We start from the raw sequence: 110,859 nt of genomic DNA, 5'->3' as shown, positions 1-110,859 counted from the left end.
CCAGGAGTCCTCGAGCGTCCAGGCGGGCGGGCGGCCGATGCGCGCGAGGAAGCTCGCGGCGAGATAGGTCTCGGCGGCGGCGTGGCGGGCGAGCGCGCCGATCGGCACCTCGCGGAACATGCGCAGCTGATCGCGCGGAAAGCCCGGAGGATAGGCGCTCTCGCGCAGGGGCGCGTCGTAATAGGCGAGGATGTCGTCCGCGTGGCCGAACAGGGTCTGGTCGGTGAGGTGGTAGGGCACGTAGAGGAGATTGCCCTGTCCGAGACCGAAGACGCGCGCGCGCTGGCGCGTGCCCCCGCCCGGCGGGAAGGTACGCGCGAGAGCGAGCAGCATCGGCATCAGGCTCGGCGCGTAGAGGCGCTGATCGGTGCGCGACTTCATCACGAAGACCGCGCCCCCCTCGCGCGCCCGCACGATGCCCGCCCGCGCCGAGACGAGCTGCAGGTTGACGTTGAACGGGCCCGGATCGGCGGGCTTGTCGCTCGTGACGATCTCGGCGCCGGCGCGCGCGAGCGCCTCGAGGAGCGCAGCCGGCGTGTCGCGCCAGGTCGAGACCACGACGCGGCAGGCGGGATCGCGCGCTCGGTAGAGGCGGACGGTCTCGAGGGTGAAGTCGTCGATCGTGTCGACGGGTCCCTGCAGCACGATCGCGCAGGGCACGCCGCAATCGGCGATCTCGGGCCGAATGCCGATGTCGGCGGCGCGCTTGGGGCGGCGGTGATAGGTGACGTAATACGCGCCCCGGCGCAGGATCTCGCCGATCGTGCGGCGCAGGAGCCGGTTCGCGAGACGGTCGAAGAGCCCGTCGCGCCGCCTCATCGGACCGCCGCCACCGCCTTGCGCGAGACGGGGCTCGCGCAGAAGGCCTCGAGGTCGGCGGGCGTGCCGATGCCGTGCATGCCCGCGCCGTCGCGCCCCACACCGCGGCAGACGATGCGCGCGCCCCGCGCGGCGAGCGCGGTATAGACGGGCGCCACGTAGAACTCGCCGCGCACCCGCGCCTCCGCCCGGATCATCGCCTCCGCGCCGGCGACGAAATCGCCCGCGCGACGAAAATTGTAGATGCCCGTCGTCGCCTCGTCCGAGACGACCTCCTTCTCGACAACCTCGACGACGCGACCCCTCTCGTCGCGGCGGACGAAGGACCATTTGGGGTCGTGCGCCGTCATCGTCATGATCAGCCCGTCGGCGTCCCCGAGCGCGTCGAGATAGGCGTCGATGTCGGCGTCGATATATTGGTCGCAATTGGCGATCATCATGGGCTCGTCCGGATCGAGGAGATCGCGCGCGAGGAGGACGGTGCAGGCCGCGCCCTCGGTGATTGCGTCGACCGGGACGATCGCCGCGCCGGGCGCCGAGGCCGCGAGCGTCTCGCCGAGCCCGTGCGCCTCGAGATGCTCGCGCCGCACGAGGAAGACGAAGCGATGGGGCGCGCGCGGGGTGAGGTTCGCGACGACGACGGAGATCATCGGGCGGCCGTGGATGGGGATCAGAGGCTTGGGGAGGACGTGGCCGGCATCGACGAAGCGCTGCCCGCGGCCCGCCATCGGGACGACGATGCTCAGCATGGGTGCTTGTCTCCCGGAACGCTCGGGGTCTTGACGACGAGGGTGGTGGCGTCCGTGATCGCCTCGAAGGCGATCGCCTCTCCGCGCTCGACGACGAGGATGTCGCCCGCGCGATAGGCGACGCCGTCGACGCGGACCTCGCCTTCGAGCACGACGGTGATCTCGATCGCGAGGTCGTGCCGGTGGCGCGGCTCGCGCGCGCCGGCGACGTAGCGCTGGACGGCGACCTCGAAGCCGGCGGTGCGCAGCACGCTCGGCTCGAAATCGCCGACGATCCAGCCGCGATGCATGCGGGCGAGCGTGTCGACCTTCATGCGGCGCGCGTCCTGCGGCGCTCCTTGAGCGTCTCGACGTAATCCTCCACCGCCTGCGGCGTCGCGAGGGAGACGTAGCGCTCGCGCGCGACCTCGACCACGCCGATGCGCCGTCCGGCGAGGATCATCTCGTTGAAGGCGGGGCAGACGAAATAGCCGTCGCGATGCGCGCCGCCCTTGCGGATCATCGCCTGCGCGGCCGCTACGAAATCGGCGCCGCGCGCGAACCAGTAGACGCCCGCGGTGGCGCTGCGGCTGATCGGGCGCTTCTCCGCGGCCTCGACGACGAGGCCGTCCGCGTCGAGGCGCACGTAGGACCAGCGCGGGTGGATCGAATCGAAGACGATCGTGCCGGCGTCGAGCCCGCGCTCGCGGAAGGAGGCGATCGCGGCGCCGAGGTCGAAGTCGAGCACCTGATCGGCGTTCGCGATCAGGAGTTCGCCCTGGAGATCGATGTGCTCGATGGCGAGGAGCACGGTACAGGCCGCGCCCGCGGTCTCGCCCGCGGCGTGGAGCACCGTCGCGTCGGGAGCGAGGAGGCGCAGGACGTCGCCGAGGTGGAAGCGCAGGTCGTCGTCCTTGCGGATCACGAAGACCGGCCCCGCGGCGCCGAGCGCCCGCAGGGGCTCGTAGGCGTGCTCGACGAGCGGGCGCCCGTCGATCTCGATCAGGGGCTTGGCCCAGGGAAAGCCGCGGGCGACGAACGCCGCGTCGCCTCCCGCCATCGGCACCACGATCCTCATGCCGCTCGCTCCTCGGCTCGGCGCACGGCCTCGACGAGCCGGCTCAGCTCCACCTCCTCGACGGACCGGACGACGAGGACCGGGCAGCCCGCGGCCTCCGCCGCGCGGATGCCGTTGACGTTGTCCTCGACGACGAGGGCGCGGGAGGGCTCGACGCCGACGAGCTCGCAGGCGCGCAGATAGATGTCGGGGCTGGGCTTGGGACGCACGATGTCCTCGTTGCTCAGCATGACGTCGAAATAGCCGGCGAGCCCGCTCTTCTCCATCATCAGCTCGACCGACCGGCGCACCGAGTTCGAGGCGAGCGCGAGCCTGTATCCGCGGCTCTTGAGGTTGGAGAGCGCGTATTCGTGCACGAAGAGCGGCCGGCAATCGGCGTGGACCTGGTCGATCGTGTAGATCTGCTTGAGCTCGGAGAGGAAGCCGTGCAGCCCGCGCGGCAGGCCGCGATCCTCGCTGAGGAGCTCGAGCTTGCGGCGCGTCGGCAGCCCGTCGAAGGTGGAGAGGTGCTCGGCGCGGTCGATCGTGTAGCCGAACAGTTCGAGCGCCCGGTTGAGCGCGCGATAATGCCAGTCCTTGGCGTCGATCAGCACGCCGTCCATGTCGAAGACGATCGCCTCAATGCGCATGGCCGAGAGCCCTCCGCGCGTCCTCGGGGTGATCGGTGCACAGGAGAAGGGCGTCGCAGGACGCGAGATCGGTCCCGGCGAGGACGTCCCACACGCGCCGATGCTCGCGCCCGTGCAGCTCCGGCGAGACGATGCAGACGCGCTTGCCCGCCTCGAGATGCGCGCGCACGAGCCCCGGCTCCCACCATTCGTCGACGAAGGCGTCGAGCCACACGCCCGCTGCTTCGCGATAGAGAACCGGCTCGGGCTCGATCTCGCTCTGGCGGGTGAAGACGGGGACGCCGCGGGCGAGCCATGCGCGCATGTCGGGCACCGACATGTCGAAGACGAAGGCGTCGCGCACGGGGTTCTCCTCGAGCGCGCGGGCGAGGAGGTCCTGGAGCCCGTCGGCCTTGACGTTGAGCGCGAGCGGCGTGTCGGGGGCCATCGCCCGGTGCATCGCGAAGAGGCGCGCGGCGGGGAGCGCGGCGGCGCCGGGCGCGGGCGGATCGTGCGCGATCACGAGCTGCCCGTCCGCGTCGCGCAGGTCGGTCTCGGTCCCGAAGCCGAGCGCGAAGGAGCGATCGAAGGCGACGGGCGCGTTGCGCTCGCTCCGCGAGCGCCAATAACCGCGATGGCTGACGATCCTCATGGCGTTCCGGTTCCGGCATGCCGAGACGGCGTCTCGTCGCGAGCCGTCGGCGACGGCTTTGGTCGTTCGCACGATCTCATCCCCGGCGCGCGCGCGGCAACACGCCCGGCGTGTTCTTGGGGGACCCGCCCCAGCGGCAGTTAAAGTTAATACGACGTTACGGTGGCCAAACCGGGCTCAGAATGGTTGTCTCCTCGCGAGTTCGCTTCGCTCGAACAGGGACGAGGTGTCGGTGGTGGGAACCGGATTCGACGATTTCGACGGCGACGACGAGATGCGGCTGCGCGACGGCGTCGCGGCAGGAGACGACGACGCCCGCGTGTCGCTCGCCTCGTTCCTCGAGCGCCGCCGCGGCGACGCCGCCCGCGAGGAGATCCTCGAACTCCTGCGTCCCGCCGCGGAAGCGGGTCACGCCCCCGCGCAGCTCGCCCTCGCGCGCCGGCTCGAAGCCGAGGGGATGCTGCAGGAGGCGGCTCGCCGCTACATGGCGGCGGCGGCCGACGGGGAGGAGGACGCGATGCTCGCGATGAGCCGCCTCTATCGCGAGGGCCGCGGCGTCGGGCTCGATCCCGAGGCGGCGACCATATGGCAGCGACGCGCGCTCGCCGCGGGTCTCGCCCGGATTTCGGCCAAGGCCGGCGAGCGCTCCAATTCGGCTCCGCGCGGCGCCCGCAACGGTCTCTCCCGCCAAGCGCGGGACGGCAGAGATTCGAGTTGCGGAAATGCTGCGACGCATGGTAAAGCAAATCTAGACCGTTGAGGGGTTGACACATGAAGAAGCTCGGTATGGCCATTGCGGCCGGTATGTTGATGGCCGGCACGACCGGTGCCGTCGCCCAGGTCACGCCCGAAGCCGCGGCCCTCGAGATCGCCCGCGTCTGCGCCAGCGGGTTCACGCCCGCGTGCCAGGCGACGACCACGCGCCTCGCGGCCGCGTTCCAGGGCAACGCCGCGTTCGGCCGCTCGCTCGCCGGCGCCATCGCCGGTCTGCAGCCCGCCGTCGTCAACCAGATCGTCGACACCGTCGTCGCGGTCTCGAGTCCGACGAGCCCGCTGACCGTCGCGCTCGCCGGCGCGCTCACCGACCCGACCGCCGGTCCCGGCGCCGGTTTCGGCCCCGGTCCGCTCGGCGACATCGCGCCGGACCTCGGCAGCAGCGACGACGTCCAGTTCCCGGGCTTCACGCCCCCGCCCTCGGGCAGCCCGAGCTGAAGTCTCGAATCTCACCGATTTCGGAGCGCGCGGGTTAACCACCCGCGCGCTCTCGTTTTCATGGGTCTGAATTCGCTACAATTGTCCGCTTGATCGCAAGCCGGTGGTGCGGCCTCCCGTGGTTCATTGCCCACGGAACGGGAGGCTGACATGACGCGCAATCGAATCAAGGGAACGGCGCTCGCCGTGCTCACGGCGCTCGGGACGCTCGTCGCGACCGGCGCCGAGGCGTTTCCGTTTCGGTTCCAGGACCCCAGCCGGTATCTCGGCAGCCGCGCGGCTTTCGGCGAGATGGCGATCTCGCCTGTGGCGGCGCACGTGTTCTGCCGCGAATTCCCGAGCGAATGCGCCGTGCGGCGCGGGCGGCTCGCTCGCGACGAGACCGGCGCGGTCCGGGTGACCGATCGCCTGCTCGCGCAGGTCCAACAGGTCAACAGCGCGGTCAACGCGTCCATGACCTGGCGCGCGGACATCGATCGCGACGGGGTTCCGGACCGCTGGAAGGTCCGCGCGAGCTCCGGCGATTGCGAGGATTTCGCCCTCGAGAAGCGCCGTCGTCTCCTCGCCGCCGGCTGGCCGACGAGCGCGCTTCTGCTCGCGCTCGGCCGCGACGGCTGGGGGACGAGCCATGCGGTCCTGATCGTGCGCACCGATCGCGGCGACTTCGTTCTCGACAACCAGGTGGAGGAGGTGCTGCCGCTCGGCGCGGCCTCGTTCCGCCTCGCGACGATCCAGTCGCCCGAGCGGCCGAACGTGTTCGTGCGCTCCGGCGTCGCGGCGGCGGTCGTGGCGACGTCCTGGGATTGACGTTGGGGGAAGGATGCCATCCGGCCCCGGTTGCGGGCCGATAGCCGGCATGCGATGGCGGGGCGTGCGCGAACCGGCCGCACACTCGGATCCTCGGCGATGTACCTGAAAGCGGCATTCGTGCTCCTGGCAACCGTCCTGGCGACGGCGCCCCTGATGCTGGGCTCGCACCGGCCGATCGCCTGGGTGGTCAACGGCACGCTCGTCGCGCTCGCTCTCCTCGCGCTCGCGATCGACGTCATGCGGAAGGGCCCGGCGGTTCCGTTCGGGAAGATCGCCCTGCCGCTCGCGGGCGGCGTCGCCGTCTGCGCCTACATCGCCTTCCAGCTCGCACCGATCGGCGGACCGCTCGCCGATCCGACCTGGGAGGAAGCGACGCGCGCGCTCGGCGTCTCCCTCGCCGGCTCGATCAGCGTCGACCGCGACGCGACGCTCGCCGCCCTGCTGCGGGCCCTGACCTGTTTCTCGGTCTTCCTCGTCGCGCTCCAGCTCGGTCGCACGCCTGCGCGCGCGCGACATGGTGTCGCGATCCTGTTCTGGAGCGCGGTGGCCTATGCCTGCTACGGCCTGCTCGTGACGCTCGCCGGCTCCGATCGCGTCCTCTTCTTCGAGCGGTTCGGCTACGAGGGCGTCCTCACGGGGACCTTCGTCGCGCGCAACGCCTTCGCCGCGCTCCTCGGCGTGGGTCTCGTCTGCGGGGCGGTGCTCATCGTCGGCATGTTCGACCGGATCGCGCATGCGCACGAGCGGGACGTGCGTCTCGGGCGCGCCACGGCGGTGGAGGAGGTCACCCGCGGCGGCGGTCTCGTCCTCCTCGGGTCGCTGGCGCTCCTGTCCGCGCTCATGCTGACGGGGTCGCGGGCCGGCGTCGCGGCGAGCCTCGCGGGCGCCGCCTGCGTGTTCCTGCTCTGGCGCGTGCGCTCGACCCGCTCCCGGTCGGCCCTGCGCGTCGCCGTCCTCGGCGCGGCCGTGCTTCTCGTCGGCGTGCTCGCGATCAGCGGCGCGACGGTGATCGAGCGGCTCGAGGACACGGAGCGCTCCGCCGCCTTCCGAGCGCAGCTCTACGACGCGGCCTTCGACGCGATCGCCGCGCGTCCGTTGACCGGCGGCGGCGCGGGTGCCTACCCCGCCCTGTTCCCGGAAGTGCGCCCGCCCGGCCTGCCGAGCGGCCGGACCTTCGGCGAGGCGCACAACACCTATCTCGAACTCGCGGCGACGCTCGGCCTGCCGATGACGGCCGTGCTCCTCGCGGTGCTCGCCGCCCTGGTGGCGCGTGCGGCGAGCGCATTGTGGACGCGCCGGCGCGACCACGCGGCACCGCTTGCCGCGATCGGCGCCGCCGTGCTCTTCGCCCTGCATTCGCTCGTCGATTTCTCCTTGCAGATCCAGGCGAACGCGCTCTGGCTCTCGGCGCTCCTCGGCTTCGGGGTCGCGCAGAGCTGGCGGCGGGGAAGCCTGCCGGAGGATCGACGGCACGGGGCCGTTTAACCAACCGACAGAGTGTTGCGCGCGCGCGCTAGCGCGTCCTCTCGAAATCGGCCATAAACATCTGCTCATTCGCGGGCGCCCAGCAAGTTGAAACGCAGTGATTGCCGAGCGATCCATCCCACACGGCACCCGGGTCTACGTCATCGGCGATCTGCACGGCCGCAGCGACCTGTTGTCGACGATGCTGCGCGAGATCGCGGCGCGCGAGACCGTGCTGCCGCGGGCGCGCGTGATCGTCGTGTGCCTCGGGGATTACGTGAATCGCGGGACCGATACGCGCGGCGTCCTCGATCTCCTCGTCGATCCGCCGATCGTCGTCGACCAATGGGTCCACCTGCGCGGCAACCACGACCAGATGCTGCTCGACGCCCTCGACGGGAACCGTCGTGCGGCCGCGTTCCTCGTCGAGCATGGCGGACGGGCGACCGCCGCCTCCTACGGGCTGCGCCTGCCGCTTTCGGCGAGCGAGGCGATCGACGCGATCCTCGCGCGGCTGCCCGCGCTCGTTCCGGAGCGGCATCGCGCGTTCCTGCGCGGGACCGGGCTCTCCTTCGGGCTCGGCGACTATTTCTTCTGTCACGCGGGGGTGCGCCCCGGCGTGCCGCTCGCCCGCCAATCGGCCCTCGATCTCCTGTGGATCAGGGACGGATTCATGGATGCCGAACTCCGGTGCGAGGCCTGCATCGTCCATGGGCACACGCCGGTGGACGCCATTCGCCTCGGCCCGGATCGGATCGCGGTCGATCTTGGCGGGTATGCGACGAATCGCCTAGGTGCCGTCCTCTTGGAAGGCGCCCGGCAACAGGGCATCGAAGTTGCATGCTGAGCTTTCCGACGACGTGCCCCGAGGGCGGCCGGCAAGGCGGTGACCTCGGCGACGCTGCTCCTGTGGAGCGAGGTGCATGATGAACGAGATCTCCAAGTCGCTGCGGGTCGTGGCGACCGATTATCCGCCCCGCGATCCGGAGCCGGATTTCGAGGCCGAGCGGACGATCGATCTCTCGGCCATCACCGGCTTCGTGCGCCGCCAGATCTGGGTGATCCTGGCGACCGCGATCGCCATGATGGCGCTGACGCTCCTCGTCGCCTTCCAGCTCACCCCGCTCTACACCGCGCGGGTTCTCGTCCAGGTCGACACCGCGACCCAGCGGATGACCGACAACGAGATGCCCACTATGACGCTCGCGACCTCGACGGGCTTCGTCGCGGGCCAGGTCGACGTCATCCGCTCCGACAGCGTCATCCGGCGCACCGTGCGTGAGCTCAGGCTCGCGGAGCATCCCGCCTTCGAGCAGAGCCCCTCGCTCCTCTCCCGCGCCCGCGACGCGGTGCTCGGCGCGCGTCCCGAGCCCGGCGAGGCTCGGCGCGAGAGCCAGCTCGTGAACTCGTTGGCGAACCAGGTGCGCGTCTCGCGCATCGGCCAGACCTTCAACCTCGAGGTCGCCTTCACCTCCGCCGATCCGCGCCTCGCCGCGCAGATCGCCAACGGCATCGTCGACAGCTACATCGCGGTCCAGGTCGAGAAGAAGGCGGCGTCCGCCCGCCACGCCTCGAGCGCGCTCTCGCAGCGCGTCGAGGAGATCGCCGCCAATCTGGTGCGCATCGAGAACGAGATCGCGCGCTTCATCGCCGCGAGCGTCGGCACGGACAACGACGAGGCGCAGAACCTCAACGCGGAAGTCCTGCGCCTGAGCCGCGAGCGCGGCGCGCTCGCGAGCGCGCTCGAGACGACGCGGGCGGCTCTGCGCGACGGCGACGTCGCCGCCGCCGCCGCCGCGGTCGGCTCGGTCGCCAGCGCCGAGGCCGCGCCCGCCCCGATCGCCTCGCTCGGCGACGAGCTCGCGCGCCTGATGGAGGAGCGCACCCGCGCCGCGCCGACGGTCGCGCCCGAGCTCGACGTCCAGATCGCGAGCCTCGCCACGGATTTCGACGCGACGCTCACCCTCTCCATCGCCGATATCGAGGCGCGCGAGCGCGCGGCGCGCGAGCGTCTGAGCTCCGTGCTCGGCGACCAGAACGGCTCGGCGAGCGTCGCGCTCTTCCGCCTGCAGACCGAAGCGGAATCCGCGCGCGCGATCTACCGCGTCGCGCTCGACCTCCTCAAGCGCGCCGAGATCGGCAGCGACGTGCAGGTGCCCGACGCGCGCGTGATCTCCGAGGCCGTGCCGCCGATCGTGCCGAGCTTCCCGCCGACGAACCTGTTTCTCGCGATCTCCGCGCTCGTCGGCCTCGCGCTCGGCGGCGGTCTCGGCCTGATGCGGGAATTCTTCTTCACGGGCTTCGTGAGCCCCTCGCAGGTGGAGAGCCTCCTCAAGCTGCCGGTGGCGACGACGATCCCCTTCCTCGGCTCGAACACGCATCGTCCGCAGGACGAGGTCGTCGCGCGGCCGCTCTCGCCCTTCACCGAGGCGCTGCGTCGCTGGCGCCTCGTGCTCGACGGCGCGGCGGCTCCGGGGGAGGCCTTGACCATCCTCGTGACCTCCGCCGTTCCCGGCGAGGGCAAGTCGACGCTCGCTCTGTCCCTCGCGCGCCTCTACGCCTCGTCGCGCCGCAAGGTGGTGATCGTCGATTGCGACCTGCGCCGCCCCAATCTCGCGCGGCTCGCCGGCATCACCGACGACAACGAGATCCGCGTCGGCATCTTCGACTTCCTGCGCCGCGATCTCGGCGAGGCGAGCGCCAACGAGCTCGTCCGCCACGACGAGCGCTCGGGCGTCGACATGATCGTCGGCAAGCCGAGCCGCGGCGAGGCGACGGACCATCTCCTCGCCTCGCACGCCTTCGTCGAGCTGATCGTGCTCCTGCGCAAGCATTACGAGGTGATCATCCTCGACAGCCCGCCGCTCGTGCCGGTGATCGACGGCCGCATCCTGATGCGCCATGCCGACATCGTCACGCACGTCGTGCATTGGGGATCGACCTCGCCCGCCGACGCCATCGCCGCGGCGCGCGACCTGCGCACGCCGGGCGGTCCGCCCGTCTGCGCCGTCCTCAACATGAGCCGCGCCGGCTCGGCGGGCTATCGCGGCTACGGATACAAGCATGGCTACGGCGAGTGAGGTCGACGAGCGCACGGAGAGCGCCCGCAACGGGCTCCAGGCTGCGGCGCTCCTCGTGCTCTGCTTGAGCCTCGCGCTCTGCGTCGGCCTCGTCGCCGCCCACGAGACGCGCGTCTTCCGGGACGGCGTCGGCTCGGACGTGTCGCGTTATCTCGGGCTCGACGGAACCCCCGTGCAGGTGCGCTCGACGGGGCGGCTGCCCGGCTACGCGGCCTGCGCCGCGCAGGCGGCGCGGGTGCCGACCGAGGATCATGCGGCCTATGCGGCCGCGCTCGGGTCCTGCGCCGACATCCTGCGCGCCTCGCTCGCCCGCGCCCCGCACGACGCCGACGCCTGGACGGCGCTGGCACAGACCCTGATCCGGGCCGAAGGCCTCTCCGAGCCCGCGCTGGCCGCGCTTTCGCGCAGCTACGAGACCGCGCGGGCCGAGCTCTGGATCACCGCGCGCCGGCTGCCGCTGGCGCTGATCCTGTGGGACGCGCTGCCGGAGACGCTGCGCGAGGCGGCGCGGGGCGAGATCCTCGCGATCTCTCGCTCGCGCTTCGGTCTGCGCACCCTCGCGGACATCTACATGACCCTTCCCGGACGCGCGCGCCCGCTGGTCGTCTCCGCTCTCGAGGGCGAGCCGCAGGAAATCCAGAGAGCGTTCCTCACCGAGGTGAGACGGCGCGTGCGCACGGAACGGGCAGGCGGGTCCTGACGCGCCGGCGGCGGACGGGTTGCGTTGCGGCAACAGCAGGCGACCGATCGGCCCGAAATCCGGCTCGCGGGTTGAAGCGTGGGCGACCGGGTCGGTAAAGTACCGCGTCGCCCCCACCAACCTCCGAGACGAACGGGATATCCGCATGCCCTCACGCATTCTGACGATCGCAGCGCTCGCGCTCACCCTCGCCGCATGCCAGACGGCGCAGCAGGAAGGCTCCGCCACGCTCGCCGCGGCAGAGACCGGAGCGGTGACAGGAGCTCAGACCGACGAAGCCCGCAACGCCGCGACCGCCGAGCGGATCGCGGCCGCCTGGGTCGGCCGCCCGGCGAGCGAGTTCTTCGCCGCCCACGGCGAGGCGCAGGACAGCCGCGTGAGGCCGAACGGAAACACGGCTCATCGGTGGCGCGGGGGCTTTGCCCGTTACTCGGTCGGTGGGCGCGGGATCGTTGCTTCGGATCGCCAGCGAATCTCGCTCGTCTGCAACGTCACCCTCGTCGCGGACAGGGGCGGTATCATTCAGCAGGTGCGCGTCAATCGCGACACCGCAGGTTCGTTCCTCGCGCCCTCGCGCTGCCTCGAGATCCTTCGCGTGTAGACGCGGTTGGTGCGAGGGCGGCGAAGGCCCGCCCTCGCGCGTCAGAGCGTCTCCGAGAGGAAACGCACCGCCGGGCCCGAGAGCGGCCCGGTGCGGCAGGCCGCGGCGGCATCGTTCTCGACGCAGAACCGGTTGATCGCCCGGATCGTGCGCGTATCGAGCAGTCCGGTGACGCGGCCGTCGAGATGCCCGGTCTCGAGGAGCCGCGCCTGCACGAAATAGACGAAGGCGTTGGGGTTCGCCCGCGCGGAGGCGCGCAGGATACGCACGCGATCGCGCGGCTCGGCGGCGTCGAGGAGCGCCTGGATCTCGCCGATCTCGGACAGGGAGCGTGCGCCGGCGAGTTCCAGGATGGCGAGCTCGCGCTGATAGGCGGCAGGAGACAGCGCGGCGCGACCGGCCTCGAGCGTGCGCATCGCGGCGCTGCGGCTCCCCGGCACGAGGCGTCCGACGCCGGTGCGCTGGAAGTTGACCAGACGCAGGATCGCGGCCGCATTGCCGGCCTGCGCCTCGCGCTCGAGGGCGGCGCTCGCCTCGCGGATGCGCCGGACGTCGCGACGCCCCGCGCTCAGGCGCATGTCGAAGATCTGCACCGCCGCGGCGTCGACCCCGAGCGCGCGAGCGCGCTCGAAGGCGGCGAGCGCGCGGGTCGCGTCCGCGCGAACCGGACCGCCATTGCGGTAGAGCCGCCCGAGCGCCATCGCCGCGCGGCCGTCGCCGGCATCGGCCGCCGCCTGAAGCTTGGCGATCGCGGCGGCGGGATCGTTGGGACCCTCGGGGCCGAGATAGATATCGGCGAGACGGACCTGCGCGTCCGTCGACCCCGCATCGGCGGCCGCTTCGAGGAGCGGCACCGCGCGGTCGACGGAGGGCTCGAGTCCGGGCCCGCCCGCGAGCGCGAGGCGCGCCGCCGTCATCGCGACGTTCGTCTGGCCTGCAGCGACCGCGCGCTCGAACCAGGTCAGAGCGGTGCCCGCATCGCGCGCCACGAGCTCGCCCTCGTCGTGGATGCGGGCGAGGCGGAGCATGGCGCCGACATTGCCGAGGTCGGCCGCGCGCTCGAGGAGCGGAAGCGCGCGGGCCGGATCGGCCGGTAGAACGCCCTCGCCGGCGAAGGCGCGGCCGAGCACGAACAGCGCACCGGCGTCGTCCTCCATCGCCTCGAGGGCCGCGATCATCTCCTCGACGCTCGCGCCCTGCGGCGCCGGCTCGCCGTCGAGGAGCGCCGCGCGCATCGCGCCGAGCGGCAGCCGCGGCGGCGCGGTGAGGCGCGCGAGCAGTCGCTCGGCCGCCTCGTCGCCCTGGCCGGCGAGCGGCTCGAGCAGCGCCACCGCCCGATCCGAATCCGGCTCGAGGCCGGGGCCGCCATTCGCCAGGAGACGCGCCGCGGGGAGAACGGCGCGGTCTCCTCCGATGTCGATCGCACGCTCGTAGAAAGCCAGCGCGCGGGCGGCGTCCTCCTCGACGAGGGTGCCGTCTTCGAACAGGCGCGCGAGACGGATGGCGGCATGCGGATTGCCCTCAGCGGCGGCGCGTTCGAGGAACCCGATGCCGCGGTCGACATCGCGCGCGACGTCCGGGCTCTCGCCCAAGAACGCGGATCCGAGCACGAAGAGAGCGCTGCCGTTCCCTTCCATGGCCTCGAGAGCGGCGATCATCTCTTCGACGCTCGCGCCCTCCGGCGCAGGCTCGCCGTCCAGGAGCGCGGCGCGGATCTCGCGAAACGGCAGAGGCCGCGGCGCCCGGAGCCTGTCGAGCAGGCGCACGGCATTGTCGTCGCCCGCCTGCGCCGCGATCTCGAGGAGGCGTTCGGCGCGCGCCGTGTCGGGCTCGAGACCGGGACCGCCGGAGATCAGGAGGCGCGCCGCCGGCACCGCCGCCGCGATCTGACCCGCGGCCACGGCCCGCTCGCGATAGGCGAGCGCCCGCGCGGCGTCCGCGGGGACGAGCGTGTCGTTCTCGAACAGCCGCGCGAGCCGCTGGAGCGCGCCGACATGTCCGGCATCGGCGGCCGCTTCGAGATAGCGGATCGCCCGATCGGCATCGGGCTCGACCACGCCGTCGCCGGCGAAGGCGAGGCCGAGGACGTGGAGGATCTGCGGGTTGTCGTCGCGGGCCTCGAGCGCTGCGACGACCTCGTCGAGGGAGGCGCCGCCGGGCGGGTCCCGTCCTTCGAGGAGCGTCGCCCGTATCGCCGCCATGCCGAGCCCCGCCATCGGATCCGCGTCGCGGGCGAGGCCATCGGCACCCGAAACGGCGACGATCAGAGCGGCGATCGCGAGGTGCCTCGCATGGCGCAGGACGGTCATTTCGCGCATTCCCCCCAAATCGCGTTCCATGGGTTTTTTAAGTTTCGCATCCCTGACGGTCAACCCTTCGCGTGCGCACAACAATCTTAGATAGCGAACGCGCTTGCTGCGGGGGCGTCGCCAGGGTCCCCGAAATAAAGCTGAATTCGGCTGTCGTGGTGGTAATCTCCTCTCCTCGGCCGCGCGAAAGCCGGCCTGCCGCTCGCTTTTGTCAGAACTTCGCCCGTTTCGGAGGCGTCGTGCCGATTATCCACGAGACCGGGCTGCCGGATTGTCGATTGATCGTTCCCGATCGACACGGAGATCATCGCGGGTTCTTCGCGGAGATCTGGAACAGGCGTGCCTTCATCCGGCTCGGCATCGATATCGACTTCGTCCAGGACAATCACTCGCTCTCGCCGCGGGCCCGCACATTGCGCGGCCTGCACGCCCAGGCGCCGCCGCACGCGCAGGCCAAGCTCGTGCGCTGCGGGCGCGGGCGGCTCCTCGACGTCGCCGTCGACGTGCGGGTCGGCTCGCCGACCTTTGGCCGGCACGTCGCCATCGAGCTGAGCTCCGAGAACGGGCGGCAATTGTTCGTGCCGGTCGGCTTCCTGCACGGCTTCGTCACCTTGGAGGCCGATACCGAAATCGTCTACAAGTGCTCGGATCATTACGCTCCCCAGGCCGAGCTCTGCGTGCACTGGAAGAGCCCCGCCCTCGACCTCGGCTGGGCGGGCATCGCCGATCCCATCGTCTCGGAGCGCGACGCGCAGGCGCCGGACTTCGCCGCCTTTCGCAGCCCGTTCGTCTGGGAGGGATCGCGATGAAGCTCCTCGTGACCGGGGGCGCGGGCTTCATCGGCTCGGCCGTGGTTCGGCGCGCGATGGCCGAGGGGCACGAGGTCGTGAACCTCGACGCGCTCACCTATGCGGCCAATCTCGAGAACGTGGCCGCCGTCTCGCGACGATCGGGCTATTCCTTCGCGCGGGTGGACATCCGCGATCGCGACGCGCTCGATCGCGTCTTCGCCCGCCACGCGCCGGACGCCGTCCTGCATCTCGCCGCCGAGAGCCACGTCGACCGTTCGATCGACGGCCCCGACGCCTTCGTCGCGACGAACGTGATCGGGACCTGCACGCTCCTGCAGGCGGCCCGCGCCCATTGGATCGAGCGCGGCCGGCCCGAGCATTTCCGCTTCCTCCACGTCTCCACCGACGAAGTGTTCGGGAGCCTCGGCGAGACCGGGGCCTTCACCGAGGAGACCCCCTACGATCCGCGCTCGCCCTATGCGGCGTCCAAGGCTGCCTCCGATCATCTGGTGCGCGCCTGGCACGAGACCTACGGGCTGCCGACGCTCGTCACCAATTGCTCGAACAATTACGGCCCCTTCCATTTCCCCGAAAAGCTCGTCCCGGTGGTGATCCTCCGGGCGCTCGCCGGCGAGCCGATCCCGGTCTACGGCGACGGCCGCAACGTGCGCGATTGGCTCTATGTCGAGGATCACGCGCGGGCGCTGCTGCTCGTGCTGACGCGGGGCGCCGTCGGGCGCTCCTACGCCATCGGCGGCGAGAGCGCGATCAGCAACATCGATCTCGTGGAGCGGATCTGCGCCATCCTCGACGAACTCGCGCCCGGCGCCCGGCCCTATCGCGCGCAGATCGCCTTCGTGGCCGACCGTCCCGGTCACGATCGCCGCTACGCCATCGATCCGAGGCGCATCCGCGAGGAGCTCGGCTGGCGGCCGGAGGTCGATCTCGATGCCGGCCTGCGGGCGACCGTCCGCTGGTATCTCGACAACGCGGCCTGGTGGCGCCCGCTGCTCGCCCGCACGGGGGTCGGAGAGAGGCTCGGGCTGCGATGAAGCTCCTCGTCTTCGGCAGATCGGGGCAGGTCGCGCGCGCGCTGGCGGGCGTGCACGCGGACGCGGTCTTCCTCGGACGCGCGGACGCGGATCTCGCCGACGCGCACGCCTGCGCCGCCCTCGTCGCGCGCGCCGACGCCCACGCGGTCGTCAACGCCGCCGCCTATACCGACGTGGACCGCGCGGAGACCGACGAGGCGACGGCGCGCGCCGTCAACGCGCGCGCCCCGGCCGCGATGGCGCGGGCAGCGGCCGCGCGGGGCCTGCCCTTCGTCCACCTCTCGACGGATTACGTCTTCTCCGGCCGCGGATCGCGCCCCTTCGCGCCGGACGACGAGACCGCGCCCCTCAACGCCTATGGGCGCACGAAGCGCGAGGGCGAGATCGGCGTGCGCGAGGCGGGCGGCGTGCACGCCGTCATCCGCACGTCGTGGGTCTTCTCCGCCCAGGGCGGCGGTTTCGTGCACGCGATGCTACGCCTGTCGCGGACGCGCGACCCGGTCCGCGTCGTCGCCGATCAGATCGGAGGGCCGACGCCGGCCGAGGCGATCGCGCGGGCGATCGTGCGCGTCGCGGCTTGCCTGGCGGAGGACGGGGCGGCGTCGGGGACCTACCATTTCGCGGGCGCGCCGGACGTGAGCCGGGCCGATTTCGCGCGCGCGATCCTCGCCGAGGCGGGGCGCGCCGTGCGGGTCGAGGAGGTCGCGAGCGCCGACTACCCGACGCTGGCCCGCCGCCCGCTCAATTCGAGACTGTGCTGCGCGACCATGGAAGCGCGCTTTCGCGTCACGCGGCCGGATTGGCGCGCGGGGCTCGGACGCGTGCTGCGGGAGACGGGAGCGGTATCGTGACGAAACGCAAGGGCATCATCCTGGCAGGTGGATCGGGGACGCGCCTCTATCCGATCACGACCGGCGTGTCGAAGCAGCTGCTTCCCGTGTTCGACAAGCCGATGATCTACTACCCCCTCAGCGTTCTGATGCTCGCCGACATCCGCGAGATCGCGGTGATCACCACGCCCGAGGACCAGCCCCAATTCCGGCGGCTGATGGGCGACGGGTCGCGCTGGGGGCTGCGGCTCGACTACATCGCGCAGCCCTCCCCCGACGGGCTCGCCCAGGCCTATCTCCTCGCCGAGGAGTTCCTCGACGGCGCTCCCTCGACGATGGTGCTCGGCGACAACATCTTCTTCGGACACGGATTGTGCGCGCTGCTCGAGGCGGCGGCGCGACGGGCGACGGGCGGGACGGTGTTCGGCTACCGCGTCGCCGATCCCGAGCGCTACGGCGTCGTCTCCTTCGGCGAGGACGGGCGGCCGCAGGCCATCGTCGAGAAGCCGGCGGTGCCCCCCTCGAGCTACGCGGTGACGGGCCTGTACTTCCTCGACGGGCGCGCGCCCGAGCGCGCCCACCGCGTGCGCCCCTCCGCGCGCGGCGAGCTCGAGATCGTCAGCCTGCTGCAGATCTATCTCGAGGAGCGCTCGCTCGAGGTCGAGCGCATGGGCCGCGGCTATGCCTGGCTCGACACCGGCACCCACGAGAGCCTCATCGACGCCGCCAATTTCGTCCGCACCCTCCAGCACCGCCAGGGCACCCAGGTGGGCTGCCCCGAGGAGATCGCCTATCTCAAGGGCTGGATCGACAAGAGCGCGATGCTCGCGCTGGGCCGCGCGCTCGGCAAGAACGGCTACGGACGCTATCTCGTCCAGGTGGTGGAGGAGATGGAGCGAGGGGTGGGGTTCTGAGGGCTCGCCTACGGTTCGCGACCGCGCGCTGCGCGACCGGCGCCGCCGACCGGGAGATGTTGCGGCGCCGCAACATGGATTAAGCATTCGCAAAAGACTCGTTCGGACCGGCCGCGAATCTCGTGGACGCCGGGAGCGGTTTGGGTCACTCATGTACAGGAAACGACCCCTACCCGGGTCGGCGGCTCTGGGAGCGGTCGGACCGCCCGAGGTACTTGCGATATGTCGGCAGAACTGGCTGGCGGCTTGGAGAGCGTGGCGACCGCGAGGGTCGTCGCCGTCGCGTCCAAAGGTGGTCACTGGGAGCAGATGCTCGCGCTGCGCGAGGTCTTCGACGGCGTCGAAGCGATCTACGTCACGACGGACGAGAGCGCGCGCGCGGGCGTGAACGGCGTCGTCGAGATCGTCGGCGATTGCAGCCGCTCGGACGTCCTCTCCGTGCTCCGATGCGCCTGGCAGAGCCTGGAATTGTTCCTGCGCTACCGCCCCCGCACCGTCGTCTCGACCGGGGCGGCGCCGGGCTTGATCATGCTGTTCTGGGCCCGGCTGTTCGGCGCGCGGACGATCTGGATCGACAGCGTCGCCAATGTCGAGAAGCTCTCGATGAGCGGTCGCATCGCGAGCTATTTCGTCCACCACTGCTTCACGCAATGGCCGCACGTCGCGACCTCGCGCGTGCGCTTCGTCGGGAGCGTCCTGTGATCTTCGTCACCGTCGGCACGCAATTGCCCTTCGACCGGCTGATCGCGGCGATGGACCAGGTCGCCGCGCGCCTCGACGAGCCGGTCGTCGCCCAGATCGGCCCCAGCCGCTACGTTCTGACGAACATGCAGACGGTCGATCGCCTCACGGTCGCCGAGTTCCGGGGCATGTTCGCCGATGCGCGCGCCGTGGTCTCGCATGCCGGCATCGGCACGTTGCTGACGGGCATGGCGCTGAAGAAGCCGCTCCTGATGATGGCGCGGGACGCGGCGCGCGGCGAGCATCGCAACGACCACCAGAAGGCGACCCTCGCGGCTCTGGACGGGCGCGCGGGCGTCTACCGGGTGGAGAATGCCGACGACATCCTGGCGCTCCTGCGCGCCCCCGAGCTGACGCGCGCGGAGCGGGGCGAGGCGGGCCAGCGCCAGCAGCTGATCGCCTCCGTCCGCGCCGTCCTGTGACGAGGACGCGCTGATGTCCCGCGCGAGGATTGTGGGTCGGGGGCTCCTCGGGCCGCACGAGGTCGGATGATGGGTGCCGCCAACGAGCCTGCCGGCGGGCCGCGGAAGCTTCGGTTCTTTCGCGGCGCCGCGACGGCCGGGCTCATCAAGATCGCCGGGCTCGGAATATCCTTCCTGTTCCTCCTGGTCGTCGCCCGTGCGCTTTCGGCCGAGGGCTTCGGCGTTTTCGCCTCGGCCTTCTCCCTCGCGATGATCCTCGGTCCGGTCGCCAGTTTCGGCCAGCAGAATGCCGTTCTACGATTCTGGCCCGCTCTCGATCAAAGCCACGGGCGGCTGATGGCGACGGCGGCGATCCGTCGGAGCTTGGGCCTCGCCCTGTTCGGCAGCGCCATCGTCCTGATCGCCGGCGCCACCATGAGTTCACTCGGCGTCGAGATTTCCGCCTTCGCCTATTCGGAAGGGGTCTGGCTCGCAACGGCGTCGCTCGCCGCCGTCTTCGCGATCTCCGAGGTGACGTTGGCCGCGCTTAGGGCGCGCGGTTCAGTTGTATGGGCGTTCGCGCCGCGCGACGTCGTCTGGCGAATTCTGGTGATGGCCATCGTCGGCTTCGCCTCCCTGCCTTTCGGCCCGGTCAGCGCGCTCTGGATCACGACCGGCGTACTGGCGGTGCTGGTTTTGGCACAATTCGTGCTCTTGCTGTCGACGACGGTCGGGCTTCTGTCCTGGCGCGCTCCGGCGGTGCTCCCGGACGAGGAGCGGGCCGAGATGCGCGCGTCGCTCTGGGGATTTTGGGGCAACGCGATTCTGACGCAAGTGCAGCAGCAGGGAACCACCGTGCTGGTCGGCGTGGTCCTTGGCCCGGCCGAGGCGGGCGCGTATTTCGCCGCGAGCCGCCTCGCCAACCTGCTGTCGATCACGCAGCTGGCGGCCAACCAAATCGCCGCGCCGATGATGTCGCGCGCCTGGAGGGCCCGGCGCGTCGACGAGGTTCGGCAGATCCTCGGCACGACCGTCCTGTTGTCGGCCCCTGCCGCATTGTTAGGCGGGCTGGTCTTCCTGGCCCTCGGTCCTTGGATGCTGGCGCTGTTTAACCCGCTCTACGTCGCCGCCTTCCCCGCGCTGATGGTGCTCGTCCTGGCGCAAGTGGTGTCGACGACCTGCGGACCCAACGGGCTCTTGCTGCTGATGTCCGGGCACGAGGGCAAGATCCTCGCGATCAAGACGCTCACGACTGTCGCGTCGCTGGCCCTGACCTATACATTGGCCGGGGAATTGCTTGTCCTCGGCGCGGCCATCGGAGCCGCGCTGGGCATCTCGGCGCAGAACATAGTCGGCGTGATCGTCTGCAAGAAGTACACGGGGATCGCACCGGCGCTCGGCCTGAAGCAGATCCGCGCCGTGCTTCGGCAGGGTCGTGGCGCCAGGACCCGCGGCCAAACGGAAACGAAGGCCGCGGAGGGCCCGATTGCCGGCACCGTTCGCGACGAGGGAACCGACGAGATGGCGCCGACGCTGAAGCCCGTGTTCGTCTTCGGGTATCCGCGAAGCGGGACGACCCTGCTCGGCAGCATGCTCGGCACTTCGGACAAGTGTCTGGTGGTTCCCGAGGCGCAGTTTCTGGTCGAAGGACTGGTGCGCTTCGGCCGCTCGCCTCGCCCCACGCGCGAGATGCTCGACTACGTCATGGGGCATTATCGGTTTCGCATCTGGCAATTCACGCCCGCAGCGCCCTGGATTGCGGCTCTACCGGTGTCGATGACCTACCCCGATCTGCTCGATCGCCTGTTTCGCCATTATGCCGAGGAGAAGCCGGGCCTCGAATACGTGGTCGAGCACGATCCACAAAAGCGGAAATATCTCGATCTGCTGCACCAAATCTATCCACACGCGCTACTTCTGCATATCGTTCGAGACGGGCGGGCGATCGCAGCTTCGACACTGAAGCTCACGTGGGGGCATCAGGACATCATCCGACTCGCGACCGAATGGAAGCGATCGGTGGAGAGTTGCGCCCACTGGCTCGCCGAGCACCAAGGGCGTGTTCGCAGCCGTTCGATCCGGTACGAGGACTTGCTGGTCGACAGCGAAGGGCTGATCGCAAGCGTCTTCGCCGAACTCGGCCTGCCTTTCGACCGCGAAAAAGGCGTACGCACGGATGGCCTGCGCGTCGTGTCCTACACACGCGACCAGCACGCGCTGATCGGCGGCGGTGTCGAGAAGAGCCGCGCCGAGGCGTGGAAGCGGGATCTGACACCCCGCCAGATCGAGATCTTCGAGTCCTTGGCCGGGGACACGCTGTCCCGCTTCGGCTACGAGCGGCAATTCGACGCCCCACGCCCTCCAACGGGCCTCGAAAAGCTGCGCCTGTTCCTCATAGGCGCCGTAAGGAGGGCGTGGAACAAACCGCGGCAGATCCTACGCCGGCATCGCCACAGCCGTCGGCATACGTGACCCAGGGGGTTTCGGCCATAAGCCGAGCGAGAGGTATGAGAAGCGCCATGACCGCGACCACAGTCGAGACCGATCGAGGCGCCACGATCGCTTACATCCTGCTGCAAACGGCTTTCGAGAACGTCGGCGATGCGCTCATCAATCGTCAGCTGATCGAAATCCTGTCCCGTGATGTCGAGGTGGTGATCGACGTCTCGCGCGCTCCAGCACCGTTCCTCGCAAACCTCGCGCTCGATGCACGAGCCGGGATAACGCTGCGACGAGGTGGGCTGCTCGCGCTGGTGCGGGAGATGATTCGCGCACGACAAGCCGGCAAGAACGTTCTTTTCGTATTGATGCCCGGCGGCAACCGCGGCGAAAAACGATACGACAAATACGTCATGAACCGAGCCTACAATCGGTTCCTCTGGCTGATGACCCGGTTTGGGGTCCGCATCGTTCAGATCGGAGCGAGTTACGAGGCGCTGGGTCCACGATATGAGCGGCTGGTCCGCGAGCGCGCCCGGCTGATGCATCGCCTGATTGTGCGTGACCGGCTCAGCGCCGACTATCTGTCGCACCTTGGCGTCGTGAGCCACGGCATACTTCCGGATCTCGCGTTCAATCTGGAGGTCGACTATGCGCGGCTGAGCACCGCGCCAGCCCCCGAATTCGCGAAGACGATCGCCTTCTCGTTCCGAACTGGTCGAGGGTTCCTGTCCAAGGATGAGGTACGCGATGTCGTCGCAGCCACCATCTCGGCCTTTCCTGAAGCACGGTTCAAGTTCGTCTCGCAGGTCGAGAGTGATGCTGCTTTCATGAAGGAACTGGCCGAAGACTGCCGCGGCCGTATCGGGAAAGCCGCTTCGCACGAAGATTTCTCGCAGCAGCTCGACCGTTATCGCGAGGTCTATGGTGATTGCGGACTTCTCATCTCGAACCGGCTGCACGCCCTGCTCCTGGGCTTGTCCGTCGGAGTTCAGCCGCTCGCCGTGCTGCGGCCTGCCGGCGACGTCAAGATCCGGGGCGTCTTCGAGTCGATCGGTCTGAAGGACAGGCTTTTGGATGCGCCGGTCACCCCGCTTGACCTATCGCCGTTTCAGCACGCGACGATCGACGCGGGCAGCATCGCCGATCTGCGCGACACCCGCCGACGCTTGCAGGACGGAATTCGGGCGCTGATCGCGCAGAGCGATGCCTCCTCCGGGCACAACGGCGAGGCACGAGGATGACGCAAGTGTATACGAGAGCGAGGCCGAGGTCCGGCAGTCCCGCCCCGGCCTATGTAAGGCGCCGCTTTTTCGTTCCGTCGGCAAGGTGAGGCCAGCGAAGATCATGTCAGTCAGCTCCCCCTACCTCGCTTACTCGCCGCCGCGGCGCACCGGAATTGCCGACCCTCTCGGCGCGGTCACCCGTTTCTCGATCGTTCTGCTGATCGCGATCATCGCGGCGTCGATCATCCTGCCGGAGACGCTCGTCTCGGCCGCGTCCGGCACGACCGTGCTCTTGCTGACGACGCTTTCGGGGCTGGTGCTGCTGGCCAGGTCCGTCGCCAGGGAACCCTCGGCGAACGCGTTCATGATCGTCTTCCTGCTCTTTCTGCTGGTCAGCGCGATCTCGCTGGCCTCGAGCGACTACCCCGATCTGAACGAGGCGTACAAGAGATCGCTTTCGATCCTGCTTCCGATCGGAATGCTCATGCTGAAGATGCCGAAGGACTTCCGCGTCGTCCATGTCATCTCGAGCGTGGCAATCTGGGCGATCTTGCTCTTCGTCATGACGCAACCCGCCTATTTCCACGAAAGCGAGTTCCTGCAGGGCGCCGCAGATCGAGCACCACGGCTCTGGCCTTTCTATGGCATGAGCCCGCATTCCAGCGGTTACTTCGTCGGAGCCTTGCTGCTGATCGTCTATTTCTCGCGACCGCTGCGACAAAGTTTATTCGGGCGTTTGATCTTGTGGGCGACGATCGGCGCCGCGCTCTACATGCTGCTCGGGTTCCGATCCATGCAGGCGATCATTACGGTCCTGGCATTTGTCGGCGGTGCGCTGATGTCGTTGCGCAACATCAGTATGACGATCAAAAGCGCGGCGATCACGATCGTGGCCGCCGCGGCCTTGTATTTCTTCATCGACAAGATCCTGGTCAACATCCAGCTGACGGGGACTTTCCAGTTCGAAAGCATCGGCTCGGGCCGCGTCGGCACCTGGATCGGCCGGGTCGAGGACATCATCGCCATCAGCGATTTCAGGACCTTGCTGTTTGGATCGGGTCCCGGGTCCGATTTCTACGTCGGCGCGATGTGGAACAAGGTCACGACCTCGCACAACACGTTTCTCACCTATTTGGTCGAATACGGGTTCGTCGGCCTCGGCCTGCTGGTTCTGTGCATCGTGATGATGGCATTGGTGTTCCAAGGAGCAGCCTATCCGATCGTCGCGGCCATCGTGATATCGAGCCTGATCGGCAACGGGCTCTTGATGCGGATGCCCGTGCTCGTCCTGTTTTCCTTCGCAGGTGTCGTTTTCTATCATCATCAGATTTCGACTCGCGCCCGGAGTCGGGCAAACGCTGCCGGCCAAAGACTCGCCCTAGAAGGGAAGAAGCAATGAAGGTCCTGGTACTCGGTCACTCCGCCGGCCAAATCGGCGGCGTGAGTAACTTCCTTCGTCTGATGGAGAGACGCGGTCTCGCCGGCGTCACGGTGGAGATGATGACGGTCGGGCCGCGAGACGGCGAGAAGGGCGGCCTGGTGCGCCTGATCCGCCTGCTTAAGGACTACGCCACCTTTGTGCAGAGCATGGGCAAGTCCTATGACTGCATTCACATGAACCCATCGCTCGACCAACGATCTTTTGTCAGGACCCTGGTCTTCATCCTGATCTGCATTCTCTTCGGAAGAAGCTTTCTGGTCTTCTTCCGCGGCTGGGACTGGAAGGCGCACGAGCACTTCTTCGTCCGCACCACGCCTGGCGCTCGGGTGACGCAATGGATGGTCGGGAAAGCATCGTGCTTCATCGTGCTGGCTCCCGCGTTCGAAGAGGCGCTACGGCGCGTCTATCCGACCATTCCGATCCATGTCATCAGCACCATGTTCGATGGAGAGGTCATGCCGAAAGAGGGCTGCGCACCGCTGACCTCGCCGCAGATCCTCTTCATGTCTCGTTTCATTCCGGCCAAGGGCGGGCGCGAGGCGATAGACGCCTTCGTTCAGATCCGCGAGCGCTTCCCCGACGCGGTGCTGCGCATGGCCGGTGACGGGCCGTCGCGTGCCGACTGGGAGGCGCATGCACGGTCCTACGGTGCCCGCGCCGAGGGTGTGCGGTTCATCGGCTATGTCCGCGGCGAGACGAAGACCGCCGCGCTTGCCGCGAGCAACATCTTCGTCATGCCGACCTCTCATCCGGAAGGGATGCCCAACGCTCTGATGGAAGCGATGGGCGCCGGGTTGATCCCGATCGTCACGCAGGCGGGCGGCACGTTCGACGCGATCAAGTTTGGCGAACTGGGCTACATGCTGACAGAACCCGAACCAGTTCAGATCGAAGAGGCCGTGACCCGCATCATGTCCTCGCCCGAGGCGTCGCGCCAGATGTCCGAGTCGATCAAGGTCCACGCCTGGAAGAACTTCGAGGCCTCGGCCGTGATCGACCGAATTGGAACGATCTATCTGTCGTTGGCGAAACCTGCTTGATGGTGCGGTGAGGGTGGTTTGGGGGAACTTCGGGTCGCGGGTGCTGCGTACTGCGATTCAACGAAATGTCGAAGGGCGAGCCCCCCAAGCCACGAACCACGGATTCGCGAAATCCGTATCCCCCTCCTGCTGCCGCTTGCCGTAGAGGAGCGGGGTGCCGTCCACGCGCTCGACCCGCCCGCCGGCGGCGGCGAGGACGGCGTGGCCGGCGGCGATGTCCCATTCCATGGTGCGGCCCATGCGCGGATAGACGTCGGCCTCGCCCGCCGCGATCAGGCACAGCTTGAGCGAGGAGCCGGCGGAGACGCGGGCGACGACGGGCAGGCGGGCGAGGAAGGCGTCGGTGTCGGGCCCCGCATGCGAGCGGCTCGCCACCGCCACGAGCCCCTCCGCCGGCGCGACGCGCGCCGCGATCGGCCGCCACGAGACGACCGCCCCGCCCTCGACCCGCCCCTCGCGCGCGCCCGCGCCCGCGAGCCCCAGGAAGAGCCGCCCGATCGCCGGCGCGAAGACCACGCCCGCCACCGGCACCCCGTCCTCGACGAGGGCGACGTTGACCGTGAACTCGCCGTTCTTGGCGATGAATTCCTTGGTGCCGTCGAGCGGGTCGACGAGGAAGAAGCGCGCGCCCGTCTCCGGCACGCGCCCCTGCGAGACCGCCTCCTCGGCGACGACGGGGATCTGCGGCGCCTTGGCGGCGAGGAGCGCGAGGATCGCCGCCTCCGCCGCCTCGTCCGCCGCGGTCACGGGGGAGGCGTCCGCCTTCTCGCGCGCCTCCACCGGGCCGTCGTAGATCGGCATGATCGCGGCTCCGCCCGCGAGCGCGGCCTCCACGAGGAGCGCGGAGAGGTCGAGATCCGCCGCCATTCCCGATGATGTCGCCATACGCAAGAGACCCTTCAGAAGTACAGAGCCGCGATCGTCGCGACGCTCGTCGTCCCGTAGGCGAGGAGCACCACGGCGCCGAGCCGGGTGAAGTCGAAGAAGGAATAGCCGCCGGGCGTCATCACCATGAGATGCGTCTGGTAGCCGAAGGGCACGAGAAAGCTCGCGCTCGCGCCGAAGGCGACGACGAGGGCGAAGGGCTCGGGCGGCACCCCGACGAGGCGCGCCACCTCGATCCCGATCGGCAGCGCGACGAGCGCCGCGCTCACGTTCGAGAGGAGCTCGGTGAGCGCCCAGGTCGTCGCGAAGACGAGGGCGAGCGCCAATACGGGCGTGATCCCCGGCGCCGCCCCGATCAGGCTCTCCGCCACCGCGCTCGCGAGGCCCGAGCGGGCGATGAGGGTCCCGAGCGTCAGCGAGCCCCACAGGACGATCACGAGCTCGAAGGGGAAATTGCGCTTGACGTCCCGCGCCGGCAGGAAGCCGCCGCCCACCGCGAAGGCGAGGAGCAGCATCGCCGCGAGCGCGAAGGGCACGGCTCCGGTGAAGGCGAGGAGCAGGAACACGCCGAAGCCCGCCGAGACCGCGATCGCCGCCCGCGTGTCGAGATTGGTGAGCCCCGCATGCTTCGTCTCGACGACGTGGAGCTGGCCGCGGATGTCCTCGCGCGCGGCGAAATCGTGGCCGGCGGCGAAGACGAGGAGATCGCCCGCCTCGAGCCGCACCTGGCCGAGCTTGCCCGAGAGCCGCTGGTTGCCGCGCCGGATCGCGAAGACGGAGGCGTCGAAGCGCGAGCGGAAATTCGCCTCCTTGAGCGTCGCGCCGACGAGGCTCGAATTCGCCGCCACGACCGCGTGCAGGATGTTGTCCTGCCGCCGCCCGGCCGGCGCTTCGTCGCTGATGACGAGCCCGGGGATGGAGGCGATCTCCTCGATGAAGCGCACGTCGCCGACGAAGACGAGCACGTCTCCCTCGGCCAGCACCTCGGTCGGCTCGACGGGGGAGAGCACCCGCTCCCCGCGCATCACCTCGGCGAGGAAGAAGCGGCCGAGATTGCGCAGTCGGTTCTCGAGCACGGTGCGCCCGGCGAGCGGCGAGCCCTCGGGGATCGTCGCCTCGATGTGGAAGAATTCGGGCTCCACCGCCCCCGTGTCGGCCGGCTCGCGCAGGAAGCGCGGGGCGAGGAGGACGAGGGTGGCGAACACGGCGCCGACCGCCGCGAGGCCGGGGAAGAGGAAGTCGAGCGGCCCGAGCGCGATGTCCGAGCGCGCCGCTTGGCCCACCACGATCAGGTTCGCCGAGGTGCCGAACGGCGTCAGCATGCCCGCCGCGAGCGCCATGTAGGACAGGGGCATCAGGAGCACGTGCGGGCTCACCCGCGGATGGTTCGCCGCCGGCCCCATGAAGGCGCCGACGACGGCCGTGTTCGGCACGACGGAGGAGACCGCCGCCGTGATGCCGAGGAAGCGCGCCATCACCCGCGACAGGCTCGCCTGGCCGCGGGCGAACAGCAGCCGCCGGATCCACGCCATGCGCGCGACGACGCTCGAGAACAGAGCGAGGCACACCACCGCCACGAGCGCCGGATCGGCGAGCAGCGTGACGACGTCCGCGAAGGGCAGCCGCCCCGACAGGGCTACCGCGAGGACGAAGGTCGTGAAGGCCGCCACCGTCGGCACGCGCCCGCTCGCGAGCGCGACCACGAGGCCGATCACGAGCAGGACGTCGAGCGCCGCCATCAGTGCCTCCCCCGCGCCGCGGCGCGCGCGCCGCTCAACCGAGGATCCCGCGCGCGCGGAGCAGGCGCAGCACCTCGTCGGCCAGCTCCTCCGGCTTGCGGCCGGAGGTGACGAGGTGCAGCTCGGGCGCCGACGGGGTCTCGTAGGGCTGGTCGAAGCCGGTGAAGTTCTTGATCTCCCCGCGCTGCGCCTTGGCGTAGAGGCCCTTCGGATCGCGCGCGATGCACTCCTCGATCGGCGTGTCGACGAAGATCTCGACGAACTCGCCCTCGGCCATCATCTCGCGCACCATCCGCCGCTCCGCCTCGAAGGGCGAGATGAACGAGCACAGGACGATGAGCCCCGCATCCGCCATGAGCTTGGCCACCTCGCCGACGCGGCGGATGTTCTCGACGCGGTCGGCCTCGGTGAAGCCGAGATCGCGGTTGAGGCCGTGGCGGACATTGTCGCCGTCGAGCAAGGTGGTGTGGCGCCCGTCCTCGAACAGCCTGCGCTCGAGGATGTCCGCGATGGTCGACTTGCCGGAGCCGGACAGGCCGGTGAACCAGACGACAGCCGGCTTGTGGCCCTTCAGGCTCGCGCGCGCCTCGCGATCGATGGTGGTGCGCTGGCGGTGGATGTTGGTCGCCCGCCGCAGCGGGAAGTCGATCATGCCGACCGCCACCGTCACGTTGGTGAAGCGGTCGATCAGGACGAAGCCGCCGGTCTCGGGGTTCTCCTGGTAGGGATCGAGGGCGACGGGGCTCGTCGTCGACAGATTGCAGACGCCGATCTCGTTGAGCGCGAGCTCGTCGGCGGCGAGCTTGTTGAGCGTCTCGACGTCGACCTTGTGGCGGATCGCGGTGATCGTGGTCGGCACGTAGCGCATGCCGATGCGCATCAGATATTGGCGCCCGGGCAGCATCTGGTCCGGCGACATCCAGACGAGGTGGGCGGCGAACTGGTCGGCGACCGCGGGGCGCGCCGCTGGCGGGCAGAGCACGTCGCCGCGCGAGACGTCGATCTCGTCGGCGAGCGTGAGGGTGACGGCCTCGCCAGCCTTCGCCGTCTCGACGTCGCCGTCGGGCCCGAGAATGCGCGCGATCGTGCTCTCGCGGCCGGAGGCGGCGACCACGATCGGATCGGCAACGCGCACCGCGCCCGCGCCGATCGTGCCCGCATAGCCGCGGAAGTTCAGGTTCGGCCGGCTGACCCATTGCACGGCCATCCGGAACGGCAGCGTCTCGCGATCGGTGTCGACGTCGATCGTCTCGAGCGTGTGGAGCAGCGTGTCGCCCGTATACCAGGCCATGTTGCCCGAGCGCGCGGCGACGTTGTCGCCGTAGCGCGCCGAGACCGGGATCGGGTTGATCGACGCGAAGGAGAGCCGCGCGGCGAAGGTCGTGAAGTCCGACACGATGCGGTCGAACACGGCCTTGTCGAACGAGACGAGGTCGATCTTGTTGACCGCGACCACAACGTGCTTGATGCCGAGCAGCGAACAGATCGTGGCATGCCGTTTCGTCTGCGGCAGCACCCCTTTTCGCGCGTCGATCAGGATCACGGCGAGATCGGAATTCGAGGCGCCGGTCGCCATATTGCGCGTGTATTGCTCGTGGCCGGGGGTGTCGGCGACGACGAAGGCGCGCGCGGCGGTCGTGAAGAAGCGGTAGGCGACGTCGATCGTGATGCCCTGCTGGCGCTCGTCCTCGAGCCCGTCGACGAGGAGCGCGAGGTCGATTTCCTCGCCGGTCGTGCCGAAGCGGCGGGAATCCTTCTCGAGGGTGGCGAGCTGGTCCTCGTAGATCAGCTGGCTCTCGTAGAGCAGGCGCCCGATCAGCGTCGACTTGCCGTCGTCCACCGAGCCGCAGGTGAGGAAGCGCAGGAGGCCCTTGGAATGGTCCGCGACCATGCGCGCGACGAGGGAGCCGTCCTCGGCCCGATGGTTGCCGCGATAGAGGGCATCCGAGTAGAACGGGTGCTTGTGCATCAGAAATACCCCTCGCGCTTCTTCTTCTCCATCGAGGCGGCCTCGTCGGTGTCGATGAGGCGGCCCTGACGCTCGGAGGTGCGCGCCGACATCATCTCCTCGACGATCGCCTCGACCGTGTCCGCGTCGGATTCGACGGCGCCCGAGAGCGGGTAGCAGCCGAGCGAGCGGAAGCGCACCTTCTTCATCACCGGCGTCTCGCCGGGCTCGAGGGGCATGCGGTCGTCGTCGAGATTGATCCAGGTGCCGCCGCGCTGCACCACGGGGCGCTCCGCCGCGAGATAGAGGGGCACGATCGGGATGTTCTCGGCGAGCGTGTAGAGCCAGATGTCGAGCTCGGTCCAATTCGACAGCGGGAAGACGCGGATCGACTCGCCCTGGCGGATCTTGGTGTTGTACAGCTTCCACAATTCGGGGCGCTGGTTGCGCGGGTCCCAGGTGTGGCCGGCGGAGCGGAAGGAGAAGATGCGTTCCTTGGCGCGGCTCTTCTCCTCGTCGCGGCGGGCGCCGCCGAAGGCGGCGTCGAAGCCGAACTTGTCGAGCGCCTGGCGCAGGGCCTCCGTCTTCATCACCTGCGTGTGCAGCGAGGACCCCGACGCGATCGGATTGATTCCGCGCGCGAGCCCCTCCTGGTTGGTGTGCACGTGCAGCGTGACCCCGAGCGAGCGGGCGAGCTCGTCGCGGAACGTGATCATGTCCCGGAACTTCCACGTCGTGTCGATGTGGAGGAGCGGGAACGGCAGCTTGCCCGGCGCGAAGGCCTTCATGGCGAGATGCAGCATCACGCCGGAATCCTTGCCGATCGAATACAGCATCACCGGGTTGCGGAACTCGGCCGCGACCTCGCGAATGATGTGGATCGACTCGGCTTCGAGACGGCGGAGGTGAGTTGAGAGCAAGGGGGCGCTCCAGGGCGTTTCGGTTGAGAACGCGTCTTGGCCGGATCGTCGGCCGATCCGGGCAAGCGACAGCCGTAACCAGGGACGAGAGACGCGCTCGACGCGAGACATCGTCGCCGCGAAACGGAGAACTGCGACGCGAATTCGGCCGGGCAGGCCGACGACGCGCCTGCGACTGGTCCGAGCTTCGCCGACGTCGTCTCCGTGCCGTCGGGTCCGATATGTTCCCGAGTAAAGCTAGAATCTCTTCCGTTCTGCAAGGCGAAAAGCCGAAGAGAATCCGCCTTGGTTAAGGGATGTTGCCGCACCGCAACAAGACGCTGCCGGCATGCCGCTCGGCGGCCGTCGAGGCACCGCGCATCGAGGCGTTTCCTGTCCTCAATACGCGTTGCGGTCGTGCAGGACGATCAGGGCGGTGCGGGCGATGATCCGCAGGTCGAGCCAGAGCGTCCAATTGTCGATGTACCAGAGATCGTAGGCGATCCGCGCCTCCATGTCCCTGATCTCCGGCGTCGCGCCGCGGCAGCCGTTCACCTGAGCCCACCCGGTCAAGCCCGGCTTGACGTGGTGGCGCGCCGCGTAGGAGGCGATCAGCTTCTCGTAATGATCGTCGTGGGCGAGCGCGTGCGGCCGGGGCCCGACGAGGGACATCTCGCCGCGCAGGACGTTGAGGAGCTGCGGCAGCTCGTCGAGGCTCGACCGGCGCAGGAAGGCGCCGACGCGGGTGACGCGGGCATCCCCGCGCGAGGCCTGCGTCACCACCGGCCCGTCCTCCATGACATGCATGGAGCGGAACTTGAAGATGGTGAAGCGACGCCCCGAGAACCCCTTGCGGCTCTGACGGAACAGGACCGGACCCGGCGAGTCCAGGCGGATCGCGACGGCGATCGCGGCGAAGAGCGGCGCGAGCAGCACGAGCATGGTCGCGGAGACGACGACGTCGAACACGCGCTTACGGGCGCGCTCCAACAGGTCGAGCGGCGCGCGCTGCACTTCGTAGCCGGTGTTGAAGCCCATCTCGATTCGCCGCCCCCTGAGGATCTCCGAGGCGTGGTGATCGGGGAAGAGGTAGACGCAGACGGGCAGCCGCGACAGGCACGAGCGAAGGACTTGGAAGCGCGGCACGTCGTGCCACGGCACGAGGAGGTAGATCGCGTCGATCCGCTCGCGCGCGAGAATGGCGCGGCAGGCGTCGACGAGCTCGGAGAGCCGCGCGGCCGCATCGGTCTCGCCGTCGTCGTGCAAGCCGAAATCGGCCGAGACGTGGACGCCGCACGAGGCGAGATGCTGACGCAACTGTTCCGTGCCCTCCGTGCGGCCGTCATGGATCACGAGCGCGCGCGAGGTCGCGATCCGCGCCGCGCGCACCCGCCGCGCGAACGTATCGAGCGCGAGGATGCGCAGGGGAAGCACGACGACGACGCCGATCAGGAAGGCGATCGCGACCGTGCCGCGCGAGGCGGCGCCGGTCTGCTGCAGGAGAAAGGCGATCCAACCGATGACGAAGAACGCCGCGAGCCAGCCCTGGAGGAAGGTCGCCGCCGCGGGACGGCGGCCGCGCAGCTTCGCTCCCGAATAGCCGCGCAGGAGGAAGATCGTCGCCACCGTGACGAGGCCCGCCTGCGCGCCGACGATCGCCGACTCGAGCGGGCGGGAATCCCCGTGCGTCAGCACGACGTGGAACAGCGCGTCGGCCGCCACGAAGGCGGCCGTGCCCGCGAGCACGTCGGCGATCATGACGACGAGCGCCGTGAGATAGAAGGGAACGTAAGCCGGCGCGCCGAGCGACGCGACGCTCGCTGGAGCCTGGAGTGTTGCTTCGACCGAACGCGACATGGGAGTGCCCCGCTGCGACATCAACGATCCGTTAACGCGTCACGCCCATTGTTATCAATGGCTCATTTTCGTTACGGTTTACGGCTTCCTCGCCCAGCCCTCGGACGCTAGCGAGACGCCCAACGTAAAGCAACGAAGAAGGGGTCGCCCAAGTAAGGACGCCGCACGACGGCGCGGGGTTGTTGCGTCGCAGCAACACGTACTTGCCCGGAGGGCTCCGGCGCCCGCTCAGCCGCGACCGACGAACGGCATCTTCGTCGCCATCACCGTCATGAACAGGACGTTCGCCTCCGGCGGCAGGCTCGCCATGTGGGCGACGGCTCGGCCGACATGGGCGACGTCCATCATCGGCTCGGCGCGGATCGAGCCGTCCGCCTGGGGTACGCCTTGGCCGATGCGGCTCGCGAGCGGCGTCTCCGCATTGCCGACGTCGATCTGGCCCACCGCGATGTCGTGGGGGCGGCCGTCGAGGGCGAGCGTCTTGGTGAGCCCGGCGATCGCGTGCTTGGTCGCCGTGTAGGGCGCCGATCGCGGCCGCGGCGTGGTCGCCGAGATCGAGCCGTTGTTGATGATCCGCCCGCCCTTGGGGCTCTGCCGCTTCATCACGCGAAAGGCCTCGCGCGCGCACAGGAAGGCGCCCGTGAGATTGACGTCGACCGCCGCGCGCCATTCGGCGACGGACAGCTCGTCGATGTCGACGGCGCGCGGGCTCGTGCCGGCATTGTTGAAGAGGAGGTCGAGCCGCCCGTAGGCCTCCTCGACGCGGGCGAAGAGGGCCGCGACCGAGCCCTCGTCGGCGACGTCCGTCGGCACCGCGATCGCGGTGCGTCCGAGCGCGCGCGCCTCCTGCGCCACCGCCTCGATCGGCTCGAGCCGCCGCCCGGCGAGCGCGAGATCCCAACCGTCCTGCGCGAGCGCGAGCGCCGCCGCCCGCCCGATCCCCGTCCCCGCCCCGGTCACCAAAGCGATCCTGCCCATGGCGCGCGCCTCCCTGCGTCGTGTTCGTGTCGCGGGGGAGACTAGCGCGGCGGGGGGTGCGGGGGGAACGGGCAGGAGCGCACGGGGGAATCCCTCCCCGTAGGGGAGGGTGGACTTTCGAGCGTGAGCGAGAAAGGCCGGGTGGGGCCTGGTCGGGATGATCCTTCAAGCCTCTGACCCCACCCGACCTCCTTCGGCTCCGCCGCGGAGGCCACCCCCCCCGGGGCTCCGAGATTCACACATCGCCATTTGCGCATGGGATCGATGCATCTAGCGCCGCCGCTCTCCTTCCCCTCAGAGTTTGAAAATCTATCCCCTGCCGTCATTCCGGGGCGCGAAGCGAGCCCGGAACCCAGACTCCCGACGATCGTTCGAGCGCGCATGCGCGCTCGCTGCACAACCCTAAACCATGGACACCTCGAAGGACGCAGCCTATAGGCTGCTCATCCAAGGTCGGGGTTCTGGGTTCCGGGCTCGCTTCGCGCCCCGGAATGACGGCGGTGGGGTACTCGGCAAAAGATTTACAAACTCTCAGGGGAAGGAGAGCGGCCGCACCGCTTCGTCGAACGCAGGCACGGACGCCGATGCGTGCACTCCATAGCCCTCCGGGGAGGGACTTCCCCCCCTTGCCCCCTGCCCGACATTTCGCCACAAGGCTCCCCATCGCAAATCGAGATCGGACGACGCGCATGGCGACCTTCAAGCTCCTCCTCCTTCCCGGCGACGGCATCGGCCCCGAGGTGATGGCCGAGGTGGAGACCGTGATCTCCCATCTCGAGCGCACCGGGCTCGCCTCCTTCGCGATCGAGCGCGATCTCGTCGGCGGCGCGGCCTACGACGCGCACGGCAAGGCGATCTCGGAGGAGGCGATGCGCACCGCGCAAGCGGCGGACGCCGTCCTGTTCGGCGCGGTCGGCGGGCCGAAATGGGCGGGCGTGCCCTACGACGCGCGCCCCGAGGCGGGGCTCCTGCGGCTGCGCAAGGAGCTCGGCCTGTTCGCGAACCTGCGCCCGGCGATCTGCTATCCCGCGCTCGCCGACGCCTCCGCCTTGAAGCGCGAGCTCGTCGAGGGGCTCGACCTGATGATCGTGCGCGAGCTCACGGGCGGCGTCTATTTCGGCGAGCCCAAGGAGATCGTCACGCTCGAGACGGGCGAGAAGCGCGCCGTCGACACGCAGCTCTACACGACGGGCGAGATCGACCGCATCGCCCGCGTCGCCTTCGATCTCGCCCGCGCGCGCGGCAACAAGGTCTCCTCGGCCGAGAAGCACAACGTCATGAAGACGGGCGTGCTGTGGAAGGAGGTCGTCACCAAGGTCCATGCCGATTACCAGGACGTCGCGCTCGAGCACATCCTCGCCGACAATTGCGCCATGCAGCTCGTGCGGGCGCCCAAGCAATTCGACGTCATCGTCTGCGACAATCTCTTCGGCGACATTCTCTCGGACGTGGCCGCGATGCTCACCGGCTCGCTCGGCATGCTGCCCTCCGCCTCGCTCGGCGCGCCGGATCCGGAGACCGGCAAGCGCAAGTCGCTCTACGAGCCCGTCCACGGCTCGGCGCCCGACATCGCCGGCCAGGGTCTCGCGAATCCGATCGCCATGATCGGCTCGCTCGCGATGGCTTTGCGCTATTCCTTCGGGCTCGGCGAGGCGGCGGACCGGCTGGAAGCCGCGATCAAGTCCGCGCTCGCGGGCGGCGTGCGCACGCGCGACATCGCAGGGCCCGGCGCGAACGCGGTCTCGACGAAGGACATGGGCGCGGCGATCGTGCGCGCGCTCGAGAACGGCTGACGATCCGAGCGTCCATGCGCCCGCTCCTCGTCGGCTGCGCGCTCGCGGCCGTCCTGCATCTCGTCTTCGCCGCGTGGGGAGAATATTTCTTCCTCGAGACGCGGCGGGCGTTCCAGGTCAATTTCACCGCGGGCGCGCTGATCGGGCTCGTGCTCGGCCTCCTCTCGCCGCGCCTCGCCGGCCGCGACGCGCGCGAGGCGAGCCGGGCGATGGCGCTTCTCGCCGTGCCGGGGCTCCTCTGGATGGCGGCGGTGGCGTCCCATGTGGGCGTGTTCTTTCCCGCACTGGAACGGGGCCTCGACAAGGTCTTCGGGTCGTGGATGCTGTGGCTCTACGGCTTCGCGCTCGCGGGCGCGCTCCTCGTGGAGTGGCGGGCGCGGCACAGAACGAAGAAGTGAGGGAGGACACGATGGCGCGGATCGGATTCGTCGGGCTCGGCAATATGGGCGGGCCGATGGCCGCCAATCTCGTGAAGGCCGGCCATGCGGTGCAGGGCTTCGACCTCGTGCCGGCCGCGCAGGAGGCGGCGCGCGCGGCGGGCGTCGCGGTCGTCGAGAGCGCGCGGGCGGCGGTCGCGGGCGCCGAGATCGTCGTCACCATGCTGCCGGCCGGGCGCCACGTGAAGGCGGTGCTCGCCGACGTGCTCCCGGCGGCGGGCGCGGGCACGCTCTTCGTCGACAGCTCGACGATCGACGTCGAGAGCGCGCGCGCGGCGGCCAAGATGGCGGACGAGGCGGGCTGCCGCTTCCTCGACGCGCCGGTCTCGGGCGGCGTCGGCGGGGCGGCGGCGGCGACCCTCACCTTCATGGTCGGCGGATCGGCGGAGGCTTTCGCGGCGGGCAAGCCCGTGCTCGAGGCGATGGGCAAGAAGATCGTCCATTGCGGCGAGGCGGGCTCCGGGCAGGCCGCGAAGATCTGCAACAACATGATCCTCGGCATCTCGATGATCGGCGTGTCGGAAGCCTTCGCCCTCGCCGAGAAGCTCGGGCTCTCGCATCAGGCTCTGTTCGACGTCGCCTCGACCTCGTCGGGCCAATGCTGGTCGCTCACCACCTATTGCCCGGTGCCGGGCCCGGTGCCGACATCGCCCGCGAACAACGGCTACAGGCCGGGCTTCGCCGCCGATCTGATGCTCAAGGACCTGCGGCTCGCGCAGGAAGCCGCGCTCGCGGCCGGCGCGACGACGCCGCTCGGCGCGCAGGCGGCGCAGCTCTACGCCCTGTTCTCGGGCGAGGGGCATGGCGGGCGCGACTTCTCGGCGATCGTCGAGATGCTGCGCGGGCTCTCGCGCGAGGGATGAGCACGATGGCGCCCTTCGTCTTCGCCACCACCCCGCGGATCGTCTTCGGCGCAGGCGCGATCGCGCGCATCGGCGCGCTCGCCGCCGAGCGGCTGGGGCCGCGCGTGCTCGTCGTGACCGATGTCGGCCTTCTGCGCGCGGGGCTGGTGCAGCCGGCGCTCGACGCGCTCGCGCAGGCCGGGATCGCGGCATCCGTGTTCGATCCGGTGACCGCCGATCCGCCCGAGGCGCTCGTGGCCGACGGCGTGGCCGCGGCGAAGGCGCACGAGGCGACGGGCATCGTCGGGCTGGGCGGCGGCTCGCCGCTCGACGTCGCCAAGGTGATCGCGCTCGTCGCGGGCTCCGGGGAGGCGCTCGCGGAGGCCTATGGCGTGGGTCTCGCGAAGGGGCCGCGCCTGCCGCTCCTGCTCGCGCCGACCACCGCGGGCACGGGCTCGGAGGTCACCCCGATCGCGATCCTGACGACCGGCGCGCACGAGAAGAAGGGGGTCGTCTCGCCCCTTCTCCTGCCCGACATCGCCCTCCTCGACCCCGACCTGACGCTCGGCCTGCCGCCCGCGATCACGGCCGCGACGGGGGTCGACGCCATGGTCCACGCGATCGAGGCGTTCACCTCGACGAGCCCCAACGCGAACCCCGTCTCGAAGGCGCTCGCCCGCGAGGCATTGCGGCTCCTCGGCGGGGCGATCGAGCGGGCGGTGGCGGACGGGGGCGATCGCGCGGCGCGCGCGGACATGCTGCTCGGCTCGATGCTCGCGGGGCAGGCCTTCGCAAATTCTCCGGTGGCGGCGGTGCACGCACTCGCTTATCCGCTCGGCGGGCATTTCGGCATCCCGCACGGGCTCTCGAACGCGCTCGTGCTCACCCATGTGATGCGGTTCAATCTCCCGGCCTGCGCCGACGCCTATGCCGCGCTCGCGCCCTGCGCCTTCGCCGATTGCCCCGAAGACGCGCAGGCGCTCGTCGACCGGCTCGAGGCCTTGTGCGCGCGCCTCGACCTGCCGCCGCGCCTGCGCGACGTGGGCGTCCCCGAGAACGCGATCGGCATGCTCGCGCAGGACGCGATGGCGCAGACGCGGCTTCTCGTGAACAACCCGCGCCCGGTGACGCTCGCGGACGCGACGGCGATCTACCGCGCGGCGTGGTGAGGCTCTAGCGGCTGCGCCACGGGTCGGCGCGCGGGGGCTTGCTCGGGCTTTGGTCGCGCGGGGAGCCGCCTTCGGGCCGGCGGGCGGCCTCGTCTTCGCCCCCGAGCGCCGCGAGGGCCGCGCGCAGGCAGAGGCCGAGGACGTAACCGATCTGGCTGCCGACGAGAATCGCAAGGAGGCTCAGCGGGGACGCGGCGGCGCTCGCGCCGGAGAGCGCGACGGCGATGCCGTAGACGCACACGACGATCGCCAGGCCGACGATCAAGGCCGGCAGGCGCAGGACGACGAGCCCCGTGCAGACCCCGTAGAGGACGCTGGCAACGCCGACCCAGAGCATCGAATCCTCCCCACCCCGAGAGATAAACAATCCTGAACGGCAATTGGTTCGGATGAGCGAGGGCCGTCGGCGAGGGGGCGTTTCCGGCCGGGCGAGCCGCATGCCGCTTGCGTCGGCAGCCGCGTTGCTATTCTTCGTCGCCCTGAAGACAGAGCAGGAACTGCTTTCGTTCGGCATGGGTTGCCAAAATACTGCTTGTCGAGCGCGTGGTTATTTACGAACATTTAACCAACAACAGCCGCGCCGTGTCGTCGGCCAGACGTCTTCCGGTTTCGAGCCGATCCCCTTCGAGAGGACCTCCATGAGCGACGCGTATCGACGGCCGTCTGCCGAGCAGCAGGCGTATCTCTACGATCCGTTCCGGCCGGCGCCGATCGAGAGCGGCCGCAACCGCGCCTATTCCCCCCATTTCGTGGACGAGAGCCCCGGACCACGCGACGGGGCCGCCGCGCCGTCGGCCGGTCGGGTGCCGACGACCATGCCGCGGAGGAAGCCGCCGGCGGCGTGACCTCGCGCGGCGTGGACGCGCGAGAACCGCCCCGAGCGGGCATCCGAGAGGCGGCGATGCGTGCCGCCGAGGACGAGACCTCATCCATGAACCAGCAGATCACGCGGTCTTCCACGCGCGCGGACGCGTTCCGCTTTCTCGCCTTCCCGGCCCCCGACACGACGCGGGCGAGCCCGCCGGGCTTTCTCCTCGACCCCTCCGCCACGGCCGAGATCGTGGTGCTCACGGCCCCCGTCTCCGAGCGCGAGCTGACCGAGCTCATGCACGATTTCGCCGATCCGCTCCTGCCGGTGGTGAGCCTCGTCGAGGATCGTCACCGGCGCATCGACCGCCCGCTCGCCCCCGGCGAGAGCCCCTGGCAGCGCGCGGCGGCGATCGCGGCGCGGCTGCGCAAGCTGCCGCGGTCCGCGCGCTACGCGAGCGCCCTCGACGACACGCTCCTCGCCTTCATGTATTCGCGAACCCAGGCGCTGATCGCGACCTATGACGGCGGCTCGCCCGATCTCGTGAGCTATCCCTTCGCCTGGCCCGCCCGCGAGGTGGCGGAGGCGGGCGAGCGGCTGCACGATGCCGGCCTCGCCAACCGCGCCTATTTCGAGCGCGTCCACCATTGCCCGCATTGCGCCTGCGCCCGGCTCGTGGTGCGCGAGGAATGCGCGCGCTGCCGGTCCTCGAATCTCGTGGACGAGGTGACGGTCCACCATTTCCGCTGCGCCCATATCGGACCTCTGTCCGAGTTCCGCTCGGGCCGCGCGCTCGAATGCCCGAAATGCCACAAGGAGCTCCTGCATATCGGGCTCGATTACGATAAGCCGGGCTCGATCACCCGCTGCGGCGCCTGCGGCCACGTCTCGGACAAGCCGGTCGTCGGCTTCGTCTGCACGGATTGCGGGGCCCATTCGAGCGCGGAAGCGGTCGCGGTGCGGGCCTGGCACTCCTACGCGCCGACCGCCGCGGGGCTCCAGCACGTCCTCGCGGGCGCAGGCCGGAGCGCGCTGCCGGCCGGGCCCGATGCCTTCGACGTGCTGCTCGGCCATTGCCGGCGCGAGACGCAGGAATTCGGCACGCCGTTCACGGTCGCACGGCTGAGCTTCGCCCATGAAGAGGCCATTCGCGCGCAGGACCGGCGCCTGTGGAGCGAGAGCCTCGGGCTGATGGAGGACGTGCTCGCGAGCGCCTTGCGCAGCGTCGACCTGCCGGTACGCGAGGGCGAGGGCTTCCTCGTCCTGTTGCCGCGCACGGACGAGGCGGGCGCGCAGGTGGCCATGGCACAGGTCGCCGAGCGGGCGCGCGCGGTGCTCTCGGCCGATCTCGGCCTCGTCTGGGAGGTGCTCGACGAGGTGGCGATCCGGCGCCTGCGCGAGGGGGCGCGACCGCGATGAGCGCGCCCGCGACGCCGCTGATCCTGCTCTCGGAGCTCGACCTCGCCGCCTTCCTCGCGATGTTCTGGTTCATGCTCCTCTTTGAGGTGCCGCGCTACACCCTCTCCTCGCTCGTCGTGTTCCTCGCCGCCCTGCGCAGGTCCCCGGAGCCGAGCGCCGCCGAGCGCGAGCGCCTCGACGCGCTGCGGGTGAGCGTCGTCGTCGCCGGGCACAACGAGGCCGACGCGATGGCCAAGTGCCTGCGCTCGCTCGGCGAGCAGAGCCGGCGGATCGACGAGATCATCGTCATCGACGACGGCTCGACGGACGGCATGCGCGCGATGATCAACGAGCTCGCGCGCGACGGCCGGATCGATATCGCGCTCGCCAATCAGGTGCGCTGCGGCAAGGCCGCCTCGTGCAATTTCGGCTTCACGCTCTCGACGGGCGACATCGTCGTCAATCTCGACGCGGATTGCTCCTACGACCGCGACGCGATCGAGCGGCTGATCGAGCCCTTCGTCGATCCGCGCGTCGGCGCGACGACGGGCGCCATCGCGGTGCGCAACCGCGACGCCTCGATGGTCACGGCCCTGCAGACGATCGAATACGCGGTCTCGATCGCGATGGGCAAGCGGGCGGTCGACATGCTCGACATGGTGGTGTGCGCGTCGGGCGCCTTCGGCGCCTTCCGCCGCACGGCCGTGGACCAGATCGGCATCATGGTGCCGGGACCGGGGGAGGATTTCGACCTCACGCTGCGGCTGCGGCGCGCGGGCTGGCGCATCCGCTTCGCGCCGCATTCCTGGTGCTTCACCGACGTGCCGGCGAATGCGGCCGCGCTCGTGCGGCAGCGGCGCCGCTGGGATCGCGACACGGTGCGCACGCGGCTGCGCAAGTTCCGCGACGCGCTCTCGCCCGCGACGCGCCGCTTCACGCCGCTCGAGACCTTCGAGCAATGCGAGTGGCTGGTGATGAACCTCCTGTTCACGCTCGTCTTCCCCGTCTACGTGACCTGGCTGTTCGTGGTGTTCGATCTCGGCGCCTTCTACGTGCTCGGCCTCGTCGCGATCGTCTACCTCCTCCTCGACACGCTCTCCTTCGCGATGGCGGCGGCGATGGCGCGGCGCTTCGATCGGGCGACGATCCTCGCCGTGGCGCCGTATCTCCTCGTCTTCGGCCTCTACAACGGCGTCTTCATGCGCCTCGTGCGCCTGTACGCCTATTGGGAGGAATGGGTCTATCGCAGGTCGTTCGAGGACAGCTATTCGCCATCCCGCGTGGGCCGGCAGGCCTTCATCTTCCGAGGCTGACATGATCACCGAGCTCCGCGACAGGACCCGCGCCGACCGCTTCGCCAACGACGTGCGCCAGAACCAGCGCAAGCGCCGCAATCGGGGACGCTTCGTCTACCTCGCGGCGGTGCTCGCGCTCTTCGTCTGGCTCCTCGACATGCTCGTCGGCTCCTATGTCCGGCTGCGAGCGGAAGGGCTCGTGGTCTCGGACTACGCCGTCGTCGCCTCGCCCTACGAGGTGCAGGTGGTCGACGTCCGCGTCGCGCCCGGCCAGCGCGTGCGCCGGGGCGACGTCCTCGCGGTCGTCACCTCGCCGCGGATCTCCGAGCTGATCGCCACGCTCACCGCCCGCCAGGCCGAGACGACGGCGCGGCTCGCAGACCTCGCGATCCGGCTCGAGGTGACGGACGCGCTGATGCAGGCGGCGCGCCAGAGGCTCGCGGACACGACCGAGCAGCTCGAGCGGGTCAATCGCGCGCGCGGGGAGACGGGCTTCGTGTCCGACGCCTTCGTCGCCACGATCCAGAGGGACCATTACGCCGCCCTGATGGAGAGCGTCTCCCGCGAGGCCGAAAGCCGCACCGCGCGCAAGCTCTGGGAGGAGCTCGAAGCGACCCGCGAGGAGGCCCGCCTCGCTCTCGACAAGCTGCGCGCCGATTTCGACGACGGCGTGATCCGCGCCGGAGCCGACGCGATCGTCGGGCCGAACGTCGTGCGCCGGGGCGACGTGATCAATCCAGGCGATCACCTGATGGCGCTCTATTCGGGCGAGAAATACGCGCTCGTCTATCTCGAGACGGGGACGCTCTACGCCGTGCGCGTCGGCGACCGCGTCGAGGTGTCGGGCGGCTTCACGCAGACGAGCGGGCGCATCGTCGAGGTGCTGCCGCTCAGCGTGCCCCTGCCGAGCGAGTTCCAACGCGCCTTCCGCCCGCCCGCGCGCGGCCAGGTGGCGCGCATCGCGCTCGACGAGGCCGAGCGCTTCCCGATCGCCGCGCCGATCGCGGTCCGGGGCGATCAGATCGTGCCCGGGTTCGATTTCCTCACCCGCTCCCGCCTGAGCGCGTTCGCGGGCGAGGCCGTCCAGGCGGCGCGGGCGGCTTTCGGATCGGAACCGGAGGAGGAATGGAGCGTCGCGGGCTCCGCCCGGAGGCCCGAGCGCGCGGGCCCCACCGCGACGGGCGCCATTCCGGGGCGATGAGCGTCGCGACGAGGAGGCGGCGCGGGGGGATCGGGCTCGTCACGGCCCTGCTGGCGCTCGCCTTCGGCGCGGCGCTCGCCGGCATGGCGCGGGCCGCGGAGGCGACGCTCGTGCGGGCGATCTGGGTGTGGGAGACGTCCGCCCTCGTCGACGAGGCCGCGCGCGAGACCTTCCTGGAGACCGCGCGAGCCTTCCGCCTGACGGACGCGTATCTCTACCTCTCCGCGCAGGATTACGAGGCCGAAGACGCTGCGATCGCCGATCTCGTCGCGGCGCTCGCCGACGCCGGCATCCGCGCCTGGGGTCTCGACGGCTGGCGCGGCCATCTCTCCGACGGCGACGGGCCGGGCGCGCTCTACGAGGCGGTCGACGCGATGATCGCCTTCAACGCGCGCCACGCGGCGGGCTTCGTCGGCTTTCACGCGAATGTCGAGCCGCAGGACGGCCAGGGCGTCGGCGCGGTGCGCTTTCACGACGGCATCCGCCAGGACGCGCTGTTACCGGCCGAGCGCACCGATCGCGACGCGTTGATGACCGAATGGCTCGAGCTCCACGCCGCCCTCGCCGAGCGGACCGCGCGCGCCGGCCTCGCCCTCGGCGCCGCCCTCCCCTCCTGGCTCGACGACTATTACGGCGCGCCGATCGAGGCGACGTTCCGCGGCCTCCGGCGCCCGGTCGCCGAGCAGCTCATCGGCCTCCTCGACCAATACGTGATCATGAGCTACCGCACCGATATCGACGCCGTCCTCGCCCGGGTCGAGGGCGAGATGCGCCTCGGCCACGATCTCGGCCGCGCCCGCATCCTCTTCGCCCTCGAGACCCATCCGGGCCCCGGCGCGGGGGTGTCCTATGCCGACCATCCGGGCAAGGCCACGCGAGCGGCCGTGAGAGCGGATCTCGAGGCGATCTCAGAGCGGCTCGCGGCGCGGTTTCCGCTCGGATATGCGGGGTACGCGATCCACGACTGGGAGGGGTTCCGGGCGCTGCCGGAGTGACGCCCCACCCTCACCCCACGCTCACCCGCCCGTCCGTCTCGAACACCCGCCCGTCCTCGTGGATCCACGCGAAGACGAAATCCGCCGTCTCTTCGAGGCGGACATGAAAGGTGAAGGTGGGGTTGGCGGCGGCGCCGTTGTCGAAATCGTAGGCGAAGACGACCTCGCCGTTCGCGCGCGCCTCGAAGCGGGCGAGCATGTCGCGCGGGTTCGGCGAGCCGATGCCGGTGATCATCGGGTGGTCGATGAGGGTGCGCACCTCGATCGCCTCGCCGGGCGAGGCGCTTCGGGGCAGGCGGACGCGGGGGGTGGACATCGCTCTTCCTCCTTCGTCAGGTCGCACAGCCGCCGACGGACACGGCGATCGCGGCCGCCGCCTTGAGCACGCGGCCGTCGGACAATTCGGCGAGGACCAGGATCTCCTGCTCCTCGGCGAGCCGAATGCGCGTCGTCACCTCGGCGCGGGCGACGCGCGGGGAGAGCCGGAAGCTGCCGACCCCCGGGGTGGGATTGCGCGTCGCGACGATGTGGATCGCGCGAACGTGATCCTCCGCGCTCATCGGGCTGTCGACCGACACCGTGATCGGCACCTGCGCGCCGTTCTCGGCGACGCTCGGCACGTCGAGCACGATGCCGCCCTCCTGCGCCTCGCGCCCGTCGAGGATCGCGGCGAGCGCATCCGCCACCTCCGCATCCGTCGCGGCCGCCGCGAAGGGTTTGGGCAGGACGAGGATCGCGGCGAACGCGGCCGCGGTCGAGAGGAAGGCTCGGCGGTGGAGATTCATGGCTCTCTCCCGATCACGAGAACATGTCGCGGGTGATGCTGGCGTACCAGGCGTCGGCATAGGTCGCCTCGAGGCGGCGCTTGTCGGCGAGCTCGGAGAGCGGGCCGCGCTGCGAGACGCCCCCCGAATCCGGCGTCTCGGCGAACCCCTCGTCGGTCGGACGGAACACGCCGACGACCGAGATGCCGTAATCGGCGCCGACATGGCTGTAGCAGGTGTTGAAGAACACCGGGTCCTCCGGCGGCGTGCGGCCGGTGAGCTCGGCGAGCGCGGCGGCGACCGCGACCTTCGAGGTCGAGTTCGCGACATAGCCCGATTTCGGCATCGGCGGCGCGATGTTGGCATCGCCGATGACGTGGATGTCCCGGGCTGCGCGCGCGGCGAAGGTGCGCGAATCGACCGGCACCCAGCCCGTCTCGTCGGCGAGGCCGGCGTCGCGGGCGATCGCGGCGGCGTATTGCGGCGGGATCACGTTGCCGACGTCGACCCGATGCTCCTCGCCGAATTCGGAGACGAACAGCTTGTTCTCGACGTCGACGCGCACGATCCGGCCGTCCTGGTTGCCGGGCACCCACTCGATCATGTCGCCGTAGAGCTCGGCCCAGGCGTCCTGGAACAGGCCCTGCTTGGAGAAGCCCTCCTTGGCGTCGAACGCGAGGATCTTCGCGCGCGGATTGGCCTCCTTCAGGTAATGCGCGATCATCGAGATGCGCTCGTAGGGGCCGGGCGGGCAGCGGAAGGGGTTGCCGGGAATGGCGAGGCCGACGACGCCGCCCTCGGGCAGCGCCTCGAGCTGCGCGCGCAGATTGGTGATCTGCGAGCCGTCGCCACCCATCCAGGCATGGGGGAAGATCTGGGCGGCCGCCTCGTCGTAGCCCTCGATCGCGCCCCAGCGCAGCGCGATGCCCGGCGACAGGACGAGCTTGTCGTAAGACAAGGTCTCCCCGCCGGCGAGCCGCACGCTGTGCGCGTCGGCATCGATATCGAGCGCGCGATCGTGCACGATCTCGACGCCCCGCGCGCGCAGGCCGTCATAGGAATGGGTGATCTGCGGCAGGGTCTTCTTGCCGCCGAGAATGAGGTTGCCGTAGGGGCAGGTGACGAAGCTCGTATAGGGCTCCACCAGCGTGACCGAAACCTCGGGATAGGCGATGCGGGCGAAGCGCGCGGCCGACGCGCCGCCGAAGCCGCCGCCGATCACGAGGAGGCGCGGGCCGGTCTGCGCGCGCAGGACGGCCGGCGCGGCGAGCGTGAGGGCGGTGGCGCCGAGGAGCGTGCCGAAGCCGCGGCGGGTGAGCGTGGTCATCGAAAAGCCCTCAGCGCAGGGAGGAGAAGTAATCGGCGAGAACGGCGACTTCGTCGTCCGTGAAGCCGCGGGCGATGCGGTTCATGATCGTGGCCGGGCGCTCGTTCGCGCGGAACGCCTCCCACACCTCCACGAAGGCCTCGCGGTCGTAGCCGGCGATCGCGGGGATCGCGCCCTCGCCTTCGCCGGATTGCCCGTGGCAGCCCGCGCAGCTCTGGGCGACGAGCGGCGTGGCGGGGCCTTGCGCGAGCGCCGGGCCGGCGGCCGAGAAGGCGACGGCGATCAACGCGGCGAGGCCGATGCGAGTCTTCATCCGGATCTCCGGTGTGCGATGAGGAATTCAACGCCCGGAAGATAGCGCATCCCGCATTTTACGGCAAGGCCCGGAAATTCGCCATATTTTACATCTGACGGCGTTATTTAGAGAGCCCGAACAGGGGTCGCATCTGCGTGCCGAGCCAATTGCCCGGCAGGGCGGCGAGGATCCAGAGCCAGCCGTGCAGGCTCCCCGAGGCGACGCCGGAGAAGAAGGCGCTGATGTTGCAGCCGAAGGCCATGCGCGCGCCGTAGCCGAGCATCAGCCCGCCGACGATCGCGGCGAGAAGCGGCCCCCAGCCGATCCGCCAGGACGGCGCGAAGCGGCCCGCGAGCCCGGCGGCGAGGAGGGCGCCGGCCATCAGACCGATATTCATGAGGCTCGTCGCGTCGCGCACGAGGGGGCGGTGCAGGAGATCGACGCGGGTCGGATCGTCCCAATAGGCCCAGAAGACGGGATCGGCGAGCCCCGTCGCCTCGCCCACGAGCGAGCCCCAGGTGGCGAAGGCCTGGGTGATGCCCCAGGGCCGGCCGGCGAGCACGAGGGTCGCCGCATTCAGGAGCGCGAGCGCGAGCGCCGCCCAGGCGAGCGGCCAGGGGCCCGTCAGGAAGGAGGCGCCGCCGCGCCGGAAGATCGGCTCGACGACGCCCGTCATCCGCTGCTCGCGCGCCGCCGCCGCCCAGGCGATCAGGGCGAACAGGCCGAGATGGAGCGCGAGCGCGGGCAGGAGGCCGAGGCTCGCCGGCAGCGAGATCGGCGGCAGGGCCGGGAGGCCCTCCCAGCGCTCGACGTCGTAGGCGCCGATCGTCATGCCCACGACGAAGAAGACGAGCGTGACGACCATCCGCGTGTCGCCCCCGCCGGCCGTGTAGAGCGTGCCGGACGCGCAGCCGCCGCCGAGCTGCATGCCGATCCCGAACAGGAAGGCGCCGATCGCGACCTCGATGCCGGCGGGGAAGACGAAGCCGCGCACCGGCTCGCCGAACAGGCTGCCCGCCTCGAGCACGGGGAAGAAGATCGCCACCGCGACCGCGAGCATCAGCATCTGCGCCCGCACCGATCCGCTGCGCCCGCGCGTGAACAGGACGCGATAGGCCCCCGCGAAGCCGAAGGCGGCATGATAGAGCGCGAAGCCCAGCGCCCCGCCGACGAGCCAGAGCGCGGCGAGCCGCAGCGTCGCCTCGCTCGCGACATAGGCCGCACCGAGCGCGAGCGCGGCCGCGGCGAGCCCGGCGACGAGCGATTGGCTGCGCTCGCGCGCGATCGGCCCGGCGGCGCCGTGGGTCTGCATGGGTCGTGTCCTCGCGGGCAATTGTCCGCGGGAGGTATAGGGAGCGCCGGCCCCGGTCTCAAGGAGCGGCGCGCGCCTCAATTCTGCGCGGGCGGGGCGAAGCAGAACGAATCCGATCGTCAGTTCGAGCGCGCGCTCGCCTTCACCGGCCCGCAGGAGTGACGGCGACGGCGCTCGCGCCGCTGGTCGCGGGCGCGACGGCGACCCAGCCGCGCGGCTTGTCGGGGCGCTGCATCGTCTCGAAGACGAGGCCGGTGCGGTCGACGGGCAGGATCGCGTCGGTGAGGTTGTCGAGGACGAGATCGCCGCGATCGGTGCGCACCACGAGCACGAGATGGCGCTCGCCCCAGGCGGTTCGGGTCACCGCGAGCCGCAGCGCCGAGGCCGGCAGGCCGTGGCCCATCAGAGCATGGCGCTTGGCGACCGCGTAATCGTCGCAATCGCCGTGCGTCGCATCGAGACGCCAGACGTCGCGGCCGGGCAGATCGGCCAGCGGCAGGATCGCGCGATTGACGCCGACATTCACCGCGGCGAGGAGCGCGGTCGTGCGGGCGTCGACGGCGATCTCCTGCTCGGCCGAGGTGCGGCACTCCGCGGGCCAGGTCTCGCAGAACGCGATGAAGGCCGGCGGCGGGCGCACCGCGACGCCGGTGTCGAGCACGACCGGCTCGGCCGTCGGCAGCGCCTGCACCGCGCCGAGCGCGGCGGCGAGATTGGTCGCGAGCTGAAGCGGCATGGTTCTCTCCCCCGTCTCCAGCTCGGATCATGCCGGAGAGAGGTCGCATTCCCGTTTCGGGAATGCATCGCATTCGACGCATTCCCGAACGAGCGGGCGCTCAGCCGCGCAGCGTGGCGCCGGTCTTCTTGGCGACGTCGGCGACGATCTTGTCGGCCACCGCCTCGATCTCGGCATCCGTGAGCGTCTTCTCGCGCGGCTGCAGCGTGACCGCGACCGCGACCGACTTCCTGCCCGCCTCGATCCGCTCGCCCTCGTACACGTCGAAGACCTGCGCATCGACGACGAGCGTGCGATCGGCGCCCTGCACCGCGCGCAGGATGTCGCCCGCCGCGACGGAGCGATCGACGAGGAAGGCGAAGTCGCGGGTGAGCGGCTGGAGATCGACGCGGTCGAGCTTCGGCTTGTTCTTCGTCGGCTTCGCCTTCGGCTCGGGGAGAGCGTCGAGCACGATCTCGAAGGCGACGAGCGGGCCCTTCACGTCCATCGCCTTGAGGATCGCCGGGTGGATCTCGCCGAAATGGCCGATCACGGTCTTCGGGCCGAACTGAAGCCTGCCCGAGCGGCCCGGATGCAGGAAATCCGGTCCGCCGGCGACGACCTGGAGCCCGCCCGTCGGGATCCCGAGCGCGGAGAGGAGCGCCATCGCGTCCGCCTTGGCGTCGAACACGTCGACCGTCTGCCCGCCGCCGGCCCAGTGCCGGCCGACGCCCTCGAGCCGCGCCGAGCCGCGCCGCAGAGCGGCCGCGCGCATCGTCTGCCCCTGCGGCGTGTCGTCGGCGAAGCACTGGCCGACCTCGAACAGGGCGACGTCGGCGAAACCGCGATCGGCATTGCGCTGCGCGGCCCGCATCAGCCCCGGCAGGAGCGAGGGGCGCATGTCCGACATGTCGGAGGCGATCGGATTGGCGAGCGCGAGCGCGTCCGCGCCGCCGCCGAAGAGGAGAGCGTCCGTCTTCTCGATGAAGGACCAGGTGACCGCCTCGAGCAGCCCGCGCGCGGCGAGCGTGCGCTTGGCGAGGCGCGTGCGCTTCTGGAGCGTCGTGAGGACGGGCCGCGCGACGCCGTGGAGGCGCGGCAGCGGGGTCGCGGCGACGCGGTCGAGCCCGGCGATGCGCACGATCTCCTCGACGAGATCGGCCTTGCCCTCGATGTCGGGGCGCCAGGAGGGCGGCAGCACCTTGGCGCGCTCGCCCGTGCCGGAGACGTGGAAGCCGAGCTCGGCGAGGATCACCTTCGCCTCGGCCTGCGCGATCTCGAGCCCGGTGAGCCGCGCCACTTCCGAATAGGGGAAGTCGATCACGCGGCTCGTGTCGGGGATCTCGCCCGCGAGGATCGTCTTCGAGGGCTCCCCGCCGCACAGATCCATCACGAGCCGCGTCGCCTCCTCGAGGCCCGGCAGCGTCTCGTTGGGGTCGACGCCGCGCTCGAAGCGGTAGCGCGCATCGGTGACGATGCCGAGCCGGCGGCCGGTCTGGGCGATGTTCAAGGGGTCCCAGAGCGCGGATTCGATGAGCACGTCCGTCGTCGTCTCGTCGCAGCCCGAATGCTCCCCGCCCATGATGCCGGCGAGCGATTCGGGGCCGTTGGCATCCGCGATGACGACCATGCCGTCGTCGAGCGCGTAGCTGCGCCCGTCGAGCGCGAGAAGGCTCTCGCCGGCGCGAGCGCGCCGCACGACGAGATCGCCCGCCACCTTGGCCGCGTCGAAGACGTGGAGCGGGCGGCCGCGGTCGAAGGTGACGTAATTGGTGATGTCGACGAGCGCGTTGATCGGGCGCAGCCCGATCGCCCGCAGCCGCTTCTGCATCCAGGCGGGCGAGGGCCCGTTGCGCACGCCGCGCACGAGGCGAAGCGCGAAGGCGGGGCACAGATGCTCCTCGCCCGGCAGATCGCGCACGACGCGCACGGGGCACTCGTATTCGCCCTTCACCGCGGGGCGGGGCCGATCGCGCAGCACGCCGAGCCCGGCCGCCGCGAGATCGCGCGCGATGCCGTGGATCGAGGTGCAATCGGGGCGGTTGGGCGTGAGGTTGATCTCGATCACCGGATCGCCGAGCCCGGCATAGGCCGCGTAGGGCGCGCCGACGGGCGCGTCCGCGGGCAGATCGATGATGCCCTCGTGATCGTCCGAGATCTCGAGCTCGGCCGCCGAGCAGAGCATGCCGGCGCTCTCCACCCCGCGGATGTTGCCCACCCCGAGCGTGATGTTCTTGCCCGGGATGTAGGTGCCCGGCGGCGCGAAGACGCTCTTCATGCCCGCGCGGGCGTTCGGCGCGCCGCACACGACCTGGACCGTCTCGCCCTGCCCGAGATCGACCGTGCAGACCCGCAGCCGATCGGCATTGGGATGCTGCACCGCCTCGCGCACGAAGGCGACGCGATAGGGCGCGAGCTTCTGGCCCGGATCCTCGACGGCCTCTACCTCGAGCCCGATGCGGGTGAGGGTCTCGACGATCTCGGGCAGCGTCGCGGAGGTCTCGAGATGCTCTGCGAGCCAGGAGAGGGTGAGTTTCATCGGGATGGTCCAATCATGATCGGCGTCATGGCCGTGCCTTGAATACGAGGCGCGCCGCGAGGTCGAGGCGCAGATCTGTGGGCACGCCCTCTAGGGCACGGACCCCGTCCTCGGCGTCGACGATCGCAGCGACCGCTTCCGCAGGCGTGAAGGCGGCACGGGGATCGTAATCTGCCAAATGCCGCAGTTCCTGCAGACCGACGAAGGCGTCGGCGAACTCTCCGATCCCCGCATGAAGGGCCCGCACGTCGCGACGTATGAGGATGTCCCTCGCGAATCCATGCTGGAGCGCGCGGTAGGTCAACGACCAGCTCTCGGACCTGTTGCGGCTGCGGCCGACGAGCGCGTTGGCCACGAGGAGTGCGGCCGCATGGAAGGTCGCGTAATAGGCCGTGCTCACCGCACGTTTGAGATGCGCCTGTTTCAAGCGCCCGCGCCGCCGCCGCACGAGATCGCGCGCGGTCGCGATCAGATCTTGCGGGGTCATGGACGGGGCTCCGGATCGGGGATCAGGTGACGAATATACGGGTAGCGTTCCTCGCCCCGGCTCTCCAGCGCGTCCCGCACAGCGAGCGAGGCATGGATGCGCGCCTTGCCGGCTTCTTCCGGATCTGTCGGACGATAGCGTGCGGAGATGAAGATCGCCGGATTGCCGCCGTGATCGCGTCCGGACGCGACCTCGGCCGCCTCGAATCCGAACGGCTCGAGGTGACGCCGAAGGATCGGCTCGACGACGCCCCTGATCTCCTCCTCCGTCATCGCGACCTCCCGCTCCTCACCCGCTCAGGCCGCCCGCCAGCGTCGGCACCTCGAGCGCGCGGAAACCGTAATGCTCGATCCAACGCTTGTCGGCCTCGAACATGTCGCGCAGGTCCGGGATGCCGTATTTGAGCATGGCGATGCGGTCGATGCCCATGCCCCAGGCGAAGCCCTGGTATTCGTCCGGATCGAGCCCGCAATTGCGCAGCACGTTCGGGTGCACCATGCCGCAGCCGAGGATCTCCATCCAGTCCGTGCCCTGGCCGAAGCGGACCTGTCCGCCGGAGCGGTCGCACTGGATGTCGACCTCCATCGAGGGCTCGGTGAAGGGAAAGAAGGACGGCCGGAAGCGCATCTTCACGTCGTCGATCTCGAAGAAGGCCTTGCAGAATTCCTGCAGGATCCACTTGAGATGCCCCAGATGGGCGCCCTTCTCGACGACGAGCCCCTCGACCTGATGGAACATCGGCGTGTGGGTCTGGTCGGAATCGTGGCGATAGGTCCGCCCGGGGATGATCACCCGGATCGGGGGGGCGACGCTCTCCATGGTGCGGATCTGCACCGGCGAGGTGTGGGTGCGCAGCACCTTGCGCTCGCCCGCCGCGTCGGCGCGCATGAAGAAGGTGTCGTGCATCTCCCGCGCCGGATGGCCGACGGGGAAGTTGAGCGCCGTGAAGTTGTAGTAGTCCGTCTCGATGTCGGGACCTTCCGCCACCGAGAAGCCCATGTCGGCGAAGATCGCGGTCAGCTCGTCGAAGACTTGGCTGATCGGGTGGACGCGCCCGCGCGATTCGGGGCTCTCGCGGACGGGGAGCGTGACGTCGACGCGCTCGGAGGCGAGGCGCGCGTCGAGCGCGGCGGCCTCGAGCCGCTCCTTGCGGGCGCCGATCGCGGCGGCGACCGTGTCGCGCAGCCCGTTGATCGCCGGGCCCATCGTCTTGCGCTCCTCGGGGCTCATCGCGCCGAGGCTCTTCAGCTTCTCGGAGACGATCCCCTTCTTGCCGAGCGCGAAGACGCGCACGGTCTCGAGCTCGGTCTCGTCCGCCGCGGCCTCGACCTTGGCGAGAAGGTCGCGTTCGAGTTCGTTCAGGTCGCTCATCTCGGCCTCGCTGTTGCGCCGGGGAGATCAAGCGCGCGACGCCTCGATGGTCAAGGGGAAAGCGCGTTTCCGCGTGCGATCCTCGAGCATCATCCCACCAGGTGGATGCCGGTTGGTGGACAAGACGATGCTCGAAACGAAGATTTAGAGGCTCATTGCGCGACGAGAACGCGCCGGCAGGCCTCCGGCAGGTCGGCGAGCGTCGTCTCGCGGGGCGGCGTGGACGGGCGGCTCGGCGTGCGGGCCTCTCGCGAGAACCACCAATCGAGGCTCGCGTCGCAGCCCTCGCCCGGCGGGACGGGGGTCTGCGGCTCGCAGCCGCTCTCGCCGGGCGGGCAGGCGAGGCGGATGTGGAAATGGTAATCGTGCCCCCACATCGGCCGGATCTTGCCGAGCCAGGTGCGGTCGCCCCGCACGTCGCGGCACAGAGCCCGCTTGATCGCCGGGTTGACGAAGATGCGCTCGACCTCCCCCGCCCGCGAGGCGAGCTCGAGGAGGCGGACATGGGCCTGCGTCCAGACGCGCGGATCGACGTCGGTCCCGCTCGCCGCCACGACGCTCTGCGCCATCATCGTCTCGCGTGCCGCGCGATCGACCCCGCCCGTCGGCATCGGCATCAGCCAGACGTCCGCATCGAGGCCGATCTGGTGGGAGGCATGGCCCCACATCATCGGCCCGCCGCGGGGTTGGGAAATGTCGCCGACGAGGAGCCCGGGCCAGCCCGTGACCGCCACCGCGCGCTCGGCGAAGCGCTCCAGGAACGAGACGAGCGCGGGATGCCCGAAATTGCGGCCGCGCGAGACGCGCATGACCTGCCAGGCCGGCCCGTCGACGGGCAGCGCCACCGCCCCCGCGAGGCAGCCGCGCGCATAGGAGCCGAGCGCGCGCGCCGCGAGCGGCGCCGGCGCGAGCGCCCGCCCGAACAGCTCCTTTGCCGCGAGAGTCGGATCGGCAGGGTTCGCGAGCGGCGGGAGCGGCCTCGGATCGAGCGTGCCGGGCGTCTGCGCGCCCGCGCCGCTGAAGGGAGCGAGGAGGAGGAGGAGGACGACGAGGACGGCCAGCGCGCGCAGGATCATGAGAGAAGGGTCGGCGAGGATGGTTGACGGATCGTGAACGCGCCATCGGGCTTGCTCCCGCGCACGCGACGCTTAAGTTGAGGGCGATGCGCGCCGAAATCCGAGCCGGGCGCGCGCGTACGAGGTACCTATGGCCGACGCCCTCAAGATCGAGTTCACCGCCCCCACCCTCCCCGAATCAGGAGACCTCGTCGTTCTCGTCTCCGACGCGCTCGCGCTCGGCGCGACGGCGCGCGAGCTTCTCGGCGACGGCGCGGGGCTGATCGCGCGCGCGGCGAAGGCGGAGCGCTTCAAGGGCAAGGCCAAGTCGACGCTGACGATCGCCGCCCCCGCGGGCCTGTCCGCCGATCGGCTGATCGTCGTCGGCCTCGGCGGGGAGAAGGACCGCGCGGGCCTCGACCTCGTCGCGCTCGGCGCGGTGATCCAGGGCAAGATCGCGGGGCGCGAGGCGACGCTGATCGCCGACGCGCCCGACCTCGCCCTCGACGCGGAGGCGATCGCCGAGATCACGCTCGGCGCCCGCCTGCGCGCCTACAAGTTCGACCGCTACAAGTCGAAGGCGGGCAAGAAGGGCGGCGACGACGAGGAGGAGAAGGGCGGCGGGCGTCTCGCGATCGCCTGCGCCGACGCGTCCGCCGCCAAGAAGGCCGCCAAGACGCGCGAGAGCCTCGCCGCCGGCGTCAATCTCTGCCGCGACCTCGTCAACGAGCCGGCGAACGCGCTCGGCCCGGTCGAGTTCGCGGAGGCCGCGCGCGATCTCGAGAAGCTCGGCGTCGAGGTGACGATCCTCGAGGAGAAGCAGCTCGCCAAGATCGGCATGCGCGCGCTGCTCGGCGTCGCCCAGGGCTCCGAGCGGCCGGCGCGGGTCGCGGTGATGCACTGGCAGGGCGGCGCGAAGAAGGACAAGCCGCTCGCGCTCGTCGGCAAGGGCGTCGTCTTCGACACCGGCGGCATCTCGATCAAGCCCGCCGCCAGCATGGAGGACATGAAGGGCGACATGGCGGGCGCCGCCTGCGTCGTCGGCGCCATGCACGCGCTCGCCGCCCGCAAGGCCAAGGCGAACGTGGTGGGCATCATCGGCCTCGTCGAGAACATGCCCGACGGCCGCGCCCAGCGCCCCGGCGACATCGTCGAGACGCTCTCGGGGCAGACGGTCGAGATCATCAACACCGACGCCGAGGGCCGCCTCGTGCTCGCCGACCTCCTCACCTACGTGCGGCGCGAGCACGAGCCGCACGCGGTGATCGATTTCGCGACGCTGACGGGGGCGATCATCGTCGCGCTCGGCCAGGAATATGCGGGCCTGTTCTGCAACGACGACGCGCTCGCGGGCAAGCTCCTGGCGGCCGGCGAGGCGTCGGGCGACAAGCTCTGGCGGATGCCGCTCGGGCCGGCCTACGACAAGCAGATCGATTCGAAATTCGCCGACATGAAGAATACCGGCGGGCGCAACGGCGGCGCGATCACCGCGGCGCAATTCCTCAAGCGCTTCGTCGAGGACACGCCGTGGGCGCATGTCGACCTCGCCGGCACCGCGATGGCGGCGCCGCAGACGGACGTGAACAAGTCCTGGGGCTCGGGCTACGGCGTGCGCCTCGTCGACCGCCTCGTCCGCGACGCCTACGAGGGATGAGCGCGCCCGGCGGGCGCGGGGAGGGCCCCGTTTGAGCGAGGTCCGCTTCTACCAGCTCCAGCGCGCGACGCTCGCCGAGGCGCTCCCCCGCCTCGTCGAGAAGGCGCGCGCGGCCGGCATGCGGGTCGTGGTCGAGACCGCGACGCCCGAGCGCCGCGACGCGCTCGACACGCTCCTGTGGACCTACGACGAGGAGAGCTTCCTCCCCCACGTCACCGATCGCGACCCGGAGGCGGGCGAGGCCGAGATCGTGATCGCGGCGGCCCCGCAGCCGCCGCCGCGCCCGGGCCGGCCGGAGGCGCTCTTCCTCGTCGACGGCGCCCCGCTGCCGGCCGATCCGAGCGCCTTCGCGCGCGTCCTCCTCGTCTTCGATGGCGCCGATCCGGAGGCGACGCAGACCGCCCGCGAGCGCTGGCGCGCCGTCGTCGCCGCCGGCCTCGAGGCGTCCTATTGGGCGCAGGACGAGGAGGGGCGCTGGGTGGAGAAGGCGAAGAGCGCGGCGCGGGGCTGAGGCCGCGCGCCCGCGCGTCCTTCACGCCCCCGCCCGGATCGGCTATGCCTCGCCGATGCGTCTCGCGTCTCGTCCGGACCCTCTGCCATGACCGATGTCCTCGTCGTCGGCGGCGGCCATAACGGCCTCGTCTGCGCCCACCATCTCGCCTCGGCGGGTCTGTCCGTGCGCGTGCTCGAGCGGCGCGCGGTCGTCGGCGGGGCGGCGGTGACGGAGGAATTCCACCCCGGCTTCCGCAATTCGGTCGCGTCCTACACGGTCTCGCTCCTCGATCCGGGGGTGATCCGGGCGATGGACCTGCCGCGGCACGGGCTGCGGATCGTCGAGCGGCGCATGCAGAACTTCCTGCCGCTCCCCGACGGGCGCGCGCTGGAAGCCGGCCCCGGCCGCACCCGCGCGTCGCTCGCCCGCTTCTCGACCCGCGACGTCGAGGCGCTCGACGCCTACGAGGCGCGCCTCGACGCGGTGGTGGATCTCCTGCGCGTCCTCGTCGGGCGGACGCCGCCGAACGTCACCGAAGGCGGCCTCCTCGCCGCGCTCCCGCAGCTCTGGCGCGCGGGCGCGCTCGGGCGGCAGGTCGCGGGCCTGCCGATGGAGACCCGCCGCGAGCTCCTCGAGATCTTCACCGCCTCGGCCGCGGATTATCTCGACCGCTTCTTCGAGAGCGAGCCGATCAAGGCCCTGTTCGGCTTCGACGCCGTCGTCGGCAATTTCGCGAGCCCCTACCATCCCGGCACGGCCTACGTCCTCGCGCATCATTGCTTCGGCGAGGTCAACGGCAAGAAGGGCGTCTGGGGGCACGCGATCGGCGGCATGGGCGCGATCACGCAGGCGATGCGCGCGGCCTGTCTCGAGGCGGGCGTCGCGATCGAGACCGGGGCCGGCGTGCGCGAGATCCTGGTCGAGAAGGGGCGCGCGGTCGGAGCCGTGACGGAGGACGGGCGGGTCCACCGCGCGGGGCGCGTCGCGGCGAGCGTCAACCCCAAACTCCTGTTCGAGCGGCTCGTCGATCCGGCGGTGCTCCCGGCCGATTTCCGCGAGCGCATCCGCCGCTACAAATGCGGCTCGGGCACCTTCCGGATGAACGTGGCGCTCTCGGAGCTGCCGAGCTTTACCGCCCGGCCCGGTCGCGAGGCGGCCGACCACCACACGGCGGGCATCGTGATCGCCCCCTCCCTCGCCTATATGGACCGCGCTCATGCGGATGCCCGCGCCCATGGCTGGTCGCGCGCGCCGATCGTCGAGATGCTGATCCCCTCGACGCTCGACGACAGTCTCGCGCCGGAGGGCGCGCACGTGGCGAGCCTGTTCTGCCAGCACGTCCTGCCCGAACTCCCGGCCGATTTCCCCGGCGGCGCCTCCTGGGACGCGCACGAGGAGACAGTCGCGGATCTGATGATCGCCACCGTCGACGCGCATGCGCCCGGCTTCGCCGCCTCGGTGATCGCCCGCCAGGTGCTCTCGCCAGCCGGGCTCGAGCGGGAATTCGGGCTTATCGGCGGCGACATCTTCCACGGCGCGCTCTCGCTCGGGCAGATCTTCTCCGCCCGCCCGGTGCTCGGCCACGCCGACCACCGCTCGCCCCTCCCCGGCCTCTACATGTGCGGTTCGGGAACCCACCCCGGCGGCGGCGTCACCGGCCTCCCCGGCCGCAACGCCGCCCGCGAGATCCTGCGCGACGCAAAGCGGCGAGAACCCCTCTCCCGAAAGGGAGAGGGGCAGGGGTGAGGGAATACGGGATCCGATGCGGGCTCCACGGGTCGCGCGCCGCGCGTGACCGGGAGCCTCGACGTCGAACCGTCCGCCGCCGCTCTCCTTCCCCTCAGGGGAAGGTGGCCCGGCGGCGATGCCGACGGGTCGGATGGGGTTTTTCGCCGCGCAAGCGGCGAAGGGGCGTCGTCGTAGACCGCCGTACGTAAGGAGAAGCCCGACGCCCCTTCGACCCTTCGGTTCGAAAGACCCCATCCGTCTCCGACCCCTGTTCGGGGTCGGAGCCACCTTCCCCTGAGGGGAAGGAGAGCGACCGCACCGATCGGCAGCACCGTTTTGGCCAAACGCATGCAGGGACCACGATGCGTGCGCGCCGTAGCCCCTTCGGGAGAGGGGAGTATGATCACCCTCCGAGCGTCACCCGCAGCACCCTCAGCCAGTTGCGGTATCCGATCCGCTCGAGCGCATCGCGGTCGTAGCCGCGGGCGGAGAGGGCCTCGAACAGGCGCTGGAGGCCCGAGGCGTCGCCGATCGCGTCGGGGATGGTGGCGCCGTCGAAATCCGAGCCGAGCGCGACGCCGTCGATGCCGAGCCGGTCCACGAGATAGCCGATCTGATCGACCATCATCGAGAGCGGCGTGTCGGGCTCGCGCCGGCCGTCCGGACGGATGAAGGAGGTCGCGAAATTGAGCCCCACCACGCCCCCGCTCGCGCGGATCGCGTCGAGCTGGCGGTCGGTGAGGTTGCGCGCGTGCGGGCAGAGCGCGTGCGCGTTCGAATGGGTCGCGACGAGCGGGGCGTCCGAGATGCGGGCGACGTCCTGAAAACCCTTCTCGTTGAGATGCGAGCAATCGACGAGGATGCCGAGCCGGTTGCAGGCGCGCACGAGCCGCTTGCCGTGCTCGGTCAGCCCGCCGCCGATATCGGGGCCGGAGGGATAGCGGAAGGGCACGCCCTCGCCGAAGATCGTCGGGCGGCTCCAGACGGGGCCGAGCGAGCGCAGCCCCGCCGCGTGGAAGACCTCGAGCGCGTGGAGATCGGGGTCGATCGCCTCCGCGCCCTCCATGTGGGGCAGGGCCGCGAGCGCGCCGTCCTCCATCGCGGCCTCGATCTCGGCGACCGAGCCGACGAGCCGGACCGCCCCGCGCGAGATCCGCCCGAGCCGGATCAGGATCGCCATCATGGCGAGCGCGGTGCGCGTCGCGTAGGCCGGATCGAGCGGGGCGGGCAGCGGCACGTCGTAGGCGGGAAGGCTCATCAGCGCGTCGATCTCGGCGCCGTCGACGGCCTCGTCCGGCACGTAGATCGCGAAGAAGCCGCCGACCATCCGGCCCGCGCGCGCCCGCTCCAGATCGAGATGACACGCGGGCTCGCCCTCGACGAAGGCCGCCTCGGACCCGCAACCGGCGCGCAGGAGACGCAGCAGCGCGTCGTTGTGGCCATCGAAGACGGGTATGGGGGAGAAGCTCATCACGACGCTCGAGCGGGTGCCAAGTCGGCGCGGAAGGTGGCACGCGAGCGCCGGCCTGGCAAGAAGCGGGACGAGAAGGTGCACGAGAAGCGTGGGCGCGCGCGCCCCGCTCACCCCTCCGGGACGGCCAGGAGATCGACATGCCCGATCGACGCCGCCCGCGCGCTCTCGCGCGCCGCGCGCCAATCCGCCCGCACGGCCTCCGGCAGGCGCCCGGCGAGCGCCTGCGCCTGACCCTGCGCCAGGGCCCGGATCAGGTCGGAATCGTCGCCCGCGGCGAGCCGCCAGGGGCTGTCCGCCTCTTGCGTGCGATAGCCGCGCGCGGCGAGGAGGCGGGCGAGGACCGCGCTCGCGTCTGGGCCCGCGGAGGGGCCGAATCCCTTGTCGGTGCGCTGGTCGGCGAGGAAGGCGGCGAGCGCGTCCGCGTCCGCCGGATGGGGCGGCGTCCAGGTCTCGCGCCCGTCGTAGGTGAGCGCCGTGTAGAACAGCGCCCCGTGCGCGGCGACCGCATCCGCGAGGCGCGCGAGAAAGGTCTCCGAGCACAGGTCGAACAGAGCGGCGGCGGTGACGAGGTCCGGGCGCGGGCCGAGCGCGGCCTCGAGCCCCGCGACGAGATCGGCCTCGTGGAAGGACACCGCGAGCGTCGCCGCGCCGTGCCGCAACACGAGCGACCCGTCCGCCCTCTCCTCCCCCGTCTCGGCCCAGGCGAGGAGCCGCTCGCGGGCGGCGGCGAGCAGCGCCGGATCGTGGTCGACGAGGCGCCAGGACTGCCGAGGCGGCAGGCGGGGCGCGAGCGCGCGCAGGTTCGAGCCGAGCCCGCAGCCGAGATCGACGATCGCGAGCGGCGCGGGCCGGGTCGCGAGCGCCTCGGCGAGGCGGGCCACGAGGCCCGCGTCGCGCGCGCGATGGTCCGCGCCCTCGCGCAGATCGAGCCAATCGGGGGAGAATCCGCTCATCTCGAGGCTCCGGAGGGCGCGCCGAGGCTCTCGCGCAGAGCCTGGGCGACGATGCGCGTGGTATCGTCGAAGGTCGGCAGGCGCGCGCCCGCCGCGAAGGACGCGTCGGCGAGCCGCGCGCGCAGGGCCGCGTCGTCGATGGCGCGGGCGAGCGCGTCGGAAAGCGCGGCGACATCGCCGGGCGGCACCTTCAGGGCGGCCTCGTCGGGCACCGTCTCGTGGGCGGCCCCGCCCGTCGAGGCGACGATCGGCAGCCCCCGCGCCAGCGCCTCCGCGAGCGCCATGCCGTAGCCCTCGTAGAGCGAGGACGACACGAACAGGTCGGCCCCTGCGAGCGCCGCGTCGCGGGCGACGGGCTCCAGCGTGCCGGTGACGATCACCCGGTCGGCGAGGCCCGCCTCGGCGATCCTCTCGCGCAGGGCCGCGACGCAGGCATCGTCCCGGTCGATCGGCCCGGCGATGGTGAGGATGAAGGAGCGGTCCGCGAGCGGCGCGAGCGCCTCGACGAGGAGGTCGAAGCCCTTGCGCAGCGTCACGGCGCCGAGCGCGAGGATCTGCAGCGGCCCGCCGTTCTCCGAACCCGTCGCCCGCGGCGCCGGGTCGGTGCCGGGCAAGGCGACGTGGACGCGGTCGGCGGGGATGCCGAAATCGTCGACGATCACCCGCGCCGTCGTCGGGCTCGCCGCGACGATGCGCGTCGCCCGCGCGAGCGCCGCCGCCTCCATCGCGAGGAGATCGCGCGCGCGCTCGGGCGCGAGACCGGCCTCCAGCCCGAGCGGGTGGTGGACGAGGGCGACGAGCGGGCGCGCGAGCTTTTCGAGCGCCGGCGCCGGCAGGACGCCGTAGGCGAGCCCGTCGACGAGGAGCGCGTCGGAGGCCTCGATCGCCGCGAGCCGCGCGATCGCCTCGGCGACGTCGCCCGCCTCCGGCGCGGGAAAGGACGCCGGCAGCGAGAGCGGGCGGGCCTCGACGCCGTGACACCCGAGCCGCGCGAGCACCGCCCGGCAATAGGCGTAGCCGCCGGTCGGCGTGTCGAGGTCTCCGGGGAAGGCGAGAACGGCGCGCAGCGGAGCGCTCACAGCGCGCTCTCGTACCAGGCGCGCGCGACGTGGCTCTCCGAGATCGTCACCTTGATGCGCACGATCCCCTCGCCGCCCGGCCCGAGCCGTCCCGTCCGAGCGGCGTCGGCCATCGCGTCGAAGACGTGCTTGCAGAGGAATTCGGTCGTCGTGTTGAGCCCCGAGAATTGCGGCAGCTCGTCGAGGTTCTGGTAATTGAGCGGCGCGAGCGTCGCCTTCAGCGCCTCGTGCGCGCGGCCGATGTCGACGACGACGCCGTCGGGCGACAGATCCTCGCGGAAGAAGGCGACGTCGATGACGAAGGTCGCCCCGTGCAGCTTCTGGGCGGGACCGAACAGGTCTCCTCGGAACGAATGGGCGATCATCACGTGATCGCGGACCTCGACGGCGTACATCGGCTTTCCTCTTCTTCGGGTGTCGTGTCAGTGATCTCGGCCGCGATAGCGGATGGCGGTGGCGAGGCCGGGCGCGTCCGCGGCGAGGAGGCGCGGCAGGGTCTCGGGGAGGCTCTCGAAGGGCACCTCTTCCGTGATCAGCGCGTCGAGGAGCGGATCGGCTAGCAAGGCGAGCGCGGTCGCGAGCCGGCGCCCGGTCGTCCAGCGCGCGCGGCGCATGGGCGGCACCCGGCCGACCTGGCTCGAGACGAGGGTGAGGCGGCCCGCGTGGAATTGGGCGCCGAGCCCGATTTCGACCGGCCGCTCGCCGTACCAGGACAATTCCACGACCCGCGCCTCGTCGCCCGCACAGGCGAGCGCGCAGGAGAGGCCCGCCGCGGTGGCGGAGGCGTGGAAGACGACGTCCGCGTCGCCCGGCGCGTCGAGCGGTTTCGAAAAGCCGCAGCCGAGCGCGTCCGCGATCGCGCGGCGCTCGGGCACGACGTCGACGAGGGTCGTCCGCGTGCCGGGGATGCGCGCGCAAAGATACGCCATGAGCGCGCCCACCATGCCCGCCCCGATCACCACCACCCGGTCTCCGGGCGCGACGCCGCCGTCCCAGACCGCGTTGAGCGCCGTCTCCATGTTGGCCGCGAGCACGGCGCGGCGCGCCGGCACGTCGTCGGGCACGGGTTGCAGGAGGGAGAGGGGAGCGTCGAACAGGTCCTGATGGGGCGCGAGCGCGAAGACGTTGCGGCCGAGGAGCGCGACCGGCCCCTCGCGCACGATGCCCACCGCGCTGTAGCCGTATTTCACGGGGAACGGGAAATCGCCCTCCTGGAGCGGCGCGCGCATGCGCTCGCGCTCGGAGGCCGGCACGCGGCCCTCGAACACGAGACGCTCCGTGCCGCGGCTGAGACCCGTCCACAGCGTCTCGATCCGCGCCGCATCGTCGCGGCGGGGCGGAAGCGGCGCGCGCCGCAGGTCCACTTTGCCCCGTGCCGCGTACCAGAGAGAGCGTGCTTCGTGCATGGGGCGCGTCCGATCCTCGTCGTCCTCGTCGGCGCCTGACGCCGTCGCAATCTGAAGAAACGCCGCAAGCGGAGGAAGGATGAACGATCTCGTGCGACCGACCGGCCTCCGCGAGGCGACGCCGCTCGCTTCTTCCCATACGGATGCGCGCCCCGTCCAGATGACCGGCGCGACGGCGCGGACGTGGCGCCGCCGCCGCCTCCTCGTCGCGGGCCTCGTCGGGACCGGCACCCTCGCGCTCGTCGGCGGGGCGGGCGCGATCCTCGCGGCGGACGGTCTCTCCCTCGTCGATCTCGCCTTCCTCCTCGCCTTCGCAATCTGCGCGCCCTGGACGGTGCTCGGCCTCGTCAACGCCGCGATCGGCTTTGCGATCGCACGGCTCTCGCCCGATCCGATCGCCGCCGTGGCCCCCTTCGCGGCGGCGGGGGACACGGACGCGCCGATCGTCGCGGCGACCGCGATCGTGATGACCGTTCGCAACGAGGACCCCGCCCGCGCGCTCGCCCGTCTCGCGATCGTGCGCGAGGGCCTGGAGGAGACCGGCGCCGGCGACGCCTTCGCCTATTTCGTCCTCTCCGACACGAGCGATCCCGCCATCGCCGACGAGGAGGAGGCCGCGATCGCCGCATGGAAGGCGCAGGCCGGGGCGGGGGCCGAGCGCATCCATTATCGCCGCCGCGCGCGCAACACCGGCTACAAGGCCGGCAACATCCGCGATTTCCTCGAGCGGCAGGGGCGCGATTACGAGCTCATGCTCACGCTCGATGCCGACAGCCTGATGAGCGCGGACGCGATCCTGCGCATGGTCCGCATCGTGCAGGCGAACCCGCGCATCGGCATCCTGCAGAGCCTCGTCGTGGGAGCGCCGTCGACAAGCGCCTTCGCGCGCATCTTCCAGTTCGGCATGCGCCACGGGATGCGGCCCTACACGCTCGGCTCGGCCTGGTGGACGGGGGATTGCGGACCCTATTGGGGGCACAATGCCGTCGTGCGCATCGCCCCCTTCCGACGCCATTGCCGGCTGCCGACCTTGCGCGGGGCGCCGCCGCTCGGCGGCCCGGTCCTCTCGCACGATCAGGTCGAGGCCGTCCTGATGCGGCGCGCGGGCTGGGAGGTGCGCGTGCTGCCGCGCGAGGGCGGCTCGTGGGAGGAAAACCCGCCGACGCTCCTCGATTTCTCGAAGCGCGACCTGCGCTGGTGTCAGGGCAACCTGCAATATCTCAAGCTCGTCGGCCTCTCCGGCCTCGTGCCGACGAGCCGGGTGCAGCTCGTGACCGCGATCGCGATGTTCGCCGCGGTGCCGGCGATGACGCTCGTCCTCGCGCTCGCGCCCGTCATCGCGGCGACGACGGACCCGGCCGCCTTCCCCGTGGCGGCGGCGATCGCCTTCTATCTCGCCTTCCTCGCCCTCTCGACCGCGCCGCGCGTGATCGGCTTCCTCGATCTCGCGCTCACGAAGGGCGGCGTCGCGGCCTATGGGGGCGCGGGGCGCTTCGCGGCGGGGGCGGCGATCGAGCTCGTCTTCTCGGCGATCCTCGGCGCCGTGGCCTCGATGCGGCTCACCTTGTTCATGCTGGGGCTCGCGCTCGGGCGCGGCACGGGCTGGACCGGGCAGGCGCGCGACGCCCATCGCGTCTCCTGGGGCGAGGCGTTGCGCTTCGGCTGGCCCGCGACCGCCTTCGGCGTCGGCATCCTCGCCGTCGTCGCGGCGACGATCCCGGCCGCGCTGCCGGTGGCGCTCCTGTTCTGCGCCGGCTATCTTCTCGCGGTGCCGTTCGCCGTGATCACCGCCGATCCACGCCTGGGAGCGCTCTTCGCGCGCGCTGGCCTGTGCGCGATCCCCGAGGAGCGGGAGATGCCGCGTGCGCTCGCGGCGCTCGCCGCGCGGGAGGGCTCCCTGCGATGAAGCCGAACGCGCGCGCCATCGGGCGCTCCCTGCGCCTCTATCACGGCGATCCCGCGCGGCGGGCGGCGCTCGATGCGCTCTACCGGCGTTTCGTCCGCCCCGGCGATCTCGCCTTCGATATCGGCGCCCATGTCGGGGACCGCACCGCGAGCTTCCGCCGGCTCGGCGCGCGCGTCGTCGCGCTCGAGCCGCAGCCCGCCGCGATGCGCGCCTTGCGCCTGATCCACGGGCGCGACGCGGACGTGGCGCTCGTGCAGGCGGCCGCGGGGGGAGCGATCGGCACGGTGCGGCTTGCGGTCAACACGGCGAACCCCACCGTCACGACCGCCTCGAGCGCCTTCGTCGCCGCGGCGGCGGGCGCGCGCGGCTGGGAGGGGCAGGCCTGGGACCGGGAGATCGAGGTGCCGATGACGACGCTCGACGCGCTGATCGCCGCGCACGGCTCCCCGTCTTTCGTCAAGATCGACGTGGAGGGCTTCGAGGACGAGGTGCTCGCCGGCCTCACGCAGCCGGTGCCGGCGCTCTCCTTCGAGTTCACGACGATCGCGCGCGACGTCGCGCAGCGCGCCCTCCTGCGGCTCGCCGCGCGCGCGCCCTACCGCTTCGCCCTCTCGCTCGGCGAGACGGCCGCCCTCGCCGACGAGACGGTTCCCGCCGCGCGCATGGCCGACATCCTCGACGCGCTCCCCCACGAGGCGAATTCGGGGGACGTGTACGCGGTGCTGGAGGCCGGGAGGTCGTAGCCGACCTGCGATCGCGCTTCGGGGTGTTCCAGCGGTGTCATCCCCGGCCCCCCTCAACCCTCCGACAACCCGCCCAGAAAGCCCCGCGCCTCGGGGTCCGTCGCGGCGTGGAGGCCGGCGGCGGCGGCGCGGGCGAAGCGTAGCGTCAGGGCCTTGCGGCGGGCGGGCGCGAGGGGGTGGTGGGGCGGCTCGCGCAGGATCTCCGCGCCGTAGCCGTCGGCGAGGATGAGCCCGGTCTCCGGCGGCAGGATGTCGAGGGGGGTCGACGCATCGACCGCGAAATAGAGCCGGTCGCAGAAATCGCGGTAATCCGGCCATTTCCGGTCGGCGCGGAAATCGCGCACGCTGGATTTGATCTCGACGATCGAGACGCAGCCGTCGCGCGCGAGCGCGATCACGTCCGCCCGCCGCCCCGAGCGCAGGGTGAACTCGCACAGGCTCGCGCAATCCATCGCCGCGAGCATCCGCCGCACGCCGCGCTGGATCGCGAGCGCGGCGGGCGATTGGCGGCCGTCGGGTCGCAGGCCGGGGAAGTCGTCGGGGAGAGGCGCGCTCGCAGACATGCGCCTCGTCTAGCACGACTGGACCGAAAGGGGAACAGACCGGGAGCGCGCGCGCACGCACGCCCCCTCCCCGGCCGGCTCAGGCGCGCTCGAAGGCGATGTCGTCCTCGATCACGGTCACCGGTCCCACCGGCAGGCGCTCGGGCTCGTCGACCTCGGCGCGGGCGAAGACGATGCTCTCCGCGTGGATCTTGCGCAGGACGTCGTTGAAGAAGTCGATCGTCAGCCATTCGCCGGCGCAGCGCCGATAGCCGAAGCCGAACGGTGCGAAGCCGGCATGATCGACGACGGGGAAATCGCGCCCCTCGACCGTCGCGAACACGGTGCCGAAGCCCGAATTCCTCATCAGCACGTCGCGCTCCTCCGGCATCTCCGCCGCGACGAGGGAGAACGGGCAGCGGGCGAGCCCGGCGCCGGCGCAGGCCTCCTCGTCGATCTGCGCGCTCGTCGGAACGCGCAGATAGCGGTCCGGATCGAAGGCCTGCGGGTCCTCCCAATGGCGCGGATCGTCGCTCGTCTCGGGATGCGGATGGAGGATGAAGGCGTGCTCCACCGGCTCGTCCTCCTCCTGCGCCACGGCGAGCGTCGAGAGGCTGCCCGTATTGGGCGAGATCGTGCGGAACAGCTCCATCGTCAGCCGATCGAGCCGCGTGAACGGGCCGTCCTCGTCGCGCACGTCGGGATCGGCGAGCGCCGCGTCGAAGGCGTCGCGCACCGCCGCGTCCCCGTTCTCGCGGTCGAGCCGGTCCATGATCCGATAGAGCGTGTTGCCCCATTGCGAGAAGGCGAGGAAATTGTGGAAGCACTCGAAGACCACGTCCTCGCGCCTGAAGTTCTCGCCGCCCCCGCCATTGACGAGCCAGTAATGGGCGATCGTCGCCTCGGGGTTCTCGACATTGCCGTCGAGGATGTCCTGCAGCCGCGCGTCGATCCAATCGCGCAGGCCGGGCCGCAGCTCGCGCACGCGCATATAGGCGCGGTAGACCTCCTCCGAGCGCGGGTCCCAGAAGCCGATCACCGCGTTGAAGGCGTTGCCGATCTCGCGCACCTCGGGCGGGATCGCGTCGTCGCGCACGCCCAGATGCAGGTCCCAGTAGAGATCCCAATAATCCTCGTAATAGCGCGCCATCAGCGGCTCGCCCTCGTGGGCGGGATCGAACAGGCGCTCGAGGAAGCGCGCGACCTTCGGGCGGTAATGGCGCTCGTAGAGATCGGGGGTGAGCGCGGAGGTGTAGATGCGCTTGCGGGCGTTGTCCGGCCCGCGATTCTCGAGACCCTGGAGGAAGACGGAGAGCCCCTCCTCCTCCATGGCCGGGCGCCAATCGTCGTAGAGCATCCCCCACAGATGCGGCGGGATCGCCGCCTCCTTCGAAAAGCCCGGCCCGATCATCGGCCAGGTGAGCCGCTCGCCGGCATAGAGGGTGGTGCGCGCGAAGGGCTCGACGGCGCCGCGCACATAGGCGGGGTCGAAGCCGAGCGTCATGCCGCCGCCCTGCCCGTGCACCGTCTGGGTGTGGGCGAGGGCGGGGGCGCGGCCGAGCGCTGTCGTCCCCGCGAGCAGGGCGCCGAGGCCGCCGAGAACGGCTCGGCGCGAGGGCGCGCGCGAGGGCGCGACGGGGCAGCTCATGCGAAACATGAAGTCGTCTCCACTGGCGATCGTTGCGGGCAGCGGCGCCGGGGGTACGCCGTGCCGCCAACGTGTGCCGGATGGAGGCGTTCCGGGGGCCGCGAGACGATCGCCGCCCCTCAGGCGCGCAGGCGGGCGCCGTCGCGCGCGCGGAAGAGCAACAGGTGCTCGGGGTCGACGGCGAGCGCGATGCGGGCGCCGGGCGGGTGGATCACATCGTCGCGGGTCTCGGCGACGAGCTTCTCGCCGGTGGGCGCGATCGCGTGCACGTAGGAGACGCCGCCGAGCGCCTCGGTCATCTCGACGCGGTGGCTCTCGCCGGGGAGGATGCGCAGGTGCTGCGGGCGGATGCCGACGACGACGGCCTCCTCGCCCGCCCCGCGCGCGGCCCCGCTCGGCACGAAGGCGTCGCCCAGCCCGGGCACCGACACGCTTCCGGCGCCCGCCCGCGCATCGAGGAAATTCATCGCAGGCGAGCCGATGAAGCCGGCGACGAAGCGGTTGTCCGGGTCGCGATAGAGGTCGAGCGGGCGCCCGGCCTGCTCGACGCGGCCGCCGCGGAGCACGACGATCTTGTCGGCGAGCGTCATCGCCTCGACCTGGTCGTGGGTCACGTAGACCATCGTCGCGCCGATCTCGCGATGCAGGCGCGCGATCTCGACGCGCATCTCGACCCGCAGCTCGGCGTCGAGATTGGAGAGCGGCTCGTCGAACAGGAAGACCTCCGGCCCGCGCACGATCGCGCGCCCGATGGCGACGCGCTGGCGCTGCCCGCCGGAGAGCTGCTTGGGCTTGCGGGAGAGATAGTCGCCGAGCCGCAGGATCTCGGCGGCGCGGGCGACCTTCTCGGCGATCTCGGCCTTGGGCCGACCGTTCATCTTGAGCCCGAAGCCCATGTTCTCGGCGACGCTCATGTGCGGGTAGAGCGCGTAGCTCTGGAACACCATCGCCACCCCGCGGCTCGCCGGATCGAGGCGGGTGACCTCGCGACCGCCGATGTGGATCTCCCCGCCCGTCGTCTCCTCGAGGCCGGCGATCATGCGCAGCAGCGTGGACTTGCCGCAGCCGGAGGGGCCGACGAACACGCAGAACTCGCCGTGCGCGACCTCGAGATCGACCCCGTGGACGACCTTCGCGTCGCCGAACGTCTTCACCACACCGCGCAGAGCGAGACCCGACATCGACTCGATCCTCCCCTAATCTGCCCCCGCCGCCCGCGCCTCCTCCGGAAAGCGCCAGCTCTCCATGTCGCCCGCGATCGCACGAGCCGCCGCCTGGAGGCGGGGCACGCGGGCGACGAGGGCGTCGAGTGTCGTGCGCGCGGTCGAGGAGGTGACGGAGAGAGCCCCCATGAGCCGGCCGGCGCGCGTGAGGATCGGCACCGCGGCGCAGATGATGCCGGGCTCGTGCTCCTCGTCGTCGACGGCGTAGCCGCACGCCCGCACGCGCGCGAGTTCGGCCTCGAGCGCATCGGCCTGCGTGATCGTGCGCGGCGTGAAGCGATGGAAGCTCTGCTGGGCGATCAGCTCGGGGCGCGAGCGCGGATCGACGACGGCGAGCATCGCCTTGCCGACGCCCGTGCAATAGGCCGGGCCGATCTTGCCCGCCTGGCTGAACATCTCGATCGGCTCGCGGGCATTGCGCTTGTCGACGTAGAGGACGTGGGCGTGGTCGAGCTGGGCGAGATGCACGGTCGCGCCGATCTCGGCCGAGAGCGCGTCGAGATGGGCGCGCGCGATCGGGGCGAGCGAGCTCTGCCGCCAGGCGGCGTGGGCGAGGCGCACGAGCCGGATGCCGAGCGCGTAGGTCTGCGCCTCCTCGTCGTAGGCGAGGAGATCCTGGGCGACGAGGGTGCGCAGGTGCCGGTAGAGCGTCGCCTTCGGATAGTGGCTCCTGGCGAGGATCGCGGTGAAGCGCACGGGGCGCCCGAAGCCGGCAACGAGCTCCAGCACCTCCACCGCCTTGCCGACCGTCCCGTCGCCGGCCTCCGCCTTGCGTCTCGCGTCCATTCCGTTCCCGCGCTTCCCAGGGTTGACAAAAGCCTATCCATTCGGTGAACTCGTTTCAAGAAGCAAAACCGAGTTTCGAATAATGAAACCCGATGGGGATCGGAACACGAGGAGGACGCGTATGCGAAAAGGCATTTCCGGCATTCTGGCGACGAGCCTCGCGGCCTTCGCGCTCGGCACCGCGCTCGCGGGCCCGGCGCAGGCAGAGGAGCTCACGGGCAATCTGCGGATCTTCTTCAACGACCTGAACCCGGCGCCGCGCTCGGCGATCGAGGGGCTCGTCGCCCGCTTCCAGGAGAAGCATCCGGGGCTCGAGATCGAGCTGACGGTGCTCGACCGCGAGGCCAACAAGACGCAGATCCGCAACTACCTCACCGCCAATCCGCCGGACGTGAACGCCTGGTATGCCGGCAACCGGATGCGGCCCTTCGTGGCGGCGGGCCTGTTCGAGGACGTCTCGGACCTCTGGGAGGGCGAACTCGGCGAGGCGCTCGCCTCAACGCGGCCCTCGATGACGATCGACGGCCGGCAATGGGGCGTGCCCTACACCTATTACCAGTGGGGGCTCTATTACCGCTCCGACATCTTCGATCGTCTCGGCCTCACCGCCGCGACGACCTGGGAAGAAGAGCTCGAGAATTGCCGCACGCTCCTCGAGAACGGCATCAAGTGCTACACGATCGGCACCCGCTTCCTGTGGACGGCCGCGGGCTGGTTCGACTATCTGAGCCTGCGCACGCACGGCTACGAGTTCCACATGGCGCTCACGAACGGGGAGATCCCCTGGACGGACGAGCGCGTGCGCGAGGTCTTCGCCAATTGGCGCACCCTCGTCGACATGGGCGCCTTCGTCGACAACCACACGAGCTTCACCTGGCAGGAGGCGCTGCCGTTCCTCGTGAACGGCGAGGCGGGCGCGTATCTCATGGGGAACTTCGCGGTGGCGCCGCTGCGCGACGCGGGGCTGACCGACGATCAGCTCGGCTTCGCCCAGTTCCCGCTGATCACCGCCGGCATCCCGATGGCCGAGGACGCGCCCACCGACACCTTCCACATCCCCGCCGGCGCCCAGAACAAGGAGGCCGCCCGCGCCTTCCTGCGCTTCGTCGTCGACCCGGAGAACCAGACGATCATCAACGAGGAGCTCGGCCAATTGCCGGTCCACCGCGACGCGCGCGTGGGCGACGACAAGTTCCTGCAGGCGGGCTTCGAGATGCTGTCCAACGCCTCCGCGCTCGCCCAGTTCTTCGACCGCGACGCGCCCGCCGAGATGGCGTCGGCGGCCATGGAGGGCTTCCAGGAATTCATGGTGCGCCCCGACAATCTCGACGCGATCCTGACGCGGCTCGAGCGCGTGCGCGAGCGGGTCTACCGGGAGTGATCGCGGACTAGCCGCCGCGCACCCGTCGTCCCGGACGCCGACGGCGATCCGGGCGACGCGGGCGAGCGCGGCATGCGCGCTCGGGCGGCTCGCGGGGACGCGACGCCGCTCGCCGAGACACGACGGACGAGGCTTCGCGCGATGCACATGACGGCTCCACCTGTGCGCGAAATGCGCGCGCGCGGCTTCTGGCGCGCCAACCAGCTCGCGCTGGCGCCGTTCCTGTTCCTGGCGCCTGGCGCGATCTTCTTTGCGATCTACGTCGTCGCGCCGATCTTCCAATCGTTCAACATCTCGCTCTACCAGTGGGACGGGCTCGGCGAGGCGCGCTTCATCGGGCTGCGGAACTACGAGGAGCTGTTCGACGATCCGGCCTTCTACACGTCGCTCACCAACAACGTGCTCTGGCTCGTCCTGTATCTGCTCGCGATCCCGGGCGGGCTGTTCATCGCCTTGTTCCTGAACCAGAAGGTCCGCTTCATCCGGCTCTACAAGTCGCTCTTCTTCTTCCCCTTCGTGATCTCGCAGGTCGTCGTCGGGCTCGTCTTCGCCTGGTTCTACAATCCCTCGATCGGGCTCCTGAACCCGATCCTGTCGCTCTTCGGGCTCGGGCCGGTGAACATCCTCGGCGATCCCGACACGGTCACCTTCGGGATCATCCTCGCGGGGCTCTGGCCGCAGACGGCCTATTGCATGATCCTCTACCTGACGGGGCTCAACGCGGTCGATCCCGAGCAGGTCGAGGCGGCGCGGCTCGACGGGGCGAAGGGCTGGCGGATGCTCTGGTACGTGATCCTGCCGCAGCTGCGCCCCGCGACCTTCATCGCGCTGGTGGTGACCGTGATCGGGGCGCTGCGCTCCTTCGACATGGTCTCGGTGATGACGAATGGCGGCCCGTTCGGCTCGAGCCGCGTGCTCGCCTATTACATGTTCGAGGTGGCGCTCTCGGAATTCGGCTTCCGGATGGGCTACGGGGCGGCGATCGCGGTGGTGCTGTTCCTGATCATGATGGTCTACGTCGCCGCCTTCCTCGCCAAGATGCATCGCGACGAGAGGGCGAGCTGAGCCATGTTCCCGACCCCAGTCGCCCGCACCGTCGCTCCCGTCCGCATCGGCTACCAGGTGCTCCTGCCGATCGCGCTCGCGATCTGGCTCCTGCCGCTCCTGATGGTGGCCCTGTTCTCGGTGAAGCCGGACGCGGATTTCGTCACCGGCAACATCTGGGGCCCGCCCTCGCGCTTCGACCTCCTCGCCAATTACGGGCGCGTCTTCACCGGCTCCGACATGCCGCGCTACCTCCTCAACTCGTTCCTCGTCACGGTGCCGACCGTGATCGGGGCGGTGGCGCTCTCCTGCATGACGGGCTTCGCGCTCGCCGTGTACCGGTTCAAGGGCGACATCTGGATCTTCTTCATGTTCGTGGCGGGCAATTTCGTGCCCTTCCAGATCCTGATGGTGCCGGTGCGCGACCTCACCCTCGAACTCGGCCTCTACGACACCCGCACGGGCCTCGTGCTCTTCCACATCGCCTTCCAGACCGGCTTCTGCACCCTGTTCATGCGCAACTTCATTCGCGCGCTCCCGCGCGAGCTGATCGAGGCGGCGCGGGTGGAGGGGGTGAGCGAGGTGCGGATCTTCTGGTACGTGGTCCTGCCGCTGATGAAGCCCGCCATCGCCGCGCTCGCGGTCCTGATCTTCACCTTCATCTGGAACGACTATTTCTGGGCGATCGTGCTCACGCAGGGCGCCGACAGCCAGCCGGTGACGGCGGGGATCACCGCCTTCAACAGCCAGTTCCGCGCCGCCTACAACATGATGAGCGCCGGCTCGATCGTCGCCGCGTTGCCGCCGGTGGCGATGTTCTTCCTGATGCAGAAGCACTTCATCGCGGGCCTGACGCTCGGAGCAGTCAAGTGACCGGAGCCGTGACATGACGCGGATCGCCTTCGTCGGCGCGGGCTCGACGGTGTTCATGAAGAACATCGTCGGCGACGTGCTCTCCCGCCCCGCCCTCGCGGACGCCACCGTCGCGCTGATGGACATCGACGAGAAGCGGCTCGCGGAGAGCGCGCTCGTCGCGCAAAAGCTCGTGGCGAGCCTCGACGCGCCGGCGCGGATCGAGACGCATACGGATCGCCGCGCGGCGCTGGAGGGAGCGGATTTCGTCGTGGTCGCCTTCCAGATCGGCGGCTACCGGCCCTGCACGGTGACGGATTTCGAGATCCCGAAGCGCTTCGGCCTGCGCCAGACGATCGCCGACACGCTCGGCATCGGCGGGATCATGCGCGGCCTGCGCACCGTGCCGCATCTGTGGGCGATCGCGCAGGACATGCGCGAGGTGTGCCCGGATGCGCTGATGCTGCAATACGTCAACCCGATGGCGATCAACACCTGGGCGATGGGGGCGCGCTTTCCCGACATCGCGCAGGTGGGCCTGTGCCATTCGGTGCAGGGGACGGCGGGCGAGCTCGCGCGCGATCTCGGCATCCCCGTCGATCGCCTGCGCTACCGGGTGGGGGGCATCAACCACATGGCCTTCTTCCTCGAGCTCGTCGAGCGGCTGCCGGGCGGGGGCGAGCGCGACCTCTACCCGCTCCTGCGCGAGGGCTACCGCGCCGGGCGCATCCCGCTCGAGAGCGCCTGGAACCCGCGCTGCCCCAACCTCGTGCGCTACGAAGCGATGATGCATCTGGGCTATTTCGTCACCGAGAGCTCGGAGCATTTCGCCGAATACGTGCCCTGGTTCCTCAAGAGCCACCGCCCCGACCTGATCGAGCGCTTCCGCATCCCCCTCGACGAATATCCCCGCCGCTGCGAGGAGCAGATCGCCGCCTGGGAGGCGCAGGCCGCGCGATACCGGGCGGCGGAGCGCATCGAGGTCGAACCGAGCCGGGAATACGCCGCGACGATCATGAACGCGATCGTCACCGGCGAGCCGGCGGTGATCTACGGCAACGTGCGCAATCGCGGCGCGATCCCGCAGCTGCCCGAGGGCGCGGCGGTGGAGGTGCCCTGCCTCGTCGATTCGAGCGGCGTCCAGCCGACCGTGGTTCCCGATCTCCCCCCGCAGCTCGTCGCCCTCATCCGCACCAATCTGAATGTGCAGGAGCTCACCGTCGCCGCGCTGATGACCGAGAGCCGCGAGCACGTCTATCATGCCGCCATGATGGACCCGCGCACGGCCGCCGAACTCGACCTCGCGCAGATCCGCGCCCTCGTCGACGCGCTGATCGCCGAGCACGGCGACTACATGCCCGCCTTCCTGCGCGACGCGACGCGCCCGACCCCTGGAACGAGAGAGCGCTCCCGATGAATCTCCCCCGCTTCCCCGATCTCGAGAACGCCTCCGTCTTTATCACCGGCGGCGGATCCGGCATCGGCGCCGCCCTCACCGAGGGCTTCCTGCGCCAGGGCGCGCGCGTCGCCTTCGTGCAGCGCTCGGACGCCTCCGGCTTCGTGGAGGAGATGGCGCAGGCGACCGGCAACCGCCCGCTCTTCATTCCTTGCGACATCACCGACATCGCCGCGCTCAAGGGCGCGATCGCGCGGGCCGCGGAGGCGCACGGGCCGATCCGGATCCTCGTCAACAACGCGGCGAACGACCAGCGCCACGCGACCGACGAGGTCGACGAGGCCTATTTCGATTGGGCGATCGCGATCAACCTGAAGGCCTATTTCTTCGCCGCGCAGGCGGTGATCCCCGGCATGAAGGCCGCGGGCGGCGGCTCGATCGTGAACTTCTCCTCGATCAGCTACATGATGGGCAATGCCGGCTACCCGATCTACACGAGCGCGAATTCCGGCATCAACGGGCTCACCCGCAGCCTCGCGCGCGAATTCGGCCCCGACCGCATCCGCGTCAACGCCCTCGCGCCGGGCTGGGTGATGACGCAGAAGCAGAAGGACAAATGGGTGACGCCCGAGGGGCTCGCCGCCCATCTCGAGCGGCAATGCCTGAAGGACACGATCGCGCCGCAGGACATCGTGCCCGGCTGCCTGTTCCTCGCCTCCGACGCCTCGCGGATGATGACCGGCCAGGCACTCGTCATCGACGGCGGCGTGGTGGTCACCGGCTGATGGGCGAACCGGCTGCAGAGCGGGACGCGGCGGACTGGATCGCCGTCGATTGGGGAACCTCCCGCCTGCGCGCCTGCGCGATGGGACCGGAGGGCGTGCGCGGACAGGCGGAATCGGAAGCCGGCATGGCGGGGCTCTCGCCGGACGCCTTCGAGCCGGCGCTCCTCGCCCTCGTCGAGCCCTGGCTCGCGCCGGACCGCGTCGTGCCCGTCATCGCCTGCGGCATGGTCGGCGCCCGCGAGGGCTGGGCGCCCGCGCCCTATGCGATGGTGCCCTGCCCGCCGCTCTCGCCCGATCGGCTCGTCGCGGCGCCCGCGCGCGATCGGCGGCTGCGCGTCTCGATCGTCCCCGGCCTCGCACAGGGTGCGCCGGCCGACGTCATGCGCGGGGAGGAGACGCAGATCGCGGGCTTCCTCGCCGCCGAGCCCGGTTTCGAGGGCGTCCTCTGCCTGCCCGGCACGCACACCAAATGGGCGCGCGTGGCGCAGGGCCGCGTCGCCTCCTTCGAGACGCACATGACGGGCGAGCTCTACGCGCTGCTGTCCGAGCGCTCCGTGCTGCGCCACGGCCTCGGCGCGTCGGACGCCTTCGACGAGGGCGCCTTCGACGAGGCGGTCGCGGCGGCGCAGGCGGCGCCCGAGCGGCTGTCGGCGCGGCTCTTCGCGATCCGCGCGGAGGGGCTCCTCGCCGGGCTGCCCCCCGCCCGCGCCCGCGCCCGCCTCTCCGGCCTCCTGATCGGCACGGAACTCGCCGCGACGCGCGCGCTCTGGACGGGGGCGCGTGTCGCGATCGTGGGCGCGCCGTCGCTGTCGCGCCTCTATGCCCGCGCGCTCGCGGCGCTCGACGGCCCGCCGCGCCTCGCGGACGGGGCCGAGATGACGCTTTCGGGCCTTGCGCTCGCGCATGCCCAGACCGGAGATACGCCGTGAGCCGCCCCCTCGTCGCCATCCTGCGCGGCATCACCCCGCCGGAAGCCGTTCCCGTCGCCGAGGCGCTCGTCGCGGCGGGGATCGACCGCATCGAGGTGCCGCTGAACTCGCCGCAGCCGTTCGAGAGCCTGCGCCGCATGGTCGACGCGCTCGGGTCCCGCGCTCTGTTCGGCGCAGGGACCGTGCTCGACGTCGCCTCGGTCGCTGCGGTGAAGGAGGCCGGCGGGCGGCTCGTGGTGTCGCCCAATTGCGACCCGGACGTGATCCGCGCGGCGAAGGCGGCGGGGCTCGTCTCACTGCCCGGCGTCTTCACCGCGACCGAGTGCTTCGCCGCTCTGCAGGCGGGCGCCGACGGGCTCAAGCTCTTCCCCGCCGCGCAGGCGGGCCCCGCGACGGCCAAGGCGCTCATGGCGGTTCTGCCGAAGGGCACCGAGATCTTCGCCGTCGGCGGCGTCGGCCCGTCCGATTTCGCGACCTGGCTCGCTTCCGGCGCGACGGGCTTCGGCATCGGCACGGCGCTCTACGAGCCGGGGCTGCCGGCGGCGCAGGTCGGCGCGCGGGCGCAAGCCATGGTGGCTTCATTCGACGAGGCGAGAACGGGAGGCACACGATGATCTTCGACCACACCCCGTGCGAGCTCGGCGAGGGCCCGCTCTGGCATCCCGAGCGCGGCGCTCTGTTCTGGTTCGACATCCTCGCCGGCCATCTCCACGGCGAGGGGCGGGTGCGCTCCTTCGGCGAGCCGGCCTCCGCCGCCGGCTGGATCGACCGCGCGCGGCTCCTCGTCGCGACGAGCACGCGCCTCCTCGTCCTCGATCTCGAGACGGGCGCCGAGCGCGTGCTCGCGCCGCTCGAGGCGGACGACCCGAGCACCCGCTCGAACGACGGCCGCGCCGACCGGCAGGGCGGCTTCTGGATCGGCACGATGGGGCGTCGCGCGCAAGCGGGCGCGGGCGCGATCTACCGCTACCATCGCGGGGAGCTGCGCCGGCTCTATCCCGGCATCACCATCCCGAACGCGATCGCCTTCACCCCCGACGGGCGCGCCGCCCATTTCACCGACACGCCGACGCGCCGGGTGATGAAGGTCGCGCTCGACGCGCAGGGCTGGCCGTCGGGCGAGCCGGAGACGTTCCTCGATCTCGCCGCGGAGGAGCTGAACCCCGACGGCGCGGTGATCGATGCGGACGGCGTCCTCTGGATCGCGCAATGGGGCGCGTCGCGCGTCGCCGCCTATGCGCCGGACGGATCCTTCCTGCGCGCGATCGCCTTCGACGCCCCGCACACCTCCTGCCCGGCCTTCGGCGGGGCGGATCTCGGCGATCTCTATTGCACCACCGCCCGCGAGAATCTCGACGCGGCCGGCCTCGCCGCTCATCCCGATAGCGGCAAGACCTTCGTCGCCCACGGCATCGGCCGCGGCCTGCCCGAGCCGCGGGTGATCCTGCCCGAGGAGAGCGCATGACGCGCGCGCTGGGAATCTGCTATTACCCGGAGCACTGGCCGGAGGAATGGTGGGCGCGCGATGCGCGGCGCATGGTCGAGGCCGGGCTGAGCCTCGTGCGCATCGGCGAATTCGCCTGGTCGCGCCTGGAGCCGGAGCCCGGCCGGCTCGCGCTCGACTGGCTCGACCGCGCGATCGCGACGCTCGGTGCGGCGGGCCTGCGCGTCGTCCTCGGCACGCCGACCGCGACGCCGCCGCGCTGGATGCTCGAGCGCCATCCCGACATGCTCGCCCACGACGCGCGCGGGCAGCCGCGCCGCTTCGGCTCGCGCCGGCATTATTGCTTCAGCCACGAAGGTTATCGGCGCGAATGCGCGCGCATCGTCGAGATCCTGGCCCGGCGCTACGGCGATGATCCGCATGTCGTCGCCTGGCAGGTCGACAACGAATACGGTTGCCACGACACCACCCGCTCCTATTCCCCCGCCGCGCGCGACGCCTTCCGCGACTGGCTCGCGCGAAAATACCAGTCGCCGCAGGCGCTGAACCGCGCCTGGGGCAACGTGTTCTGGTCGATGGACTATCGCTCCTTCGAGGAGATCGAGCTGCCGAACCTCACGGTCACCGAGCCGAACCCGGCCCACGCGCTCGATTTCCGCCGCTTCGCCTCCGAGGAGGTCGTCTCGTTCAACAAGCTGCAGGTCGACATCCTGCGCCGGCACACGCGGGCGCCGATCCTGCACAATTACATGGGCCGCGTGCTCGACTTCGACCATTACGCGGTCGGCGCCGATCTCGACATCGCGACCTGGGATTCGTACCCGATCGGCTTCCTCTCGGACCGGCTCGAGGCGGAGCCCGCGCACAAGGCGCGCTACCTGCGCCAGGGCGACCCCGATTTCCAGGCCTTCCACCACGATCTCTACCGCGCGGTCGGCCGCGGGCGGCTCTGGGTGATGGAGCAGCAGCCCGGTCCCGTGAACTGGGCGCCCTACAATCCCGCGCCGCTGCCGGGCATGGTGCGACTGTGGGCCTGGGAGGCCTTCGCGCACGGGGCGGAGGCGGTCTGCTTCTTCCGCTGGCGTCAGGCCCCCTTCGCGCAGGAGCAGATGCATGCCGGCCTCCTGCGCCCCGACGACGCCCCCGCGCCCGGCCTCGCCGAGGCGGCGCAGGTCGCGCGCGAGATCGCGGCGATGCCCGACGTCGGCACCGCGCCGGGCACGGTCGCCCTCGTCTTCGATTACGAGAGCGCCTGGGCCTGGGAGGTGCAGCCGCAGGGCGCGGACTTCGACTATTTCCGCCTGTGCTTCGCCTTCTATCGGGCGATGCGCCGGCTCGGGCTCGACGTGGACGTCGTGCCGCCCTCGACCGCGGATCTCTCGCCCTGGCGCGTCGTCGCGATCCCCGGCCTCGCCACCCTGCCGGACGCGCTCGCGGGCGCGATCGCCAGGCACGACGGGCGGGTGCTGGTGGGGCCGCGCACGAATGCGAAGACCGCCGACTTCGCCATTCCCGTGCCCCTTCCCCCGAATCTGCCCGGCCTCGACGCGCGCGTCGCCCGCGTCGAGAGCCTGCCTCCGGACGTCGCGGTGAGGCTGCCGGCCGGCGGCGCGTTCCGGCATTGGCGCGAGGTGCTGGAGGGCACCGCGCACGTGGTCGAGGAGACCGCCGATGGTCTACCCGCCCGCATGCGCGCGGGCGCGATCGACTATCTCGGCGGATGGCCCGATGCCGCAGCGCTCGCGCGCATCCTCGGCGAGGCCTGCGACGAGACGGGGATCGCGACGCTGACGCTGCCGGAGGGCCTGCGCCTGCGCCGAACGCCGCACCACGTGTTCGCCTTCAATTACGGACCGGAACCCGTGGACTGGGACGGGCGGAGCGTTCCGGCCGCGGGCGTGGACATCGTCGCGCGCCGCTGACCCATCTATTCCGCCGGCACGACCTGCGGGCGCGCGCTCGCGCGGCGCGCCTTCCACGGCGCGCTCTTGAACCAGATCGCGATCTCCGCGCAGGCGAAGAGCGCGGCGATTCCGGCGGCGTTCACGAGGATGACGGGGAGCGCGTCGCGGCCGACATGGTCGAGCGCGACGCCCATCGCCTGCGAGGCGACGAGCCCCACCGCGAACACGGCGAGCGATTGTCCGCCGAGCCGCGCCAGCGCGCCCGCCGCGGCGGTTCGCAGCACCCAGCCCCAGCGCTCGACGACGTAGACCGCGCAATAAGCGAGCGCGAGGAAATGCACGATCCGCGCGATCCCGAGCTGCGTCTTCGACGCCAGCGGCACGATCGTCTCCGCGAGAGACGCGAGCGCCGGCACGGCCTCGCGGGCAGGCGCCCAGGCGAGGAGCGCGCTGCCCGCGACGATCGCGAGCGCCGCGCCGACCCGTCGCTTCGTGAAGGCGGGGACGGGAATCGTGCCGCGCGCGACGTAGAAGCCGGCGAAGAACAGCACCTGCCAGGCGAAGGGATCGAAGAACCACGGCCTTTCCGACCACGGCTCCGCCGGAAGCCCGAGCGCCCCGGTCTGCGCGATCGTCCAGAGGCCGAGCGACGCGCCGAGCGCCAGGAGCGGCGAGACCCGCGCCAGCGCCATCGCGACCGGGATCATGGCGAGGATGACGAGATACATCGGCAGGATGTCGAAATAATTCGGCACGTAGGTGAGCGTGAGGAACGCGATCAGGTTGTCGACCGTGTCCTCGAAGAAGGGCACGAGCCACAGCCGCTCGATGTAGAGCCCCTCCCCGTCCGGCAGCGTGCCGAGCCGCGCCATCGACGCCGCGAGGACCAGGAACACGCCGACATGGACCCAATAGACCTGCCAGACGCGCTGGGCGACGCGGGCGGTGGCGAGCGCGAAGCCGCGCGTCTCGTAGAGCCGCCCGAAGGCGATCGCGGACGCCGCACCCGACACGAAGACGAAGATCTCGGCCGCGTCCGAATAGCCGAACCGTCCGGGCATGTACGCCGCGAGCGGGTTGAAGGGCACGTGCGCGATCGCGATCACGATCAGCGCGATGCCGCGAAAGACGTCGAGGCGCAGGTCGCGCTGCGACGGGGACGCTCCCTCCATACCGTTCAAACCCGAGCACCTCCCTGAACCGAGCGACGCGGACGCCGCCGCGCTAAAGGTGCCGGCCGGTCCGGAGATCACGACGCGCGCGGCCCCGCTTCTGTTCCCTGCGCGCGGCGCGAGCGTGACGGGAATGCGGTCGCGATCGGGCGCGGCGTCATCGCTCTGTTACGTGGGCTTGTTAGGCGGCGACCTGCGGCCGGGAGCGCAACGCGCGCCATCGGGCCCATATCGAGATCAACCAAGGGAGATCGCGACGATGTCGTTTCGCATTCTGGCCGCCGCGGCCGTGATCAGCCTCGCGCCCGCGCTCGCGCAGGCCGAGAGCTTCCCCCTCGACAGCCGTTTCGTCGACAACGACGGCGACATGATCGCCGACATCCCGACCGATCCGTCCCAATGGGTCGACCCGGCGACGCTGATCTTCGCCTATACGCCGGTCGAGGACCCCGCCGTCTATGCCGAGGTGTGGCGTCCCTTCCTCGAGCACATGGAGGAGGTCACCGGGCGGCGCGTGCAGTTCTTCCCCGTCCAGTCGAACGCAGCCCAGCTCGAGGCGATGCGCGCCGGGCGCCTGCACGTCGCGGGCTTCAACACCGGCTCGAACCCGCTGGCGGTCGCCTGCGCCGGCTTCCGGCCCTTCGCCATGATGGCGCGCGAGGACGGCTCCTTCGGCTACGAGATGGAGATCATCACCCATCCGGGCTCGGGCATCGAGACGCTCGAGGATCTGCGCGGGCGCACGCTCGCCTTCACCTCCGAGACCTCGAATTCCGGCTTCAAGGCGCCGTCGGCGCTGCTCGAGGACGAATTCGGCCTCGTCGCCGGCCGCGACTTCACCCCGGCCTTCTCGGGCGCCCACGACAATTCGATTCTCGGCGTCGCCAACCGCGACTACGACGCGGCCGCGATCGCGAACTCGGTCATGCGCCGCATGAAGGATCGCGGCGTGGTGCAGCCCGAGCAGATCGTCACGATCTACACCTCGCAGACCTTCCCCACCACCGGCTACGGCACCGTCTTCAACCTGCATCCCGACCTGCAGGAGAAGGTGCGCGAGGCGTTCTTCTCGTTCGATTGGGAAGGCACCTCCCTCCAGGAGGAGTTCTCGCGCTCGGGCGAGGCGCAGTTCGTGCCGATCACGTTCCAGGAGCACTGGGCGGTGGTCCGGCAGATCGACGCCGCCATGGACGTGCAATACACCTGCAATTGAGGATCGCGCGATCCCCACGCGCCGCGGCCAGCACGCCGCGGCGCGTCAGGCATTCTCGACGGGCAATCTCCACGTCGTCATTCCGGGGCGCGAAGCGAGCCCGGAACCCAGAACCACGACGCTTGGATGAGCAGCCTATAGGCTGCGTCCCTCCGGGGTCGACTGCATCAGCGTGGTGGAACGAGCGCGGCATGCGCGCTCGAGCGGACGTCTGGAGTCTGGGTTCCGGGCTCGCTTCGCGCCCCGGAATGACGGGCGGAGGGGCTCTTGCCGTCGCGAAAGCTCCCCTCGGCGAGCGGCGGTGTCGTCGCGTAGATCTATTCAATCACCCCACGGGAGCGCACGCATGTTGCGACTGGAAGGCCTCACCAAGCGCTACAAGACGGGCGACCGAGCCTTGACCGACGTCTCCTTCACCGTGCCCGCCGGCCAGGTCGTGGGCCTGATCGGGCCCTCCGGCGCCGGCAAGTCGACGCTGATCCGCTGCGTCAACCGGCTCGTCGAGCCGAGCGCGGGCAAGGTCTTCCTCGGCGAGAAGGAGCTGACGGGCGCCGGCCGCTCGGAGCTGCGGCGCCTGCGGCGGCGCATCGGCATGATCTTCCAGGAATACGCCCTCGTCGAGCGCCTCACCGTGATGGAGAACGTGCTCTCCGGCCGGCTCGGCTACGTGCCGTTCTGGCGCTCCTTCCTGCGCCGCTACCCGCAAGCGGACGTCGACAAGGCCTTCGCGCTCCTCGACCGCGTGGGGCTGACCGACCATGTCGACAAGCGCGCCGACGCGCTCTCGGGCGGGCAACGCCAGCGGGTCGGCATCGCCCGCGCGCTCGAGCAGGACCCCGAGCTCCTCCTCGTCGACGAGCCGACCGCCTCGCTCGATCCCAAGACCTCGCGCCAGATCATGCGGCTCATCACCGAGATCTGCCGCGAGCGCGGGCTGCCGGCGATCATCAACATTCACGACGTGCTGCTGGCCAAGATGTTCGTCGACCGCATCGTCGGCCTGCGCGCCGGCGAGATCGTCTTCGACGGCCCGCCCGAGACCCTCGACGACGAGGCGCTCACCCGCATCTACGGCTCCGAGGACTGGAACGCGATGCAGAAGGAGCACGCGGACGCGGCCGAGGACGCCGCGGCGGTCGCCGCCTATCAGGCTCGCGAGCGCGCCAAGGCGGGTGCGGCATGAGCGACGCGCCCGCCCTCGCCTCAGCCGGGCCGCGCCCCGGCCGCCGCTGGAAGCGCCCGCCGCTCTTCATCCAGAGCTTCTGGATTCGCGTCCTCGTCTATGGCGGCTGCCTCCTCTATCTGGTGTTGGCCATCGGCGGCCTCGACGTGAACTGGACACGCGTCGTCGAGGGGCTCGATCGCGGCGCGCGCTTCGTCCAATCCTTCCTGCAGCCGGACTTCACCTCCCGCTCGCGCGACATCTACAACGGCTTCGTCGAGAGCCTGACGATGACGCTCACCTCGACGGTCGCGGGCGTGATCCTGTCGATCCCGATCGGGATCGGGGCTGCGCGCAACATCGCGCCGATGCCGATCTACATGGTCTGCCGGGCGATCATAGCCGTCTCGCGCTCCTTCCAGGAGATCATCGTCGCGATCCTGTTCGTGGCGATGTTCGGCTTCGGCCCCTTCGCCGGCTTCCTGACGCTCGCCTTCGCGACGATCGGCTTCATGGGCAAGCTCCTCGCCGAGGACATCGAGGACATCGACGAGGCGCAGGCGGAAGCCATGCGCGCGACGGGCGCCTCCTGGTGGCAGGTGCTCAATTACGGCATCCAGCCGCAGGTGATGCCGCGCCTCGTCGGCCTGTCGATGTACCGGCTCGACATCAATTTCCGCGAATCGGCGGTGATCGGCATCGTCGGCGCGGGCGGCATCGGCGCGACGCTCAACGTCGCCATGGATCGCTACGAATACGACACCGCCGCGGCGATCCTCATCCTGATCATCCTCGTCGTGCTCGCCTCCGAATACGTCTCGAGCGCGCTTCGCAAGCGGATCCAGTGATGCCCGTCAGAACCCTCGCCGACGACAAGAAGATCTGGACCCGCCGCACGAGCCCCCGGCAATTCGCGGCCTTCGCGGGCTGGCTCGCGCTCGTGGCGCTGACCGTGTTCTGCTTCCAGGTGATGACGCAGGACACGATCTGGTTCTTCGTGCAGGACGCGCCGCGCCAGGCGGCCGACCTCCTGTCGCGCTCCTGGCCGCCGCGCTGGTCGGTCCTCGATCGGCTCTGGGTGCCGCTCTGGGACACGCTCAACATGGCGACGCTCGGCACGCTGCTCGGCATCCTGATCGCGGTGCCGGTCGCGTTCCTGGCCGCGCGCAACACGACGCCATCGGCCGCGTTCGTGCGCCCGGTCGCGCTCCTCGTCATCGTGGCCTCGCGCTCGATCAACTCGCTGATCTGGGCGCTCCTCCTCGTCGCGATCCTCGGCCCGGGCATTCTGGCCGGCATCCTCGCCATCGCGCTGCGCTCGATCGGCTTCATCGGCAAGCTCCTCTACGAGGCGATCGAGGAGATCGACGAATCTCAAGTCGAGGCCGTGCGCGCGACTGGGGCGGGCGGCGCGCAGGTGATCGACTACGCGATCGTTCCCCAGGTGCTGCCCGCCTTCGCCGGGATCTCGGTCTTCCGCTGGGACATCAACATCCGCGAATCGACGATCCTCGGCCTCGTCGGCGCCGGCGGCATCGGCCTTCAGCTGCAATCCTCCCTCGGCCGCCTCGCCTGGTCGGAGGTGACGGTGATCTTCATCGTGATCCTCGCCACCGTGATCGTCTCGGAATGGGTGTCGGCGAAGGTGCGAAAGGCGATCATCTGAGGGGTCGTCGTTCCCTCCCCGTATGGGAGGGTGGCCCCTGAGCGGAGCGAAGGGGTCGGGTGGGGCCCGGGTGGAGATCTTCCTTCAAGCGTCGTGCCCCACCCGACCTCTCTCGCTTCGCTCGCGAGGCCACCCTCCCCTACGGGGAGGGATGCTCCTTGCGAATCGTCAAGGCGCCGCTCGGCCGGATCGCGCATCATCGGCTCGTCCAGCATCCGGAGAGCCCCCATGAATTCGGACGCCCTCGCCCCCTGGTCGATCGATGCCGCCGACTACCCGCGCACCGCCCCGCCGGCCGCGCGTTGGCGCTTTCTCGTCGGCTACGCCATCCTGGCGCCGTCTGGTCACAACACGCAGCCCTGGATCTTCCGCATCGCCGGCGATCGGCTCGAGGTGCGCGCCGACCGCACCCGCTGCCTCCCCGTCGTCGATCCGCACGACCGGGCGCTCGCGATCTCCTGCGGCGCCGCGATCGCCTGTCTGGAGGCGGCCTTGCGGGCGCTCGGGCATGCGGGGGAGATCGCGCTCCTGCCGGACGCGGACGACCCGGACCTGTTCGCGCGCATCGGCTTCGGCCCGTCGCACGCACCCGATGCCGAGGACGCGAAGCGCCTCGCGGCGATCGGCCTGCGGCGCACGACGCGCCGCGCCTTCGCCGACGCGCCGTTGCCGGACGGGCTCGCCGAGCGGATGCGCGCCCTCGCAGAAGCGCGGGGGGTGGCGCTCGCGATCCTCGAGGACGCCGCCGCGAAACGCGCCGTCGCGGCCCTCGTCGCCGAGGGCGACCGCGCGCAATTCGCCGACCCCTCCTTCCGCCGCGAGCTCGCCGCCTGGGTGCATCCGCGCCGCACCGGCGACGGGCTCTCGGGCGCGGCCTTCGGTATGCCGGACGTGCTCTCGTCCGTCGGCGGCCTCGTCATCCGCACCTTCGACATGGGCGAGGGCATCGGCGCGAAGGACGAGGCGATCGCCGCGGGCTCCCCCGCCCTCCTCGCCTTCTCGACGCCTGGCGACACGCCCCGCGACTGGCTCGCCGCCGGCGCGGCCCATCTCGACGTCCTCCTCGAGGTCGCGGCGGCGGGGCTCACGGCGGCCTATCTCAACCAGCCCGTCGAAGTCGACGCGCTGCGCCCCCGCCTCGCCGAGGCGATCGGCGAAGCGGGGCTGCCTCAGCTCCTGATGCGCATCGGCCGCGGCCCCGCGATCGCCCCCGCCGCCCGACGCCCCGTCGCGGCGGTGATCGAGGAGACGCCGTGAGCGTCTCCCCCGCGCGGCTTAGGCGAGGCGGGCGTCGAGCGTGATCTCGATCGCGCCGAGCGCCTTCGAGACCGGGCAGCCGGCCTTCGCCTTGTCGGCGAGCGCGCGGAAGGTCGCCTCGTCGATCCCGGGCACCTCGCCGACGAGGGCGAGGCGGCTCGCGACGATGCCGGTGCCGGGCACGAGCTCGACCTCGGCCTTCGCTTCGAGCCGCGTCGCCGGGGTGCCGTTCTCGGCGAGGAAATGCGAGAGCTGCATCGCGAAGCAGCCCGCATGGGCCGCACCGATCAGCTCCTCCGGATTGGTGCCCGAGCGGCCGCTTTCGTCCTCGAAGCGCGCCTTGAACGAATAGGGCAGGCGCGCGAGCGCCCCGCTCTGCGTGTCGAGGGTGCCAGCGCCGTCCTTGAGCGCACCCTGCCAGACGGCCGTCGCATGTCTCTTCATGATGGTCCTCCTGGTCTCGTCTGCGATGGGGAACGATCCCCCGCTGATGGACGCACGGACGCCACGTTCGTTCCGGCGCGGGGGGCGGGCAAGAGAATCTCGTCGCGCCGCAGCAAAAATTCTCATCGCGCCCGCAAGAGGGGGTTGACTCGGGCGCGGCCATGGCGCAAATGAACGCCCGTTCACTCAAGGTGAATGAGCGTTCACTCACCCCCTCTCGGAGTCGAAGCCACGATGGACGGACAAGCGCCCCCGCAAGCGCCTTCGATCGACCGCCGGCTCGAGATCCTCGACGCCGCGCAGGCCTGCTTCGCGCGCGCCGGCTTCCATCGCACGACGATGCAGGACATCGCGAGCGAGGCCGGCATGTCGGTGGGCAACCTCTACCGTTACTTCGCCTCGAAGGACGCCGTGATCGCGGGTCTGAGCGAGCGCGACCGCGCCTCCGCCGCCGCCGATTTCGGCGCCCTCGAACATGCGGACGACTTCCTCGCGGCCTTCCGCCGGATCGGCGAGAAATATTTCCGCGAGGAGCCGCGCGAGCGCGCGATCGTCTGCCTCGAGATCTGGGCGGAGGCGACCCGCAACCCGGAGGTCGCCGCCCATTGCGCCGCCTTCGAGTGCGAGATGCTCGGGCGCATGATCGAGGCCTTCGGCCGGGCGCAGGCGCGCGGCGCGATCGCCACCACCCTGCCGCCCGAGACCATGGCGCGCATGGTGATGACGGTGGCCGACGGGCTCTATCTGCGCCGTGCGCTCGATCCCCGCTTCGACGTCGAGGGCGAGGTCTCGCGCGCGCTCGCCCTGATCGGCGCGATCCTGCGCGGCGCGGTCCACGCCGCTCCCGCCTCCGCTTCCCCCTCCCCCGAACAGACGCACGCGGATGCGTCCCACTCCGAGGTCGCACCATGATCGCGTCCCGTATCGTCTCGGTCCTGATCGTCGTCGCGGCGGTCGGCTGGATCGCCTCCGGCCACGTGATCGGCGGGTCGGCGCCCGAGGCGGAGCCGGCCCCCGCCCCCGCCGTGGAGGCGCGCCCGCCCTTCGCCGTCGCCGTCGCCCGCGCCGAGCCGCGCGAGCACGCCCGCACCGTCACGCTGTCGGGCCAGACGCGCGCGGATCGTCGCGCGCAGGCGACGACGCGGGCCTCCGGCACCGTCGTCGAGCTCGCTGTGCGCCGCGGCGTGCGCGTGGAGACGGGCGACGTGATCGCCGTCCTCTCCGACGAGGCCCGCGAGGCGCAGGTCTCGCAGGCCACCGCCCGGCTCGAACAGGCCCGCGAACAGGCGCAGGCGCGGCTTCGGCTCATCGAGAACGGCACGCTGCCCGCTCTCGAGCGCAGCGGGATCGAGGCCGATCTGCGCGCCGCCGAGGCCGCCCTCGCCCAGGCGCAGGCGGAGCGCGACCGCTCGGTCGTGCGCGCGCCGATCTCCGGCATCGTCGACGCCGTGCCCGCCGAGATCGGCCAGGCGCTGCAGGTCGGCGACCTCGTCGCGGAGGTGATCTCGCTCGATCCGATGCTCGTCGTCGTCGAGATCGCCGAGCGCCAGCTCGGCGGCGTGCGCGTCGGCGACGAGGCGCAGGTGCGGCTCGTCACCGGCCAGACCGCGACCGGCGAGGTGCGCTTCGTGTCGAGCCGCGCGAGCGAGGGCACCCGCACCTACCGCGTCGAGATCGGCATCGACAACGCGGACAACGCCATTCCCGACGGCGTCACCGCGGAGGCGCGGCTGCGGCTCGCGGCGGTGCCGGCGGCGCCCGTGCCGCGCTCGGCGCTCACCTTCTCGAGCGAGGGCCTGCTCGGCCTGCGCATCGTCGACGACACCGACCATGTCGCCTTCGTGCCGGTCGATCTCGTCGAGGACGGGCGCGAGACGATCTTCGTCTCGGGACTGCCGCACGGCGCCGCGGTGATCGTGCAGGGCCAGGATTTCGTCGTCGACGGCCAGCGCGTCGCGCCCGTCCCGATGGCGATCGCCGCCCGCCGCTGAGCTCTGACTTCTCCGGAGGAGGCCCGCCATGGGTCGCATCGTCGATACCGCGATCTCGCATTGGCGCCTGACCTTGTCGGTGCTGGCCTTCCTCCTGCTCGCGGGCTTCGTCGCCTACCAGCAGATCCCCAAGGAGGCCGAACCGGACGTCCAGATCCCGCTGATCTACGTCAGCGTCGGCCAGCGCGGCATCTCGCCCGAGGACGCCGAGCGCCTGATCCTGCGTCCGCTCGAGACGCAGCTGAAGGCGGTCGAGAACGTCAAGGAGATGCGCTCGGCCGCCTACGAGGGCGGCGCCTACGTGCTCCTCGAGTTCGAGGCCGGTTTCGACGGCGATCAGGCGCTCCAGGACGTGCGGGCGCGGGTGGACAACGCCAAGGGCGAGCTGCCGCGCGACGCCGACGAGCCCAAGGTCGAGGAGGTCAACCTCTCGCTCTTCCCCGTGCTCGTCGTCTCGCTCGGCGGCGATCTGCCCGAGCGCACGCTCCTGCGGCTCGCCCGCGACGCGCGCACCGCGATCGAGCAGACGCCGGGCGTCCTGCGCGCGGAGATGCGCGGGGCGCGCGACGAGGTGGTCGAGATCATCGCCGAGCCGATGCTGCTGCGCTCCTACGGGCTCGATCTCGACGACGTGATCGGCGCCTTCCAGGCGGGCAATTCGCTCGTCGCGGCCGGCGCGCTCGAGGGCGAGACGGGGCGCTTCTCGGTGAAGGTGCCGGCCCTCATCGAGACGCCCGAAGACATCCTGAACTTCCCCGTCGCGGCGAGCGGCAGCGCGACCGTGCGCCTGCGCGACGTCGCCGAGGTGCGCCCGACCTTCAAGGATCCGGATTCGATCACCCGCATCAACGGCAAGCCCGCGATCGTGCTCGAGGTCTCCAAGCGCACCGGGGCGAACCTGATCGAGACGGTCGACGCCGTGAAGGAGACCGTGGCGCGCCTCCAGGAGACCTGGCCCGCCGGGCTCGAGGTGACCTTCAGCCAGGACAAGAGCCGCGACATCCGCACGATGCTCCACGAGCTCGAGAACAGCGTCGTCACGGCGGTGCTCCTCGTCGTCGTGATCATGTTGTGGACGCTCGGCGCGCGCGCCTCTCTGTTCATCGGCATCGCGATCCCCGGCGCCTTCCTCGCGGGCATCCTCGCGCTGCATCTCGGCGGGCTGACCGTCAACATCGTCGTCCTGTTCTCGCTGATCCTCGCCGTCGGCATGCTCGTCGACGACGCGATCATCGTCTCGGAATTCGCCGAGCGGCGCATGGCCGAGGGCATGCCGGCCAAGGAGGCGTATTCCCTCGCCGCCAAGCGCATGGCCGGGCCCGTGGTCGCCTCGACCGCGACGCGCATCGCCGCCTTCTCGCCGCTGCTGTTCTGGCCGGGCATCGTCGGCGAGTTCATGAAATACATGCCGATCACGCTGATCGCGACGCTCACCGCCTCGCTCGTGATCGCGCTCATCTTCACGCCCACCCTCGGCGCGCTGCTCGCGCGCCCGCCGAAGGAGACGCATGGCGAGCTGCCGCAGACGGGGCCCTACATGGCACTGATCCGGCTCGTGACGCGCCATCCGGTGGTGACGCTCGTCGTGGCGGCGGCGCTCCTCGTCTCGGTGGTGCAGACCTACGGGGCGAACAACAACGGCGTCGAGTTCTTCCCCGACGTCGAGCCGGAGACGGCGCTCGTCCAGGTGCGCGCGCGCGGCAATCTCTCGGTCGCGGAGAAGGACGCGCTCGTGCGGCTCGCCGAGGAGCGCATCCTCGGCATGCCCGAGATCGAGACCGTCTATGCCCGCGTGGGCCAGGGCGCGCGCGGCTCGGAGGAGGTGACGCAGGACACGATCGGCACCGTTCAGTTCGAGTTCGTCGATTGGCGGGAGCGCCGCTCGGCGACGCAGATCATGGCCGACATCCGCGCGGCGACCGCCGACATTCCCGGCGCGCTGTTCGAGGTGACGAAGCCGCCGGCGGGGCCGCCGACCGGCAAGCCGATCACGCTCGAGATCACCGCCGCCGACCCGCGCCTGCTCTTCCCCGCCGCGACGACGATCGCCGACCTCCTGCGCGCGGATCCGGAGGTGGTCGACGTCGACGACGGCCTGCCGTTGCCCGGCGTCGACTGGACGCTCGTCGTCGACAAGGCGGAGGCCGCGCGCTTCGGCGCCAACGCGCTCACCGTCGGAAACATGGTCCAGCTCGTCACGAACGGGCTCAAGATCACCGAGTACCGCCCGATCGAGACCGACACGACGGTCGACGTCCTCCTGCGCTTCCCGCCCGAGCGGCGCAGCCTCGACGAGCTCGACGGCCTGCGCGTCAACACGGCCTTCGGCTCGGTGCCGATCGCGAATTTCGTCGAGCGGGTGCCCGAGCCGCGCGTCGGGCGCATCGACCGGGTCGGCGGGCAGCGCGTCGTGACCGTCACCGCCAACATCGCCGAGGGCGCCCAGGCGGCGGCCGTTCAGGCGAGCGTGCTGTCGCGGATCGCCGCGCTCGATCTGGGGCCCGGCGTGCGCTACCGGCTCAAGGGCGAGGACGAGGAGCGCGACAAGGCGGCGGCGTTCCTGTCGAGCGCGTTCGGCGCGGCGATCTTCCTGATCTTCGCCATCCTGCTCGCGCAGTTCAACCGCTTCTCCCGCGTGCTGATCACGCTCTCGGCGGTGGTGATGTCGACGATCGGCGTGCTCATCGGCCTCATGGTGATGGGCCAGTCCTTCGGCGTGGTGATGACCGGCATCGGCATCATCGCCAATGCGGGCGTGATCGTGAACAACAACATCGTGCTCATCGACACCTACGACCGGCTGCGCTCGGAGGGCTGGGCGGCGCGCGAGGCGATCCTGCGGACCTGCCGCGAACGCGCCCGGCCGGTCCTCCTCACGGCGGTGACGGCGGTGCTCGGGGTGCTCGCGATCGCCTTCGGGGTCAATATCGACTTCGTCCAGCGCACGATCGACATCGGCGCGCCCTCGACGCAATGGTGGGTGCACCTCTCGACCGCGATCGTGTTCGGGCTCGGCTTCGCGACGATCCTCACCCTCGTCGTGACGCCGGCCATGCTGATGGCGCTCGCCGACGCCCATGCGTTCGCGACCCGCGTGCGCGCGCGGTTCGGGAACGGGCGCGGGGTTGCGCCGCAGACGCGGGAGCCCGCGCCGGCGCCGGCCGAGTGAGGGGCGCGGATCGGCAGAGGTCGTGCCGATTTCCGCACCGATTTCGGAACTCTCGCGCACGCGCGAGGGACGTCAAAATGCCGCATGCGTGCTTGGGTTGCGAATTCTACCGCGCGGCGATGGGTTTGCCGCCCCTGCGCGGCGACGCTTGCCCCTTGCCAAAGCGCGCCGGGGCGGGTTAGAGCCGTTCCACGGACGTCAAGCCGGAAGCGGGGCCTTGCGATGACCTACGTCGTCACCGAGAACTGCATCAAGTGCAAGTACATGGATTGCGTCGAGGTGTGCCCGGTCGACTGCTTCTACGAGGGCGAGAACATGCTCGTCATCCACCCCGACGAGTGCATCGATTGCGGGGTCTGCGAGCCGGAATGTCCGGCCGAGGCGATCAAGCCGGACACCGAGCCGGGCCTCGAGCAATGGCTCAAGGTCAATGCGGACTTCTCGAAGACGTGGCCGAACATCACCCAGAAGAAGGACGCGCCGGCCGACGCCAAGGAATACGACGGCATGGCGGGCAAGTTCGACAAGTTCTTCTCCCAGGAGCCCGGCACCGGCGATTGATCCTTCGCCCGATCCCGGCTCCGGCGATCGCGCTCGCGCTCCGCTCGGGCGCGGGTCGGCCCGTCGACGACCGTCGGTGGCGCAATGCCGCGCGCGCCCGTGGGAACCTTCGGGGCGGGCGGAGCGTTCGCCTTTTTCTTTGATTTATCAGTCGGCTTGTGGTACGTATGTGCCTGCCGTCGCTCGCGCCCGACGCGCCGACATCCTCGCACGTGAGCCACAAGCAAAATCATGAGAAACGGTCACGCATACCTCGCCGGAGGCCATCCTCATCGTGTCTCGGCGGGGTCGACAGGGCGCATTTCGTGTTCGGCTGAAACTTGAAGGGGGCACCGCCGGGGAGTTCTTCCCGCGGTGGTGTCGAGCTTTTGCACCGTCGGACCCCTTCCGGCGGCGCCTTCAGCGTCGCGGTGCGACCGCGGCGCTCAACAGGAGGCCTTCATCGCATGACGACCCCCAAGAAGACGGGAAAGACCATGGGTTTCAAGGCGGGCGAAGCGATCGTGTACCCGGCGCACGGCGTCGGTCAGATCACCGCGATCGAGGAGCAGGAGATCGCCGGCTTCAAGCTCGAACTCTACGTCGTCAGCTTCGAGAAGGACAAGATGGTCCTGCGCGTCCCGACCGCCAAGGCGGCGAGCGTGGGCATGCGCAAGCTCGCCGAGCCGGACCTGGTTCAGAAGGCCCTCGACACCATGACCGGCCGCGCCCGCGTCAAGCGCACCATGTGGTCGCGCCGCGCGCAGGAATACGAGGCCAAGATCAATTCCGGCGATCTGATCGCCATCGCCGAGGTGGTGCGCGACCTCTACCGGTCGGACGCGCAGCCCGAGCAATCCTATTCCGAGCGCCAGCTCTACGAGGCGGCCCTCGACCGCGTCGTGCGCGAGATCGCCTCGGTGAACCGCATCACGGAGACGGAGGCGCTCAAGCTCATCGAGGCGAGCCTCTCCAAGTCCCCGCGCCGCGGCAAGGCCGCCGAGGCGGCGGATGCCGAGAGCGACGGCGAGGATCTCCAGGAAGAGGCCGCCTGAGCGGCTCGTCCCGGCGCTCCGCGCGCGGTCACTCGAAACGAGCCCGGCCGAAAGGCCGGGCTTTTTTCGTGGGCGCCCGATCCTCAACGACCCCCACCCGTTCGTGCATGCGTTCGACGAAAACGGTGCGGCCGGCTCTCCTTCCCCTCAGGGGAAGGTGGCTCCGACCCCGAACAGGGGTCGGAGACGGATGGGGTCTTTCGCTCCGAAGGAGCGAAGGGGCGTTGGGCTCCTCCGTACGGAAGGGGCTCTACGACGACGCCCCTTCGCAGCTATGCTGCGAAAAACCCCATCCGACCCGTCGGCTTCGCCGCCGGGCCACCTTCCCCGGAGGGGACGGAGAGCGGCGGCGCGTTGTTGCCTCGATCCCATGCGCAGATCACGACGCGTGAATCGCGCAGCGGATCGACGATATGGGCGAACCCGAAGACGGGTCGACGACCCGCCTCACCCGCGCTTCAACCGCCCCGCGATCTCCGCGCTGCTCTGCAGCTTGCCCATCGGTCCGATCGCGGCGAGCGTCGGGGGGCCCGCCATCAACGCGCGGCCTGCGGCGCGGACCTCGTCGAGGCTCACCGCGTCGAGACGGGCGACGAGATCGTGGGCGGGAATGATCCGGTCGAAGCCGAGGATCTGCCGGGCGAGCCGCTCGGTACGCCCGGCGGGGGTCTCGAGCGTGGCGAGCAGCGACACCTTCACCTGCGCCTTGGCGCGGGCGAGCTCGACCGGCGTCAGCTCGGAGGCGGCCGCCTCGAGCGTCTCGAGCGCGACGTCGACGAAGGCGCGCGCGTCCTTCGGCGCCACGCCCGCCTCGATGCCGAACAGCCCCGTGTCCGAGAACGCCCAGTGGAAGGCGTCGACATTGTAGGCGAGGCCGCGGATCTCGCGCACCTCCTGCCACAGCCGCGAGGACAGGCTGCCGCCGAGAGCCTGGGTGAAGAGCTGGGTCGCGTAATAGTCGCGCGCGCGGAAGGACGAGCCCGGCAGGCCGATCATCACGATCGTCTGCTCGTGCTTGCGCGCGCGCCGCACCTCGCCGCCCCGATAGGGCGCGGGCGCCGCCTCGGGCGCGTCCGCGTTCGTCCACGCGCCGAAGAAGCGGTGGGCGGCGTCGACCACGCGCTCGTGCTCGACGGCGCCCGCGGCCGCGATCACCATGCGCGCAGGCCGATATTCGCGGGCGAGATAGGCGCGGATCGTGTCGGGCGTGAAGGCGGAGACGGTCTCGGGCCGCCCGAGGATCGGCCGCCCCAGAGCCGCGTCCGGATAGGCGGCCTCGAGGAAGAGGTCGCCGACGAGGTCTTCCGGGTTGTCCTCGACCGCGGCGATCTCCTGGAGGATGACCCCGCGCTCGCGCACGAGTTCCTCCTCGGCGAAAGTCGCCTCCGTCAGGATGTCGCAGAGCACGTCGAGCGCGAGGTCGCAATCCTCGCCGAGCATCCGAGCGGTGTAGCAGGTGTATTCGGCGCCCGTCGCGGCGTTGATGTCGCCGCCGACATTCTCGATGTCTTCGGCGATCGCCTTGGCCGAGCGCCGGGCCGTGCCCTTGAAGGCCATGTGCTCGATGAGGTGCGAGAGCCCGTGCTCGTCCGCCCGCTCGTGACGCGAGCCCGCGCCGACCCACACCCCGAGCGAGACGGTCGCCACGTGGGCCATCGTCTCGGTCACCACCGTGAGCCCGTTCTCGAGCCGCGTCTCGCGATAGAGCGGCGCGCGCGCTTTGTCGCTCATGCCGGCCGCGCGCCCGCGACGCGTCCGCGCTCGCGAACGAAGCGCTCGATCGCGGCCTGATCGGCGGGCAGGCGCGTCACGCGCTCCGCGCGCTCGTAGAGATCGGCGAGGTGGGGCGGCAGCGCCGGGCGGATGCCGGCGGCCGCCTCGACCGCGTCGGGGAACTTGGCCGGATGGGCGGTCGCCAGCGCGACCATCGGGGTGCCGGGATCGCGGGCGAGCCGCGCGCGCGCCGCCGCCGTGCCGATCGCGGTGTGCGGATCGAGGAGGTAGCCCGCGCGCGCATGCGTCTCGCGGATCTCGGCGGCGACCGCGTCCTCGGGCACCGCGCGCGCGGAGAATTCCGAGCGGATCGCGGCGAGCGGGGCGTCGGCGATGGAGAAACCCTTCGCCTGTGCGAGCGCGCCCATGGCCGCGCGGATCGCGGCGGCGTCGCGATCGTAGGCCTCGAACAGGAGGCGCTCGAAATTGGAGGACACCTGGATGTCCATCGAGGGCGAACTCGTCGGCACGACGCCGGTGACGGAATAGCGGCCGGTCTCGAGGGTGCGCGGCAGGATGTCGTTGGCGTTCGACGCGATCACGAGATCGGCCACGGGCAGGCCCATCCGCTTGGCGACGAAGCCGGCCAGCACGTCGCCGAAATTGCCGGTGGGCACCGAGAAGCCGATCGCGCGATGCGGCGCGCCGAGCGACACGCCCGCGGTGAAGTAATAGACCGCCTGCGCCGCGACCCGCGCCCAATTGATCGAATTGACCCCCGACAGGCGCACGTCGTCGCGGAAGCGCGCATGATTGAACATGCCCTTCACGATCGCCTGCGCGTCGTCGAAGGTGCCGTCGATGGCGATCGCGTGGACGTTCTCGTCGGGCACGGTGGTCATCTGCCGCCGCTGCACCTCCGACACCCGCCCGTGCGGATAGAGGATGAAGACGTCGACATTGGCCAAGCCGCGAAAGGCCTCGACCGCCGCCGAGCCGGTATCGCCCGAGGTCGCGCCGACGATCGTCGCGCGCTCGCCCCGCGCGGCGAGCACGTGGTCCATCAGGCGGCCGAGGAGCTGCATCGCCACGTCCTTGAACGCGAGCGTCGGACCGTGGAAGAGCTCGAGCACGAAGAGGTTGTCGTCGATCTGGACGAGCGGGCACACGGCCGGATGCCGGAAGCCCGCATAGGAGGCGCGCACCATCTCGGCGAAGGGCTCTCGCGCGATCTCGCCGTCGACGAGCGCGCCGAGCACGCGCTCGGCGACCGCGTGATAGGGCAGCGCCGCGAAGCCCGCGATCGTCTCGCGGGAGAGGGCGGGCCAGCGCTCCGGCACGTAGAGCCCGCCGTCGCGGGCGAGCCCGGCGAGCAGCGCCTCGCGAAAGCCGATCGCCGGCGCCTCGCCGCGGGTCGAGATGTGCAGCACGTCCGAATGTCCCTCGTCGATGACGCGCGGACCATAGTGACGGGCGCGTGCGAGGACAAGGTCCGCGCGCTCAGAACGAGCCGGCGAGCCCCCCCGACACCGTGTGCGAGACCGCTCGCGCCTGGAACGCCGCGTCGTAGCCGATGAAGCTCGTGATGCGGCCGTCGGTGCGGGCGATGTCGAGGCGACCGCCGACGCGCAGGATGTCGCGGCCGACATCCGCCGTGCGGGCCTCCATCGCCGTCCCCAGGAGGACGACGCGGGAGCGGTGCGCGGCGTCGCCGGTCAGGCGTGCATAGGCGATGTCGCCCGACAGCCGCAGCGTCACGTCGCGGAAGACGAGCGGCCCGGAGACGAGCCGCAGGCCCGGGCCGAACTCGGTCTGGTGGCGCGAGGCGGCGGCGACGTCGAGGGCGAAGATGCCCGCATCGAGCTCGCGGGCGGCGCCGGTCTGCTGCCAGCGGCTGCGCACGGCGACGTAGGGCGCGAGGCTCGCGCCGTCCGCGATCTCGAAGGCATAGCCGATGCGCCCGTCGATCTCCGCGCCGGTCCCTTCGATGTTCGTGCGCCCGATGGGCGCGCCCGCGGTGCCCGCCGCGCCGGGAATGTCGCGCCGCGTCACCGAGCCGCTGCCCGGAGGCCCGGAGAAGAACGCGACCTGCGCGCTCCCCTTCAGGAACCAGCCGTCGGCCTCGAGCGCGCCGTAGGCGCCGACATGCAGCGCGTCGGTCTCGCCCTTGTCGGTCGAGCCGGGGATCGTCGTCTGCGTGCGCGACCAGCCGGCGGCGAGGCCGAGCCGCAGGCGCTCCTCCGCCACGAGGTCGGCGCCGGCCATCAATCCCCCGGTGCGGGTGGACGCGCCGGGCGCGCCCCCGGCGCCGTCGAGCCGCGCCTCGCCGTAGAGCGGCGCGAGCCAGATCGCGCGCAAGGCGGGATCGGCGATCCCGATGCGGCCGCCGTCCATCGAGGCGGCGAAGGAGGCGTATCGCTCGAGATCGGAGCTCGAGAGGTCGCCGCGCGCCGCGACGCGGCGGTCGAGCTGCCCGCGCAGGAGCGCGCCCGCGTGGCCGAGCGCCGCATCGCGGGAGAAGGACGCGCTCGCGAAAGCCCGAGCCACCCGCTCGTCGCGGGTGTCGACGATGTTGCGGACATCGAGGACGCCCCAGCCATAGACGGAATCGACGCCCGGCGCGCCTGCGTCCCGCGAGGTCTGCAGGACGAGCTGGACGAGTTCGGGCGAGGTCGCGTTCGGAAAGAGCTCGGCGGCGAGCGCCAGCGCGCCGGAGACGTGCGGCGTGGCCATCGAGGTGCCGTCGATGAAGGCGTAGCCGTTGCCCGGCGCCGACGACCCGATGCCCGGATCGATGGGCATGTCGCCGCCCGGCGCCGCGAGGCACCATTGCGCGGCGACGCCGCAGGCATTGGCGTAGGACGCGCGGTTGCCGTCGAGCCCGATCGCGGTCACCGCCACCCAATAGGGGGTCAGCTCGGGGAAATAGTGGGGCATCCCGGCCTGGATGCTCGGATTGGCGAAGCCCTCGTTACCCGTGGCGAAGACCATGATCCGGCCGGCTCCGGCGACCTGGCGGAAGGCCGCCAGCGTCCCCGGCGCGAACGCCTCGATGTCGCTGCGGCGAACCGCGACGATGCTCGTCCCGTACGAGCCCCAGGAATTGTTGAAGATGCGCACGCCCTGCTCGAGCCCGTGCCGGTAGCCGGAGGCGAGGAGCGCGTCGAAGCCGTCTCCGCCCGACGAGCCGTGGAAGATCGTGATCGGAACGAGCGTCGCCCCGCGCGCGACGCCGGTATTCGTGCCGGCGATGGTGCCGGCAACGTGGGTCCCGTGGAGGTCGGGCGTGGTCGTGCTCGGCCCCTGCAGGTAGATGTCGAAGGAGGGGCCGACGCGGCCGGCATATTCCGGATGGTCGAGCTGCATCGCGCTGTCGACGACGCCGATCGTCGTGCCGCGCCCCGTGAGCCCGCGCTCGAGCGCGGGATCGAGGCGGATCATCCGCAGGCCCCAGAGCTGGTCCTCGCTCGGCACCTGCGCGGCCGCAGGCCACGCCGCGACCACGAGAGCGACCGTCGACAACCCCAAACGCCACATCATCACACGCCCCCTCCGGCGACACGTCACCGTGAGGTTGTCTCAGGCCATGGTAAATCCGCGCTTAATCGCGGCGGGAAAAGTCGAGCGGAGCGATGTCGGCGACGCGTTGCAACGCCACCAGATGTCCTGCCACCGGCCGCCCCGCATCGCAGCGCGACCAGGCCTCGTCGATGGCCGCCACGGCGAGCCCCGCCTGCGTCGCGCGCTCGCGCAGGAAGGCGGCGGAATGGGCGAAGCGGGCATCCGCGCCGATGGCGAAGCCGGGGCCGGGATGCGCCTGGACGGTGAAGACGAACAGCCCGCCCGGCGCGAGCGCGGCGGCGGCGTTCGTCAGCACGTGGACCGGATCGCCGATATAGACCATCACGTCGGCGGCGAGGATCAGGTCGAGGCTCGCGGGCGGGCAGGCTGCGAGCCGCTCGGTCAGCTCGGCGACGGCGAGCGCGTCGTACACGCCCTTCTCGCGCGCCTTGTCGACCATGGCAGGCGCGAGATCGATGCCCTCCAGCCAATCGGCGCGGGCGCGGATCGCCTCGCCCATCAACCCCGTGCCGCAGCCGAGATCGAGGACGCTGCCGAAGCGGCGGCCGGGCGCGAGCCGATCGACGAGCGCTGCGACGAGGCTCGGGCCGCGATAGCCGAGCCGCTCGGTGAGATGCGCCTCGAAGGCGTCCGCATAGCCGTCGAACAGGGCGCGGACGTAAGCCGGCGTCATCGCGTCCGCCTGATCGACCGCGCCGAGCCGCGCGAGCGCGATCGATACGCCGAGCACGTCCTCCGGCTCGAGCGCGAGGGCGCGCGAAAGCGCCTCGCAGGCCCCCGCCTCGTCGCCGAGCGCGAGCCGCGCCTCGCCCAGGAGCGCCCAGGCCGGCGCGAAGCGGGGGGCGAGCGCGAGCGTGTGCTCCGCCATCTCGGCGGCGGCGGCATGATCGCCGGCCTCGCGGCAGCCCTGCGCCCAGGCGAAGCGGCGATCCGCGATCGCATCGCCGGTGGTGCGAACGACGACGAGACCGCGGGTCGAGGCCGCCATGCTTGGGGGATGCGGTGCGAGGAGCGCGCTCATGCACGCCCCCGCGCCGACTTCGTCGGGCGCACCCGCGCCTCGACGAAATTGCGGATCTCGCGGGTGCGGCGGTCCGGATCGAGCACCTCCGCATCGACGCCGTGCGCCCAGGCGAGATCGCGTCGGGAGGGATCGCGCCCGAGCGTCGCGATCTCGTCGGCATAGCGCGCGGCCGCGGCTTCGTCCGCGCACAGGCCGGCGGCGACGAGGCGCCCGCCGTAGCGCGCGAGATAGGCGGCGAGCTCGGGAAGCGAGAATTCCGGATGGTATTGCACGCCCCAGAAGCGCCCGCCCGCGTGGGCGAACTCGGCCGCCTGGACGCCCGCCATCGCGTTGTGCGCGAGCACGAGCGCGCCCTCGGGCAGGGTTTCGACGATGTCGAGATGGATCGCCGGCGCGTCGAAGGCGGCGGGCCGGCCGTCGAGCAGCGGGTGGCCGGCGCTCGCCTGCGTGCGCACGATGCGCCGCGCGAAGCCCACCTCGATGCCGCGGGGATTGCGCACGACGCTCCCGCCGGCCGCGGCGGCGCCGACCTGGATGCCCCAGCAGGAGCCGAAGGCGGGGGTGCCGGACGCGTAGACCGCCCGCATCAGGGCGATCTGGCGCAGGATTGGCGGGGTCATGTCGTAGAGATTGAGCGCCGAGCCGGTGAGGACGACGGCGTCGTAGCCCTCGAGCCCGCCCGCATCGGGCAGGTTCGCCCCTTCGTCCGCGGGAAAGGCGATGTCGCAGACCGCGTCCGGCGCGATGCGGCGGATCTCCTGCGCATAGCCGTCGGCCGGCGAAAGTCCGAATACGGACGCGTGCCTTTCGCGGTCCGCGCGCGTGTTGCCCTCGACGACGAGAAACCGTAAGGCCATGGCCGGAACCTGTTATGCGAGAAGTCGCGCGGTGGTGTAGCGCAATGGACGACGGGCGCAAGCGAGAAGATGCCACCGTGCCTGCGACGCGGAAGCCGGGCTCGCGCACCCGCGCGATCGGGGTCGGCCTCTACGGGCGCGCCTACCCGCTCCTCGTCCTGACCACCCTCGCCTGGGGCGGCAACGCGGTCGCCGCGCGGCTCGCGGTGGGCGAGATCTCGCCGATGCTGCTGACGACCGCGCGCTGGGCGATCGTGCTCGCGATCCTCCTGCCCTTCGTCGCGCGCCCGATGCGCGCCGCCTGGCCCGCGATCCGCGCCCATTGGCGCTATCTCGTGCCGATGTCCGCGCTCGGCTTCACCTCGTTCAACGCGATGCTCTACGTCGCGGCGAACTACACGAGCGCGGTCAACATCACCATCCTGCAGGGCGCGATCCCGGTCCTCGTCCTGTTGGGCGCGCGCCTCGTCTACGGGACCCGCGTCACGCTCCTGCAGATCCTCGGCATGGGCGTGACCCTCGTCGGCGTCGCGGCGGTGGCGGCGCAGGGGGAGCTGCGCACGCTCCTCGCCCTGCGCTTCAATCCCGGCGACGTGCTCATGGTGATCGCCTGCGTCCTCTATGCCGGCTACACGCTCGGTCTGAGGCGGCGCCCGCCTTTGCCGCCGCTCGTCTTCTTCGGGGTGATGGCGGTCATCGCCTTCCTCACCTCCCTGCCGCTCGCGGCGATCGAGCTCGCGATGGGCGCGACCGTCCTGCCGGGCTGGCCGGGGCTCGGCATCCTCCTCTACGTCGCCTTGATGCCCTCGCTCCTCGCCCAGCTCTTCTTCATGCGCGGGGTCGAGCTGATCGGTCCGGGGCGGGCGGGGCTGTTCGTCAACCTGGTGCCGGTCTTCGGCGCCCTCCTCGCCGTCCTCGTGCTGGCCGAGCCGTTCCGGCTCTACCACGCGCTCGCCCTCGCGCTCGTGCTCGGCGGCATCGCGCTCGCGGAGAAGGGGAAGGGTTGAGGCGGCTTGCGCTCGATACCAGAAAACCTATGTTTCCTGGTATCGAACCATGGAGGTGGACATGGCACGCCACACGTCGATCAGCCTCGGCGATCATTTCGCCGACTTCGTCGATCGCCAGGTCGCAAGTGGGCGATACGGCTCGGCGAGCGACGTCGTGCGATCGGGCCTGCGTCTCCTCGAGGAGCACGAGGCGAAAGTCGAGGCGCTGCGCCGAGCGCTCGATGACGGGGAGCGCAGCGGCGCACCCGAGCCGTTCGACGTCGAAGCCTTCATCCGCGGCAAGCGGACGGGGCGGCCTTGAATGAGCGGCTACAGGCTTTCGCCGAAGGCTCGTGCGGATCTGGCGGAGATCTGGGACTACGGTGCGGAGCGCTGGGGCGAGAATCAGGCGGAGCGCTATACGCGCGTCCTGACGAGCGCCTTCGCCGATCTCGCGGCTGGCCACCGCGTCGGGCAGCCGATCGACGAGGTGAGGCCCGGCTATCTCCGCCACCGCGTTGGCTCTCACGTCGTGTTCTTTCGAAGGGCTGACGCTGCGACCATCGACGTCATTCGTATCCTCCACGCGAGAATGGACATCGACCGGCACCTCTGACGGGCGGAGATCGTCCTGCAGGCGTCGGGCCCCACCCGACCCCTTTCGCTTCGCTCAGGGGCCACCCTCCCCTCCGGGGAGGGATTCTCGGGCGAATCGCGCTATCATCTCCTCTCGACGATCCGTTTCGCGTCCTGGTGCGTTCGAGGCTCATGACCGCTTTTCCCCATCCCGTGCTCGTCGCCGATGTCGGCGGCACCAATGCCCGCTTCGCGCTCGCCGAGACGCCCGGCGGCCCCGTCGTCCCGGTAAGCCGGGTGGCGACGAAGGGGATCGCGAGCGCGGAGGAGGCGATCGCGCGGGCGATCGAGGCGGCGCCGGTGCGGCCTGCGAGCATCGTGATCTGCGCGGCCTGCCCCGTGATCGGCCGCGGCGGCACCCTCACCAACGCCACCTGGAGCTTCGACGGGGAGGCGATCGCGCGCCGCTTCGGGCTCGCGCAAGGGCTCCTCCTCAACGATTTCGAGGCCGCCGCGCTCGCTCTGTCGGTGCTGGAGCCCGACGATGTCGAGCCGATCGGCGCCTCGGTCGCGCCCGGCAGCGGGGCGAAGCTGGTGCTCGGGCCGGGCACGGGGCTCGGCATGGCCGGGCTCGTCGTGGTCGACGGGCGCGCCCTGCCGATGCCGGGGGAAGCCGGGCACGTCGCGCTCGGGCCGCTCGACGAGACCGACGCCGAGTTCTGGCCGCGCCTGCCGCGGGTCGGCGGCCGGGTCACGGCGGAGACGGTTCTGTGCGGTCCCGGCCTCGTGCGCCTGCACCACGCGCTCGCGCCGGCCTTCGGGCGCGCGGTCGAGGCGGTCGAGGCCGATCCGCCCTCGGTCGCGGCCTGCGCGGCGCGGGGCGGCGAGGATGCGGCCTCCCGTCATTGCGCGGCGAGCGTGCGCATCTTCCTCGACCATCTCGCGCGCTTCGCCGGCGACATGGGCCTCGTGCTGGCCGCGACCGGCGGCGTTCACCTGCGCGGGGGCGTGATGAGCTCGCTCGCGCCGCTGATGGACCCGCAGCGCTTCCGCGCCCTGTTCGACGACAAGGCCCCCGTCGTCGCGCTCGCCCGCACCATCCCCCTCCTGCGCCTGCCGAGCGATGCCGTCGTGATGCGCGCCATGGCGAGCCTCGCCGCCGCGCCGGAGCGTTTCGTGATCGATTACGGCCGGCGCGCCTGGGTGGGGTGAGGGGGCTGACCCATCGCGCCCCCTGCGGGCTCCACCGGATTGCCCGATCACCTCCCCCTCCTCTACGCCTCGATGGAACCGACGGCGAAGCTCGCTCGTCTCGTTGATGCGGAACGGGCAGAACCAGGGGGGTGGCATGCGCGCGGGAATAGAGCGCTTCGTCTTGTTCGCGATCCTCTGGATCGTGCTGACCGGCTTCTATCCGGGCGGGCTCTATTTCGCGATCCCCGCGGTCGCCGCGGCGACCTGGGCGAGCCTCCTGACCCTGCCGCCGCGGGAGCGGCGCGGCTCCGTCCTCGCGGCTCTGCTGCTCGCGATCGGGTTCCTCTGGCGATCGGTGCTCGGCGGGATCGACGTCGCGCGCCGCGCCTTCGATCCGCGCCTGCCGCTCGCGCCGGGATGGCGGCTCGTGCGCACGCGGCTGCCGGAGGGCGGGGCGCGCGTCGCGCTCGCGAGCGAGATCTCGCTCCTGCCCGGCACGCTCGCGGCGGGGAGCCGGGGGGACGATCTCCTCGTCCATTGCCTCGACACGCGCCAGGACGTCGTCGGCGCCACCCGTCGCGAGGAGGCGCGCATCGCGCGGGCCGTCGGGCTCGACGATGCGGATGCCGAGGGGGAGGCGCGCCGATGAGCGCCTTCTTTCTCGCGCTCGCCGCGATCCTCCTCGTCACCGTCGCGGGCGCTCTGGTGCGGGTGCTGCGCGGGCCCGCGCCAGCCGATCGGATGATGGGCGCCCAGCTCGTCGGCACGGGCGGCGTCGCGACGGCCCTCCTCCTCGCCGCCGCGACCGACGCCCCGGCCGCCATCGACGTCGCCCTGGTGCTCGCGCTGCTCGCCGCCTTCGCCGCGATCGCCTTCGTCAAGGCCGCGAGCGCGGACGGGCTCGGCGACCCGGAAGAGGAGGACGTCGCGATCGATCTCGCGGCGCAGGACGAGGGAGCGTCGCGATGAGCGGCGTCGATCTCTTCAGCATCGCGACCGGCACCGCGGGCGCGGTCTTCTTCCTCGCCGGCACGCTCGGCCTCCTGCGCTTTCCCGACGTGCACAGCCGGCTGCACGCGTTGACCAAGGCGGACAATCTCGGGCTCGGCCTCGTGGCGCTCGCCGTGATCGCGCGGATGGGGGACGTCTTCCTCGCCGTGAAGATCCTCGCGGTGTGGGCGCTCGCGATCCTCGCCGCCGCGACCGCGGCCCAGCTCGTCGCCCGCGCCGCGCTGCCGAGAGGCGCGCCGGGACGCGCGCCGGCGCCCGAGCGGGAGGAGGCGCGATGAGCGCGGCGGCGGGCGCGGGGCTCGCGTTCGACATCGCCTTGTGCGCGCTCGTCCTCGTCGCCGCGCTCGCTGCGGTGGCGGGACGCGATCTGTTCGGGAGCCTCGTCTCCTTCATCGTCTACGGACTTCTCGTGGCGCTCGCCTGGGTGCGGTTGGAAGCCATCGACGTCGCCCTCGCCGAAGCCGCGATCGGGGCGGGGCTCACGGGCGTGCTGCTGGTGGGCACCGCCGCCCGCCTCGCGCGGCTCGACGCCGCCGAGCCCGCGCCCGCCCCGCGTCTCGCCAAGGCGCTCGCGGGGGTCGGCGCGGCGGCGGTCGCGACCGCGATCGCGCTCGCGGTTCTCGCGCTGGAGCCGGGTCGCGAGGGGCTCGCGCCGCTCGTCGCGCGCGAGATCGGGGTCACGGGCGTCGAGAACCCGGTTACCGCCGTGCTCCTGGTCTTCCGCGGCTACGACACGCTGATGGAATCGATCGTGCTCCTCGCCGCCCTCGTCGGCGTCTGGGCGGCGAGCGCGGACGAGGCCTGGGGCGGGCGGCCGGGCTTGCGGCTGCATGCGCGCCCGCGCGGTGTGCTCGCGACCTTCGGGCGCCTGCTGCCGCCGGTCGGCATCGTGATCGGCCTCTACGTCGTCCATGTCGGCGCCTACGCGCCCGGCGGCGCCTTCCAGGGCGGGACCATCCTCGCGGCCGTCTATCTGCTCGCCGCGATGGCGGGCATCGTCGAGCCGCCGTCCGTCTCGCGCATGGGCGTGCGCGTCGCGCTCGCGATCGGGCCGGCGATCTTCCTCGCGATGGGCATCGTCGGAGCCTTCGCAGGCACCTTCCTCTTCTATCCGGTCGATTGGGCCGGCACGCTGGTGCTCGCCATCGAGGCGGCGCTCACGGCCTCGATCGCGGCGAGCCTCGCGCTCCTCGTGCTCGGCCCGCCCGCGCGCCCGCTGCCGGGGAGCGCGCGATGAGCCCGGATCTCGCGCCCAACGCCCTCCTCTACGCGCTCCTCGGCGCCGTGCTCGTGGGGCTCGGCCTCTACGGGACGATCGCGCGCCGCCATCTGATGCGCCGGCTGATCGGCTTCAACGTCGTCGGCTCGGGCCTCTTCCTCGTCTTTGGCGCGACCGGCTACCGCCCGGATCTCGGGCTCGACCCCGTGCCGCAGGCCTTGATCATCACCGGGATCGTGGTGGCGCTCTCGGCGACGGCGCTCGTCGCGGCGCTGATCGCCCGCTTCGCTGCGCTCACCGGCGGCGCGGGGCTGCCCGAGGAGATGCCGACGACGACGCGCGAGGCGTCCCGGCGGGAGCCCTCGTGACCGACCCCCTCGCCCTCTCCGCGCTCGCCGCCGCGCTCGCGGTCGCGGTGCCGCTCGCCGGCGCGCTCGCCGCGCTCCTGATGGGCCGCCACGCGGGCGCGCTCGTCCTCGCGACGGGGCCGGGAATGGCGCTCGTCACGGCGGCGCTCGTCTGGGGCGTCGCGGAGGGCGGGGCGGCGCGGGTCGCGATCGGCGGGTTCGAGCCCCCGCTCGGCATCGCCCTCGTCGCCGACGGCCTCGCCGCCACCTTCGTCGCGACGACCCTCGTCGTGATGGTGGCCGCCCTCCTGCTGGCGCGCGGCAGCCTCGTGCCGCGGGGGGAGGACACCCGGCGCGGCTTCGCCTTCGTCGCGCTCGCCCATCTCGCCTGGGGAGCGCTCAACGCGGTCTTCCTGTCGGGGGACCTGTTCAACCTCTACGTCGCGCTCGAGCTCCTGAGCCTCGCGGCGATCGCGCTCGTCGCGATCGAGGGCAAGCCGGAGACGCTGGCCGCCGCGATCCGCTACGCGCTCTTCGCGCTCGTCGGCTCGCTCCTCTATCTCGCGGGCGCGATCCTCCTCTACGCGCAGACCGGTACGCTCGAGATCGCGCTGATCGGCGCCGCCGCGCCCGCGGGCGTGGGCCCGCTCGTCGCGGGGGCGCTGATGACGGCCGGCCTCGCGGCGAAGACGGCGCTCTTCCCGCTGCACGCCTGGCTGCCGCCCGCCCATGCGGGGGCGCCGGCACCGGCCTCCGCCATCCTCTCCGCGCTCGTGCCGAAGGCGTCCTTCGTCATCCTAGCCCGGCTCTGGTTCGAGGCGCTCCCCGAGACGGCGATGCCGGCGCTGACGCAGATGCTGGGCGCGCTCGGCGCCGGCGCCATCGTCTACGGCTCGCTGCTCGCGATCCGCCAGGAGCGGCTCAAGCTCGTGATCGCCTATTCCACCGTGGCGCAGATCGGCTACCTCTTCCTCCTCTTCCCCCTCGCGGGCGGCACGCAGATGGTGCAGCCCTCGGGGGCGCAGAGCTGGGCGGCGGGGGCCTGGAGCGGGGCGATGCTGCACGGCGTCTCGCACGCGCTCGCCAAGGCCGCGATGTTCCTCGCAGCCGGGCTCGTCGCGGCGCGCCTCGGGCACGATCGCATCGCGGGGCTCTCCGGCCTCGCCCGAGCGATGCCGATGACCGCCTTCGCGCTCGGTCTCGCCGCGGTGACGCTGATGGGCCTGCCCCCGAGCGGCGGGTTCATCGCCAAATATCTCCTCCTCATGGCGGCCTTCGGCTCCGGGCAATGGGTCTGGGCCGTGGTCATGCTCGCGGGCGGGCTCTTGGCGGCGATCTACCTCTTCCCCGTGCTCACCCGCGCCTTCGCCAAGGGAGAAGAGAAGCGGGAGGCAGGCGCGCCGGCCGGCCCCCTCCCCGGCCCGGCCCGCGAGGCGATCCCGCTCGCCCTCGCGCTTCTCGCGATCGCGCTCGGCTTCGCCTCCGCGCTGCCCTACGCGCTCCTCGCGATCGGGCGTCCGCTCGCGGCGATGGAGGGCCTCGAATGAGCGCGCTCCTGCCGCTTCTCGTCATCGCGACCTCGCTCGCGCCGGCCCTCGTGACCTTCTTCCTGCGCGAGGACGAGGCGCGCGTGCGCAACGGGCTCAATCTCGGCGGGGCGGTCGTGAAGCTCGGGCTCGTCGGATTCATGCTGGCGGAGGTCGGCGCGGGCGTGCTCTACGAGACGCGGTTCGATCTCGTGCCGGGGCTCGCCCTCGTCCTGCGGGTCGACGCGCTCGCGCTCCTGTTCGTGACGCTCTCCGCCTTCCTGTGGCTGCTGACGACGATCTACGCGATCGCCTATTTCGAGGGCTCGCCCGATCTCTCGCGCTTCTTCGGCTTCTTCTCGCTCTGCGTCGCGGCGACGACGGGGATCGCGTTCGCGGGCAATCTCGTCACCTTCTTCGTGTTCTACGAGCTCCTGACCCTCTCGACCTGGCCGCTCGTGGTGCACAAGGGCAATGCCGCCTCGCTCTCGGCCGGGCGGCGTTATCTCGCCTACACGATGCCCGGCTCGGCGGCGCTGCTCGCCGCGATCGTCTGGCTCGAGAGCGAGGTCGGGCCGATCGCCTTCGCCGGGGCGAGCCCCCTCGAGGGGGTGGACGACACGAAGCTGCGGCTCGCCTTCGTCCTGTTCGTGCTCGGCATCGGCGTGAAGGCCGCGCTCGTGCCGCTGCACGGCTGGCTGCCGGCCGCGATGGCGGCGCCCGCGCCGGTCTCCGCGCTCCTGCACGCGGTCGCCGTCGTCAAGGCGGGCGCCTTCGGCATCGTGCGCGTCGTCTACGACGTCTACGGCATCGCGCGCGTGGAGGCGCTCGGCGTCGGCGTGCCGCTCGCGGCGCTCGCGGCGATCACCATCGTCTACGGCTCGGCGCGCGCCCTCCAGCAGAGCGACATCAAGCGCCGCCTCGCCTTCTCGACGGTGAGCCAGGTCTCCTACATCGTGCTCGGCGCCGCGCTCGCCGGCCCCTTCGCGACGATCGGCGGGCTCGTCCACCTCGTCCACCAGGGGCTGATGAAGATCACGCTGTTCTTCTGCGCCGGGATCTTCGCCGAGCGCGCGGGCGTGCACGCGATCGACGAGCTCGCCGGCATCGGCCCGCGCATGCCCTGGACGGCGAGCGCCTTCTCGATCGGGGCGATGGGCATGATCGGCATCCCGCCGATCGCGGGCTTCGTCTCCAAATGGTATCTCGGGGTGGGCGGCCTGCAGGCGGGTCAGCCCTGGGTGGTCGGCGTGCTCGTCGCCTCCTCGCTGCTCAACGCGGCCTATTTCCTCCCCCTCCTCTATCGGATGTGGTTCCTGCCGCCGCCGGAGGCGCTGCCCGCGCGGGGACCAGACGAGCGCCCGCTCGAGCGCCCCCTCGGCCTCGTCGGACCGCCGGTCGTCACCGCGCTCGCCGCGCTCGCGGTGGGCCTCGTCGCCGCCTCGCCGCTGTCGCCGCTCGCCTGGGCGACTTTGATCGTGGAGAGGACCTACCTGCCATGAGCGCCGTGATCGAGGGCCCGACCCTCCCCTTCCTCGCGCTCGTCTGGCCGCTCCTCCTCGCGGCGCTCGCCGCGCTGCCGGTCCTGCGGCCGCGCGTGCTCCTCCTCCTGCCGATCGCGCCGCTGCCCGGCCTCGCCGTCGCGCTTCTCGCGCCGCACGGCGTCGAGACGCGGGTGCCGGACCTTCTCTTCGGCGTCTCCCTGGCGCTCGACGCGCCCTCGGCCGCGATGCTCGGCGTCGCGGCGGGGCTTTGGGCGCTCGCGGGCCTCTACGCGCTCGTCTATCTGAAGGGCAGCGCCAGACGCGCGACCTTCACGGGCTTCTGGTGCCTCACGCTCGCGGGCAATCTCGGCATCTTTCTCGCCCGCGACGTCGCGACCTTCTACGTCTCCTTCGCCGCGGTCTCGCTCGCCGCCTACATCCTCGTCGTGCACGAGGGCACCGAGCGGGCGCTGCGCGCCGGGCGGCTCTACCTCGCGCTCGCGGTCTTCGGCGAGGCGGCGATCCTGGCGGGCCTGATCGCGGGATCGGCGGCGGCGGGGAGCCTCGACGTCGCGGAGGTCCGCGCGTCGCTCGCGACGATGCGCGGCGGCGATCTCGCGAGCGCGGCGCTCCTCGTCGGCTTCGGCGTCAAGGCGGGGCTCGTGCCGCTCCACGTCTGGCTGCCGCTCGCCCACCCCGCCGCGCCGACGCCGGCCTCCGCCGTGCTGTCGGGGGCGATCGTGAAGGCGGGGATCTTCGGGGCGATGCTCCTCGTGCCGCTCGAGGCGCTCGGGTCGGTGCTCGCGACCCTCCTCGTCGCGGCCGGCCTCGGCGGCGCCTTCGCGGCGGTGCTCGCGGGCCTCGCGCAGGCCAACCCGAAGGCGATCCTCGCTTATTCGACGGTGAGCCAGATGAGCCTGCTTCTCGGCGCGCTCGCCGCCTCGGCCGTCGCGACGGGTGCGCCCGCCCTCGGGGCGGCGGCCCTCTACGCGGCCCATCACGGGCTCGCGAAGGGCGCGCTCTTCCTCGCGGTGGGCGTGGTCGCGGCCGCGTCGGGACGGCTGCGAACGGCATCGCTCGTCGTGGTGATCGCGCTCGCCCTCTCGATCGCCGGCCTGCCGCCCTTCGGCGGCGCGCTCGCCAAGGTCGCGCTGAAGGCGCCCCTCGGAGGGCTCGCGGAGCTCCTCGTCACCGTCTCGGCGGCGACGACGGCGCTCCTCCTCCTGCATGCCGCGCGCGTGCTCGCCGCGCAGGCGCCGCACACGCCCGAGGATCCCCGCGCCGCCGCCCGTCTCGCCGCGCCCTTCGCGGCGCTCGCGATCGCGGCGATCGTCCTGCCCTGGCTCGCCTTCGCCAATCTCGCGGAACGCCCCCTCGCCTACGCGCTCGCCCCCGCGAACCTCTGGGCGGGGACCTGGCCCGTCCTTCTGGCCGCCGCGATCGCGCTTCTCGCCGCGCGCCTGCCCCCGCCGATCCCCGCGATCCCGGAGGGCGATCTCGCCGGCCCGCTCGAGCGCGCGGCGACCCGCCTCGTCCTCGTCGCCCGCGCCCGCGCGCAGGTGCGCACCAAGCCCTTGCAGAGCCGCGGCGCGCGGCGGCTCGGGATCGCGCTCGCGCGCACGGCGCGGCTCGAGACGCTCGTCGTGCGCTTCTCGGCGAGCGGCATCGCGCTCCTCGCCGTCGCGCTCGGCACCGCCCTGGCGCTCGTCCGCTGAGCGCCGCCGCGGCGGGCGGGAAAACCCGTGCGGTCCGTATTGCGCGGGGTCTCGATCCGGTCCATATAGGCCTCGGGAGGTTGGCGGGGGACGTCTCACTCGCCAACCGGGTCAGGTCCGGAAGGAAGCAGCCCTAACGAGACCGAACGGGTTCTCGTCCAGCCTCCCACCGCACGATTCGCGGGCGCCCGCGCCGCGCGTTCCCGCCCGACGAAGCCGCGACCCGAGCACGCGATCCGATGAGCGACGAGACGCCAGGCGCGACCGAGACCGCGCCCGCCTTCGACGAGCCGGGCCTGCCGGGCTTCGCGCCGGCCGCGCCCCAATCGGCGAAGGGCGGCTATCGCGTCCTCGCCCGCAAGTACCGCCCCCGCACCTTCGACGACCTGATCGGCCAGGACGCGATGGTGCGCACCCTCTCGAACGCCTTCTCGACGGGGCGCATCCCCCAGGCCTGGATGCTGACCGGCGTACGCGGGGTCGGCAAGACGACGACGGCGCGCATCCTCGCGCGCGGCCTCAACTTCCTGCGCGAGGACGGATCGGGCGGGCCGACCATCGATCTCTCCGAGACGGGCCGCCATTGCGAGGCCATCGTCGAGGGCCGCCACATCGACGTGCTCGAGATCGACGCGGCGTCGAACAACGGCGTCGAGAACGTCCGCCAGATCGTCGACGCGGTGCGCTACGCCCCCGTCTCGGCGCGCTACAAGGTCTACATCGTCGACGAGGTGCACATGCTCTCGACGGCGGCCTTCAACGCTTTCCTGAAGACGTTGGAGGAGCCGCCGCCGCACGCCAAGTTCGTGTTCGCGACGACCGAGATCCACAAGGTCCCCGTCACCATCCTCTCGCGCTGCCAGCGCTTCGACCTGAAGCGCGTGCCCGCCGAGACGCTGATCGCGCATCTCGCCAAGATCTGCGCGCTCGAGGGCGTCGAGGCGCATCCGGAGGCGCTCGCCTCGGTGGCGCGCGCGGCGGAAGGCTCGGTGCGCGATTCGCTCTCGCTCCTCGACCAGGCGATCGCCCACGGCGCCGGGCTCGTGACGCCCGAGATCGTGCGCGACATGCTCGGCCTCGCCGACCGCGCCAAGATCGTCGACCTGTTCGAGGCGGCGATGAAGGGGGACGTGCCGGCCGCCTTCGCGCTCCTGCGCGACCAATGGGACAACGGCGCCGATCCCGCCATGGTCCTCCAGGAGCTCGCGGCCTTCACCCACCTCACGACCCGCGCCAAGCTCGTCCCCGGCGCGCTCGGCGACGCGACTTTGTCGGAGGAGGAGCGCACGCGCGCGCAGAGCTTCGCCGAGGGGCTGTCGGTGCGGGCTCTCTCGCGCGCCTGGCAGATCCTGACGAAGGCGATCCCGGAAGTGGCGCAGGCCGCGCGACCGCTTCCCGCCGCCGAGATGGCGCTCGTGCGCCTCGCCTACGCCGCCGACCTGCCGACGCCCGACGAGGCGCTGCGGCTCCTGCGCGAGGGCGGCGTGCTCGCAGGCGCCGCCGCGCCCGCGCCGAACGGCGGCGGGGGCGGCGGGGCC

At 71.0% G+C, this 110,859-nt stretch carries 104 protein-coding genes, 1 other RNA gene and 2 pseudogenes (1 of these 107 only partly in view); 65 read left to right on the top strand and 42 right to left on the bottom strand.

The genetic code is table 11. The features are described 5' to 3' along the window. The 6 genes in view from ACK4UM_RS00535 to ACK4UM_RS00510 are tightly spaced (each overlapping or abutting the next) and all read right to left on the bottom strand, a layout consistent with a single transcriptional unit that may run on beyond the window. Nucleotides 1-819: the 5' portion of a WavE lipopolysaccharide synthesis family protein gene (locus ACK4UM_RS00535; protein WP_409794091.1), read on the bottom strand. The gene continues 291 nt to the left of window position 1, outside the view; the window shows 819 of its 1,110 coding nt (coding positions 1-819); it begins with the start codon at nt 817-819; its stop codon lies off the left edge, out of view. Further along, complete coding sequence (locus ACK4UM_RS00530; RefSeq protein ID WP_409794088.1) at nt 816-1,568, bottom strand: glycosyltransferase family 2 protein; 753 nt, start codon at nt 1,566-1,568, stop codon at nt 816-818. Before ACK4UM_RS00530 ends, ACK4UM_RS00535 begins: the two co-directional genes overlap by 4 nt. Next, a complete protein-coding gene (locus tag ACK4UM_RS00525) occupies nt 1,562-1,882 on the bottom strand; it encodes a cupin domain-containing protein (protein ID WP_409794085.1) in 321 nt (106 codons plus the stop codon). The genes ACK4UM_RS00530 and ACK4UM_RS00525 overlap by 7 nt, the downstream gene beginning before the upstream one ends. After that, nucleotides 1,879-2,625, bottom strand: a complete 747-nt coding sequence (locus tag ACK4UM_RS00520; protein WP_409794083.1) for a glycosyltransferase family 2 protein — start codon at nt 2,623-2,625, stop codon at nt 1,879-1,881. Before ACK4UM_RS00520 ends, ACK4UM_RS00525 begins: the two co-directional genes overlap by 4 nt. Then, nucleotides 2,622-3,254, bottom strand: a complete 633-nt coding sequence (locus tag ACK4UM_RS00515) for an HAD family hydrolase (RefSeq protein ID WP_409794080.1) — start codon at nt 3,252-3,254, stop codon at nt 2,622-2,624. The genes ACK4UM_RS00520 and ACK4UM_RS00515 overlap by 4 nt, the downstream gene beginning before the upstream one ends. Further along, nucleotides 3,244-3,885: a hypothetical protein gene (locus ACK4UM_RS00510; RefSeq protein ID WP_409794077.1), complete on the bottom strand. Its 642-nt coding sequence runs from the start codon at nt 3,883-3,885 to the stop codon at nt 3,244-3,246. Before ACK4UM_RS00510 ends, ACK4UM_RS00515 begins: the two co-directional genes overlap by 11 nt. Before the next feature lie 235 nt (nt 3,886-4,120). Here ACK4UM_RS00510 and ACK4UM_RS00505 point away from each other — a divergent pair, with 235 nt between their 5' ends. The 8 genes from ACK4UM_RS00505 to ACK4UM_RS00470 all read left to right on the top strand — a co-directional run bounded on the left by ACK4UM_RS00505 (nt 4,121) and on the right by ACK4UM_RS00470 (nt 11,752). Next, nucleotides 4,121-4,645: a hypothetical protein gene (locus ACK4UM_RS00505; protein ID WP_409794074.1), complete on the top strand. Its 525-nt coding sequence runs from the start codon at nt 4,121-4,123 to the stop codon at nt 4,643-4,645. Between the two features lie 11 nt (nt 4,646-4,656). Continuing rightward, nucleotides 4,657-5,097, top strand: coding sequence for a hypothetical protein (locus ACK4UM_RS00500; protein ID WP_409794071.1), 441 nt, complete (start codon nt 4,657-4,659; stop codon nt 5,095-5,097). A 150-nt stretch (nt 5,098-5,247) separates the two neighbouring features. Next, nucleotides 5,248-5,904 carry a transglutaminase-like cysteine peptidase gene (locus tag ACK4UM_RS00495; protein WP_409794068.1) on the top strand — a complete coding sequence of 219 codons (657 nt, stop codon included), beginning with the start codon at nt 5,248-5,250 and terminating at the stop codon, nt 5,902-5,904. A 99-nt stretch (nt 5,905-6,003) separates the two neighbouring features. Beyond that, the gene (locus ACK4UM_RS00490; RefSeq protein ID WP_409794065.1) at nt 6,004-7,392 is read left to right on the top strand and encodes an O-antigen ligase family protein; all 1,389 of its coding nucleotides are present in this window, start codon (nt 6,004-6,006) and stop codon (nt 7,390-7,392) included. A gap of 97 nt (nt 7,393-7,489) precedes the next feature. Continuing rightward, nucleotides 7,490-8,218, top strand: a complete 729-nt coding sequence (locus ACK4UM_RS00485) for a metallophosphoesterase (RefSeq protein WP_409794062.1) — start codon at nt 7,490-7,492, stop codon at nt 8,216-8,218. A 76-nt stretch (nt 8,219-8,294) separates the two neighbouring features. Next, the gene (locus ACK4UM_RS00480; protein WP_409794060.1) at nt 8,295-10,451 is read left to right on the top strand and encodes a GumC family protein; all 2,157 of its coding nucleotides are present in this window, start codon (nt 8,295-8,297) and stop codon (nt 10,449-10,451) included. Beyond that, on the top strand, nt 10,435-11,151 hold the full coding sequence (locus ACK4UM_RS00475; protein ID WP_409794058.1) for a hypothetical protein: 717 nt from the start codon (nt 10,435-10,437) through the stop codon (nt 11,149-11,151). Before ACK4UM_RS00480 ends, ACK4UM_RS00475 begins: the two co-directional genes overlap by 17 nt. A 145-nt stretch (nt 11,152-11,296) precedes the next feature. Then, complete coding sequence (locus ACK4UM_RS00470) at nt 11,297-11,752, top strand: hypothetical protein (protein WP_409794056.1); 456 nt, start codon at nt 11,297-11,299, stop codon at nt 11,750-11,752. A gap of 41 nt (nt 11,753-11,793) precedes the next feature. Here ACK4UM_RS00470 and ACK4UM_RS00465 read toward each other — a convergent pair. Together ACK4UM_RS00465 and ACK4UM_RS00460 are read right to left on the bottom strand one after the other, a co-directional pair. Further along, nucleotides 11,794-12,879: pseudogene (locus tag ACK4UM_RS00465) on the bottom strand (tetratricopeptide repeat protein); the annotation flags it as partial. Nucleotides 12,880-13,179: 300 nt separating this feature from the next. After that, nucleotides 13,180-13,953: pseudogene (locus ACK4UM_RS00460) on the bottom strand (tetratricopeptide repeat protein); the annotation flags it as partial. A gap of 347 nt (nt 13,954-14,300) precedes the next feature. Here ACK4UM_RS00460 and rfbC point away from each other — a divergent pair. The 10 genes from rfbC to ACK4UM_RS00410 all read left to right on the top strand — a co-directional run bounded on the left by rfbC (nt 14,301) and on the right by ACK4UM_RS00410 (nt 24,936). After that, nucleotides 14,301-14,870, top strand: a complete 570-nt coding sequence (rfbC, locus tag ACK4UM_RS00455) for a dTDP-4-dehydrorhamnose 3,5-epimerase (RefSeq protein ID WP_409794053.1) — start codon at nt 14,301-14,303, stop codon at nt 14,868-14,870. Next, on the top strand, nt 14,867-15,904 hold the full coding sequence (gene rfbB, locus ACK4UM_RS00450; RefSeq protein WP_409794050.1) for a dTDP-glucose 4,6-dehydratase: 1,038 nt from the start codon (nt 14,867-14,869) through the stop codon (nt 15,902-15,904). The genes rfbC and rfbB overlap by 4 nt, the downstream gene beginning before the upstream one ends. Further along, nucleotides 15,901-16,755: a dTDP-4-dehydrorhamnose reductase gene (gene rfbD, locus ACK4UM_RS00445; RefSeq protein WP_409794046.1), complete on the top strand. Its 855-nt coding sequence runs from the start codon at nt 15,901-15,903 to the stop codon at nt 16,753-16,755. The genes rfbB and rfbD overlap by 4 nt, the downstream gene beginning before the upstream one ends. Then, nucleotides 16,752-17,648, top strand: coding sequence for a glucose-1-phosphate thymidylyltransferase RfbA (rfbA, locus tag ACK4UM_RS00440; protein WP_409794043.1), 897 nt, complete (start codon nt 16,752-16,754; stop codon nt 17,646-17,648). The genes rfbD and rfbA overlap by 4 nt, the downstream gene beginning before the upstream one ends. 222 nt (nt 17,649-17,870) lie before the next feature. Further along, a complete protein-coding gene (locus tag ACK4UM_RS00435) occupies nt 17,871-18,350 on the top strand; it encodes a glucuronosyltransferase (RefSeq protein WP_409794040.1) in 480 nt (159 codons plus the stop codon). Next, nucleotides 18,347-18,811 (top strand): glycosyltransferase, encoded by a 465-nt coding sequence (locus tag ACK4UM_RS00430; RefSeq protein ID WP_409794037.1) that lies wholly within the window; start codon nt 18,347-18,349, stop codon nt 18,809-18,811. The genes ACK4UM_RS00435 and ACK4UM_RS00430 overlap by 4 nt, the downstream gene beginning before the upstream one ends. A gap of 66 nt (nt 18,812-18,877) precedes the next feature. Beyond that, nucleotides 18,878-21,262: a sulfotransferase gene (locus tag ACK4UM_RS00425; RefSeq protein ID WP_409794034.1), complete on the top strand. Its 2,385-nt coding sequence runs from the start codon at nt 18,878-18,880 to the stop codon at nt 21,260-21,262. A 47-nt stretch (nt 21,263-21,309) separates the two neighbouring features. Continuing rightward, complete coding sequence (locus ACK4UM_RS00420; protein WP_409794031.1) at nt 21,310-22,473, top strand: polysaccharide pyruvyl transferase family protein; 1,164 nt, start codon at nt 21,310-21,312, stop codon at nt 22,471-22,473. A 103-nt stretch (nt 22,474-22,576) separates the two neighbouring features. Next, entirely contained in the window at nt 22,577-23,854 is a 1,278-nt protein-coding gene (locus tag ACK4UM_RS00415; RefSeq protein WP_409794029.1) for a hypothetical protein, read from the top strand. After that, complete coding sequence (locus ACK4UM_RS00410) at nt 23,851-24,936, top strand: glycosyltransferase family 4 protein (protein WP_409794026.1); 1,086 nt, start codon at nt 23,851-23,853, stop codon at nt 24,934-24,936. Before ACK4UM_RS00415 ends, ACK4UM_RS00410 begins: the two co-directional genes overlap by 4 nt. Nucleotides 24,937-24,993: 57 nt before the next feature. On the opposite strand, the gene cysQ is transcribed toward ACK4UM_RS00410, so the two are convergent. The 6 genes from cysQ to ACK4UM_RS00380 form a co-directional block, all read right to left on the bottom strand. Continuing rightward, the gene (gene cysQ, locus ACK4UM_RS00405) at nt 24,994-25,821 is read right to left on the bottom strand and encodes a 3'(2'),5'-bisphosphate nucleotidase CysQ (protein ID WP_409794023.1); all 828 of its coding nucleotides are present in this window, start codon (nt 25,819-25,821) and stop codon (nt 24,994-24,996) included. 14 nt (nt 25,822-25,835) lie between these two features. Continuing rightward, nucleotides 25,836-27,560 (bottom strand): SLC13 family permease, encoded by a 1,725-nt coding sequence (locus ACK4UM_RS00400; RefSeq protein ID WP_409794021.1) that lies wholly within the window; start codon nt 27,558-27,560, stop codon nt 25,836-25,838. A gap of 34 nt (nt 27,561-27,594) precedes the next feature. Beyond that, on the bottom strand, nt 27,595-29,529 hold the full coding sequence (cysN, locus tag ACK4UM_RS00395) for a sulfate adenylyltransferase subunit CysN (protein WP_409794019.1): 1,935 nt from the start codon (nt 29,527-29,529) through the stop codon (nt 27,595-27,597). Further along, entirely contained in the window at nt 29,529-30,428 is a 900-nt protein-coding gene (gene cysD / locus ACK4UM_RS00390) for a sulfate adenylyltransferase subunit CysD (RefSeq protein WP_409794017.1), read from the bottom strand. Before cysD ends, cysN begins: the two co-directional genes overlap by 1 nt. A 378-nt stretch (nt 30,429-30,806) precedes the next feature. Then, nucleotides 30,807-32,264 (bottom strand): undecaprenyl-phosphate glucose phosphotransferase, encoded by a 1,458-nt coding sequence (locus tag ACK4UM_RS00385; protein WP_409794014.1) that lies wholly within the window; start codon nt 32,262-32,264, stop codon nt 30,807-30,809. Between the two features lie 228 nt (nt 32,265-32,492). Next, the gene (locus ACK4UM_RS00380) at nt 32,493-33,242 is read right to left on the bottom strand and encodes an SDR family oxidoreductase (RefSeq protein WP_409794011.1); all 750 of its coding nucleotides are present in this window, start codon (nt 33,240-33,242) and stop codon (nt 32,493-32,495) included. Between the two features lie 689 nt (nt 33,243-33,931). On the opposite strand from ACK4UM_RS00380, the gene leuB reads away from it, so the two are divergent. The 4 genes from leuB to ACK4UM_RS00360 are packed head-to-tail and all read left to right on the top strand — an operon-like array spanning nt 33,932 to nt 37,483. Continuing rightward, nucleotides 33,932-35,035: a 3-isopropylmalate dehydrogenase gene (gene leuB, locus ACK4UM_RS00375; protein WP_409794008.1), complete on the top strand. Its 1,104-nt coding sequence runs from the start codon at nt 33,932-33,934 to the stop codon at nt 35,033-35,035. 14 nt (nt 35,036-35,049) lie between these two features. Then, nucleotides 35,050-35,433, top strand: a complete 384-nt coding sequence (locus ACK4UM_RS00370) for a DUF5367 family protein (RefSeq protein ID WP_409794006.1) — start codon at nt 35,050-35,052, stop codon at nt 35,431-35,433. 11 nt (nt 35,434-35,444) lie between these two features. After that, on the top strand, nt 35,445-36,335 hold the full coding sequence (gene mmsB / locus ACK4UM_RS00365) for a 3-hydroxyisobutyrate dehydrogenase (protein WP_409794003.1): 891 nt from the start codon (nt 35,445-35,447) through the stop codon (nt 36,333-36,335). A 5-nt stretch (nt 36,336-36,340) separates the two neighbouring features. After that, a complete protein-coding gene (locus tag ACK4UM_RS00360) occupies nt 36,341-37,483 on the top strand; it encodes an iron-containing alcohol dehydrogenase (RefSeq protein WP_409794000.1) in 1,143 nt (380 codons plus the stop codon). Nucleotides 37,484-37,487: 4 nt separating this feature from the next. On the opposite strand, the gene ACK4UM_RS00355 is transcribed toward ACK4UM_RS00360, so the two are convergent. Beyond that, nucleotides 37,488-37,820, bottom strand: coding sequence for a hypothetical protein (locus ACK4UM_RS00355; protein ID WP_409793998.1), 333 nt, complete (start codon nt 37,818-37,820; stop codon nt 37,488-37,490). A 301-nt stretch (nt 37,821-38,121) separates the two neighbouring features. Here ACK4UM_RS00355 and ACK4UM_RS00350 point away from each other — a divergent pair, with 301 nt between their 5' ends. The 5 genes from ACK4UM_RS00350 to ACK4UM_RS00330 all read left to right on the top strand — a co-directional run bounded on the left by ACK4UM_RS00350 (nt 38,122) and on the right by ACK4UM_RS00330 (nt 43,180). Beyond that, nucleotides 38,122-38,328 carry a hypothetical protein gene (locus tag ACK4UM_RS00350; RefSeq protein WP_409793995.1) on the top strand — a complete coding sequence of 69 codons (207 nt, stop codon included), beginning with the start codon at nt 38,122-38,124 and terminating at the stop codon, nt 38,326-38,328. 86 nt (nt 38,329-38,414) lie between these two features. Next, on the top strand, nt 38,415-39,710 hold the full coding sequence (locus ACK4UM_RS00345; protein ID WP_409793992.1) for a hypothetical protein: 1,296 nt from the start codon (nt 38,415-38,417) through the stop codon (nt 39,708-39,710). Then, entirely contained in the window at nt 39,707-41,002 is a 1,296-nt protein-coding gene (locus ACK4UM_RS00340) for a glycosyltransferase family 2 protein (RefSeq protein ID WP_409793989.1), read from the top strand. Before ACK4UM_RS00345 ends, ACK4UM_RS00340 begins: the two co-directional genes overlap by 4 nt. Nucleotide 41,003: 1 nt before the next feature. Then, a complete protein-coding gene (locus tag ACK4UM_RS00335) occupies nt 41,004-42,185 on the top strand; it encodes an HlyD family secretion protein (RefSeq protein WP_409793987.1) in 1,182 nt (393 codons plus the stop codon). Continuing rightward, entirely contained in the window at nt 42,182-43,180 is a 999-nt protein-coding gene (locus ACK4UM_RS00330; protein WP_409793986.1) for a hypothetical protein, read from the top strand. Before ACK4UM_RS00335 ends, ACK4UM_RS00330 begins: the two co-directional genes overlap by 4 nt. A gap of 10 nt (nt 43,181-43,190) precedes the next feature. On the opposite strand, the gene ACK4UM_RS00325 is transcribed toward ACK4UM_RS00330, so the two are convergent. The 11 genes from ACK4UM_RS00325 to mepA all read right to left on the bottom strand — a co-directional run bounded on the left by ACK4UM_RS00325 (nt 43,191) and on the right by mepA (nt 53,066). Next, a complete protein-coding gene (locus tag ACK4UM_RS00325) occupies nt 43,191-43,496 on the bottom strand; it encodes a thiosulfate oxidation carrier complex protein SoxZ (RefSeq protein ID WP_409793983.1) in 306 nt (101 codons plus the stop codon). Between the two features lie 16 nt (nt 43,497-43,512). Further along, nucleotides 43,513-43,965, bottom strand: coding sequence for a thiosulfate oxidation carrier protein SoxY (locus ACK4UM_RS00320; protein ID WP_409793980.1), 453 nt, complete (start codon nt 43,963-43,965; stop codon nt 43,513-43,515). Nucleotides 43,966-43,978: 13 nt separating this feature from the next. Continuing rightward, nucleotides 43,979-45,271: an NAD(P)/FAD-dependent oxidoreductase gene (locus ACK4UM_RS00315; RefSeq protein WP_409793977.1), complete on the bottom strand. Its 1,293-nt coding sequence runs from the start codon at nt 45,269-45,271 to the stop codon at nt 43,979-43,981. 10 nt (nt 45,272-45,281) lie between these two features. After that, nucleotides 45,282-45,584, bottom strand: coding sequence for a c-type cytochrome (locus tag ACK4UM_RS00310; RefSeq protein WP_409793974.1), 303 nt, complete (start codon nt 45,582-45,584; stop codon nt 45,282-45,284). Nucleotides 45,585-45,687: 103 nt separating this feature from the next. Further along, nucleotides 45,688-46,878, bottom strand: coding sequence for a YeeE/YedE family protein (locus tag ACK4UM_RS00305; RefSeq protein ID WP_409793971.1), 1,191 nt, complete (start codon nt 46,876-46,878; stop codon nt 45,688-45,690). Nucleotides 46,879-47,020: 142 nt separating this feature from the next. Continuing rightward, entirely contained in the window at nt 47,021-47,614 is a 594-nt protein-coding gene (locus ACK4UM_RS00300) for a transglutaminase-like cysteine peptidase (protein WP_409793968.1), read from the bottom strand. Between the two features lie 100 nt (nt 47,615-47,714). After that, complete coding sequence (gene pheT / locus ACK4UM_RS00295) at nt 47,715-50,132, bottom strand: phenylalanine--tRNA ligase subunit beta (RefSeq protein WP_409793965.1); 2,418 nt, start codon at nt 50,130-50,132, stop codon at nt 47,715-47,717. A 25-nt stretch (nt 50,133-50,157) separates the two neighbouring features. Continuing rightward, on the bottom strand, nt 50,158-50,619 hold the full coding sequence (locus tag ACK4UM_RS00290; protein ID WP_409793962.1) for a hypothetical protein: 462 nt from the start codon (nt 50,617-50,619) through the stop codon (nt 50,158-50,160). Beyond that, nucleotides 50,616-50,891 carry a hypothetical protein gene (locus ACK4UM_RS00285; RefSeq protein ID WP_409793960.1) on the bottom strand — a complete coding sequence of 92 codons (276 nt, stop codon included), beginning with the start codon at nt 50,889-50,891 and terminating at the stop codon, nt 50,616-50,618. The genes ACK4UM_RS00290 and ACK4UM_RS00285 overlap by 4 nt, the downstream gene beginning before the upstream one ends. A gap of 16 nt (nt 50,892-50,907) precedes the next feature. Beyond that, nucleotides 50,908-51,990 carry a phenylalanine--tRNA ligase subunit alpha gene (gene pheS / locus ACK4UM_RS00280; RefSeq protein WP_409793957.1) on the bottom strand — a complete coding sequence of 361 codons (1,083 nt, stop codon included), beginning with the start codon at nt 51,988-51,990 and terminating at the stop codon, nt 50,908-50,910. Between the two features lie 152 nt (nt 51,991-52,142). Further along, complete coding sequence (gene mepA / locus ACK4UM_RS00275) at nt 52,143-53,066, bottom strand: penicillin-insensitive murein endopeptidase (protein ID WP_409793954.1); 924 nt, start codon at nt 53,064-53,066, stop codon at nt 52,143-52,145. Nucleotides 53,067-53,196: 130 nt separating this feature from the next. Here mepA and ACK4UM_RS00270 point away from each other — a divergent pair, with 130 nt between their 5' ends. The 3 genes from ACK4UM_RS00270 to ACK4UM_RS00260 all read left to right on the top strand — a co-directional run bounded on the left by ACK4UM_RS00270 (nt 53,197) and on the right by ACK4UM_RS00260 (nt 56,938). Then, the gene (locus ACK4UM_RS00270; protein WP_409793951.1) at nt 53,197-54,699 is read left to right on the top strand and encodes a leucyl aminopeptidase; all 1,503 of its coding nucleotides are present in this window, start codon (nt 53,197-53,199) and stop codon (nt 54,697-54,699) included. A 31-nt stretch (nt 54,700-54,730) separates the two neighbouring features. Next, complete coding sequence (locus ACK4UM_RS00265) at nt 54,731-55,210, top strand: DNA polymerase III subunit chi (RefSeq protein WP_409793948.1); 480 nt, start codon at nt 54,731-54,733, stop codon at nt 55,208-55,210. 87 nt (nt 55,211-55,297) lie between these two features. After that, the gene (locus ACK4UM_RS00260; protein ID WP_409793945.1) at nt 55,298-56,938 is read left to right on the top strand and encodes a phytoene desaturase family protein; all 1,641 of its coding nucleotides are present in this window, start codon (nt 55,298-55,300) and stop codon (nt 56,936-56,938) included. 385 nt (nt 56,939-57,323) lie between these two features. Here ACK4UM_RS00260 and ACK4UM_RS00255 read toward each other — a convergent pair whose 3' ends face one another. From ACK4UM_RS00255 to ACK4UM_RS00235, 5 genes are all read right to left on the bottom strand, one after another. Beyond that, nucleotides 57,324-58,394, bottom strand: a complete 1,071-nt coding sequence (locus tag ACK4UM_RS00255; RefSeq protein WP_409793942.1) for a dipeptidase — start codon at nt 58,392-58,394, stop codon at nt 57,324-57,326. Nucleotides 58,395-58,501: 107 nt separating this feature from the next. Next, on the bottom strand, nt 58,502-59,347 hold the full coding sequence (locus tag ACK4UM_RS00250; RefSeq protein ID WP_409793939.1) for a class I SAM-dependent methyltransferase: 846 nt from the start codon (nt 59,345-59,347) through the stop codon (nt 58,502-58,504). Then, nucleotides 59,344-60,426, bottom strand: coding sequence for a glycosyltransferase family 4 protein (locus ACK4UM_RS00245; RefSeq protein WP_409793936.1), 1,083 nt, complete (start codon nt 60,424-60,426; stop codon nt 59,344-59,346). Before ACK4UM_RS00245 ends, ACK4UM_RS00250 begins: the two co-directional genes overlap by 4 nt. Further along, nucleotides 60,423-60,821, bottom strand: coding sequence for a 6-pyruvoyl trahydropterin synthase family protein (locus ACK4UM_RS00240; RefSeq protein WP_409793933.1), 399 nt, complete (start codon nt 60,819-60,821; stop codon nt 60,423-60,425). Before ACK4UM_RS00240 ends, ACK4UM_RS00245 begins: the two co-directional genes overlap by 4 nt. 27 nt (nt 60,822-60,848) lie before the next feature. After that, nucleotides 60,849-61,832: a zinc-dependent alcohol dehydrogenase gene (locus tag ACK4UM_RS00235; RefSeq protein WP_409793930.1), complete on the bottom strand. Its 984-nt coding sequence runs from the start codon at nt 61,830-61,832 to the stop codon at nt 60,849-60,851. 79 nt (nt 61,833-61,911) lie between these two features. Between ACK4UM_RS00235 and mdoH the strand changes: the two genes are divergently transcribed. Next, on the top strand, nt 61,912-63,738 hold the full coding sequence (gene mdoH, locus ACK4UM_RS00230; protein ID WP_409793927.1) for a glucans biosynthesis glucosyltransferase MdoH: 1,827 nt from the start codon (nt 61,912-61,914) through the stop codon (nt 63,736-63,738). Beyond that, entirely contained in the window at nt 63,735-64,481 is a 747-nt protein-coding gene (locus tag ACK4UM_RS00225; RefSeq protein ID WP_409793924.1) for an FkbM family methyltransferase, read from the top strand. Before mdoH ends, ACK4UM_RS00225 begins: the two co-directional genes overlap by 4 nt. Nucleotides 64,482-64,534: 53 nt before the next feature. Here ACK4UM_RS00225 and ACK4UM_RS00220 read toward each other — a convergent pair whose 3' ends face one another. The 4 genes from ACK4UM_RS00220 to ACK4UM_RS00205 form a co-directional block, all read right to left on the bottom strand. Continuing rightward, nucleotides 64,535-65,044 carry an MmcB family DNA repair protein gene (locus ACK4UM_RS00220; protein WP_409793921.1) on the bottom strand — a complete coding sequence of 170 codons (510 nt, stop codon included), beginning with the start codon at nt 65,042-65,044 and terminating at the stop codon, nt 64,535-64,537. A gap of 79 nt (nt 65,045-65,123) precedes the next feature. Continuing rightward, nucleotides 65,124-66,680 carry a hypothetical protein gene (locus tag ACK4UM_RS00215; protein ID WP_409793919.1) on the bottom strand — a complete coding sequence of 519 codons (1,557 nt, stop codon included), beginning with the start codon at nt 66,678-66,680 and terminating at the stop codon, nt 65,124-65,126. Nucleotides 66,681-66,790: 110 nt separating this feature from the next. Beyond that, nucleotides 66,791-67,852: an ABC transporter ATP-binding protein gene (locus tag ACK4UM_RS00210; protein ID WP_409793916.1), complete on the bottom strand. Its 1,062-nt coding sequence runs from the start codon at nt 67,850-67,852 to the stop codon at nt 66,791-66,793. A 15-nt stretch (nt 67,853-67,867) separates the two neighbouring features. Next, a complete protein-coding gene (locus ACK4UM_RS00205; RefSeq protein ID WP_409793913.1) occupies nt 67,868-68,680 on the bottom strand; it encodes an IclR family transcriptional regulator in 813 nt (270 codons plus the stop codon). 121 nt (nt 68,681-68,801) lie between these two features. Between ACK4UM_RS00205 and ACK4UM_RS00200 the strand changes: the two genes are divergently transcribed. From ACK4UM_RS00200 to ACK4UM_RS00160, 9 genes are all read left to right on the top strand, one after another. Next, nucleotides 68,802-70,061 (top strand): extracellular solute-binding protein, encoded by a 1,260-nt coding sequence (locus tag ACK4UM_RS00200; protein ID WP_409793910.1) that lies wholly within the window; start codon nt 68,802-68,804, stop codon nt 70,059-70,061. A gap of 147 nt (nt 70,062-70,208) precedes the next feature. Then, nucleotides 70,209-71,126: a carbohydrate ABC transporter permease gene (locus ACK4UM_RS00195; protein WP_409794746.1), complete on the top strand. Its 918-nt coding sequence runs from the start codon at nt 70,209-70,211 to the stop codon at nt 71,124-71,126. Between the two features lie 3 nt (nt 71,127-71,129). Continuing rightward, nucleotides 71,130-71,978, top strand: coding sequence for a carbohydrate ABC transporter permease (locus ACK4UM_RS00190; protein ID WP_409793908.1), 849 nt, complete (start codon nt 71,130-71,132; stop codon nt 71,976-71,978). Nucleotides 71,979-71,991: 13 nt separating this feature from the next. Then, the gene (locus ACK4UM_RS00185; protein ID WP_409793906.1) at nt 71,992-73,374 is read left to right on the top strand and encodes an alpha-glucosidase/alpha-galactosidase; all 1,383 of its coding nucleotides are present in this window, start codon (nt 71,992-71,994) and stop codon (nt 73,372-73,374) included. After that, nucleotides 73,371-74,138, top strand: coding sequence for an SDR family NAD(P)-dependent oxidoreductase (locus tag ACK4UM_RS00180; RefSeq protein WP_409793903.1), 768 nt, complete (start codon nt 73,371-73,373; stop codon nt 74,136-74,138). The genes ACK4UM_RS00185 and ACK4UM_RS00180 overlap by 4 nt, the downstream gene beginning before the upstream one ends. Continuing rightward, the gene (locus ACK4UM_RS00175) at nt 74,138-75,067 is read left to right on the top strand and encodes a 2-dehydro-3-deoxygalactonokinase (protein ID WP_409793900.1); all 930 of its coding nucleotides are present in this window, start codon (nt 74,138-74,140) and stop codon (nt 75,065-75,067) included. The genes ACK4UM_RS00180 and ACK4UM_RS00175 overlap by 1 nt, the downstream gene beginning before the upstream one ends. After that, nucleotides 75,064-75,681, top strand: a complete 618-nt coding sequence (locus tag ACK4UM_RS00170) for a 2-dehydro-3-deoxy-6-phosphogalactonate aldolase (protein ID WP_409793897.1) — start codon at nt 75,064-75,066, stop codon at nt 75,679-75,681. The genes ACK4UM_RS00175 and ACK4UM_RS00170 overlap by 4 nt, the downstream gene beginning before the upstream one ends. Further along, a complete protein-coding gene (locus tag ACK4UM_RS00165; protein WP_409793894.1) occupies nt 75,678-76,532 on the top strand; it encodes an SMP-30/gluconolactonase/LRE family protein in 855 nt (284 codons plus the stop codon). Before ACK4UM_RS00170 ends, ACK4UM_RS00165 begins: the two co-directional genes overlap by 4 nt. After that, entirely contained in the window at nt 76,529-78,433 is a 1,905-nt protein-coding gene (locus ACK4UM_RS00160) for a beta-galactosidase (protein WP_409793892.1), read from the top strand. The genes ACK4UM_RS00165 and ACK4UM_RS00160 overlap by 4 nt, the downstream gene beginning before the upstream one ends. A 5-nt stretch (nt 78,434-78,438) precedes the next feature. On the opposite strand, the gene ACK4UM_RS00155 is transcribed toward ACK4UM_RS00160, so the two are convergent. Next, nucleotides 78,439-79,587 carry an OpgC family protein gene (locus ACK4UM_RS00155; RefSeq protein ID WP_409794744.1) on the bottom strand — a complete coding sequence of 383 codons (1,149 nt, stop codon included), beginning with the start codon at nt 79,585-79,587 and terminating at the stop codon, nt 78,439-78,441. Nucleotides 79,588-79,846: 259 nt separating this feature from the next. Between ACK4UM_RS00155 and phnD the strand changes: the two genes are divergently transcribed. The 5 genes from phnD to ACK4UM_RS00130 all read left to right on the top strand — a co-directional run bounded on the left by phnD (nt 79,847) and on the right by ACK4UM_RS00130 (nt 84,885). Beyond that, nucleotides 79,847-80,800, top strand: a complete 954-nt coding sequence (gene phnD / locus ACK4UM_RS00150) for a phosphate/phosphite/phosphonate ABC transporter substrate-binding protein (protein ID WP_409793889.1) — start codon at nt 79,847-79,849, stop codon at nt 80,798-80,800. Between the two features lie 346 nt (nt 80,801-81,146). Then, on the top strand, nt 81,147-81,983 hold the full coding sequence (gene phnC / locus ACK4UM_RS00145; protein WP_409793886.1) for a phosphonate ABC transporter ATP-binding protein: 837 nt from the start codon (nt 81,147-81,149) through the stop codon (nt 81,981-81,983). Beyond that, nucleotides 81,980-82,810: a phosphonate ABC transporter, permease protein PhnE gene (gene phnE, locus ACK4UM_RS00140; RefSeq protein WP_409793884.1), complete on the top strand. Its 831-nt coding sequence runs from the start codon at nt 81,980-81,982 to the stop codon at nt 82,808-82,810. Before phnC ends, phnE (ACK4UM_RS00140) begins: the two co-directional genes overlap by 4 nt. Then, nucleotides 82,810-83,628: a phosphonate ABC transporter, permease protein PhnE gene (phnE, locus tag ACK4UM_RS00135; protein ID WP_409793882.1), complete on the top strand. Its 819-nt coding sequence runs from the start codon at nt 82,810-82,812 to the stop codon at nt 83,626-83,628. The genes phnE (ACK4UM_RS00140) and phnE (ACK4UM_RS00135) overlap by 1 nt, the downstream gene beginning before the upstream one ends. A gap of 228 nt (nt 83,629-83,856) precedes the next feature. Further along, nucleotides 83,857-84,885, top strand: a complete 1,029-nt coding sequence (locus ACK4UM_RS00130) for an Acg family FMN-binding oxidoreductase (protein ID WP_409793880.1) — start codon at nt 83,857-83,859, stop codon at nt 84,883-84,885. Between the two features lie 18 nt (nt 84,886-84,903). Here the strand turns inward: ACK4UM_RS00130 and ACK4UM_RS00125 are convergent, their stop codons facing one another. Next, entirely contained in the window at nt 84,904-85,329 is a 426-nt protein-coding gene (locus ACK4UM_RS00125) for an OsmC family protein (protein WP_409793877.1), read from the bottom strand. Nucleotides 85,330-85,563: 234 nt separating this feature from the next. On the opposite strand from ACK4UM_RS00125, the gene ACK4UM_RS00120 reads away from it, so the two are divergent. From ACK4UM_RS00120 to ACK4UM_RS00100, 5 genes are all read left to right on the top strand, one after another. Then, nucleotides 85,564-86,241 (top strand): TetR/AcrR family transcriptional regulator, encoded by a 678-nt coding sequence (locus ACK4UM_RS00120; RefSeq protein ID WP_409793874.1) that lies wholly within the window; start codon nt 85,564-85,566, stop codon nt 86,239-86,241. Then, a complete protein-coding gene (locus ACK4UM_RS00115) occupies nt 86,238-87,320 on the top strand; it encodes an efflux RND transporter periplasmic adaptor subunit (protein ID WP_409793872.1) in 1,083 nt (360 codons plus the stop codon). Before ACK4UM_RS00120 ends, ACK4UM_RS00115 begins: the two co-directional genes overlap by 4 nt. 28 nt (nt 87,321-87,348) lie before the next feature. Next, the gene (locus tag ACK4UM_RS00110; protein ID WP_409793869.1) at nt 87,349-90,489 is read left to right on the top strand and encodes an efflux RND transporter permease subunit; all 3,141 of its coding nucleotides are present in this window, start codon (nt 87,349-87,351) and stop codon (nt 90,487-90,489) included. Between the two features lie 222 nt (nt 90,490-90,711). Then, nucleotides 90,712-91,050: a ferredoxin FdxA gene (fdxA, locus tag ACK4UM_RS00105; RefSeq protein ID WP_409793867.1), complete on the top strand. Its 339-nt coding sequence runs from the start codon at nt 90,712-90,714 to the stop codon at nt 91,048-91,050. Between the two features lie 446 nt (nt 91,051-91,496). Next, on the top strand, nt 91,497-92,084 hold the full coding sequence (locus tag ACK4UM_RS00100) for a CarD family transcriptional regulator (RefSeq protein WP_409793864.1): 588 nt from the start codon (nt 91,497-91,499) through the stop codon (nt 92,082-92,084). A 447-nt stretch (nt 92,085-92,531) separates the two neighbouring features. On the opposite strand, the gene ACK4UM_RS00095 is transcribed toward ACK4UM_RS00100, so the two are convergent. The 5 genes from ACK4UM_RS00095 to ACK4UM_RS00075 form a co-directional block, all read right to left on the bottom strand. Continuing rightward, nucleotides 92,532-93,815 carry a M16 family metallopeptidase gene (locus tag ACK4UM_RS00095; protein ID WP_409793861.1) on the bottom strand — a complete coding sequence of 428 codons (1,284 nt, stop codon included), beginning with the start codon at nt 93,813-93,815 and terminating at the stop codon, nt 92,532-92,534. Next, nucleotides 93,812-95,227, bottom strand: a complete 1,416-nt coding sequence (thrC, locus tag ACK4UM_RS00090; RefSeq protein ID WP_409793858.1) for a threonine synthase — start codon at nt 95,225-95,227, stop codon at nt 93,812-93,814. Before thrC ends, ACK4UM_RS00095 begins: the two co-directional genes overlap by 4 nt. Before the next feature lie 70 nt (nt 95,228-95,297). Beyond that, entirely contained in the window at nt 95,298-97,337 is a 2,040-nt protein-coding gene (locus ACK4UM_RS00085) for a S8 family peptidase (protein ID WP_409793855.1), read from the bottom strand. A gap of 61 nt (nt 97,338-97,398) precedes the next feature. Further along, the gene (locus ACK4UM_RS00080; RefSeq protein WP_409793853.1) at nt 97,399-98,367 is read right to left on the bottom strand and encodes a methyltransferase domain-containing protein; all 969 of its coding nucleotides are present in this window, start codon (nt 98,365-98,367) and stop codon (nt 97,399-97,401) included. 29 nt (nt 98,368-98,396) lie between these two features. Continuing rightward, nucleotides 98,397-99,260: a type 1 glutamine amidotransferase gene (locus tag ACK4UM_RS00075; protein WP_409793850.1), complete on the bottom strand. Its 864-nt coding sequence runs from the start codon at nt 99,258-99,260 to the stop codon at nt 98,397-98,399. Between the two features lie 77 nt (nt 99,261-99,337). On the opposite strand from ACK4UM_RS00075, the gene ACK4UM_RS00070 reads away from it, so the two are divergent. The 14 genes from ACK4UM_RS00070 to ACK4UM_RS00005 all read left to right on the top strand — a co-directional run. Next, nucleotides 99,338-100,267, top strand: a complete 930-nt coding sequence (locus tag ACK4UM_RS00070) for a DMT family transporter (RefSeq protein ID WP_409793847.1) — start codon at nt 99,338-99,340, stop codon at nt 100,265-100,267. A gap of 61 nt (nt 100,268-100,328) precedes the next feature. Then, nucleotides 100,329-100,571, top strand: a complete 243-nt coding sequence (locus ACK4UM_RS00065; protein WP_409793844.1) for a type II toxin-antitoxin system ParD family antitoxin — start codon at nt 100,329-100,331, stop codon at nt 100,569-100,571. Next, nucleotides 100,572-100,865, top strand: a complete 294-nt coding sequence (locus ACK4UM_RS00060; RefSeq protein ID WP_409793841.1) for a type II toxin-antitoxin system RelE/ParE family toxin — start codon at nt 100,572-100,574, stop codon at nt 100,863-100,865. 152 nt (nt 100,866-101,017) lie between these two features. After that, nucleotides 101,018-102,037: a glucokinase gene (locus tag ACK4UM_RS00055; protein WP_409793838.1), complete on the top strand. Its 1,020-nt coding sequence runs from the start codon at nt 101,018-101,020 to the stop codon at nt 102,035-102,037. A 136-nt stretch (nt 102,038-102,173) separates the two neighbouring features. Then, nucleotides 102,174-102,668, top strand: a complete 495-nt coding sequence (locus tag ACK4UM_RS00050; RefSeq protein ID WP_409793835.1) for a Na+/H+ antiporter subunit E — start codon at nt 102,174-102,176, stop codon at nt 102,666-102,668. After that, a complete protein-coding gene (locus ACK4UM_RS00045) occupies nt 102,665-102,988 on the top strand; it encodes a monovalent cation/H+ antiporter complex subunit F (protein WP_409793832.1) in 324 nt (107 codons plus the stop codon). Before ACK4UM_RS00050 ends, ACK4UM_RS00045 begins: the two co-directional genes overlap by 4 nt. Then, nucleotides 102,985-103,308: a cation:proton antiporter gene (locus ACK4UM_RS00040; protein ID WP_409793829.1), complete on the top strand. Its 324-nt coding sequence runs from the start codon at nt 102,985-102,987 to the stop codon at nt 103,306-103,308. Before ACK4UM_RS00045 ends, ACK4UM_RS00040 begins: the two co-directional genes overlap by 4 nt. Then, the gene (locus ACK4UM_RS00035; RefSeq protein WP_409793826.1) at nt 103,305-104,267 is read left to right on the top strand and encodes a hydrogenase subunit MbhD domain-containing protein; all 963 of its coding nucleotides are present in this window, start codon (nt 103,305-103,307) and stop codon (nt 104,265-104,267) included. Before ACK4UM_RS00040 ends, ACK4UM_RS00035 begins: the two co-directional genes overlap by 4 nt. Next, nucleotides 104,264-104,617 carry an NADH-quinone oxidoreductase subunit K gene (locus ACK4UM_RS00030; protein ID WP_409793824.1) on the top strand — a complete coding sequence of 118 codons (354 nt, stop codon included), beginning with the start codon at nt 104,264-104,266 and terminating at the stop codon, nt 104,615-104,617. Before ACK4UM_RS00035 ends, ACK4UM_RS00030 begins: the two co-directional genes overlap by 4 nt. Beyond that, nucleotides 104,614-106,143 carry a complex I subunit 5 family protein gene (locus ACK4UM_RS00025; protein WP_409793821.1) on the top strand — a complete coding sequence of 510 codons (1,530 nt, stop codon included), beginning with the start codon at nt 104,614-104,616 and terminating at the stop codon, nt 106,141-106,143. Before ACK4UM_RS00030 ends, ACK4UM_RS00025 begins: the two co-directional genes overlap by 4 nt. Continuing rightward, the gene (locus tag ACK4UM_RS00020; RefSeq protein WP_409793818.1) at nt 106,140-107,624 is read left to right on the top strand and encodes a complex I subunit 5 family protein; all 1,485 of its coding nucleotides are present in this window, start codon (nt 106,140-106,142) and stop codon (nt 107,622-107,624) included. The genes ACK4UM_RS00025 and ACK4UM_RS00020 overlap by 4 nt, the downstream gene beginning before the upstream one ends. Continuing rightward, nucleotides 107,621-109,321: a complex I subunit 5 family protein gene (locus ACK4UM_RS00015; RefSeq protein ID WP_409793815.1), complete on the top strand. Its 1,701-nt coding sequence runs from the start codon at nt 107,621-107,623 to the stop codon at nt 109,319-109,321. The genes ACK4UM_RS00020 and ACK4UM_RS00015 overlap by 4 nt, the downstream gene beginning before the upstream one ends. A 74-nt stretch (nt 109,322-109,395) precedes the next feature. Next, nucleotides 109,396-109,492: signal recognition particle sRNA small type (gene ffs / locus ACK4UM_RS00010), an RNA gene on the top strand. Nucleotides 109,493-109,560: 68 nt separating this feature from the next. After that, the coding region (locus tag ACK4UM_RS00005; RefSeq protein WP_409793813.1) for a DNA polymerase III subunit gamma/tau at nt 109,561-110,859 on the top strand (1,299 nt) is incomplete at its 3' end.

This window comes from Salinarimonas sp. (genome assembly GCF_046292825.1).
Classification (GTDB): Bacteria; Pseudomonadota; Alphaproteobacteria; order Rhizobiales; family Beijerinckiaceae; genus Salinarimonas.
Note: the sequence above shows the minus strand (reverse complement) of the source record. Positions and strands in the feature narration are given on the sequence as shown.

What these genes read in the sequence shown, in the direction of transcription:
- ACK4UM_RS00530 (WP_409794088.1), bottom strand. Translation starts at nt 1,568, where the DNA reads ATGCTGAGCATCGTCGTCCCGATGGCGGGCCGCGGGCAGCGCTTCGTC.
- ACK4UM_RS00525 (WP_409794085.1), bottom strand. Translation starts at nt 1,882, where the DNA reads ATGAAGGTCGACACGCTCGCCCGCATGCATCGCGGCTGGATCGTCGGC.
- ACK4UM_RS00520 (WP_409794083.1), bottom strand. Translation starts at nt 2,625, where the DNA reads ATGAGGATCGTGGTGCCGATGGCGGGAGGCGACGCGGCGTTCGTCGCC.
- ACK4UM_RS00515 (WP_409794080.1), bottom strand. Translation starts at nt 3,254, where the DNA reads ATGCGCATTGAGGCGATCGTCTTCGACATGGACGGCGTGCTGATCGAC.
- ACK4UM_RS00510 (WP_409794077.1), bottom strand. Translation starts at nt 3,885, where the DNA reads ATGAGGATCGTCAGCCATCGCGGTTATTGGCGCTCGCGGAGCGAGCGC.
- ACK4UM_RS00500 (WP_409794071.1), top strand. Translation starts at nt 4,657, where the DNA reads ATGAAGAAGCTCGGTATGGCCATTGCGGCCGGTATGTTGATGGCCGGC.
- ACK4UM_RS00495 (WP_409794068.1), top strand. Translation starts at nt 5,248, where the DNA reads ATGACGCGCAATCGAATCAAGGGAACGGCGCTCGCCGTGCTCACGGCG.
- ACK4UM_RS00490 (WP_409794065.1), top strand. Translation starts at nt 6,004, where the DNA reads ATGTACCTGAAAGCGGCATTCGTGCTCCTGGCAACCGTCCTGGCGACG.
- ACK4UM_RS00480 (WP_409794060.1), top strand. Translation starts at nt 8,295, where the DNA reads ATGATGAACGAGATCTCCAAGTCGCTGCGGGTCGTGGCGACCGATTAT.
- ACK4UM_RS00475 (WP_409794058.1), top strand. Translation starts at nt 10,435, where the DNA reads ATGGCTACGGCGAGTGAGGTCGACGAGCGCACGGAGAGCGCCCGCAAC.
- ACK4UM_RS00470 (WP_409794056.1), top strand. Translation starts at nt 11,297, where the DNA reads ATGCCCTCACGCATTCTGACGATCGCAGCGCTCGCGCTCACCCTCGCC.
- rfbB (WP_409794050.1), top strand. Translation starts at nt 14,867, where the DNA reads ATGAAGCTCCTCGTGACCGGGGGCGCGGGCTTCATCGGCTCGGCCGTG.
- rfbD (WP_409794046.1), top strand. Translation starts at nt 15,901, where the DNA reads ATGAAGCTCCTCGTCTTCGGCAGATCGGGGCAGGTCGCGCGCGCGCTG.
- ACK4UM_RS00435 (WP_409794040.1), top strand. Translation starts at nt 17,871, where the DNA reads ATGTCGGCAGAACTGGCTGGCGGCTTGGAGAGCGTGGCGACCGCGAGG.
- ACK4UM_RS00425 (WP_409794034.1), top strand. Translation starts at nt 18,878, where the DNA reads ATGATGGGTGCCGCCAACGAGCCTGCCGGCGGGCCGCGGAAGCTTCGG.
- ACK4UM_RS00420 (WP_409794031.1), top strand. Translation starts at nt 21,310, where the DNA reads ATGACCGCGACCACAGTCGAGACCGATCGAGGCGCCACGATCGCTTAC.
- ACK4UM_RS00415 (WP_409794029.1), top strand. Translation starts at nt 22,577, where the DNA reads ATGTCAGTCAGCTCCCCCTACCTCGCTTACTCGCCGCCGCGGCGCACC.
- ACK4UM_RS00410 (WP_409794026.1), top strand. Translation starts at nt 23,851, where the DNA reads ATGAAGGTCCTGGTACTCGGTCACTCCGCCGGCCAAATCGGCGGCGTG.
- cysQ (WP_409794023.1), bottom strand. Translation starts at nt 25,821, where the DNA reads ATGGCGACATCATCGGGAATGGCGGCGGATCTCGACCTCTCCGCGCTC.
- ACK4UM_RS00400 (WP_409794021.1), bottom strand. Translation starts at nt 27,560, where the DNA reads ATGGCGGCGCTCGACGTCCTGCTCGTGATCGGCCTCGTGGTCGCGCTC.
- cysN (WP_409794019.1), bottom strand. Translation starts at nt 29,529, where the DNA reads ATGCACAAGCACCCGTTCTACTCGGATGCCCTCTATCGCGGCAACCAT.
- ACK4UM_RS00385 (WP_409794014.1), bottom strand. Translation starts at nt 32,264, where the DNA reads ATGTCGCGTTCGGTCGAAGCAACACTCCAGGCTCCAGCGAGCGTCGCG.
- ACK4UM_RS00380 (WP_409794011.1), bottom strand. Translation starts at nt 33,242, where the DNA reads ATGGGCAGGATCGCTTTGGTGACCGGGGCGGGGACGGGGATCGGGCGG.
- leuB (WP_409794008.1), top strand. Translation starts at nt 33,932, where the DNA reads ATGGCGACCTTCAAGCTCCTCCTCCTTCCCGGCGACGGCATCGGCCCC.
- ACK4UM_RS00370 (WP_409794006.1), top strand. Translation starts at nt 35,050, where the DNA reads ATGCGCCCGCTCCTCGTCGGCTGCGCGCTCGCGGCCGTCCTGCATCTC.
- mmsB (WP_409794003.1), top strand. Translation starts at nt 35,445, where the DNA reads ATGGCGCGGATCGGATTCGTCGGGCTCGGCAATATGGGCGGGCCGATG.
- ACK4UM_RS00360 (WP_409794000.1), top strand. Translation starts at nt 36,341, where the DNA reads ATGGCGCCCTTCGTCTTCGCCACCACCCCGCGGATCGTCTTCGGCGCA.
- ACK4UM_RS00355 (WP_409793998.1), bottom strand. Translation starts at nt 37,820, where the DNA reads ATGCTCTGGGTCGGCGTTGCCAGCGTCCTCTACGGGGTCTGCACGGGG.
- ACK4UM_RS00350 (WP_409793995.1), top strand. Translation starts at nt 38,122, where the DNA reads ATGAGCGACGCGTATCGACGGCCGTCTGCCGAGCAGCAGGCGTATCTC.
- ACK4UM_RS00345 (WP_409793992.1), top strand. Translation starts at nt 38,415, where the DNA reads ATGAACCAGCAGATCACGCGGTCTTCCACGCGCGCGGACGCGTTCCGC.
- ACK4UM_RS00340 (WP_409793989.1), top strand. Translation starts at nt 39,707, where the DNA reads ATGAGCGCGCCCGCGACGCCGCTGATCCTGCTCTCGGAGCTCGACCTC.
- ACK4UM_RS00335 (WP_409793987.1), top strand. Translation starts at nt 41,004, where the DNA reads ATGATCACCGAGCTCCGCGACAGGACCCGCGCCGACCGCTTCGCCAAC.
- ACK4UM_RS00330 (WP_409793986.1), top strand. Translation starts at nt 42,182, where the DNA reads ATGAGCGTCGCGACGAGGAGGCGGCGCGGGGGGATCGGGCTCGTCACG.
- ACK4UM_RS00325 (WP_409793983.1), bottom strand. Translation starts at nt 43,496, where the DNA reads ATGTCCACCCCCCGCGTCCGCCTGCCCCGAAGCGCCTCGCCCGGCGAG.
- ACK4UM_RS00320 (WP_409793980.1), bottom strand. Translation starts at nt 43,965, where the DNA reads ATGAATCTCCACCGCCGAGCCTTCCTCTCGACCGCGGCCGCGTTCGCC.
- ACK4UM_RS00315 (WP_409793977.1), bottom strand. Translation starts at nt 45,271, where the DNA reads ATGACCACGCTCACCCGCCGCGGCTTCGGCACGCTCCTCGGCGCCACC.
- ACK4UM_RS00310 (WP_409793974.1), bottom strand. Translation starts at nt 45,584, where the DNA reads ATGAAGACTCGCATCGGCCTCGCCGCGTTGATCGCCGTCGCCTTCTCG.
- ACK4UM_RS00305 (WP_409793971.1), bottom strand. Translation starts at nt 46,878, where the DNA reads ATGCAGACCCACGGCGCCGCCGGGCCGATCGCGCGCGAGCGCAGCCAA.
- ACK4UM_RS00300 (WP_409793968.1), bottom strand. Translation starts at nt 47,614, where the DNA reads ATGCCGCTTCAGCTCGCGACCAATCTCGCCGCCGCGCTCGGCGCGGTG.
- pheT (WP_409793965.1), bottom strand. Translation starts at nt 50,132, where the DNA reads ATGAAACTCACCCTCTCCTGGCTCGCAGAGCATCTCGAGACCTCCGCG.
- ACK4UM_RS00290 (WP_409793962.1), bottom strand. Translation starts at nt 50,619, where the DNA reads ATGACCCCGCAAGATCTGATCGCGACCGCGCGCGATCTCGTGCGGCGG.
- ACK4UM_RS00285 (WP_409793960.1), bottom strand. Translation starts at nt 50,891, where the DNA reads ATGACGGAGGAGGAGATCAGGGGCGTCGTCGAGCCGATCCTTCGGCGT.
- pheS (WP_409793957.1), bottom strand. Translation starts at nt 51,990, where the DNA reads ATGAGCGACCTGAACGAACTCGAACGCGACCTTCTCGCCAAGGTCGAG.
- mepA (WP_409793954.1), bottom strand. Translation starts at nt 53,066, where the DNA reads ATGATCCTGCGCGCGCTGGCCGTCCTCGTCGTCCTCCTCCTCCTCCTC.
- ACK4UM_RS00270 (WP_409793951.1), top strand. Translation starts at nt 53,197, where the DNA reads ATGGCCGACGCCCTCAAGATCGAGTTCACCGCCCCCACCCTCCCCGAA.
- ACK4UM_RS00260 (WP_409793945.1), top strand. Translation starts at nt 55,298, where the DNA reads ATGACCGATGTCCTCGTCGTCGGCGGCGGCCATAACGGCCTCGTCTGC.
- ACK4UM_RS00250 (WP_409793939.1), bottom strand. Translation starts at nt 59,347, where the DNA reads ATGAGCGGATTCTCCCCCGATTGGCTCGATCTGCGCGAGGGCGCGGAC.
- ACK4UM_RS00240 (WP_409793933.1), bottom strand. Translation starts at nt 60,821, where the DNA reads ATGTACGCCGTCGAGGTCCGCGATCACGTGATGATCGCCCATTCGTTC.
- ACK4UM_RS00235 (WP_409793930.1), bottom strand. Translation starts at nt 61,832, where the DNA reads ATGCACGAAGCACGCTCTCTCTGGTACGCGGCACGGGGCAAAGTGGAC.
- mdoH (WP_409793927.1), top strand. Translation starts at nt 61,912, where the DNA reads ATGAACGATCTCGTGCGACCGACCGGCCTCCGCGAGGCGACGCCGCTC.
- ACK4UM_RS00225 (WP_409793924.1), top strand. Translation starts at nt 63,735, where the DNA reads ATGAAGCCGAACGCGCGCGCCATCGGGCGCTCCCTGCGCCTCTATCAC.
- ACK4UM_RS00220 (WP_409793921.1), bottom strand. Translation starts at nt 65,044, where the DNA reads ATGTCTGCGAGCGCGCCTCTCCCCGACGACTTCCCCGGCCTGCGACCC.
- ACK4UM_RS00215 (WP_409793919.1), bottom strand. Translation starts at nt 66,680, where the DNA reads ATGTTTCGCATGAGCTGCCCCGTCGCGCCCTCGCGCGCGCCCTCGCGC.
- ACK4UM_RS00210 (WP_409793916.1), bottom strand. Translation starts at nt 67,852, where the DNA reads ATGTCGGGTCTCGCTCTGCGCGGTGTGGTGAAGACGTTCGGCGACGCG.
- ACK4UM_RS00205 (WP_409793913.1), bottom strand. Translation starts at nt 68,680, where the DNA reads ATGGACGCGAGACGCAAGGCGGAGGCCGGCGACGGGACGGTCGGCAAG.
- ACK4UM_RS00200 (WP_409793910.1), top strand. Translation starts at nt 68,802, where the DNA reads ATGCGAAAAGGCATTTCCGGCATTCTGGCGACGAGCCTCGCGGCCTTC.
- ACK4UM_RS00195 (WP_409794746.1), top strand. Translation starts at nt 70,209, where the DNA reads ATGACGGCTCCACCTGTGCGCGAAATGCGCGCGCGCGGCTTCTGGCGC.
- ACK4UM_RS00190 (WP_409793908.1), top strand. Translation starts at nt 71,130, where the DNA reads ATGTTCCCGACCCCAGTCGCCCGCACCGTCGCTCCCGTCCGCATCGGC.
- ACK4UM_RS00185 (WP_409793906.1), top strand. Translation starts at nt 71,992, where the DNA reads ATGACGCGGATCGCCTTCGTCGGCGCGGGCTCGACGGTGTTCATGAAG.
- ACK4UM_RS00180 (WP_409793903.1), top strand. Translation starts at nt 73,371, where the DNA reads ATGAATCTCCCCCGCTTCCCCGATCTCGAGAACGCCTCCGTCTTTATC.
- ACK4UM_RS00175 (WP_409793900.1), top strand. Translation starts at nt 74,138, where the DNA reads ATGGGCGAACCGGCTGCAGAGCGGGACGCGGCGGACTGGATCGCCGTC.
- ACK4UM_RS00165 (WP_409793894.1), top strand. Translation starts at nt 75,678, where the DNA reads ATGATCTTCGACCACACCCCGTGCGAGCTCGGCGAGGGCCCGCTCTGG.
- ACK4UM_RS00160 (WP_409793892.1), top strand. Translation starts at nt 76,529, where the DNA reads ATGACGCGCGCGCTGGGAATCTGCTATTACCCGGAGCACTGGCCGGAG.
- ACK4UM_RS00155 (WP_409794744.1), bottom strand. Translation starts at nt 79,587, where the DNA reads ATGGAGGGAGCGTCCCCGTCGCAGCGCGACCTGCGCCTCGACGTCTTT.
- phnD (WP_409793889.1), top strand. Translation starts at nt 79,847, where the DNA reads ATGTCGTTTCGCATTCTGGCCGCCGCGGCCGTGATCAGCCTCGCGCCC.
- phnC (WP_409793886.1), top strand. Translation starts at nt 81,147, where the DNA reads ATGTTGCGACTGGAAGGCCTCACCAAGCGCTACAAGACGGGCGACCGA.
- phnE (WP_409793884.1), top strand. Translation starts at nt 81,980, where the DNA reads ATGAGCGACGCGCCCGCCCTCGCCTCAGCCGGGCCGCGCCCCGGCCGC.
- phnE (WP_409793882.1), top strand. Translation starts at nt 82,810, where the DNA reads ATGCCCGTCAGAACCCTCGCCGACGACAAGAAGATCTGGACCCGCCGC.
- ACK4UM_RS00130 (WP_409793880.1), top strand. Translation starts at nt 83,857, where the DNA reads ATGAATTCGGACGCCCTCGCCCCCTGGTCGATCGATGCCGCCGACTAC.
- ACK4UM_RS00125 (WP_409793877.1), bottom strand. Translation starts at nt 85,329, where the DNA reads ATGAAGAGACATGCGACGGCCGTCTGGCAGGGTGCGCTCAAGGACGGC.
- ACK4UM_RS00120 (WP_409793874.1), top strand. Translation starts at nt 85,564, where the DNA reads ATGGACGGACAAGCGCCCCCGCAAGCGCCTTCGATCGACCGCCGGCTC.
- ACK4UM_RS00115 (WP_409793872.1), top strand. Translation starts at nt 86,238, where the DNA reads ATGATCGCGTCCCGTATCGTCTCGGTCCTGATCGTCGTCGCGGCGGTC.
- ACK4UM_RS00110 (WP_409793869.1), top strand. Translation starts at nt 87,349, where the DNA reads ATGGGTCGCATCGTCGATACCGCGATCTCGCATTGGCGCCTGACCTTG.
- fdxA (WP_409793867.1), top strand. Translation starts at nt 90,712, where the DNA reads ATGACCTACGTCGTCACCGAGAACTGCATCAAGTGCAAGTACATGGAT.
- ACK4UM_RS00100 (WP_409793864.1), top strand. Translation starts at nt 91,497, where the DNA reads ATGACGACCCCCAAGAAGACGGGAAAGACCATGGGTTTCAAGGCGGGC.
- ACK4UM_RS00095 (WP_409793861.1), bottom strand. Translation starts at nt 93,815, where the DNA reads ATGAGCGACAAAGCGCGCGCGCCGCTCTATCGCGAGACGCGGCTCGAG.
- ACK4UM_RS00085 (WP_409793855.1), bottom strand. Translation starts at nt 97,337, where the DNA reads ATGATGTGGCGTTTGGGGTTGTCGACGGTCGCTCTCGTGGTCGCGGCG.
- ACK4UM_RS00080 (WP_409793853.1), bottom strand. Translation starts at nt 98,367, where the DNA reads ATGGCGGCCTCGACCCGCGGTCTCGTCGTCGTTCGCACCACCGGCGAT.
- ACK4UM_RS00075 (WP_409793850.1), bottom strand. Translation starts at nt 99,260, where the DNA reads ATGGCCTTACGGTTTCTCGTCGTCGAGGGCAACACGCGCGCGGACCGC.
- ACK4UM_RS00065 (WP_409793844.1), top strand. Translation starts at nt 100,329, where the DNA reads ATGGCACGCCACACGTCGATCAGCCTCGGCGATCATTTCGCCGACTTC.
- ACK4UM_RS00060 (WP_409793841.1), top strand. Translation starts at nt 100,572, where the DNA reads ATGAGCGGCTACAGGCTTTCGCCGAAGGCTCGTGCGGATCTGGCGGAG.
- ACK4UM_RS00055 (WP_409793838.1), top strand. Translation starts at nt 101,018, where the DNA reads ATGACCGCTTTTCCCCATCCCGTGCTCGTCGCCGATGTCGGCGGCACC.
- ACK4UM_RS00050 (WP_409793835.1), top strand. Translation starts at nt 102,174, where the DNA reads ATGCGCGCGGGAATAGAGCGCTTCGTCTTGTTCGCGATCCTCTGGATC.
- ACK4UM_RS00045 (WP_409793832.1), top strand. Translation starts at nt 102,665, where the DNA reads ATGAGCGCCTTCTTTCTCGCGCTCGCCGCGATCCTCCTCGTCACCGTC.
- ACK4UM_RS00040 (WP_409793829.1), top strand. Translation starts at nt 102,985, where the DNA reads ATGAGCGGCGTCGATCTCTTCAGCATCGCGACCGGCACCGCGGGCGCG.
- ACK4UM_RS00035 (WP_409793826.1), top strand. Translation starts at nt 103,305, where the DNA reads ATGAGCGCGGCGGCGGGCGCGGGGCTCGCGTTCGACATCGCCTTGTGC.
- ACK4UM_RS00030 (WP_409793824.1), top strand. Translation starts at nt 104,264, where the DNA reads ATGAGCCCGGATCTCGCGCCCAACGCCCTCCTCTACGCGCTCCTCGGC.
- ACK4UM_RS00020 (WP_409793818.1), top strand. Translation starts at nt 106,140, where the DNA reads ATGAGCGCGCTCCTGCCGCTTCTCGTCATCGCGACCTCGCTCGCGCCG.
- ACK4UM_RS00015 (WP_409793815.1), top strand. Translation starts at nt 107,621, where the DNA reads ATGAGCGCCGTGATCGAGGGCCCGACCCTCCCCTTCCTCGCGCTCGTC.